Source organism: Citrobacter sp. RHBSTW-00671 (assembly GCF_014103415.1).
GTDB lineage: Bacteria > Pseudomonadota > Gammaproteobacteria > Enterobacterales > Enterobacteriaceae > Citrobacter.
Map to the genome: position 1 here is coordinate 4,200,780 of NZ_JABXPR010000001.1, position 115,343 is coordinate 4,316,122.

A 115,343-nucleotide genomic window follows, 5' to 3' on the forward strand; every position below is an offset into this window, starting at 1 on the left:
CCGATATTTTAATTAACCCTTCCAGAATAAATTCCTCATCACAGTCATCTTCATATGCAAACACTGCATTGCTTTTATTTTTGAAATATTGCATTACCGTAACTCCGCCCATGAAGAAAATGCGCCCGAAAATATGTATTGCGCACCAGGTGGCACAATGGCAAATAATGTTGAATCTGAATCTGCCCCTCGCGCAAACGCCGTTAATACACCTCCAACATAGAGCCCTCTGTCTCCGTCACCCGTCTCAGGAATAGATACGCAGATTGGTCTGGTTGTGCTGTTGGTGTAAGTCACTCCGGCAGTTCGTGAAGCGGTAACATTCACCCAGGTCTGTCCCGTTCCCAGTGCCTTAGATGCATCTAACTTACTGTCAAAAAGATATTCAAGTCCGGTCCCGTTCAGAGTTGTATCAGACGGGAGAGCTACTGAACCTGAAAATGTTTGCTTCTGGGTAAATGTATTTTTAGTATCCGTTTTCGCGGCGCTGGTTAAGCCGAGATATGAAAGTAATCCGGCAACATCCTTTCCTGATAACGCTGTTAATGTGTCGTCTTTGTCTTGTTTATAATCAAACCATGCCTGTAAACCAATCCCTTTGTAAGCTGTATTGGCTGGAAGTGAAACACTTAACGTGAATTTCACTTCTCCAGTAAATGTGTTGTTTGCGCTTGTTTTTGCTAAATCTTCCAAACCAACGTTTTCCAGAACACACCACCACTTCTGACTATGTTGGCCATTTTCTGCAGTACAGCCAGAAATGACGTTGCTCGATACAATGCGGGCCGCTAATGCGTTTACAGGTGGAGTGATTTTCTATGCTGATTGGATATGTACGGGTATCAACAAATGACCAGAACACCATGCTGCAAATAAATGCGCTGGAAAGCGCAGGATGTGAGCAAATTTTTGAAGATAAAATAAGCGGTACTAAAGCGGAAAGGCCGGGATTAAAGAGGTTGCTAAAGACGCTTCAGGAAGGTGACACGCTGGTAGTCTGGAAGCTGGACAGACTGGGAAGGAGCATGCGCCATCTTGTCATTCTGATCGAGGAATTGCGCCAGCGTGGTGTTAATTTTCGTAGCCTGACAGACAGTATTGATACCTCTACCCCTATGGGGCGTTTTTTCTTTCACGTCATGGGCGCACTGGCCGAAATGGAAAGGGAATTGATTGTAGAACGGACGCGAGCCGGGTTAGCGGCAGCACGAGGACAGGGGCGCATTGGTGGTCGCCGACCAAAACTAACACCAGAAGAATGGGCACAGGCGGGTCGACTGCTCGCAGTAGGAGAGACACGGCAGCGCGTGGCTATGATATTTGATGTAGGTATTTCTACTTTGTATAAGCGGTTTCCGGCGTCTGGAGGTCAGTAAAATACACCTCCAGATTTGACTATTCTCAATACTGCGCAGCGCTACACCAACCAGGACAACGTGCTGTTTATCGAGTTATACGCAGTGTTGGCACCATCCTTCAGCCCGGTCAACAGATCACCGACAGAGGAAGACTGAAGCCGTTCGCGAAGGTCTTCATCACAACGCTGAAAACTGATTGAGAACTCTATTTTTTTCGCCTTACCATAACGGTCCAGTTCCAATCGGGTGGTTTGCAAGCCGGTGATAACATACATACCGTAAATCTGCCCCGTGCCATCAATCAAAGGCCAGGGGCGTCCGGTATAGGCCTGCGTGGTCAACACCGTCAGCGAGACCTCGCCGCCAGTAATTTCCGGATAAAGCACGCCGGAAAGCGTGATCTGATCTTCACCTGCCCCAATGTACTGCCAGCTTGCAGAACGGTTGATTCGCTCGTTTTTGACGTGCCGCCAGGATTTATTTTGCTGTAGCTGCTGATGGGGTAGCGTCTTCAGCTCAAACACAAACATACCGTAAACCATCATCATAACGTCACCTGTTCACCTAATCTGTATCCCGGAAACTGCCGCGACCTGCGCGGGTCAGCCGGTCTAATTCTGCCTTAACCATTTCCCCCACAGTCTTCGCCAGTTCGCGGGGATTCTGCGTCACCACGTTGTGCAGATGTACGTGAATTTCACCGTTAAACCCACCTGCAGCACTGTCATTTCTGGCGCTGTCGCCTGGGCGTCTGACCGGGGGTAACATGGCCTGCACAACAGGTGCCGCTGCCGCTGCAACAACCGGGGAAAGCGACGGAGCGATAGCGGCAGAGGTTCGCGCAAGTTTTGACTCCTGCCACTCACCACGTACTGCCAGGGCACGGGGCAGATTTTTGAAGACGATATCACCGGGGCCAATCCGTTTTTTCGTCTCCTGAAGCATGCCGCCAGTGTTATCAGATATTTTCTGTAGTCGCCGTTGAGTGCCATTATCACCGCCAAGCGGGGTGCTTCCGGCTGGCGGTGTGACCGTGCCTGTTTCTACTTTTTTGGGTGCTACTTTCGCAATATCACCCTGTAGAAGCGCGACCTTATCTTGTAGTAAAGCCGTGCGCTGCGCGTCCTCAATCTTCTTTCTGGTCTTTTCGGCCTCATCGGGTAAAACACCCAGCTTTTCCAGTATCCAGGACAGGGCATCAAGAAGGGCTTTGGCCGGAGTCAGCACCAGTTGCAGTGCACCGCCAAGCACGTTGCCAAAGATTTCCCCGGCGCTGGCGCATTTATCAAGCGTCTCTTTGCTGGACTCCATCGGGGTAAGGAGTTCTTTAAACCAGCTCCACACCTGACTGATGCCATTGCTGATTGCGTCAAACAACGGGCTGAACTGCGCAAATGACTCCCGCAGTGGCGCCAATCTTTCCATAATGCCGCTGAACACACCGGCAAAAAATGCTTTGATGGGCTCCCAGTATTTCCAGATAAGCAGGGCAGCTGCGACAAATGCCGCACCGACCAGACCTATCGGACTCAGTAACAGCGACAGCGCGCCGCCAAGCACCGAAACAGCACCGGTGATCATTCCCCACAACACAGGGAGACCGGTAAGGCGAAGCGCCAGCATCGCGATACCGCGTACAAGCGAGCCCAGCGCGGCACCAGGTGAGGCAAATACCGCCAGCAACATCCCTCTCAGCGGGCCCAAAATACCCGTCAGTCTGCCAGCCCCCCTAGCCATTGAAGAGAATGCAGCAGGCCAGCCTTTGATACTTCCCATCGGCCCGCCCATAAGCGCGCGCAACTGAGCAAACATCGGGATGGCCCGACCGAGTCCTTTTGTTCCGGTCAGTAACGCAAACCCAAGTTGCAGCTTTGCTATTGGCCCTAGCAATACCCCGACAACCAGAGACAATCCGCCGATGATGGCCGTAAAGGCCAGCGCACTGCCGCCGATAATCAGTAATGTCTGCGTTAACCGGGGATTTTCTTTTGCCCATGTAGTCATTGCCCCGACAACATCACTGATCCTCTGAACCAGTCCACGAAGTGGCCCGTCAAGCAGCTCTTCAATCTGAATGCGAAATCCTTCCCAGGCGCTGTCGAGGTTCTGCAGATCTCCATCAAGGTTATCCGCCATCTTTTTCGCGACTGTTGCAGATTCACCCTGCGCTTTTTTCAGCTCAGCCAGCAGCTTTTGCAGCTCACCACTTCCCGCAGACTGCACCAGGGCCTGGAAGGATTTGGCAGCTTCCTCACCGGCAATGTCTTTGAAGAACGAAAGTCTGTCCACATCGCCGTACTTACTGACGGCCTTATAAACATCAGCAAGGACAACTTCAGCCGGTCGCATTTTCCCGGTTGCGTCTGCAACGCTGACCCCGAGTTCTTTGAGCGCATCTTTGGCTTTGCCCGTTGGCGCAGCCATACGGGAGAACGTGGACTGCAACCCCGTACCGGCGATGCTGCCACGCAACCCCACGTTTGCCATCACGCCGATCATCGCAGTGGTCTGCTCAACGCTGACACCCAGCCCGGCCATCCCCGTTCCGGCGTACTTCATCGCCTCACCAATGTTTGCCAGGTCGGTGTTGGTGCGCGTAAACGCCGCCGTCAGCACGTCACTGACCCTGTCCATCTCTTTCGGATCCAGTTTGAACTGCGACAGAATATTTGAGCCGATATCGGCACTTTCGCCCAGCTCCATCCCACCGGCCAGCGCCATGTTGAGAACGCCGGGTAACGCAGCCTGTATGGCCTGTGGCGTGAATCCGGCCATCGCGAGGAATGCCTGACCACTGGCCGCATCACGGGAGTTGAACTGCGTTTCAGCCCCCAGCTTTTTAGCCTGTTCGCGCAGCGCAGCAAACTGCGGATCGGTTTTATCGAGACGCGTCAGCGCCCCGACGCGGGATACTTCCCTGTCAAATCCTACAGCTGGCTCCAGAAAACGCCCTGCCCCATAACCCGCAACGGTAGCGGCCCCTACGGCAACAGCTCCGCCACCGCGTAGCTTACCTGCAGTCTGCTGAGCATGGTCATAGCGTGCACGCGCCTGCGTCACCCGTGCCAGCATCTGCCGTTCGCGCTCCAGCGTCTGGTTGTACTGTTCGGTACGCCGTATGGCGCTTTGGATGGTTCGATCGCTGCCGGAAAGTGTGATGCCATGCCTGACCATCACAGCCGTCGCCTCGCGCAGCTTCTCTTTCTCACGAGTGCGTACTTCATTCAGGCGATTCAGCTTTGCCGTCAGCATTGCCATGTGTTCGCGCTGTTTGTCCGTCATCACGTTCCCGGCCTGCTGTGCCTGCCGGAGTCCGTTCAGTTCCCGCTGGGCCGTCTGTATTTTTTCGGTGGTTTTAGTGAAGTTTTCGCGCAGGCGGGCAAACGCTTTTGACTGCGTACCCAGTGATTTAATGTCGGTCTGCGTTTTTTTGAGGGAATCAGAGAGACCGCCCACACTCTGGCGGGCGGTCTCAACAGGTCGGGTCAGTTTATCGATCGCGCTGAAGGCGATACGGATATCAAGTGTCTTCATCTTCACGGGCTCCGCTACGTCGCGCGGCCCGTTCGCGCCAGGCGATAACCTCACCCGGATCCATCATGTAGATATCGGCGCGCGACCAGTTAAAAACAACAGCAATATCGGCGACCAGCTCTTCAATCTGGTCGAATTTCACCACCGTTACGGTGCTTCCGTCTCCGGCTCGTTCTGTGCTCCAGAGCCCGTAGGCACCAAAAAAGGCACGATCGCCTGAGAGAGCGCGATAAAATCAGCGGTGGCCATCGTTTTAATTTCGTTTTCTTTAAGACGTGGCGAAGTCACGCGCGTGAACAACGTAACCAGTGTGTCGGTTTTCATGTTGAGCACATCAGAGAGCGACAGGCCACGCAGAGAGCCGGACTGTTTAATTGCCTCGCTAATCTCCACATAGGTGATCGTCTCTTCGCTGCGTACAATCGGCTGGGCCAGCGTCACACCACCCTCAGCCGTTACTGGTGCAGTATCATTTTTTTTCATCGTTGAGTCTCCGGGCGGCACAACGGTGTGCCGCCGTCAGGGTTAATTATCAGCCCATTCCCAGGGCAGACGTGATGCGGTCAGGGTAGATATTCTTGCCGTCTTTCTTGTAGATAAAGTTCAGCAGGTCAATCTCAATAATCGGCTTATCGTCGATAGAGAATTTGTAATACGTCGATTTGAACGTGTATTTCTCGACGGTGTTTTCCCCCTGCTTGCTGTCACCACCGTCAAGCTCGGTAAAGCGTCCGCGCAGCTCCACTTCAACAAGCTGGCTGTCACCATCGGTGTAGTATTCACCGGCAAAACGCAGGCGGGTGCCGTCAATATCCGCGCCATATTCAAGAAAAAGCGCTTTAATCACGCCGCCAAATTCAATGGAGGAATCCAGCGCCCCGGCATCCAGACCGAGATCCACACCAACGGATCCAATCATGCCGCCACCCTGATAGTCTTCCAGCTTGCGGCTGAGTTTCGGGCGGGTAAACGAGGTGACTTTCCCGATCTGGTTATCACCGTTCACAAAGCAGGTAAACAGGCGGAGTTTGTGAGGAACAGCCATTTACGCACCTCCCAGAGAAGCAAACGCAGGGCCGAAGAATTCATCCGTGAAGGTCTGGTACAGCGTCAGATCTTCCAGCGGCGGCACTGGCGAGTATTTGTAGCGGATACGCACCCGCCCCTGACGAAGGTCGGTGGTGCTGTTGTCCACCACGTCATACCAGCATTCAGCGCCGATAAGCCGCCCGGACGTGACCAGCTTGTCAAGCTTCGCGCGGATACCGCTGATAACGTCTTTCACATTCGCCGGGGTCAGCGGTTCATCAATATCTTCAAACTGCGCTTCCGCGATACTGTCAGCCAGTACCTGCGCAGTGCGGGTGTAGACTTCAAAGATATAGTCTTTGGTATCCGGTGTGCGGTTGCCCCAGAAACGGAAACCATTACGCTTAATCACCGTGGTGATTTCTTTGTTGTTCAGCGCGTTGGCGTCGCTGTCTTCAGCCTGAAGCGACCAGAACACCTGTTTTGAAATCCCCAGCACGTTTTTTACCGGGACGTTTGACAGCGACTTGTGCCAGCCCTGAGTGTGATCGATTTGGGCACGCAGGCCGCAGGCATACGCCGGAGCCGGGAACACCTCATTTTTGCCAGACACCGGGTTATAGGCGATGAAGTCAGGCCAGATAAGCATCAGTTCGCGATACGCGAAGGTAGCACGGTAGGCGATGGCATCCGCCATCGTTTCACAGCCGTTGCACCCGGCATACACAAAGGCACGCAGCTTCTCTGCAATCACACACAGTGAGGACGTCACTTCTTCCGTGTCGAGATCGGGCGCTGACAGAATGCGCGGGCGATATCCAATGCGCTCATCCTGTTCTGCTACCAGCAGGGCATACATCCCGGTATACGTGCCATCGGGTTCCGTGCCGCCGATTACCAGCTGCGACTGCGTTTTTTTACCTTCACCGACTTCCGCTTCTGCGACACGAACGACGATGACTTTTGTGCTGACCTGGTCAGCAACTGCTTTCAGGCTCTTGTACAGCGTACCGGTCTTACCCGCCAGGCCCAGCACGTCGTTGACCCGATGAAGAAGAACGGGTTTATTCAGGGGGAAGGTGTCAGCATCAGCATCATCCGCCACAGCAACAATCCCGATAACACTGGAATCAATGTCATCAATGGCTGTCACCAGATCGGTGTTTTCTCTGACGCGGGCACCGTGGAAACGCTCTTCGCTCATGTTTTCCACCATTATGTTGTTTGAGTTCGCAGCAATAATCCCCTATGCACCAGGCCACTTCACGCATTAACAATTCTGACCGCCAGCCCACAACAAAAAGGGGTTATCGCTTCCCGCGCGCGCGTGAAATCATGCGGAGCAACGGAGGCGCTATGACACTAACCGACACACTCAATCTGAAAATCAACAGCGGGCTGGACAACCCGGACGATGCGATAAAGATCCCCGATTACAGCATCACCGCAGGGGGTGAAATACTGCCTGACCTGAATGACCGGATCATGTCGGTATCGATGACCGATAACAGGGGATTTGAGGCCGACCAGATAACTATCAGCGTAGATGATGCGGACGGCATGGTTAAGCTGCCGCCACGCGGAACACAACTGGCTTTATCGATGGGCTGGAAGGGTGAGCCGCTGATATACAAGGGGCTTTATACCGTGGATGAGATATCCCACGAAGGCCCGCCCGATACGCTGCAAATTACCGCCAGCAGCGCCGATTTTAGGGAGGAATTTAACGTCAAGCGCGAAGCCTCATGGCATGACGTGACGGTAGAACGCGTCGTCTCTGCAATCGCCCATCGCTATAAGCTGAAGGCGCAACTCAGTGAAATGCTGATGAATATCGAAATTGACCACGCTGACCAGACCGAAGAAAGCGACATGTCATTTTTAACGAGGATGGCCGACATGCTGGGAGCCATTGCCACCGTCAAAAATGGCTATCTGTTATTTATCCAGCCGGGCGGCGGCATAACAGCAGACGGTAAGGCGTTGCCCTCTTTCGCGCTGACGCGAAGCGACGGAGATAGACACAGGTTCCGAATTGCTGACAGGCAAGCTTATACCGGCGTGCAGGCGTACTGGCTGGATCTGAATTTTGGCAAAAAGAAAAAGGTAAGCGTCAAACGCCGAAAGCCGTCAAAGGAAAAAAAAGAAAAGAGCAGCAGCCGCGAAGGTGACTATATGGAAGGGGCTGAGGGTAACGTGTATGTCCTGCGGAAAACTTACCAGAACGAAGAGGCAGCAAAGCGTGCCGCTGCAGCTAAGTGGCAGCAGCTTCAGCGGGGGGCGGCGGAATTCTCGATCACCCTGGCGCGTGGACGCGCTGACCTCTACCCGGAAATGCACGGCACCGTGTCAGGCTTCAAAGCGGAAATAGACAACCAGGACTGGATAATTGCAAAAGCGGAGCATGTGATTGACGACAGCGGTGGATTTACTACGCAGCTGGAGCTGGAGGCCAAAATACCCGAATGGATAGCCGAAACGGAATAAGCAGAATACAATGGCCGGGAGTTCAACTCCCGTGGGGGAGCCATTATGTTCAGATGTCCAATTTGCGGCGCGTCAGCCCGTATCCGTACCAGTTCACCAATGAATGACACCAACACCGTCCGGCGTAAGTTTTATCAGTGTAACAGCCTGGAATGTGGCGTTGGATTTTCCACTCTGGAAAGCGTGGAACGCCTGACCCGGCGACAGAAAGAAAATCCGCTACCTGATAGCTTCGTTCCATATGATGCCTTTCCGTCATCACACCGGGGACGAGACCAGCTAAACTTGACACTCTAAAACAAATAACCCGCCACATAGGCGGGTTATTTGTTTTAGAGTGCAAGTGTTGGAGTTCTTACGATTATCTCCAGCCACATGACTCTTGTAATGGTTTTAGAGCTTCAGAAAGCCCTTTAAGATTGAAGGTTGTACTTACAGGATTCTCATTGTAAGGGGTTATCTGGGCAAACAGCATCTGACCGGAACTGAGATTTTTTATAAAGTCGATTGTTTTTCCACGATAAAACACAGCTTTTGTATCCGTTGAAATTGACCATGACTTATTTACTGCTTTTTGTTTGTCTAACCGGTACAGCATCGTTGTTTCATCCAACCCCAAATACACATCCCAATCTATAAATAATTCTGTTTTTTTCTCCCGGCAAGCTATAAACAGTGTAGGTGTTGTTGTCTCACCAAATGGCGTTCTAAACGATTCATTGCCATTGAGTGAGATAATAACGTTTTTTGAATCATCAATCGGAGACGTTTTTATATCTGTCTGCCAGTTTCCAACATCCCTAACAGAATTATCATCTCGTTTTTTAACCTGTGCACCTGCAAATGTTGGAGAGAAAAACCTGTCATAACAATCCAGTCTTTTTCCATCTGACGATTCATCCTTGCATTGATCCCTACTCTCAAAGTTTTCCAGCGACTTTGTGCGCGTCGGAGTTACAGCTTCGTCATAACATGCCAATCGCTTTACGTCATCAGGTTGACTTCGACACTGATTCGCTGCCACAAAATCCGTACGTGTGCCACCATCCGCGAACGCGACGGAAGACACAAGAGAGGTAATGCACGTTGCTGTGAGTAAAAGTCCTGTTTTCATATTTCTATCCTTTATTTTCATACGGTTATAAAACACTCATTTATAGTTCCTTTATCTAAAATGAGTCAACCGGTGAAATAAAAAAAAGCCTCGCAGATTTTGCGAGGCTTTGCCTTTGTTTTGTAGACACTTTTTTCGAAGTGTGGACGCTATGTGGACACTGATTTTAAAAATCCCTTTCAATCAGCAATTTAAACACTTGACCTTCCCCTTGATGGAAGGTTTAACCTTTATAACAGTTAGTCAAAACGACTGCTAAGGTCAACGTTTACCGACCAATCATAGAGGAAATTTGTTATGTCTCAAACTATCGATCTGACTCTGGACGGTCTGTCCTGTGGTCACTGCGTAAAACGCGTTAAAGAAAGTCTCGAACAACGCCCGGACGTGGAACTCGCGGATGTCACTGTGACAGAAGCCCATGTCACCGGGAGCGCCAGTGCCGAGGCGCTGATCGAAACCATCAAACAAGCCGGTTATGGCGCGGAGTTAAGCCACCCAAAGGCTAAACCGCTGGCGGAGTCATCAATCCCGTCGGAAGCACTGGCAGCGGTCCCCCCTGAGCTTCCGGCAGCTACGGCTGAAGAAGATGATAGCCAACAGTTGCTGTTAAACGGCATGAGCTGCGCCAGCTGTGTCTCCCGCGTACAAAATGCGCTGCAAAGCGTACCGGGCGTCACGCAGGCACGGGTAAACCTGGCAGAGCGCACTGCGCTGGTAATGGGCAGTGCATCCGCCGCAGAATTAGTGCAGGCGGTAGAAAAAGCCGGCTATGGCGCGGAAGCGATCGAAGACGACGCGAAGCGTCGCGAACGCCAGCAGGAAACCGCCGTGGCGACCATGAAACGTTTTCGCTGGCAGGCGGCGGTTGCGCTGTTGCTGGGTGTCCCGGTCATGGTATGGGGCATGATTGGCGATAACATGATGGTGAGTGCCGACAACCGCAGCCTGTGGCTGGTAATTGGTCTGGCAACACTCGCCGTGATGGTCTTCGCAGGCGGTCATTTCTACCGCAGCGCATGGAAAAGCCTGATGAACGGCACCGCGACCATGGATACACTGGTCGCGCTGGGCACGGGGGTCGCCTGGCTCTATTCCATGAGCGTAAACCTCTGGCCGCAATGGTTCCCAATGGAAGCGCGGCATCTCTATTATGAAGCCAGTGCCATGATTATCGGTCTGATTAACCTTGGCCATATGCTGGAAGCACGCGCCCGCCAACGCTCTTCCAAAGCGCTGGAAAAACTACTCGATTTAACACCGCCAACCGCACGTGTCGTGACCGATGACGGTGAAAAAAACGTGCCGCTGGCCGATGTACAGGCAGGTATGTTGCTACGTCTGACTACCGGCGATCGCGTTCCGGTAGATGGCGAAATCACACAGGGCGAGGCCTGGCTGGATGAAGCGATGCTGACCGGCGAACCGATCCCGCAACAAAAAGGCGAAGGTGATAGCGTCCACGCCGGTACTGTAGTTCAGGATGGTAGCGTACTGTTCCGCGCCAGTGCCGTCGGCAGCCACACGACGTTATCGCGTATTATTCGCATGGTGCGTCAGGCACAAAGCAGTAAGCCCGAGATTGGTAAGCTGGCCGACCGTATTTCCTCGGTATTCGTTCCGGTGGTGGTGGTGATTGCGCTGGTGAGTGCCGCAATTTGGTACTTTTTCGGCCCGGCGCCACAAATTGTTTATACGCTGGTGATTGCCACCACCGTACTGATTATTGCCTGTCCTTGTGCGCTGGGTCTGGCCACCCCCATGTCGATTATTTCCGGGGTGGGTCGTGCCGCTGAGTTTGGGGTGCTGGTACGTGATGCTGATGCGCTGCAACGCGCCAGCACGCTTGATACCGTCGTCTTTGACAAGACCGGTACGCTGACTGAGGGTAAACCGCAGGTTGTCGCCATCAAAACGTTCGGCAATACCGACGAAGCGCTGGCTGTTCGCCTGGCAGCCGCCCTTGAACAGGGTTCCAGCCATCCGCTGGCCCGGGCGATTCTGGATAAAGCGGGCGATGTTACGTTGCCGCAAGTCAATGGTTTCCGTACGCTGCGCGGTTTAGGCGTCAGCGGGGAAGCTGAAGGCCATACGTTATTACTGGGTAACCAGGCGCTGCTCAACGAACAGCACGTTGTTACCACCGAAATGGAAGCCGAGATCACGGCTCAGGCTTCCCAGGGGACAACCCCGGTGCTGTTAGCCATTGACGGGCAAGCGGCAGCCTTGTTAGCGGTACGTGATCCATTGCGCAGCGACAGCGTGGCAGCGCTTCAGCGTCTGCACCGCGCCGGCTATCGTCTGGTGATGCTCACCGGTGATAACCCAACGACGGCCAATGCCATTGCCAAAGAAGCAGGTATTGATGAGGTGATAGCCGGCGTACTGCCAGACGGTAAAGCGGAAGCAATTAAACGTCTGCAGAGCCAGGGACGTCAGGTCGCCATGGTCGGTGACGGCATTAACGATGCCCCTGCCCTGGCCCAGGCCGATGTGGGTATTGCAATGGGCGGAGGCAGCGATGTAGCGATCGAGACCGCTGCGATCACGCTGATGCGTCATAGCCTGATGGGCGTTGCTGATGCGCTGTCTATCTCGCGGGCAACGCTGCGTAATATGAAGCAGAACCTGCTCGGCGCATTTATCTACAACAGCATCGGTATCCCCGTTGCCGCCGGGATTCTGTGGCCGTTCACCGGAACCCTGCTGAACCCGGTCGTTGCCGGAGCGGCGATGGCGCTCTCTTCTATTACCGTGGTGAGCAACGCCAACCGACTGCTGCGCTTTAAACCGAAAGAGTAACCCTTTGCCAAACGGCACTTTCGTTTATCCGGCCTACAAAAAGTAGGTGATAATGTAGGCCGGATAAGACGATTTCGCGTCGCCATTCAACGATTCACGGATTGCACCTTCCTGGACCACGCGCTAGCATGGAAGTCTACTCAAGGGAGGCCGTATGGATTTGTTATACCGGGTAAAAGCATTATGGTCTGCACTGCGCGGTAACCATTATACCTGGCCGGCCATCGATATCTCTTTGCCTGGCAACCGCCATTTTCATCTGATTGGCAGTATTCATATGGGTAGCCGGGGTATGGCCCCTCTGCCTGCCAGGTTACTGAAAAAACTCAGCCGCGCTGACGCACTGATTGTCGAAGCCGATGTCTCCGGTGACGATGCGCCGTTTGCCAATCTTCCGGTTTTTGCCGCGCTGGAAGAACGCATCAGCGAAGAGCAGTTGCGCAATTTGCAAAAAGTTTCTGCCGATCTTGGTATTTCCCCTTCCTTGTTTTCGACTCAACCCCTGTGGCAAATAGCCATGATCTTACAAGCCACGCAGGCGCAACAGCTGGGATTACGGGCGGAATATGGCATTGACTACCAACTGCTCAAAGCGGCTAAACAGGCGCAAAAACCCATTATTGAACTGGAAGGCGCCTCCAGCCAAATCGACCTGTTATGCCAATTGCCTGATAACGGTTTGGCTTTGCTCGACGATACCCTGACGCACTGGCATACCAACGCCAGGTTGCTGCAACAAATGATGGGCTGGTGGCTTGAATCACCACCACAAAATGGCGAACTCACATTACCCAACACATTCAGCCAGTCGTTATATGACGTACTCATGCACCAGCGTAATGAGGCCTGGCGGGACAAACTCAAGGCAATGCCTGCGGGCCACTATGTGGTCGCTGTGGGCGCACTGCATCTGTATGGGGAGGGAAACTTACCGGAGATGATGCGATAAAAAAATGGCCAATATTTCTATTGGCCCGTCAAAGAGGAATTTCATCATTATTATTATGCCGACGCTTAAAGCATCGGTGTAGGTCGATTGTCGCTCAAAGTCGTCATCCTGCCAATACTATTGCGCAAGATGGTACTATTTTTTCCACCGCCATCAGGCGTATGCTTATGGTGTATTTTGTCTGGGCCAGGAAAAATTGCTATGACACCCGCCGTTAAGCTACTCGAAAAAAACAAAATTTCTTTTCAGATCCACACCTACGATCACGATCCGTCCGAGACCAACTTTGGCGACGAAGTGGTCCGTAAATTAGGGCTGAATGCGGATCAGGTCTACAAAACGCTGCTGGTTGCCGTGAATGGCGATATGAAACATCTGGCGGTTGCCGTCACCCCGGTAGCCGGACAGCTGGATCTTAAAAAGGTCGCGAAGGCGCTGGGCGCCAAAAAGGTCGATATGGCCGACCCAATGGTTGCGCAACGCACAACGGGATATCTGGTCGGTGGTATTAGCCCACTTGGGCAGAAAAAACGTTTGCCAACGCTGATTGATGCCCCCGCCCAGACATTCGACACTATTTATGTTTCCGGCGGCAAACGCGGGCTGGATATTGAACTGGCGGCGAACGATCTGGCGAAAATTCTGGATGCGAAATTTGCCGACATCGCACGCCGCGATTAAGCGATTTTATAATGATTGCCTGATGGCGCGCAGCTTTAAGGCCTACAGGTCAGTGTGACTTGTAGGCCGGATAAGGTGCAAGCACCGCCATCCGGCGCTCCGCCCTGTTACTGCCAGGTAACTTCACCCTTCGGCTCATACATACTGGCATCCAGCGGTGAGTTTTTCTGCACGTACTCTTTCAGCACTTCCGCATCAATAAACCCGGTATTCACATAGCCTGGCTTGTTATCAATGCGCGGATAGCCGTCGCCGCCGGTGGCATTGAAGCTCAGCGTTGCCATGCGATACGTTTTAGCCGGGTCAACCGGTTCACCCTTGATTTTCAAATCGTTGAGCTTGCCGTCTTTCGCCACAAAGCTGACGTTGGCAAACTGTGGGTACGCCCCCGAGTCTGGCTTCATCTGAGCCACGGCGGTCAGATAGTCAATGACTTCCTTCCCGCTCATATCGGCATACACTACGATGTTGCCGAACGGTTGTACCTTCAGCACACTCTTATAGGTGATATCACCGCCTTCGATGGAATCACGAATGCCACCACCGCTCATCACGCCAAAATCAGCGCCAGTGCGTGCCATTTGCGCAGCGAGCAGCAGATGCCCCATGTTGGTCTGCACAAAACGCACCTTGCTACGGTCACCTTCCAGACGCGCATTTACACTGCCAATTTTGACATCCAACTGCGCTTTGCCTTTATTCTGGAATGGCGTCAGTAACGACAGCATTTGCTGGTTTTCAGCAATTTCTGGGGTGTAAAGTACGCGCTCACTTTTACCGTTATCCCAGGTCACTTTTTTCTTCAGGTTTACCGGAATGAGTTGGTAGTTGACCATTTTCATTTCGCCGTTGCGGAATTCAAAGTCCGCCCGGCCAACGTATTTACCCCACTCATGCGCCTGCACAATCCAGATACCGTTTTGCTTATCCGGCGCACATGGCGTACCCGGTACGTAATCAACCTGCTTTTTGTTTTCCGATGCCATGCACACCGGATCCTGTGAGTGACCACCCACAATCATCGCCAGCGCCCCGGTGGGCAGGCTACGCGCCATTTCCACATCACCCGGTGCGTTCGAACCGTGATTGCCGTTGTCATAATGCCCCATATGTGTGGTAGCAATGATGATGTCTGGCTTTTCGTTCATATTGAGTTCCTGGATAACCAGCTTTGCTTCTTCCGCAGGTTGGCGAAACTCAATATCGGTGAAGAACTCGGGGTTGCCAATTTTCGCCGTATCATCGGTTGTTAAACCCAGAACAGCGATTTTTAAATCCTGGCGCTTAAAGATAGCCCACGGCTTAAACAAGCGTTCGCCAGTGCTTTTCTGATAGATGTTGGCCGAGAGAAACGGGAATTTGGACCATTTTTCCTGCTGGCGCAGCACGGTTAGCGGGTTATCAAATTCGTGATTGCCAACAGCCATCGCGTCATAGCCAATCAGGTTCATCCCACGAAAATCAGGTTCCGCATCCTGCAGATCGGATTCCGGTACGCCGGTATTAATATCACCGCCAGAAAGTAGCAGTACGCTTCCCCCTTCTTCAGCGACCTCTTTACGAATACCGTCCACCAGCGTTTTTTGCGCCGCCAGCCCGTATTCCCCGTATTCGCTGCGCCAGAAGTGACCGTGATGATCGTTGGTATGCAGAATGGTAATTTTGTAGGTTTTATCTTTTTCGTACGCCTGAGCAGGCTGACCTGCCAGCGCAAATGCGGCCAAGAACGCCAGCGCCACACCCTGTGTTAAAAATTTCATGAACTCTCCCTGAGCCAATATCAACGACTGAAATTACAATGATATGACATAATAGTCGAAAATGTTTTCAGAAATGAGACTTCCTTCAAATACCTTCCGCAGGTATGTTAGGCAAGTAATAATAACAAATTAGATTACCCTCATAATCGCAACCCAAACAGAAGTGACTTTCTATGGCAATAAGTGAACCAACCCAGCCAGTGGCTGGCGCGTCAGCGTCGGTTGCTAAAGCACGCACCTCATTTGGCATTTTAGGGGCGATCAGTCTCTCTCATCTGCTAAACGATATGATCCAATCGCTGATTCTGGCGATTTATCCGCTTTTACAGTCAGAGTTTTCACTGACGTTTATGCAGATAGGGATGATTACGCTAACCTTCCAGCTCGCCTCCTCGCTGCTGCAACCGGTTGTCGGCTACTGGACGGACAAATACCCAATGCCATGGTCGCTACCGATTGGAATGTGCTTCACGCTGAGTGGGCTTGTGCTACTGGCGATGGCAGGCAGTTTCCATATGGTCTTGCTCGCCGCAGCGCTGGTCGGTACCGGGTCTTCAGTATTCCATCCGGAATCCTCTCGCGTGGCACGTATGGCCTCCGGTGGCCGTCATGGGCTGGCTCAATCTATTTTCCAGGTCGGTGGTAACTTCGGTAGTTCTCTGGGGCCACTACTGGCCGCTGTCATCATCGCGCCATACGGTAAGGGCAATGTGGCCTGGTTCGTACTGGCGGCCCTGCTGGCGATTGTGGTACTGGCACAGATTAGCCGTTGGTACGCCGCACAACATCGGATGAGTAAAGGAAAGCCGAAGGTCACCATCGTCAATCCGCTACCACGAAATAAAGTGGTACTGGCGGTGGGGATTCTGCTGGTGCTGATTTTCTCCAAATACTTCTATATGGCGAGCATCAGTAGCTATTACACCTTTTATCTGATGCAAAAATTCGGATTATCGGTACAAAATGCTCAGTTCCACCTGTTTGCCTTCCTGTTTGCCGTTGCGGCCGGGACGGTAATTGGTGGGCCATTAGGCGATAAGATTGGCAGAAAATATGTTATTTGGGGCTCTATCCTCGGCGTAGCGCCGTTTACCCTCATTTTGCCCTATGCGACCCTTGAATGGACTGGGATTTTAACCGTGATCATTGGTTTTATCCTCGCATCGGCCTTTTCTGCCATTCTGGTCTATGCACAGGAGCTGCTTCCGGGCCGTATTGGTATGGTTTCTGGGCTATTTTTCGGTTTCGCCTTCGGCATGGGCGGCTTGGGTGCCGCGGTGTTAGGGCTGATTGCCGACCATACCAGTATCGATTTGGTCTATAAAATATGTGCTTTCCTGCCTCTTCTGGGGATACTGACCATATTCTTACCTGATAACCGACATAAAGCCTGATTTTCTGACGGCCAAAAGTAAACTTTGGCCGTCATCACTTACAGTGACCATCAGCCTTTGCCTCATACATCCCCCCGTAGTTTTCCGATCCGTGCTTTTTTACGCTTAAAATCCTATTTTCATCAAAATTCAATAATTATTCATAAACATAAACATTAAAATTGTCATAAACTATTACTCGGAATTTGGGTTTTCAGGATCAACACAGCAACCAAAGGAGACGGAATGCATCACGCCACCCCGCTTATCACCACCATTGTCGGCGGCCTTGTGCTCGCTTTTATATTAGGCATGCTTGCCAATAAACTACGTATTTCTCCCCTGGTGGGATATCTGTTAGCGGGCGTTCTGGCCGGTCCATTTACACCTGGTTTTGTTGCTGATACCAAGCTTGCACCTGAACTGGCGGAGCTTGGCGTTATCCTACTGATGTTCGGCGTGGGGCTGCACTTCTCCTTGAAGGATTTAATGGCGGTAAAGTCCATCGCCATTCCCGGCGCTATCGCCCAAATCGCCGTGGCGACGCTACTGGGTATGGCGCTTTCAGCGGTGATGGGCTGGTCGCTGATGGTCGGTATCGTCTTTGGGCTGTGTCTTTCAACCGCCAGTACCGTGGTGCTGTTACGTGCGCTTGAAGAACGGCAGCTCATTGATAGCCAGCGCGGGCAAATCGCGATTGGCTGGCTGATTGTCGAAGATTTGATGATGGTACTGACGCTGGTTCTTCTGCCTGCTGTCGCCGGAATGCTGGAAAAAGAAAACGTCGGCTTTACTTCGCTGGCCGTCGATATGGGCATTACCATCGGTAAGGTGGTGGCATTTATCGCCATTATGATGCTGGTGGGTCGCCGGCTGGTGCCGTGGATTATGGCCCGCAGCGCCGCTACAGGTTCCCGCGAACTGTTTACCCTGTCAGTCCTCGCCCTCGCATTAGGTATCGCCTTTGGCGCAGTAGAGCTGTTCGATGTCTCCTTTGCTCTGGGCGCCTTCTTTGCCGGTATGGTGCTGAACGAGTCAGAATTGAGCCACCGTGCGGCGCACGATACCCTGCCGCTACGCGATGCGTTCGCCGTGCTGTTCTTTGTTTCCGTCGGTATGCTGTTCGATCCGTTAGTCCTGATCCAGCAGCCTCTGGCCGTGCTGGGCACGCTGGCGATTATTATCTTCGGTAAATCCGTCGCCGCCTACTTCCTGGTACGCCTGTTTGGGCACTCTCAGCGTACAGCGCTCACCATTGCTACCAGCCTGGCGCAGATTGGTGAATTTGCCTTTATCCTGGCGGGCCTCGGTATGGCGCTGAACCTGTTACCCCAAGCCGGGCAAAACCTGGTGCTGGCAGGGGCGATTCTCTCCATTATGCTCAACCCGGTGCTGTTTGCTGTATTAGAGAAATATCTCGCCAAAACCGAAACGCTGGAAGAGCAGACGCTGGAAGAGGCTATCGAAGAAGAGAAGCAGATCCCGGTTGATATTTGTAATCATGCACTGCTGGTCGGTTTTGGTCGTGTCGGCAGCCTGTTAGGTGAAAAGCTGATGGCGGCGGGTATCCCGCTGGTCGTTATTGAAACATCACGCACCCGCGTGGATGAGCTGCGTGAACGTGGGATCCGTGCCGTACTCGGTAATGCGGCTAACGAAGAAATTATGAATCTGGCGCATCTGGATTGCGCACGCTGGCTGCTGTTGACCATTCCCAATGGTTATGAAGCCGGTGAGATTGTCGCTTGTGCGCGTCAGAAGTGCCCGTCGATTGAGATTATCGCCCGCGCCCATTATGACGATGAGGTTGAGTACATCACTGAACGTGGTGCCAATCAGGTGGTGATGGGTGAACGTGAAATCGCCCGGACTATGCTGGAGCTGATTGAAACGCCGCCTGCAGGTGACGTTGCTACTGCCAGTTAATGTTACATGCCGGATAGCGCTATCGCTGCTTATCCGGCATGTGCAAGATTTAACGGTCCCAGTACGACTCTTCGAGACTGTCTTCACGCTCCGGCAAACCCCGCGTCAGACGCGGTGAATGCTGGTTCAGCACCTGATAACTCACGCGGTTGGCATATTTACACACCTGGGCTAAAGATGAATAAGTCAGCCAGGTATATTTGTGCTTGCTGGAGTTGGGCACATTGCCGCGGTGATAGCTGTTGGCGGTAATATCATGCAGCAATGCAGCCAATGCGCCGTCACCCGCGCCGTTGGTGTTCATGATTTTTTCCGGCCCGCCCATATATGGCGCGATATGTGAATATACACGCAGCGGATTCATACAGTCTTTATGGCGCATTGCGCGGCTGAATTCGTACTGGTTGAATTCAGCAATAGCGCCTGGCAGCAACGGATGCTGAGTTTTGCGTTTCGCCTCTTCTTCAGTAAAGCCAGCCATATACAGCCCCACCGGCCCGGCAGTACACAAGACTAAATCCACCCAATCCAGCGCTTTATCTGACGCCAGCAGCGGATCGTTTTCACCGGTCAGCGCTTCGGCTTCTTCTTCGTTCATCGCCAGAATAGAGACATTCTCTTTCAGAAATTCCTGCCACCACTGAGGGTTATCTGCAATAACGAATTTGGTCCCCAATGTCAGTACCACCGGGACGTTGTGCTTTTTGGCAAATTCAATCGCCTTCATGGTCGCTTCCGGCATCGGTTCGCCCGGCTTACAGCGTACCAGATAGGAGGTCAGCACCAGCGCGGAAGCCCCGGCAATCACCGATTCAGGGATGCTCTCCGCACGCAACTGGTTCATGTGACCGGGGCTGATGGCAAATGTGCGCTCGCCGGATTCACCAATCAGCGTAAAGCAGCGGCCAATCGGGCCATCTACCCCCTGTAGATAGTTCAAATCGGTGCGGCTGGAGGTGTTGCATAAATAGCGATACGCGTAGCTACCAATTTCGATGTTGCTGCACATCACACCCAACAGTACCGAGCGGTCATCAGCCAGCACGGAGTAGTTATGCATGGTGTTACCGATGGTGCCACCTGCAAACTGATGGGTGATCAGGTTTTCGCGTACCAGCTCCTGGTAGAGCGCTTCCGCAACATCATCTTCAATCACCAGAGAGTGCCCGGCGCTTAATCCATAACGTTTTACAAAATCATCATCCACTTTGGCTTCAATATCCACCAGCGTCTGGTCGATACCGACAACCCAGGCTGCGCTGGTCTCATTTTCAGGCTGAATTTGTTGCAGCAACGGATCGCGCGCGCTGACGGGGAAATAGTGTTTGGATTTACGTTTACCGGGAAATTTCATGGTCGATTATATGGCTGGTTAACTGAGCGATGCATGGTAGCACATTACCTGATATGCATGCGATGCGGCGCTAAGTTTCAATATCGGACGGCGGGATCGCAGTTTATCCGGTCTTAGTTTCTACAATAAATCATCGTCCACAAGGAGCGTTTTATGAAGCCGGATAACAAGATCCCCGTACTCGACAAAATTTCAGATGAAATGAAAAGCGTGGTGAATTTTCATCGCGACGATCTCCCCCCGTGGCCCGCTGCCGATGACTTCGTGGCCCAACGAAAGTACTACATACATGAACGGCAATTCTGGAATGCTGATGCACCGCAAATGAGTACCCAGACGTGCGCGGTTTCCACCCGCTATGGCTCTGTTAACACACGTATTTATTCACCGCAGCCCCACAGCCAGGCCACGCTTTATTATTTACACGGCGGCGGCTTTATTCTCGGTAATCTGGATACGCACGATCGCATTATGCGTCTACTGGCGCACTACACGCAGTGCACAGTTATTGGCATCGACTACTCGCTGTCGCCAGAAGCGCGCTTCCCGCAGGCCATCGAAGAGACTGTCGCCGTCTGCCAGTATTTTCATCACCACGCCGACGACTATTCTCTCAATGTGAAACATATTGGTTTTGCCGGCGATTCTGCAGGCGCCATGCTGGCGCTCGCCAGTGCGCTGTGGTTGCGGGATAAACGCATTATCTGCGGTAAGGTGGCTGGGGTGCTGTTGTGGTATGGGCTGTACGGTCTGCAGGATTCACTTAGCCGCCGACTGATGGGCGGAGCGTGGGATGGCTTAGGACGAGAGGATTTGCAGATGTACGAAAACGCCTATCTGCGTAACGCCGACGATCGTGAGTCGCCGTATTATTGTCTGTTTAATAACGATCTTACACACGATGTGCCGCCCTGCTTTATCGCCAGCGCCGAGTTCGATCCGTTGATTGATGACAGCCGGTTACTTTTCCAGACGCTGCAGGCACATCAGCAGACCTGTCAGTATCAAATGTACCCCGGCATGCTGCACGCCTTCCTGCATTATTCGCGGATGATGAAAACCGCCGATGAGGCTCTGCAGGATGGCGCACGTTTCTTTAAGCAACAGCTTTAGCGGTAGGCTTCGGTCAGTTTCACCATCATTTCGATATGCTCCGGCGCGGCATTCAGCGCCGGAATATACTCATATTGCTTACCGCCAGCCTCGAGGAAAATCTCCCGGTTTTGTACCGCTATCTCTTCCAGCGTTTCGAGACAATCGGCCGCAAAGCCTGGGCACATCACCTGGATATGTCCGGTCCCTTTTTCCGCCAGCATTTTTAACGTTTCGTCAGTATATGGCGTCAGCCACGGCTCACGGCCAAAGCGTGACTGAAAGGTCATCATCACTTTTTCCGGGGCCAGGCCAAGCGCAGAGACCAGCTCACGGGTGGTATCACGGCAGCGCTGCGGATAATCGTCGCCTTCATCAGCATAGCGTTGTGGAATACCGTGATAGGAAAGCAGCAGTAAATCGGGTTCACCATGTTGAGCAAATGAATCGCGGGCGCTTTTGGCCAGCGCATCAATATAGCTGTTGTCATCCGCGTAATCACGGATAAAGGAAACCCCAGGAATACCGCGCTTACGCGCCAGGATACGCGCCAGCTCGTCCCAGACTGCCGCTACCGTCGAACAGGAGTATTGCGGGTACAGCGTTAACACCACAATGTGGTCAACACCGCTTGCCAGCAATTCATCAACCGCGCTTTCGAGCGATGGCGAACCGTAGCTCATTCCCAGTGCGACGGGCGTATCGGGTAAACGCTCCGCCAGTGCCTGCTGCTGCGCACGACTGTAAACCATCAGTGGAGAACCCTCCTCCATCCAGATTGACTGGTACAGCTTTGCCACACGCGGCGCACGCAGCGGCAGGATCACACCACGCAGCAACGGCCACCACAGTAGACGGGACGTATCAACTACGCGGGTATCGCTTAAAAACTGGCGCAGGTAACGTTTAACAGCTTCGGGGGTTGGGGCATCGGGAGTGCCGAGGTTTGCCAGCAGGATACCGGTTTTCGTCTGACGCATTACCGCCTCTTATCGATTCAAATTGTTGATAATTGTAGCGGAAAAGCGGGGAAGAAGAACTAATTGCTGTGAGAGGTAAGACGAGAATATGCCTGATGGCGCTGCGCTTATCAGGCCTACAAGATAATGGCAGGCCTGATAAGCGGTTTATTACGCGAAAAAATTAACCGAGGATTTTTTCCAGCGCTGCGCGCACGTCAGCCACGGCCTGGGTGCCGTCAACTTTCGCGTATTTGGTGTTACCCGCCTGCGCTTCTTTAGAGTAGTAGCCGATCAGCGGAGCAGTCATCTGATGGTATTCCACCAGGCGCTTACGTACGGTCTCTTCCTGATCGTCTTTACGGGTGGTCAGCTCTTCGCCAGTCACGTCGTCTTTACCTTCAACCTTAGGCGGGTTGAATTTGATGTGGTAAACGCGGCCAGAAGCAGCGTGTACGCGACGACCCACGATACGGTCAACGATCAGTTCGTCAGGTACGTCAAACTCCAGAACGTAGTCCACGTTGATGCCCGCTTCTTTCATGGCGTCTGCCTGCGGAATAGTACGCGGGAAGCCATCAAGCAGGAAACCATTGCGGCAGTCTTCCTGAGCAATACGCTCTTTTACCAGCGCGATCACCAGCTCATCAGTCACCAGCTTACCGGCGTCCATGATGTCTTTCGCTTGTTTGCCCAGCTCGGAGCCAGATTTCACGGCGGCACGCAGCATATCACCGGTGGAGATTTGCGGAATACCATACTTCTCCATGATGAACTGAGCCTGAGTTCCTTTACCCGCGCCCGGAGCGCCAAGCAGAATGATACGCATTACGAAAATCCCCTTAAAGGTTGTCGATATTTTTTAAAAAGCGCTAAACGATACCACCATCACGCAATTGGCTCAAGAAAGACGCCCGGCGCTGAAACGGTTAACGGTGGGAAAATTAAAAATAAGGCGAGCAAATGCCGGATCGCGGTGTAAACAGCGTATCCGGCATGAGATTGACGAGAGTGTAGGCCGGATAAGCGTTAGCGCCATCCGGCATCACATTGCGGGTATCAGGACACCAGCAACTGGTTCATACGACGGATGAACTGGTTCGGGTCTTCCAGCGTGCCGCGCTCAGCAAACAGCGCCTGATCCAGCAGCAGCTCAACCCATTCTTTGAACTGCGCTTCGTCCTGAGTATCCGCCGTGCGTTTTACCAACACGTGGTCCGGGTTCAGTTCAAAGATATATTTCACTTCCGGCACAGCCTGGCCCGCAGCGGCAAACAGCTTCGCCATCTGGGTGCTCATTTCGTCTGCGTCAGTGGTGACAATCGCTGGCGTATCGGTCAGACGGTGGGTTAGACGCACTTCTTTCACACGGTCGCCCAGCAGGGTTTTCACGCGCTCAACGAACGGCGTCAGCGCTTTTTCCGCTTCTTTTGCCGAGTCATCAACGTCATCTGCCAGCTTGTCGATAGACTCGTCAGCTTTGGCTACAGACTGGAATGCCTTACCGTCGAACTCGGTCAGGTAGTTCATCATCCACTCATCGATGCGGTCAGAAAGCAGCAGCACTTCGATGCCTTTCTTACGCAGCAGTTCCAGGTGCGGGCTGCTCTTCGCTGCCGCATAGCTGTCTGCGGTGATGTAGTAGATTTTCTCCTGCCCTTCTTTCATCCGCGACACGTAGTCTTCCAGCGACACGGTCTGTGCGGAGGAGTCAGTGTGCGTAGACGCGAAGCGCATCAGCTTAGCGATAGTTTCCTGGTTGGCGTGATCTTCAGCCGGGCCTTCTTTCAGCACCAGGCCGAACTGCTTCCAGAAGGTCTGGTATTTTTCCGCATCGTCTTTCGCCAGTTTTTCCAGCATCTGCAATACGCGTTTGGTCAGCGCGCTGCGCAGGTTACGGGTGACGGTGCTGTCCTGCAGGATCTCACGAGACACGTTCAGCGGCAGATCGTTGGAATCTATCAGACCGCGGACAAAGCGCAGATAGTTCGGCATGAACTGCTCGGCGTCGTCCATGATGAACACGCGCTGGACGTACAGTTTCAGACCATGCTTGTGATCGCGGTTCCACATATCCCACGGAGCCTGGGACGGGATGTACAGCAGGCTGGTGTACTCCTGCTTACCTTCCACACGGTTGTGGCTCCAGGTCAGCGGGTCAGTGAAGTCGTGGGCGATGTGCTTGTAGAATTCGTTGTACTCGTCGTCTTTGATTTCCGACTTGTTACGGGTCCACAGCGCCTGCGCCTTGTTGATCTTTTCCCAGGAAACCACGGTCTCGCCGTCTTTCTCTTCGGATTTTTCGATCTCTACCGGCAGCGCAATATGGTCGGAATATTTGCTGATGATGGAACGCACGCGCCAGTCATCCAGGAACTCGTCTTCGCCTTCGCGCAGATGCAGAGTGATTTCGGTACCGCGGTCTTCTTTGGTAATGTCGGCAACGGTGTATTCACCTTCGCCCGCAGATTCCCAGAACACACCGTTTTCAGGCTTATCACCCGCAGCACGGGTACGCACAGTGACTTTATCCGCCACAATAAATGCGGAGTAGAAGCCTACCCCGAACTGGCCGATCAACTGGCTGTCTTTCGCCTGATCGGAGCCCATGGATTCGAGGAAAGATTTGGTACCGGATTTCGCAATGGTCCCCAGATGATCGATAACGTCATCACGGTTCATCCCCACGCCGTTATCAGCAATGGTCAACGTACGCTTATCTTTATCGAAGGAAACACGTACACGCAGCTCACCATCACCTTCATACAGGTCCGGATTAGACAGGGCGCGGAAACGCAGCTTGTCTGCCGCATCCGAGGCGTTAGAGATAAGCTCACGCAGGAAGATTTCTTTATTGGAATACAGAGAATGGATCATCAGGTGCAGAAGCTGTTTTACTTCTGACTGAAAACCACGAGTTTCTTGTCCTTTCATGTAGATCTACCTCAACAATGCCATTTTTAATGGTAAAAACACGTTGAGGGTGAAATGGGGACAAGCGGGTAGGATTTCAAGCGGAAGCCGCCGTCGCGGCCTCCGTTTGTTCAGAATTTAATCTTGTGCCGTCCTGCCAGAGAGTGCGACAGTGTCGTACCGTCGACCATTTCCAGCTCGCCGCCTACCGGTACGCCATGAGCGATACGGCTGGCTTCAACGCCATATTGCATACAAAGCTCAGCAATATAGTTAGCGGTTGCCTCTCCTTCGACCGTGGGATTGGTCGCCAGGATCAGTTCGTTGATGTGTTCAGACGCCAGTCGCTGCTCCAGGCGATCGAGTCCGATATCATCAGGCCCGATGCCATCCAGCGGCGACAGGTGTCCCATCAGCACAAAGTAACGTCCGGAAAACTGCCCGGTTTGCTCAATGGCGTAGATGTCCGCCGGACTCTCCACCACGCAAATCTGACCATTTTCCTGGCGACGCGGGTTTGAACAGATGTTGCAGACGTCTTGCTCCGTGAAGGTGCGGCAATCGGCACAGTGGCCGATTTCCGACATCGCTTTCGTTAACGCCTGCGCCAGACGCATCCCGCCGCTGCGATCGCGCTGCAGGAGCGTGAACGCCATGCGCTGCGCCGACTTCGGGCCAACGCCCGGCAGACAGCGCAGTGCTTCCATCAGCTGAGTTAACAGCGGGCTGGTTTGCATCAGAACGGCATCTTAAAGCCAGGTGGCAGCTGCATACCGGAGGAAACAGAGGCCATTTTCTCTTTCTGCGTTTCTTCAATGCGACGTGCCGCATCGTTAAATGCTGCAGCGACCAGGTCTTCCAGCATCTCTTTGTCGTCTTCCAGCAGGCTTGGATCGATCTCCACACGACGGCAGTTATGCGCGCCGTTGATGGTCACTTTCACCAGACCTGCGCCAGATTCACCGGTGACTTCCAGCTTGGCGACTTCTTCTTGCATCTGCTGCATTTTTTCTTGCATCTGCTGGGCCTGTTTCATCAGGTTACCCAGACCGCCTTTACCAAACATAGGCTTCTCTCTCAATCACGTTAAGGGATGACGACCGTCAAACCATTAGGCTCACGATCAAATGGGGCGAATACTCTCTTCGTCCAGCTCCGCGTCGAAAAAACGACGCAGCGTCTGAATGTTATTATCCGCAATAATCGACTCACGCGCCTGCGCGAGTTTCTCTTCGTAAATGGCCTGACGCCATTCCAGCGGCGTACGCACCGCAGGATTATCATCTTCAACGATGGTCAATTCAACCGTTGACCCCGTTAAGGTACTCAATGCTTCGGCCAGTTTTTGCTGCGCGCCGCTGGAATTAAGATGGCGCTGCGTAGAACGCAGATGCAGGCAAACCACATTGCCATTTTCTTCTTTCCAGGCGTTCAGCGCTACCTGCTCCACCAGTTTGGGCAATGAAAGCTGACTCACCTGCGCAGCCCACGGGTCGCGCTCAATGGCTTCAGCCGCAAGCTTAGCGGCCAGCTCTGGCGTTTTTTCGTGCTCCAGCGCTTTTTTCAGCGCTTTCGGCGTGGCGACGACTTCTTTGACTTCTACAACCGGATTGGTCGCTTTCCAGCGGTAGGCTTCTTTTTTCGCCGGCGCTTTTTCCAGCGCAGAGACCGCAGGGCGCGCCTGAACACGTTCAGACACCGAAGCCAGTCTTTCCAGCGCAGCATTATTCACCGGCCGCGCGCGGGAAGCGGCTGCCGGTTCACTCTTTTTTGCTTTGGTCGCTCCCTGAGCGCGCTGCAACTGACTACGTGCCGCCAGCACCTGGCTGGTAGCGTCAGATAACGGCACATCATGATGCACCGGTGCAGACTGTTGCGGTGGGACCTGCGTCGGGGTCAGCACCGCGGTGGGGGCGGCCGGAGCAAACGACTGTCGCGGTACTTCAGGCTCCGGGAGCGGCTGGCGCGGATGAAAAGCCAGCGCACGCAGCAGCGTCATTTCGACACCCATTCGCCTGTCCGGCGCATACGGCAGTTCTTTGCGCCCAATTAACAACGTCTGGTAGTAAAGCTGTACATCGGTCGGAGGCACGGTCCGCGCCAGTTCGCGTAAACGCTGCTCAATTGCGGCCATATCACTGCCAAGCGCGGCGGGTGAAAGCTGTACCATCGCAATACGATGCAGCAAGGCCGACATTTCAACCAGCAACGCTTCCCATTCAATACCGCGTGCGGCGGCGTCGTGCAGCAGCGTCATAACGCGCTCACCATCTGCAGCAACAACCGCCTCAACGAGCGACAGCGCCTGATCGTCGTCCAGCGTGCCGAGCATGGTGCTGACCGCGTCGGTCGAGACCTGACCATCGCCGCTGGCGATCGCCTGATCGGTCAGACTCAGCGCATCGCGCAGGCTGCCGTCCGCGGCGCGAGCCAGCAACTGCAGCGCACGAGGCTCATGAGCGATATGCTCTTCTTTGAGGATATGCTCAAGCTGATGACGAATCTGCTCAACATCCAACGCCTTCAGGTGGAATTGCAGACAACGTGACAGGATAGTCACCGGTAGCTTCTGCGGATCGGTAGTCGCCAGCAGGAACTTAACGTGCGCGGGCGGCTCTTCGAGCGTTTTCAGCAAGGCGTTAAAACTGTGGCGCGACAGCATGTGCACTTCATCGATCAGATAGACCTTAAAGCGACCACGCGCTGGCGCATACTGGACGTTATCCAGCAGATCGCGGGTGTCTTCGACTTTGGTGCGCGACGCAGCATCGATCTCAATCAGATCGACAAAACGCCCCTGCTCGATTTCACGACAGTTATCACATACACCACAAGGCGTGGCCGTGATGCCGGTTTCACAGTTCAGTCCCTTCGCCAACAAACGGGCGATAGAGGTTTTTCCGACGCCACGGGTACCGGAAAAAAGATATGCATGATGAATACGCCCTAACGACAAGCCGTTCGCCAGTGCCGTCAGCACATGTTCCTGGCCGACGACGTCAGCAAAGGTTTGTGGGCGCCATTTTCGGGCTAAGACCTGATAACTCATTGGCAGGCTCTGAAAGGCTGGAGGGTGGATTCACAAGGGGGTAATGCTAACACAACCTCGCAGCGACGGCGAGGTTGACACGTTATATTCGGGCGTTATCGTTACAGCCAGTTTGGTTTCGGGCAGCGCGCAGAAACCGGAACGTACACGCAGTACGTGAGGATTTTGAGCACTGACCGGAGCCAGAATAGCAAAAAAGAGAGTCCGAACTTAGTGGCCCGGGAATGGGACCAGGCTGTAACAGGTCAGCCCCTGTTTTTCCAGGCGCTGTTCGCCACCCAGATCGAACAGATTAATGATGAAAGCAGCATCGGTCACTTCGCCGCCCAGACGACGGATCAGCTTCACGGTTGCTTCAATCGTGCCACCGGTTGCCAGCAGGTCGTCGACGACCAGAACTTTGTCGCCCGGGTTGATGGCATCAACGTGGATTTCCAGCTGATCGGTGCCGTATTCCAGCTCATAGCTCTCAGCAATGACTTCACGCGGAAGCTTACGCGGTTTACGCACGGGAACGAACCCGACGCCCAGACCCAACGCGACCGGTGCGCCAAACAGGAAGCCACGCGCTTCAGTGCCGACCACTTTGGTAATACCGGCATTTTTGTAACGCTCAACCAGCAATTCGATGCTGAGCGCGTACGCTTTCGGGTCTTCCAGCAAACTGGTGACATCACGGAAAAGAATGCCCGGTTTCGGGTAGTCGTGGATGCTTTTGATGCTATTTTTGAGAAACTCAAGCTGCTGTGCAGTCGCGGTCATAAGTTTGTGCCTGATTAATACAGTATTACTTCACGGCGCACTATACACTTCATCCTTCAAGCTACCTCTTTGTTGGCTGCCTTCATTCATCCCAGTCACTTACTGATGTAAGCTCCGGGGATTCATTCAGTTGCCGCCTCGACGTACCTTGAATGATTTTGTGTCTATATTAAGGGCCAGGGTTACATTTGCTTAACCTTTGCCCACCTGCGCCTGTGCTCGAAAACGGTCGAATTTACTGGCTGTGAGAGACAATTGCAACAGCGATTATTGTGCTTCAGTGCTTTTGTTGCTTTTCATCAACCACCGGGATTCGCCACATAAAAATCAGCAAACAGGCGAGAATCACCAGCAACAGCGCGCGAACCCACAACATAGTCACGAACCACAACGAAACGCTAAATGTCAGCACGATCAATAAAATAGCGCGAGGTTTGGCTCCCGGCGGCATCGCGCGGTGTTTTTGCCAGTGGCGCAAATAACCGCCGAACCACGAACGATAAAGCAGCCAGGCATGAAAGCGAGGCGATGAACGAGCAAAACACCAGGCGGCCAGCAGGATAAATGGCGTGGTCGGCAGCAGTGGCAATACAACGCCCAACGTGCCTAACACTACCGCTATCCAGCCAATGATGATTAGAATAATGCGTTGCATAATATGAGTACTTTACACAGAGAATCGCTACTTTAGCATAACAGTTCTCATTTTCATCGGAGTGTTGTCGTGAAAACCGTCATGCTACTACAGAAGCTCGAAAGTCAACTTAACAGCCTGCGCCAGCAATGTGCGCCTTTAGTTCATCACGCAACGCTCAGCGCCCGTTTCGATCGTCATCTTTTTCGTACTCGCAGCACGCTGTTGCAGGCTTGCCTGGATGAAGCTGGCGATAATCTTGCCGCCCTGCGTCGTGCCGTTGAGCAGCAACAATTGCCGCAAATTGCCTGGCTTGCTGAGCATCTTGCCTCACAATTAGAGGCGATTTCACGCGAATCCGCCACCTGGTCGCTCCGCGAGTGGGACAGCGCCTCGCCGGGTCTTGCCCGCTGGCAACGTAAACGCGTTCAGCATCAGGAATTTGAACGGCGTCTGGTTGAGATGACACGTGACCGTAAAGAGCGATTAGCTCAGGCCTCGGGGTTTGAGGAGCAGCAAAAGCTGCACCGAGAAGTCGAGGCGTTCGAAGCACGACTGGCACGCTGCCGTCATGCGCTGGCAAGAATTGACAACGTGCTGGCACGTTTAACCCGCTAATCACCGGAGAATTTATGTCCCTTGAAAACGCCCCGGACGACGTCAAACTGGCCGTCGATTTGATTGTTTTGCTTGAGGAGAATCAGCTACCAGCGCGCACAGTGCTACGCGCGCTGGAGATCGTTATGCGTGATTATGAAAACAAGCTTAAAACTGCGGAAGACACCTCGCAAACTGGTTAATTGCCCTCTGGTCTGCCATTGGCTTCGGTGTCAGAGTCGTCGCAACATCACGACGATAACGGACCGATCATGGAACGACTCCCCACCACACCGCACGATGCAGTCTTTCGGCAAATGCTGACGCAAAAAGAGGTCGCCCGAGATTTTTTGCAAATCCATTTGCCTGAAGCATTTCTCAATATATGCGATATGGCGACATTAACGCTGGAATCAGGCAGCTTTATTGAGGACGATTTACGCACCTGCTATTCAGATATCCTCTATTCCCTGCAAACAAAACATGGACTCGGCTACGTTTACGCGCTGATTGAACATCAGAGCAAACCCGATAAATTCATGGCCTTTCGCCTGATGCGCTACGCTATTGCCGCCATGCAGCATCACCTTAACGCCGGGCATAAAACGCTACCTCTGGTTGTCCCTGTCCTGTTTTACCATGGCACGGAAAGTCCGTGGCCCTATACCCTTAACTGGCATCACCTGTTTAGCGAGCCAAAGCTTGCGCAAGCGCTTTATGGCAATGAATTTGCACTGGTAGACCTGACCGTAATGCCAGATAATCAGATCCTGCAGCATCAACGGGTAGCGATGCTGGAACTCCTGCAAAAACATATTCGTCGACGGGATCTGAGCGAATTATTGGATCAACTTATTACGCTCTTAACGCAAGAGCATCTGACAGAATATCAAATCGACGTTTTGATTAATTACATGCTTAAAGCAGGAAATACCACGGAACCCGGCGTACTTGTCCGCCAACTGGCGCAGAGTGCGCCACAGTACAAGGAACAGCTGATGACAATTGCCGAATGGTTGGAAGAAAAAGGTAGAGCAGAAGGCATGCAGCAAGGTCTGGAAAAAGGTCTGGAAAAAGGGTTAGAAGAAGGTCGGCAGGTTGAAGCGCGTAATATCGCACAAAAAATGCTCGCCCGCGGTCTGGAACCGGATCTGATTACGCACCTTACGGGCCTGACGCAGGAAGAACTGGTCGCGCTGACGCACTAAATGCAATCAGGGCGGCATATTTGCCGCCCTGATTGCAACTTAACCTACTGAAGGCGTCGGATCGTCGCCTTTGATGATGTCACGCTTAACCTCTGTCACTGTGTCGCCTTTGGCATTATGCAGGTGCACTTCGAGTTGGTTAAAGGCGATATCAATATTGTTTTCACGACATAAACGATCAACTGCGCGGTTCAGTTCATCGACCGTGTGGCTGCGATCCCGCAGTTCGCGAACGTATAAACGCAGTTCATGATCCAGCGTGCTGGCGCCGAAAGCCGTAAAGAACACTGCGGGTTCAGGATCATGCATCACTTTCGGATGTTCCGTTGCCGCCTGCAGCAGCACTTTCTTCACTTTATCCAGATCTGAACCATAAGCCACACCAATACGAATAACCAAACGTGTGGTGGTATCGGACAGTGACCAGTTGATCAGACGCTCCGTCACAAACGCCTTATTCGGGATAATGACCTCTTTACGATCGAAGTCGGTAATCGTTGTGGCACGAATACGGATCTTGCTGACCGTACCGGAGAACGTACCAATGGTAACCGTATCGCCAATACGTACCGGACGTTCAAACAGAATAATCAGGCCCGAGACGAAGTTACCGAAGATTTCCTGTAAGCCAAAACCCAGACCAACCGACAGGGCCGCTGCCAGCCACTGGAGTTTGTCCCACGATACGCCGAGCGATCCGAAGACTGTCATTGCCCCGATAGCGATAATCGCGTAATTGAGGATCGTGGTGATGGCATACGATGCGCCCTGGCGCATTTTGAGTCGCGACAGCACCAGCACTTCGAGCAGACCTGGTAAGTTGCGGATCAACGCCCACGCCACCATCGAGGCAATAATGGCAAACAGCAAACTGCCCATGGTGACATCTTTCACCACCGCTGCTCCCGCTTCAGTACCGTTGTAATGCCAAAGCGTAATGCTGTCGAGATAACTAAACACGGTGATCAGATCGGACCAAATTGCCCAGAACAGAACACCAAACAGAGCCACCATCAACAGCATCGTAATACGCAGCGTTTGCTGGTTTACCTGCTCCAGAGCGATAGTCGGTTCTTCCTGCGGTTCTGCGCCTTCGGCCCCTTCTTTTACCAGATTCTGACGACGCGCTAACGCACGCCGCCAGGCAATGCGTCGTGCCGCCACGCTCAACCCACGCAGCACCGTCTGGTATAGCAGGTTCCAGACAATAACCAGATAAACCGTTTCAATCCAACGGCCGGACAGGCGCAGCGTGGTATAGAAATAACCGGTCGCCGTCAGCACCATCAACGCAATCGGGATAATAGACAGTACGGTGATAGTGACCAGACGCAGACCGTGCGACTCTTTGTCACGCCAGCTTTCACGGCACATTGGCCACACCAGGAAGGCGATCAGCAGCAGGTTGAAGAAAATAACGACTTGCCCTAATACATCGTCCATCAGATTAAGCGGCGACAGTTCAGCAATAACCGACCAGAAGTTAAGCGGCAACAGCGCAAGGCTAATACGCACAATCTGGCGACGCCAGTGGCTGGTCTGTTTCGCTGGCATGCCAAAATGACGTATCGCCACGCCATCTTTTTCCAGTACCTTCCAGCACAGACCAAACACCAGCCAGAAAACGGTCATCTTCTTACTGAATGCCCACAGCAGATCGCTGACGTTTAATTGCATCGTCAGCAGGATCAAGCCTACGGCGAGAATTATCAGACATGCAGGTAAGGCTCTGATCAAATCAATCAGTATCGCTTTTGGCGTATTAAGCTGGCTGTCATTACGCAGGTTACCCACCGCGGCGGCGAGTTTTGCCTGATATTCTTTCAGCCATTTCAGGCGCCAGCGGATAAGCCCGGCAATAAGCAGCAACGGCAGACCGGCCAGGAACGCAATGAATACCGCCGGCCAGGCTTTTTCCCAGTTCACGGTAATTTTCATCGACTTAAACTGGTCTTTAAGCGTTTGCGGGAACGCCTTTATCCAGTCCCAGTCCATCGGGCGGTTACTGTTTACCCAGAAGATTTGCTGCGTGAGGATCCCTTTCAGGTTTTTCGATACGCTCATTAACTGCTGTTGATTAATTTGCAGGTTAATGGCCATCATCAATTGGTTACCCAACTGCTTATTCAACTGGTCCAACAGTTCACGACGCATATCCACAACCTGCAGCAGGGCATCATGGACTTCGCCATTCACTTCATTGCTGTGCCCTTCTTCTAGTTTGGCGACAAACGCATCATTCTGGAATAGCGCATCACGCTGCTGGTTGACCTCAAATTGCTCCAGACGTAAGTCGGCAATACGGTTGGTCATATCGGCAAGTTCATCTGCCGACGGCAGCGTTTGCTGCTGCTGGTACAGAATACGTGACAACAGCAGGCTGCCTTTCAGCACGGCGATTTGTTCTTTAATATTGCGTTCGGATTGCAGCGCACGATCAAGCCAGTTTTTGACTTTAATGTTTTGCTGCATCAGCGCGTTGCCGTTTTCGGTGGCAGATATCAGACGCTGACTGAGCTGATGGTTAATATCAAGTTCTTGTTTAACTAGCGGGTTGGTCTGGATACGTGCCGCTTCGTCTGGTGTTACCGCTTCCTGCGCCGTCTTTTCGGTTAGCGTCAGACGTTTGCTGTTCACCGCTTCCTGCAGCAACTGAAGCTGATGTTCAAGACGATTCGTATTCGCCGTTACATAATCACGCTGTTTCTGCAAGGTATCCTGCAAAACCGTGTTGCCTTCCAGACTCTTACGCTGTTGATCGATCTGCGCGCTCAGCAACGCTTGCTGCGCCTGCAGCAACACCTGTTGGCTGGGGCGTAATGCCGCCTCACCCACATTAGTCCCATCCAGGCGATTACGGATTTGCTGCATTTGCTGTGATGCGGTGTACATCGCATTTTGCACACGCTCTGGCTGCGTTTGCAGCGAAACCAACTGACTGTTGTAGGCTGCAAGGTCGTTTTGCGCGCTTTGCAGATCGTCCAGCACCTGGGCGACACGAGATTCAAGCTGGCGCAAAGAGAGCGTGCTCAGCGTTTTTCGCGTTTCATCGTCATTATCGACATCGCTGAGTGAATTCAACGCATCCGTTGCCTGGCGCATTTTCTCCGGCGCTTGAGCCACTTTCTGACGAAGCTGTACGGTCTCATCTTTTACGCGATCTATTTTATCCAGTGTGGCAATAGTATCGATGAGATCCTGCTGAACCAGTTTGTCCTGCGCGGAAAGATCTTTTTGTTTATTCAGCGTATCCAACTGGCTCTGAATATCCGCTTTTGTCGGCAGTTCACCATTCTGTTGCGCCCGCGCAAATGCTGATGACTGGCTGGACAGCAGTAGAATGAAGAAAAGAATGCTTATAGCAATAAGATGCTGTGAACGTTTATAGAGCTGCAACATAGTCATGAGAATGAACGTTTCTGAACCGGGAAAGTGACCGAAAATAGTCAAGCGGCAAGAATATCACGGCTGTGACGGACAGAATAGCAGGAGGGAAACCCTCCAGGAGAATTCCTGGTATTAGGTCCGAAAGTTAGCTCGCCTCTGCGACCTTCACACGCAGTGTCGGACAAAGCAGACACATCTCCAGTAGCACCGCAACGTAGTCGCGCGCCTCTTTTCGCAAATCAAACGATTCGGGCGCAAATAACCAGTTCTCAATGATCCCGGAGATATAACTCCGCAGTAGCACTGCCACACGGCGCGTATTCAGATTCTCTGGCAACATGTTTGCAGCCATACAGTGTCGCAGCGTTTGTTCGATCCGGTCATAGTTTTCAAGACACAGGCTGCGTTGAACCAGTTGAACTGTTGCTATTTCCCCGACAAATTCGCATTTGTGGAATATAATCTCCATCAATAAACGTCGGCGTTCTTCAGTCACAGTCGCTTCAAGAACGTAAACTAATATTTCTCTTAATACTGATAGTGGATCGTCGGGGAATTTTGCCTGATACTCAGTTTCTAACTCATCAATGTTAGGTTTTGCTAGCTCCCAGATTTCACTGAATAAATCCGACTTGTTTTTGAAATGCCAATAGATAGCGCCGCGAGTTACACCAGCGGCTTTTGCGATCTCCGCAAGCGAGGTGGATGATACCCCTTGCTGCGAAAACAAACGCAGGGCAACATCCAGAATGTGCTGCCGTGTTTCCTGTGCTTGTTGTTTGGTTTTTCGTGCCATATGTCAGTGAATTTACAGGCGTTAGATTTACATACATTTGTGAATGTATGTACCATAGCACGACGATAATATAAACGCAGCAATGGGTTTATGGGCTTTAAGCCATTGATCAATTTGAAATCGGACACTCGAGGTTTACATATGAACAAAAACAGAGGGTTAACGCCTCTGGCAGTCGTTCTGATGCTCTCAGGCAGCTTAGCGCTAACAGGATGTGACGACAAACAGGCCCAACAAGGGGGCCAGCAGATGCCAGAAGTTGGAGTTGTGACGCTCAAAACTGAACCTCTACAGATCACAACTGAGCTCCCAGGTCGCACCAGTGCTTTTCGCATTGCGGAAGTTCGCCCTCAGGTCAGCGGTATTATCCTGAAGCGTAACTTTACCGAAGGCGGCGACATTGAAGCGGGTGTGTCTCTCTATCAGATTGATCCTGCTACTTACCAGGCCGCGTACGAAAGTGCGAAAGGCGATCTGGCCAAAGCACAAGCAGCGGCAAATATCGCTCAGTTGACGGTTAAACGTTATCAGAAACTGTTAGGTACGAAGTACATCAGTCAACAGGACTACGATAGCGCGCAGGCAGATGCACAACAGGCGAACGCTGCTGTTGTCGCTGCGAAAGCCGCGGTAGAAACCGCACGTATCAATCTGGCCTATACCAAAGTCACGTCGCCAATCAGCGGCCGCATTGGTAAGTCATCCGTTACTGAAGGTGCACTGGTGCAAAACGGTCAGGCGACCGCACTGGCGACCGTTCAGCAGTTGGATCCCATCTATGTCGATGTGACGCAGTCAAGTAACGATTTCCTGCGCCTGAAACAAGAGTTGGCCAATGGCACGCTGAAACAAGAGAACGGTAAAGCGAAAGTCGAACTGGTCACCAGCGACGGTATTAAATTCCCGCAGTCCGGTACGCTGGAGTTTTCGGATGTGACGGTTGATCAAACTACTGGGTCAATTACGTTACGCGCAATCTTCCCGAACCCGGATCACACCTTACTGCCGGGTATGTTCGTCCGTGCGCGTTTGGAAGAAGGGACAAACCCAACGGCGTTACTGGTTCCACAGCAAGGCGTTACCCGCACACCGCGTGGCGATGCCAGTGCATTGGTTATCGGTGCTGATGACAAAGTTGAAACGCGTCAAATTGTGGCAGCACAAGCAATTGGCGACAAATGGTTAGTCACTGAAGGACTTAAGCCGGGCGACCGTGTGATTGTAAGTGGGCTGCAGAAAGTTCGTCCTGGCGCTCAGGTTAAAGCGCAGGAAGTCACCGCGGATAATAACCAGCCAGCCGCAAGCGGTAGCCAGCCTGAACAGTCCAAGTCTTAACTTAAACAGGAGCCGTTAAGACATGCCTAATTTCTTTATCGATCGCCCCATATTTGCGTGGGTGATCGCCATTATCATCATGTTGGCAGGGGGGCTCGCGATCCTCAAATTGCCGGTAGCGCAATATCCTACTATTGCACCTCCGGCAGTGACGATCTCCGCGACCTACCCTGGCGCTGATGCCAAAACAGTACAGGATACTGTTACGCAGGTTATCGAACAGAATATGAACGGTATCGATAACCTGATGTACATGTCCTCAAACAGTGACTCCACGGGTACCGTGCAGATCACCTTAACCTTCCAGTCCGGTACTGATGCAGATATCGCGCAGGTACAGGTGCAGAACAAACTGCAGCTGGCCATGCCGTTGCTGCCTCAGGAAGTACAGCAGCAAGGGGTTAGCGTTGAGAAGTCATCCAGCAGCTTCCTGATGGTTGTTGGTGTTATCAACACCGATGGCACCATGACGCAGGAAGATATCTCGGATTACGTCGCCGCTAACATGAAAGACACCATCAGCCGTACTTCAGGCGTCGGTGACGTGCAGCTGTTCGGTTCACAGTACGCGATGCGTATCTGGATGGACCCAACCGAACTGAACAAATACCAGCTTACGCCGGTAGATGTGATTTCCGCGATTAAAGCACAGAACGCCCAGGTTGCAGCCGGCCAGCTTGGTGGTACGCCACCCGTGAAAGGCCAGCAACTGAACGCCTCTATCATTGCTCAGACGCGTCTGACCTCCACCGACGAATTCGGCAAAATTCTGCTGAAAGTGAACCAGGATGGCTCCCAGGTTCGTCTGCGCGATGTAGCGAAGATTGAACTGGGTGGTGAAAACTACGACATCATTGCGAAGTTCAACGGCAAGCCTGCGTCTGGTCTGGGTATCAAACTGGCTACCGGTGCGAACGCCCTGGATACCGCAGCGGCTATCCGTGCTGAACTGGTGAAGATGGAACCGTTCTTCCCATCAGGCCTGAAAATTGTTTATCCGTATGACACAACACCGTTCGTGAAAATCTCTATTCACGAAGTTGTGAAGACGCTGGCGGAAGCAATCATCCTCGTGTTCCTGGTTATGTATCTGTTCCTGCAGAACTTCCGCGCGACGTTGATTCCGACCATCGCCGTCCCGGTCGTCTTGTTGGGTACTTTTGCTGTGCTGGCGATTTTCGGCTTCTCGATAAACACGCTAACGATGTTCGGGATGGTGCTCGCCATCGGCCTGTTGGTGGATGATGCCATCGTGGTGGTCGAGAACGTTGAACGTGTCATGGCCGAAGAAGGGCTACCGCCGAAAGAAGCAACGCGTAAATCAATGGGCCAGATTCAGGGCGCATTGGTGGGTATCGCGATGGTACTGTCAGCGGTATTTATCCCAATGGCCTTCTTCGGGGGGTCTACCGGTGCGATTTACCGTCAGTTCTCCATCACCATTGTTTCCGCAATGGCGTTGTCTGTACTGGTGGCGTTGATTCTGACCCCAGCCCTGTGTGCAACCATGCTTAAACCGATTGCTAAAGGCGATCATGGCGAAGGCAAAACGGGCTTCTTCGGTTGGTTCAACCGCATGTTCGATAAGAGCACGCACCACTACACCGATAGCGTAGGCGGTATTCTACGCAGCACCGGTCGTTACCTGGCGCTGTATCTGATCATCGTCGTCGGCATGGCCTATCTGTTTGTGCGCCTGCCAAGCTCCTTCCTGCCAGATGAAGACCAGGGTGTATTCCTGACCATGGCTCAGCTGCCAGCGGGTGCAACGCAAGAGCGTACCCAGAAAGTGCTGGACGAAGTGACGGATTACTACCTGACCAAAGAAAAAGCGAACGTTGAATCGGTGTTTGCGGTTAACGGCTTCGGCTTTGCTGGTCGTGGTCAGAACACCGGTATCGCATTCGTCTCTCTGAAAGACTGGAGTGAACGTCCAGGTGAAGAGAACAAGGTAGAAGCGATTACTCAGCGTGCGATGGGGGCGTTCTCGCAGATTAAAGACGCCATGGTATTCGCCTTTAACCTGCCAGCAATCGTAGAACTGGGCACCGCGACGGGCTTCGACTTCCAGTTGATTGACCAGGCCGGTCTGGGCCATGAAAAATTGACTCAGGCGCGTAACCAGTTGTTTGGTGAAGTCGCGAAACATCCTGATCTATTGGTGGGCGTACGTCCTAACGGTCTGGAAGATACTCCGCAATTCAAGATCGATATCGATCAGGAAAAAGCGCAGGCTCTGGGTGTTTCCATTAGTGACATTAATACAACGCTGGGCGCAGCATGGGGCGGAAGCTACGTGAACGACTTCATCGACCGTGGTCGTGTGAAGAAAGTTTACGTCATGTCTGAAGCCAAATACCGTATGTTGCCGGAAGATATTGGAAACTGGTATGTCCGCGGTAGCGATGGACAAATGGTGCCGTTCTCTGCGTTCTCTTCCTCGCGTTGGGAATATGGTTCACCGCGTCTGGAACGCTATAATGGTCTGCCATCCATGGAAATCCTGGGCCAGGCCGCACCGGGTAAAAGTACCGGTGAAGCGATGGCAATGATGGAGCAACTGGCCAGCAAACTGCCATCCGGTATTGGCTATGACTGGACGGGCATGTCCTACCAGGAACGACTGTCCGGTAACCAGGCTCCTGCCCTGTATGCGATTTCACTGATCGTCGTCTTCCTGTGCCTGGCGGCATTGTACGAGAGCTGGTCAATTCCGTTCTCCGTTATGCTGGTCGTTCCACTGGGGGTTATCGGTGCGCTGCTGGCAGCAACGTTCCGTGGTTTGACCAACGACGTTTACTTCCAGGTGGGCCTGCTCACAACCATTGGGTTGTCGGCGAAGAACGCGATATTGATCGTCGAATTCGCCAAAGACTTGATGGATAAAGAAGGTAAAGGCCTGGTAGAAGCGACGCTGGACGCGGTTCGTATGCGTTTACGTCCGATTCTGATGACATCGTTAGCCTTTATCCTCGGCGTAATGCCGCTGGTTATCAGCTCCGGTGCTGGTAGTGGCGCGCAGAACGCCGTCGGTACTGGCGTAATGGGCGGGATGGTCACAGCAACCGTATTGGCTATCTTCTTTGTTCCGGTGTTCTTTGTGGTGGTCCGCCGCCGCTTTAGCCGCAAGAACGAAGATGTTGAACATAGCCACTCAGTTGAGCATCATTGATACATTCCTAAAGATAAGGCCGCGCAAGCGGCCTTTTTTCTGGAAAAAAATCATAAAAAGCGCTTATTGCGATTTCGTTTATTTTCTCTGGTTTAAATAAGCGATATAATCCTTATGAGCTTAGAGGCTATTCTTAAAAAACGTCACGAACCCTTATTTACCTAAATAAATATTAAGACTATTCCTGGTTTTCGTTCACAGAGTCGGTTGTCGCCTTTCGTTACTAAACCTAAACGAGATAACGTGATGATTGGCCGAGAATAACGAAGTTGTTCCATTTCGAATACCGGCATTCATCTGTTAAAATGTAAAAACGGGACTGCATCATAATTTTACATAATTGTAATTTTTCGTGATATGACGATGAAATCTTTTTTAGAGTAGATTATAGTTAAATCATCAGGAGTCGCGGGCAAGTTCCAGGTCGTTTGTTGTATCCATCCCGAAAGGTGTTCGGTTAGTCTAAACCACTAAGAAGGGGATGCGTTATGGATGAATACTCACCGAAAAGACATGATATCGCGCAGCTTAAATTTCTCTGCGAAACCCTGTATCATGACTGTCTTGCAAACCTTGAACAAAGCAACCATGGTTGGGTCAATGACCCTACCTCTGCAACCAGCTTGCAGCTCAATGAACTGATAGAGCATATTGCAACCTTCGCACTTAATTATAAAATTAAGTACAATGAGGACAATAAGCTGATCGCGCAGATTGATGAATACCTGGATGACACTTTTATGTTGTTCAGTAGTTATGGTATTAATACGCAGGATCTACAGAAATGGCGGAAGTCAGGTAATCGACTGTTTCGCTGTTTTGTCAATGCCACCAGGGCTAATCCTGTCAGTTTGTCTTGTTAAAAATTATTACAATCATAGGTAAGAGTTATGTCCGATAAACCATTAACTAAAACAGATTATTTGATGCGCCTGCGACGCTGTCAAACAATTGACACGCTTGAACGTGTTATTGAGAAAAATAAATATGAATTATCTGACAATGAACTGGCTGTATTTTACTCAGCCGCCGATCATCGTCTTGCTGAATTGACCATGAATAAGCTCTACGACAAGATCCCAACATCTGTTTGGAAATTTATTCGTTAATTGCTCATGAGGTTAAGTCAGGTATCGCGAAACATTTGTTTGTCTGACTGACCATTTCCCGTACCAACAACCATTATTTAATTCAAATCACGTGATTGCGATCACAGCGAGAAAGCGGGAACGTTCCCCTTCCCTGCATTGCGTTTTACTGTACTGTGACTGCCTACCAGTAAACGGGAAAGTTCGTAATGAGTGAAGAGAAGAAAAAGATGATCGCCGGCGAATTGTATCGCCCGGCAGATGAAACGTTGCGCAACGACCGTCTCCGCGCACGCCAACTCATCCACCGATACAATGCCACCGCACCCGATGCGCAGAGTGAACGTCAGGCTATCTTGCGCGATCTGTTGGGTCAAAGCGAAGACGCTTACATTGAGCCCTCTTTTCGTTGCGACTACGGGTATAACATTTATCTCGGCAAAGCGTTTTACGCCAACTTCGACTGCGTCATGCTTGATGTCTGCCCAATCCACATCGGTGATAACTGTATGCTGGCACCGGGAGTCCATATCTATACGGCAACTCATCCACTGGACGCTAACGAACGCAACAGCGGGGTTGAACTAGGGAAACCTGTAACTATCGGGAATAATGTCTGGATCGGAGGGCGAGCAGTCATTAATCCGGGTGTAACACTGGGCGACAACGTGGTTGTGGCGTCAGGTGCAGTGGTGACTAAAAGCGTTCCGGCAAACACCGTCGTCGGAGGCAATCCGGCACGGATCATCAAAACACTGTGATCTGATATGTAACTGTTATGCTAAATTGTGGTTAATCTGTTACTTTTCTCAGACAGTATCCCCTTTTAAAATGGGCCGATCCCTCCTGACTATTGCAGATTTCACGAAGGCAAGAGATGACAGAAATACAACGCCTGCTTACCGAAACCATCGACGACTTAAATATTCGCGAAAAGCGCGACAACAAACCGCGCTTTGGCATCAGCTTTATTCGTAAACATCCAGGGCTATTTATCGGCATGTATGTTGCGTTTTTTGCCACGCTGGCAGTAATGCTGCAATCAGAAACGCTGGTCGATTCGGTATGGCTGTTGGTTGTACTGTTCGCCTTACTCAATGCCTTTTTCTTTTTTGATGTTGCGCCGCGTTACCGCTTTGAAGACATTGATGTACTGGATTTCAGAGTCTGCTATAACGGTGAATGGTACAACACGCGCTTTGTGCCACCCTCGCTCATCGACACTATCCTGCACTCTCCCCACGTCGACAGTGAGCATAAGGCCCAACTGCAAAAAATGATAACGCGGAAAGGCGAACTGTCATTTTATGATGTCTTCACACTCACCCGCGCGCAGGCCAGTCAGTAATCACGCCCTGTCACAAACAAAAAAAGTGCGTCCCCCGAGGGGAACGCACTTCAGTCCCTGTAATGCTGGCAAAGTGACTAACGTCTTTTTTTACGGCCCTGTACCGCTTTAAACCGCGGATTCGTTTTGCAGATGACGTACAAACGCCCTTTGCGTTTGACTATCTGGCAGTCAGGGTGCCGCTGTTTGGCGCTGCGAAGTGAATTGAGTACCTGCATCTTAACCTCGCTTAGTGCCAATAAAGTGGCCGAAACGTTTCTGGAAACGCGCCGCGCTGCCTTCGTTATCGAAGGTTTTTTGTTTACCGGTGTAGTACGGATGTGACTTAGACGAGATATCAAGCGTTACGTACGGGTAGATTTGTCCCTCGAACTCAATCTCTCGTTCGGTTTTGATCGTCGAACCGACCTTAAAGTATTCATTGGCACTGGTATCGTGAAACACCACTGGGCGATAAAAAGGATGGATATCCGGTTTCATGGCAACCTCAATTTGTTACGTTATAACATATCCATCAAAATACACCACTCCCATACAGATCTCAACCTGATTTATGCTGTGGGTAATTTATCGGAGTGATAAGTGGCCCTAAATATATGATGCCAATCGAATTGCTTTTTTAGCTTTCGGATATACTTTCTCTACGCTGTGTTAATAAGGATATCACTGTGACAACACGACATCTGATTGGCCTGGTGGCGGGAATACTGGTTCTGTCCATCCTCGTACCGGTGTGTTTAAGCCTGTGGCTGGCACATCGTCAGGTCGAAACGAAATTTATAGATGAGCTTGATTCATTCTCTACCCGGGTCGCTTTGCGTACGGAACGCGTTGGCGAGCAGGCCAAAAAAGCGCTACGCAAAATAGAAGCCTTCCAGGGGGTGCCCTGCTCAGAGGAACATTTGCTGGAAATGCGCCGGTTGTCCTACAGCTACCGTTATATTCAGGAAGTGATGTACCTCAAAGACAATGTTCCACAGTGTTCCTCCCTTGAAAAAAGGAGCCTGGCTGCTGCGTTTCCGCCGCCAATGAAAATGACACCTGATGGCTATCGCGCCTGGTTAACCTCGCAAAACGACCTCGGAATACAGCGTTTTATGGCGGCGCTCGGTAGCGAACATTATGTAGTGATGATCGATCCGGGATCGTTCATTGATGTTATCCCTTTTGGTTCATGGCCTATCGAAGTCGCCATTGTGGGTACAGTAAGCAACGTCGTGGTGGCCAGTAGTGCCGATCTCCCCTTGGACGTGTTGCATCAACTGCAAAAAGACAGTTCTATCAGCCATTTTCAAAAAGAGGGCAGTATTTATAATTCTCGCCCTTTCCCCGAACTGGGTATCACGATCGTCAGCTGGGCGTCGACATTACCTTTGCAAAAATCCTGGCACCGACAGGCGCTTATCTGGCTCCCGGTAGGGATTATTATTGGCCTGCTCACCGCCTTCTTTATTCTGCGTATTTTGCGCTGCTTGCAGTCCCCCCATCACCAATTGCAAGACGCCATTCAGAACCGGGCTATCAAGGTCCATTACCAGCCCATTATTTCGCTCAAAACGGGAAAGGTCGTGGGTGCAGAAGCACTGGCCCGCTGGCGACAAGCTGACGGTAGCTATCTCTCACCCGATATTTTTATCCCCCTGGCCGAAGAGACCGGCCTGACAGAACCTCTCACACATTTGATTATTGAAAACGTCTTCGAGGATCTGGGTAAATGGCTGCATCAACATCCTCAACAGCATATATCACTCAACCTTGAGTCGGCCGATTTGAAGTCCGAAACGCTTCCGGCACTGTTAAGCCGCATGGTTAACCACTGGCAACTAAAACCCGCACAAATTGCCCTGGAACTGACTGAGCGTGAATTTGCCGACCCGAAAAACAGCGCACCGTTTATCGCCAAATACCGCCAGGCTGGCCACCCTATTTATATTGATGATTTTGGTACAGGCTATTCCAGCCTGAGTTATTTGCAGGATCTGGATGTGGACATCCTGAAGATAGACAAATCGTTTGTTGATGCGCTGGAATACAATAACGTCACGCCACATATTATCGAGATAGCCAAAACGCTGAAGCTGGAAATGGTGGCAGAAGGCATCGAGACCGAGAACCAGGAAAGCTGGCTACGTCAACATGGCGTACAGTATGGTCAAGGCTGGCTGTACAGCAAAGCACTGCCAAAGGCGGAATTTATTCTGTGGGCGGAAAAACGGCTCTAACATGGCACTGGCGTGTATTGAGATGGCTGGCGGCACGCCGCACAGCCAGTCACGTCACTCTTCCATAATGGGCGAGAATCCACCGTAGATCATTCGCTTGCCATCAAATGGCATAGATTCACCAAACTCCTTCATACGGGGATCGGACATCATCTTCTGGTTCGCCGCATCGCGGACTTCTTTGGAAGGGTATTCAATCCAGCTGAATACCACTTCCTCATGATCCTGCGCTTTGACCGCCATACGAAAATCGGTCAACTTCCCGTCGGGAACATCATCAGCCCAACACTCCACAACGCGCAGCGCGCCGAATTCCTTGAAAAGCGGTGCAGCTTTTGCCGCCATCGCGATATATGCCTCCTTGTTTTCGGCAGGAACGGCAACAACAAAACCATCAACATACTTCATCAGATAAACCTCCGAAGTGTACTGCGCGGCAAGCCGATTCCGGCCGCGTCAGTCGAGGTTAAGTTTAGTCGTCAGCAGGCAATCACGCCGTAGGCTCATTCCGAACACGAATACGTGGCTGCGGCTGATGACGAAACCACGGCAGGCAAATCTGAATTAACGGTCCAATAGCTAACGCATACAGCACCGTTCCAACACCCACGGTTCCACCAAGAAGCCAACCGCTGAGCAAAACCGACACCTCGATTGAGGTCCGGATAGTCCGTACAGACCAACCAGTACGCGCATGAATACCGGTCATCAAGCCGTCACGCGGGCCCGCCCCAAAACCGGCACCGATGTACAGACTGGTCGCTAGCGCATTCAAGATAACCGCCGCCACCAGCAGTCCACTGCGCGTCAGTAGCGATTCAAATCCTGGGATCACCGCCAGCGCAGCATCTGCCGCCAAACCAATCATAATGACATTGCTGAGAGTGCCAAATCCGGGGCGCTGGCGCAGTGGTATCCATGCCAGCAGGACCAGTACCCCCACGGCGATGATCACCAGGCCGATATTCATCGATAATAGATTTGCCACGCCCAGATGAAATACGTTCCACGGGTCAGCCCCTAAATCTGCACGTACAAACATCGCCGTCGAAACGCCGTACAGCGCCAGTCCGACATACAGCTGAAGTAAACGACGCAGCATAATGTTCTCCTCACCTCTCAGATAGCTTTCATCTTCACCGCAATTGGCACTATGATTAATGTCCAGTTTTCAAAAAGTGGACTGCTATGTCATCTCGCCGTTATGGAAGCCAGTCCCTGCAGCGCCTGCTTGGGCACTGGCAGGAGACCCCCTCGCGTACACCTATCTGGCGACAGCTGGCAGAGGCACTGCGCCTGCTGATCCTGGATGGCCGACTGGCGCTGGATACCCGCTTACCCGGCGAACGCGAGCTGGCCGCCGTGCTTGAAGTCAGTCGCACGACGATTGCCAGCGCAATGGCGCAACTGCGGGAAGAAGGGTATCTGGAAAGCCGCCATGGAAGTGGTTCACGCGTGATCCTGCCGGAACATATCCGCCATGTTCCGACGCGAACCGGCACCAGCACCGCGCTGGATTTGTCCATAGCGGCGCTCAGCGCCGGGCCCGAGATTCATCATGCATACCAGCAAGCCCTGCTCGCGATGCCACAGCATTTGCTAAGTTCAGGGTATTTACCCCAGGGGTTGCCAACGCTGCGCGAATCTATTGCCCGGCATTATTGCGAACGCGGATTACCCACACAGCCGGATGAAATAATGGTGGTGAATGGCGCAGTCAGCGGCCTGGCGCTGATCCTGCGTTTGCTCACGGGCCCCGGCGATCGTGTGTTGGTCGATCATCCTACCTATCCGCTCGCCATTGCAGCCATTCAGGGGGCATCCTGCCGCCCCGTTGGCGTGTCGCTGCCTGAACACGGTTGGGATACATCGGGCCTTGTTGCCACTATTGCGCAAACCGCGCCGAGAATGGCCTACCTGATGCCAGATTTTCACAATCCTACCGGACGTTGTATGGATGCGGCGACGCGCCAGGCTATCGCCGATATCTCCGCCAGAACCCGCACGACACTGGTGGTGGACGAAACCATGGTCAATCTGTGGTATGACGCCCCGCCACCACCACCGCTGGCGGCATTCCATGATGGCGCGCCCATCATCATGCTGGGGTCTGCGGGGAAAAGTTTTTGGGGAGGTCTGCGTCTGGGATGGATTCGGGCTTCGTCGCGTACCATTGCCGCGCTGGTACAGACTCGCGACACATTTGATTTAGGATCACCAGTGCTTGAACAGCTTGCCACGGGTTGGTTGCTGGACAATGCGGCCGATTTTCTTCCCGGCAGACGGCAATTGCTCACCACCCGGCGCGATCTGTGCCATAACCTGATGAAGACACATTTCCCGGAGTGGCAGTTTACTCAACCGCAGGGGGGACTCTCTTTCTGGGTTGAATTACCCGATACGCTGGCGACGTTGTTTGCCACCCGCGCCGAAAGTGCAGGTATTCAGTTAGGTACCGGGACGCGCTTCGGCCTGGATGGCGCCTTCGATCGCTTCTTACGCATGCCCTTCGCACTGCCCGATGACACAATGCGCGCGGCCTTCCGGACGTTGCAACCCATTTGGGACAACCTGCGTTTACAGGCAAGTCACGGGAAAATGCGCAAAATAATATGAGCGACGAGTCACAGGACTCGTCCTTGAATGGCGTGATGGGCGAGGATGTCCCGGCAATATTACCGCTGGGGAGGAACCGGGAACCCCTTCAGGGAAATCACAAAATTCTCACCGTCTTTCTTAATTTTCGCCCCGGCATCGCACCAGTCAGAAGCAATACGGAAAAATTCATCGCTACCGACATTCCAGCTCAGACGAACATGTTTCACGTAACCGGAACGGAGCATTTCACAGGCTTCGCCATAATTACAGGCGGTTGAGAGCGGTTGTTGTTTCATTTTTTCTTCTTCAGTAATCTGCGCAGTGCTTTGATTTCTTTAGGAGTCAGTGCTTCAACCACGGATTCTTCCGTATGCTGGCTATCAATATCGTCAGCGGAGACTCCCGCCTCTTCAATGGCGGAAAACGCGATAAGCAGCAATTTTTCCGTCGAGATACTTAGGTTCTCATTATTCACTTCAGCGTAATGACGCAGCTTTTCTTTTAGCGCCTCATCAATTTTGACATTCAATACTGCGGTCGACATCGTAGAAAATCCTTGTGGTCAGCCAAAACACACCGGATGTAAGACCCTGTCGTTACAGCGCGATGGCAGCGGCAAAAGCATCAAATAACATCCCCGAAACACATTGACAGCATTTGATGACAATAAAATGACAATACGATGACAAAGAAAAGAAGATGAGAAGAACCGAGATTGCCGAACGGCAGAATTGGGTGGGGGCCCTGCCAGCTACATCCCGGCACACACGTCATCTGCCCTGGCTGCTTCCTTCCGGACCTGACCTGGTGAACAGAGTAGCGTTGCGGGAGAACCAACAGAGCCCCCATTGAGAGCGTTGTTAACCAACGCGCAGGCGCATTATCACTGCTGCACCCTGTAATTGCAACCCATCCCGCATCGGATGCTGTTTTCTTGTGCAATGAAGCTTCACTACCTCGTCATTCGGGATTATGCTGGGGGATTAGCGCAGGAATAAACGATGGATATACAAGACTCTTTCCCTCAACGCGTCTGGCAAATCGTTGCCGCAATCCCCGAAGGATTCGTCACCACCTATGGCGATGTCGCCAGGCTTGCTGGCTCACCGCGCGCTGCACGCCAGGTGGGTGGTGTACTTAAGCGGCTGCCCGAAGGTAGCACCCTGCCCTGGTATCGAGTAGTTAATCGTCACGGAATGATTTCACTGACAGGGCCTGACCTGCAACGACAACGTCAGGCATTGCTGGCGGAAGGTATTGTGGTTTCAGGGAGTGGACAAATCGATTTACAGCGCTATCGCTGGGTGTACTAACCCCCTCCAGATGGAGAGGGTTAGAATAATTCCCTTAGTACTGTGTCGGGGCAGGAACTGCGGAAGACGGATTCACCTGCGTGGGTGACGTTGACGGCACCGTTGTCGCGGCGCCACCGCTCGGCTGTACTGGAACGGCCGTCTGCTGAACCGGGACCAGGGTCAGATCGGCTTTAGTCCCCCCCTGATTGATCACCGTCTGGACGGTATCAGTAATAAAGACCAGTTTATCATTCACCGTAATCGCCGCACTCAGCAGAATACGGGCGTTCGGCTGAATATCTGCCGGGTTAAACGGGAGCACGAAGCTGAATGGTGCTTGTTTACCCTCGGTACGTACAACTTTTTGCGACAGCACTTTTGACGGCGCATCGGCAAGCGATGCATCTGACAGTGTGACGGTCAGCACAGCATCCGGCGGTAAGGCCACTTTCTGGCGGATCCATACCGTACCAGACACATTCGGCTGTTGAATTTTTGACTGTGTGTCAGCAATTGACGTATTAGGACTTGGCGCAGGTGTTTGAATATCCGCACTTTTACCAGCACAAGCCGCCAGAGCGACCGCAACCGCTAAACCACTTACCATGTGCACGAGTTTCATTAAATTCTCCTTCTCATCTATGCACCAGCGAGAACTTTCCTCGCCAGAAGAGTGGTTAACAAAAACATAACATGACTAAGTGTGGCACAAATTAGCAATTTCTGCTTGTAATAGGCCTGTAATTCAGACAATTGCACCCATCGGACCACTTTTAAAATTGCGTTATACTCTGCCTACCTCGCTGCGAGAACGCTATTACCTGGAGAGCACGTATGAGTCTGGCACTGAAAAATTTGCTGACATTGTTAAATCTGGAAAAAATTGAAGAAGGACTCTTTCGGGGCCAAAGTGAAGACTTAGGGTTACGTCAGGTTTTTGGTGGACAAGTTGTCGGTCAGGCGTTGTACGCCGCGAAAGAGACCGTGCCGGAAGAGCGTCTGGTGCACTCCTTCCACAGCTACTTTTTACGTCCGGGCGATAGCCAAAAGCCCATCATCTATGATGTCGAAGTGCTGCGCGATGGTAACAGCTTCAGCGCCCGCCGCGTTGCCGCGATCCAGAATGGGAAACCCATTTTTTATATGACTGCCTCTTTCCAGGCACCAGAAGATGGGTTTGAGCATCAAAAAGAGATGCCGGCAGCGCCTGGCCCTGAAGAGCTTAAATCAGAAACTGAGATCGCCCGTTCGGTCGCGCACCTGCTGCCGCCGCTGTTGAAAGAAAAATTTATCAACGACCGTCCGTTGGAAGTCCGTCCGGTTGAATTTCATAACCCCTTAAAAGGTCACGTCGCACCTCCGGCGCGCCAGGTATGGATCCGCGCAAACGGCGAGCTGCAGGACGATCTTCGTGTACATCAGTATCTGCTGGGTTACGCCTCTGATCTGAACTTCCTGCCCGTTGCTTTACAACCGTATGGCATTGGTTTTCTGGAAAAAGGGATTCAGATCGCTACGATCGACCATTCTATGTGGTTCCATCGTCCTTTTAATATCAATGAGTGGTTGTTGTACAACGTAGAAAGTACATCGGCCTCCGGTGCCCGGGGGTTTGTCCGCGGGGAGTTTTATACACAGGACGGCGTGCTGGTCGCCTCTACCGTGCAGGAAGGGGTCATGCGTAATCGCAATTGATGTGGCATCCGGCCTACAGACAACATCGTCGTAGGCCGGATAAGCGTTTAGCGCCTTCCGGCAGATTGAAACATCAGGCGTTGTAGGCGTTTTCGCCGTGGCTGTTCACATCCAACCCTTCGCGCTCCTGCTCTTCCGGTACGCGCAGGCCTACCGTCATGTCCGCCAGCTTATAGCCAATGAAGGCTACGACACCGGACCAGACAATAGTGATCGCCACGCTTTCCAGTTGCACCAGCAGCTGATGCCCCATGGTAACGCCTTCGGCAAAGCCCACTCCGCCTAAAGAGCTGGCGGCGAATACGCCAGTCAGGATACAGCCGACAATGCCACAGACACCGTGAACACCGAAGACATCACACGGGTCATCAACGCGCAGAAAGCGCTTCAGCATCGTCACTCCCCACAGCCCCGCCAAACCGGCAACCACGCCGATGATCAACGCCCCACCAACACCGATGTAACCACAGGCAGGCGTCACACCAACCAGACCCGCAATGGCACCAGAACAGGCTCCCAGCAATGATGGTTTGCCACGCAGCGCCCATTCACCGAAGATCCAGCCGAGAATAGCGGCCGCGGTAGCAACAACGGTGTTCACGAAGGCCAGTGCGGCAATTTCATTCGCCATACCCGCGGAGCCCGCGTTAAAGCCGAACCAGCCGATATAGAGAATAGCCGTACCGGTAAAGACCATTGGCAGGTTATGTGGCTTAAACGCTTCTTTGCCAAAACCGACGCGTTTACCAATCAGATAAGCCCCAACCAGGCCGGCAATCGCGGCGTTGATATGGACTACCGTGCCGCCAGCAAAATCCAGCGCACCGTGCGTAGCCAGCAAACCACCGCCCCAGACCATGTGTGCAATAGGAATGTAGGACAGCGTCAGCCACACCACCACAAAAATCAGCACCGCAGAGAAGCGAATACGTTCAGCCAGCGCACCGACAATCAGCCCAACGGTGATGCAAGCGAAAGACCCCTGAAAAGCAACGTGGATGTACTGGTAGAAGCTCCCCGTCACCGCCGTCAGTGCAATATTCTTCAGCATGACCCAGTTGAAGTTGCCGAAGAAATTATTCCCTTCGCCAAAAGCCAGCGAGTAGCCATAAACCACCCACAAAATACAGACCAGAGCGAATGTCACCGTAACCTGGGTCAGCATTGACAGCACGTTCTTACCGCGAATCAAACCGCCGTAGAACAACGCAATGCCAGGAATAGTCATAAACAGCACCAGCGCAGTGCAAATCATCATAAAAGCGTTATCGGCTTTATCCGCAACCGCCGGTGCCGCCATCGCCAGTCCCGGCAGCAGCGCCAGTGATGCAATACCCGTTTTCATCGTTGCTATCTTCATTTTTTGGTTTCCTATCACTGTGTGCCAGACGTTACAGTGCGGCTTCGTCGGCTTCGCCGGTACGAATACGAATCACACGTTGCAGCTCGGCGACGAAAATTTTGCCGTCGCCAATTTTTCCGGTGTAGGCGGCCTTACTGATGACATCAATTACGCCATCCAGTTGGTCATCAGCAATTGCCACATCAATCTTCACTTTGGGTAAGAAGTTGACGCTGTATTCCGCTCCCCGGTACAACTCAGCATGACCTTTTTGTCGGCCAAACCCCTTCACTTCGGTGACGGTCAGCCCCTGAATGCCAATAGACGACAGTGCTTCACGGACGTCTTCCAGTTTGAACGGTTTGATTACCACGGTAACCAGCTTCATAGATCCCCTCCAGTCAGAATTCAGTAGTGGCTGCAGATACACGAGAGGAATATTGCAAGGGGTGTGCCAGGAATGAAAAACGCGGAATGATTCAGGTTTGCAGGGTGCTGCCGGGAGAGAAAAAGAAAAAACGCACTATAACGGTGCATAGTGCGTTACATTTTTGCACCAGATTGTTGATTGCCGGATGGCGGCGAAAACGCTTCTTCAGGCCTACGAAACCACACTGGCTGTGGGCCTGATAAACGCAGCGCCATCAGGCAATTGCCGAATCTTCGTTTACGCTAGCCGCCAGCTCTTCACCCGCCAACTGTAGCTGGTACATTTGCCAGTAGCGGCCCTGTGCGGCAAGCAGTTGCTGGTGCGTGCCGCGCTCAACGGCCTGTCCCCGGTGCAGCACCAGAATGGTATCCGCATCGACAATCGTCGATAACCGATGCGCAATCACCACCAGCGTGGTGTGCTCACGCACCGCCGCCAACGCCTGCTGAATAGCCTGTTCAGTACCGGAATCAATACTGGCCGTGGCTTCATCAAGGATCAGCACCTGCGGCGTTTCAACCAATACCCGCGCCAGCGCCAGCAGCTGTTTCTGCCCAACGGAGAGATTATTGCCCTGCTCGCCCAGTCGGGTATGAATACCGTCACTCAGCCCGCGCGCCAGCTCCGCCAGTTGCACGGTCTCCAGCGCCTGCCATACCCGCTCTTCTGAGATATCGCGGCCCAGCGTGACGTTGGCCAGGAAGGTATCCGCCATCACCACCGGATCTTGCTGCACCATCGCAACGCCCTGGCGTAACACACTGTGGCTCAATGAAGACAGCGGTCGCCCGTCCAGACGAATTTCACCCTGCGTCAACGGGTAGTACCCCATCAGCAGGCTGGCCAGCGTACTTTTGCCGCTACCGGTGTGTCCGACCAACGCCACAAAGCTGCGCGAAGGCACGGACAGACTGATGTTTTGCAGCACCAAATTGTTGTCGCGATAGGCAAATGAAACGTTATCCACCTCAATATCTCCGCTTTTGAGCGGTCGATCATCTTCACCGTAGCGCTGACGAGGCCCATCCATCAGCTCGAATACCCTCTCACCGGCGACAACCGCTTGCTGCAGCATGGATTGCTGGGTGGTCAGCTCGATCAACGGCTCGTTCAAACGCCCCAGATAGCTGATAAACGCATACAGCACCCCAACCTCAATGGACGTGCCGGAGGTAAAGCTAAACAGCATCAGCAAACCACAGAGGATTAGGGCAGAAAACAGGCTGAGTAACGGGCGCAACAAAAAGCCATCCAGTCGCAGCGTTTGCATGCGCGCCATATAGTGCGAACGGCTGGCTTCGCCCATTCGCTCACCAAAACGCGCCTGCTGGCGGAACTGCTGGATAACGCTCATACCGTTGATGACTTCGTTAAAGCCATCGTTAATATCCGCCAGATAGGCGCGAACGCGACGCACAATGGGGGTGCTATAGCGCTGATAAATCACCATCACCACCAGCACCGCCGGGAAAATAGCCATCGCCACCAGCGCCATCCGCCACTCGAGGCTGAACATCGCGACCAGCATGGCACCGATTAAGGCGGCGCTGCGCAGTACCGTCGCGACCACCGTCACGTACAGGTCGCGGATCACTTCGGTGTCATTGGTCACCCGGGAGATAAGCTGTCCGACTGGCTGGGTGTCAAACTCACTTAACGGCTGGCGCAGCGCAGCGTCCATAACATCCGTGCGTAGCTGTTGCACCACACCGACGGCCGCCTGGTTGAACAACAGCGACTGCGCGTAATGCAGGCCCGCCGCCAACAGTTGCAGACCGACATATGCCGCCACCAGCCCGGCGACCATCGCCAACGGCAGATTGTTCTTCGCTACCATGTTATCGATAAAATAGCTGATGAGCAGCGGACCACTCACCTCCGCCGCTGCCGCTACCCACAGCATGACAACCGCGATAGACAGCTGTTTTCGCCACGGCGAGCCGTACGCCAGCAGCCTTTTCAGGGTCGGCCATAATTGTCCAAAACTACGCATTAGCCGCCTCCTCATCGATAGCCGGCGCATCAGACAATGCCGCTTCCAGTTGCTGATAGCGGTACATATCACGATACCAGCCGGGTTGCTGAACCAACGCATCGTGTTCGCCACGCTGAGCAATATGTCCGTGCTGCATCACGATAATTTCATTGGCTTCTGTCAGCGCAGATAAACGGTGAGCGCTGATTATCACGGTTCTGCCTTCTCCCCACTGGCGCAGGTTATGCAGGATTTGATGTTCAGTACGACCATCCACCGCCGATAACGCATCGTCAAGAATCAGGATTTCAGCATTCAGCAGCAGCGCACGAGCAATAGAAATACGCTGTTTTTGTCCACCGGACAGCATCACGCCGCGTTCACCCACTTCGGTGTCGTAGCCCTGCGGAAGACGTAAAATATCCTCATGCACGCTGGCCAGACGTGCAACATGTTCAATTTCATCCTGTGTGGCCTGCGGGCGTCCAAGCGCTATGTTGTTGGCGACCGTATCCGAGAACAAGAAAGGTGTCTGGCTGACCACTGCCAGGCGGCTACGCCAGCTATCAAGCTGCAAGCGCGTTAACGGAATATCATGAAAACGCACATCGCCTTGAGTGATATCGAAGTGGCGCTGGAGCAGCGATAGTACGGTACTTTTCCCTGCCCCAGTTGGGCCACAAATGCCCAGCATCTGCCCAGGCTTAAGCTGGAAATTCACATTCTCCAGCACCGGATGAGCCGTTTGCGGGTAGCGAAATTCGCGAATGGCCACCGCTAACTCGCCGCGTCCTTCCGGTACGGGTTCTGTCCCATCATCCACCACGGGGGCTTCAGCCAGCATCGTGCGAATACGGCTATACGCGGCGCTGCCTCGCTCAACAATGTTAAACATCCATGCCAGTGCCAGCATCGGCCAAATCATCAGACCGAGATACATCATAAAGCTGGTAAGCTGACCGAGCGTCAGAGAGCCGTGCACCACCATCCAGCTTCCCCCGGCGATAGCCAGCAGGTTAGCCATACCAATGGCGATATAAATCGTGGGGTCAAAACGGGCGTCAATGCGGGCGACCCGCAAGTTTTTCTTGCCGGTATCTTTAGCATCTGCGGCAAATAGCGCCGACTGTCGGTCTTCCAGACCAAAAGCCTTAATCATACGGATACTGGTCAGACTTTCCTGAGTACGATCGTTAAGGCTGGAGAACGCTGCTTGCGCAACCTTAAAGCGGTTATGCAGTCGATCGCCGTAACGCTTGATCATTATCGCCATCACCGGCATTGGAAGTAGCGCGATCAGCGTCAGTTCCCAGCTGATTTGCGTAGACATCACGATCAACACCGCGCACCCCATGACCAGTGAGTCCACCAGCGTCAATACGCCTTCGCCAGCCGCAAACACCACCCGATCAACATCGTTAGTTGCACGCGCCATCAGATCGCCAGTGCGATGACGCAGATAAAATTCGGGATGCTGGCGGCTCAACTGGCGGTAATAGTCTTCGCGCAGTTCAACTGCCAGTTGGTAGGATGCGCCGAACAGCAGTACGCGCCAGACATAGCGCAACAAATAGACCACCACCGCAATCAGGGCAATCGTGCCGACCCACATCAGCAGTCGCTCGGTGGTGAAGCGCTGTGTCGTCACGCCGTCCACGATGATACCGACCACTTTTGGCGGAATAAGCTGAAGAATAGCGATGATGATAAGCAAGGCCACCGCCCCGAGGTAGCGACGCCACTCCCGGCGGAAGTACCAGCTTAATTGAGCAAATAATCGCACGCGTTATGTCCTGACAAGATTTCCGGCAATGACCACCGGGAGAGTTATTCAATAGGTAGAGCAGTCGTGTATTTAATCTGTTCCATCGCAAAACTGGAGGTAACATCAGACAGGCCCGGTACGCTATTCACCAGACGTTTATAGAAATCATCATAGCGTTTCATATCAGCAACTTGCACCCGCATCAGGTAGTCGTACTCCCCAGCCATTCGCCAGAAACCCAGTACCTCTGGCATCCCGCTCACTTCGGTGACAAAGCGGCAATACCATTCGCTGCTGTGATGCTGGGTTTTAATCAGCACAAACGCGGTTAAGCCCAGCCCCAGTTTTTCTGGATCCAGAAGAGCAACCTTGCCCAGCAGAATGCCGTCATCCTCAAGCCGCTTGAGTCGTTTCCAGCAGGGGGTGGTCGTCAGATTAACGGCATCGGCTAGCGCCTGCAAAGAAAGGGTGCAGTCTTGTTGTAGTAGGCCAAGCAGCTTACGGTCAATTTTGTCTAACATATCCACTCCACAGAGAAGAATTTTCTCCTTACATTCTATTTTAAAGGCTAAATGGCAACAATTTTTTCCGTGCTTTTCGCTATTCTGGGCACAAAATGACAAATGGATATTAATGATGAATAGCTCCTGGGTTAAAAACGCCATCAATGAAATTAATGCGGATTACCAGCGTTCTGCCGATACGCATCTTATTCGCCTGTCGCTTCCGGCGTTTCCGGGTATTCAGCTCTATTTGAAAGATGAGAGCACGCATCCAACCGGTAGCCTGAAACATCGCCTGGCACGTTCACTGTTTCTCTACGGACTGTGTAATGGCTGGATTAAAGAAGGCACCACGATTATCGAATCGTCATCCGGTTCAACGGCGGTCTCTGAGGCCTATTTCGCCCGTCTGCTTGGGCTGCCGTTTATTGCCGTTATGCCTTCCTGTACGGCAAAACGAAAAATTGAACAGATTGAATTCTATGGCGGTCGTTGCCACTTCGTGGAAAGCGCCTGTGAAATCTATGCAGCTTCTGAACAGCTGGCACATGAACTGAACGGGCATTATATGGACCAGTTCACCTACGCTGAACGCGCGACTGACTGGCGTGGTAACAACAATATTGCCGACAGTATCTTCCGCCAGATGCAGTGTGAGCCACACCCCGTGCCTCGCCATATCGTGATGAGCGCAGGAACCGGTGGTACATCCGCAACCATTGGCCGCTATATTCGCTGTCAGGGTTACGACACTCGTCTGATGGTAGTGGACCCGGAGAACTCGGTCTTTCTGCCTTACTGGCAGGATCGCGATGCGTCGTTACGCAGCCCGGTCGGCAGCAAAATTGAAGGCATTGGCCGTCCACGCGTAGAGCCTTCTTTCATTCCTGATGTGGTTGATGAAATGTTGCGCGTTCCGGATGCCGCAAGCGTGGCCACCGCGCACTGGCTGGAGACGCAGCTAGGCCGTAAAGTGGGCGCCTCAACCGGAACCAACATGTGGGGAGCGTTACAACTTGCCGCTCGGATGCGCGATGCAGGAGAAACGGGGTCGCTGGTTACGTTGCTGTGCGACAGCGGCGAACGCTATCTGGAAACCTATTACAACTCGCAATGGGTCGAGGCACACATCGGTGATTTAACGCCATCGAAAGCAGAACTTGCCCGCCTGCTGAGCACCCATTAATCGGTCAAAAAAAAGCCAGACGCTAAGGTCTGGCTTGCTGGAAGGGATCTCTCATTCGGGGGAATAAGGTAGATTTGGATTGTCCAGCCAATGCGTCAAAAAGTGTGATACCGCCTGATTGCGGCAATGCCCAATCACCGATAAATGAGGCAGCGCAGCAATCAGTTGCGGCATCGCGTTCCCCATAATCAGACCACGCCCAACCCGGCCCAACATTTCACGATCGTTCATGGCGTCGCCAAACGCCATGCAGTCAGCCATGGAATAACCCAAGTGCTCGCTTAGCACTGCCAGTGCAGAGCCTTTGTTACAGCCCAGCGGCAGCACTTCAAGGCAATCAACCGCAGAAAAACAGAGATTTGCCTGCTCGCCCAGCGCGTCATTCAACTGAATACGCAGGCGAACCAAATCGTCATGATCGCCACAGAAGCAGATTTTTGTGACCTGATGAGCAGGAATACGCTTCACATCCACTATCTGATAACGAAATCCGCTGTACACATGCGCTTGCAACAGTGACGGAATCTCTTGCCCGGTGAACCAGCCGTTGTCATTAAAAACATGCATGCTGGCCCGCGTTTCCCACCGTTGGTGCAATACGATATCGGCAACCGAGGGAGCCAGATCCTGACGATGCAATACATCACCTTCCAGCGAGTGAATACGCGTCCCGTTACCGGTGATTAAAAAGGCGTCCAGCGAGATCGAGCCCAAAATATGGCGCATCTCCAGCACATGACGACCGGTCGCAAACGTCAGCGTGATATCTCGTTCACGCAGGCGTGCCAGCGTCGAAAGGGTTTCATCACCTAAGTGGTGATTCGGCATCAAAAGGGTGCCATCCATATCAAATGCAGCCAGACGAGCCATTTCTTTCTCCACACTGTGACGCGGTTAACTTGTGATTCAGTATCCCTTGAGATATACGGAAGTAATAGTGAATAGATAATATAAATTGTTCCGGGTTTCTCTGCGCAAAAACCGTTAACGGGCATCCTGAAGGATAAAGTATCAATGCGTCTGCTTAATCGCCTGAACCAGTATCAACGCCTGTGGCAGCCTTCGAACGGAGAGCCGCAGTCGGTGACCGTCGGGGAACTGGCCGAACGTTGTTTTTGCAGCGAGCGCCACGTGCGAACCCTGCTAAAGCAAGCGCAGGATGCTGGCTGGCTGGAGTGGCACGCTCAGTCCGGACGCGGGAAACGCGGAGCATTACGTTTTTTGGTCACTCCGGACTCGCTGCGCAACACGATGATGGAGCAGGCACTGCAAAAGGGTGAGCAGCTCAGCGTACTGGAACTGGCTCAACTGGCCCCCGGGGAATTAAGAACCCTTCTGCAGCCGTTTATGGGCGGGCAATGGCAAAATGATACGCCAACCCTGCGTATCCCCTATTATCGCCAGCTCGAACCTTTGCATCCTGGATTCCTGCCCGGCCGTGCAGAGCAGCACCTTGCCGGACAGGTATTCTCTGGCCTGACACGTTTTGACAGTCACACGCAACGCCCCTGCGGCGATTTAGCCCACCACTGGAATATCTCTGCTGACGGTCTGCGCTGGGATTTCTATATTCGTTCCACCCTGTACTGGCATAACGGCGATGCGGTCAGCAGCACACAGCTACATCAACAGCTATTGAAGCTGTTAGCGCTACCCGCGCTGAATAAGCTGTTTATCAGCGTAAAACGCATTGAGGTGACGCATCCCCAGTGCCTGACCTTTATTCTGCATCGCCCCGATTTCTGGCTGGTGCATCGTCTGGCAAGCTACAGCAGTCACCTGGCGCATCCGGACCATCCGTTTGTGGGTACCGGCCCGTTCCGGTTGACGCTGTTTACCCCTGAGCTGGTGCGCATCGAGAGTCACGATCACTACCACCTAAGTCATCCGCTATTGAAAGCCATTGAATACTGGATAACCCCGCAGCTTTTCTCCCAGGACTTGGGCACCAGCTGTCGCCATCCGGTACAAATTGCGATAGGTAAACCAGAGGAGCTTCCCATGCTAAGCCAGGTGAGTAGCGGGATCAGCCTCGGTTTTTGCTATCTCACACTCAGAAAAAGTGCGCGACTGAATACACAGCAAGCCCGTCGACTGGTCAATATTATCCACCGATCTTCGCTGCTACAGACGCTGGAGGTGGATGAAAACCTCATTACCCCCAGCAATGCCCTGCTGCCAGGATGGACGATCCCACAATGGGATGCGCTGGACGAGGTGGCGTTGCCGAAAAAACTAACGCTGGCCTATCATCTGCCGGTAGAACTGCATGCAATGGCGGAACAGCTGCGCCAGGCGCTGGCCAAACTGGGTTGTGAATTAACGCTTATTTTTCATAATGCTAAAAACTGGGATGGCGATCATCCTTTAGCCGAGGCCGACCTGATGATGGGAGACAGGCTGATTGGTGAAGCCCCCGAGTATACCCTCGAACAGTGGTTGCGTTGTGATCAGCTCTGGTCACACGTTCTGAATGCCCCCGCATATACTCATCTGCAGACCACGCTGGATGCTTTGCAAATTCAGGCTGATGAGGACGATCGTCATGCGGCTTTACAGCAGGTTTTTGCAACGTTAATGCATGACGCCACGCTTACGCCGCTGTTTAATTATCACTATCGAATTAGCGCTCCACCGGGCGTAAATGGCGTACGTTTGAATCCGCGTGGCTGGTTTGAGTTCACCGAGGCCTGGCTACCGCCGCCTTCAGCGTGAAGAAGCTGGTCGGCGACGCGCCCAGGCGCTACCATAAGCGCTTTCGTTATTTGTCAGGAAAAGCCATGAAACGTGCCGTTGTTGTCTTTAGTGGAGGCCAGGACTCCACGACCTGTCTGGCGCAAGCGCTACATCAGTATGATGAAGTGCACTGCGTGACCTTTGATTATGGTCAGCGTCATCGCGCTGAAATTGACGTCGCACGTGATCTGGCCTTAAAACTCGGCGCCCGTGCGCACAAAGTTCTCGATGTGACGCTGCTCAGCGAACTGGCTGTCAGCAGCCTGACCCGCGACAATATCCCGGTCCCCGATTATGAACCGGACACAAACGGTATCCCGAATACTTTTGTGCCAGGTCGTAACATTCTGTTCTTAACGCTGGCTGCAATTTACGCTTACCAGGTACAGGCAGAGGCGGTCATTACCGGCGTTTGCGAAACCGATTTCTCGGGTTATCCGGACTGTCGTGACGAGTTTGTCAAAGCCCTGAATCATGCCGTCAGTCTGGGAATGGCAAAAGACATCCGTTTCGAAACCCCGTTGATGTGGATTGATAAAGCCGAAACCTGGGCGTTAGCCGACTACTGGGGCAAGCTAGACCTGGTGCGTGAAGAGACGCTAACCTGCTATAACGGGATCAAGGGCAATGGTTGCGGCCATTGTGCTGCCTGTAATCTGCGAGCCAATGGTCTGAACCATTATCTGGCGGATAAGCCGGCGGTGATGGCAGCCATGAAGCAGAAAACCGGGTTAAAGTAATTGTATTGCCGGATGGCGCTTTGCTTATCCGGCCTACATGTACTCAATGCCACTACTGCACCATCTGCTCCAGTTTCTCGCGTAACTCCCCTTCCAGCGGCAGCGCTTTCTGCGTTTTCAAATCAATACAGACGAAAGTAATCAACGCATCAGCCACTACCTGTCCCTCTGGCTCCAGTGTGATGGTCTGGTTTAATACGCCGCTTTTGCCATTTAGCTGTTGGACCTGACTGGTTATGGTCAGCAGATCGCTCAGCACGGCAGGACGGCGGTAGTTGATATTGATGTTAACCACCACAAACGCGATGTGGTGTGCAGTCATCCATTGAAAACTGTCACTGTTTTCCAGACCATCCCAGCGGGCTTCTTCCAGAAACTCCAGATAGCGGGCATTGTTTACGTGCTGATAGACATCAAGATGAAAACCACGAACTTTGATTTGTGTTTGCATAGCGCAGGCGCCTTACGTTGTTTTTATAGGAACAGACTTCAGGGTAAAGAGGCCACAACTGGTATGACCTCTACAGTCTGGCAAACTTTCAGCGCTCTGCAAGTTATTAAAGTGTTAAAACTGCCAGATTACGCTCAACCAGCGAACTGCCCATGCCCGGTACCTGCTTTAAGTCCTCCACCGTTTTAAACGGCCCGTACTCCTCACGATAGCTGACAATCGCTTGAGCTTTTTTCAACCCAACCCCATTCATCACTCGCGCCAAATCCTCCGCTGAGGCGCTGTTGATGCTTACCCTGGTGCCTTCATCATCGCCCGCCTTTGTCGCTGGCGTGGCTTTGCTGTGTGTACCTCCTGAGGCATCCGCTTTGGTCTGAACCGCCTGACTTTTGACGGCAGGTTCCGCTGCAAGTGCAGTTTGAGCCATACCGGCGCAGGTCAATGAAAAGGTGATAAGCAGGGCTTTAATTCCATGTTTCATACTGTTTTGCTCCTTGTTAGTTAACAGTGGAGCCACGATAGCGGGGGGATAAACGTCAGACAAATGGCAATTTTCAGAAATGGAAAAGGCCGCGAAAGCGGCCTTTGATAGATACAACTTTTTGCAATTTTTTGCGAGCAGACTCGGTTATTGCTGCTGTTCCAGCGCGTCACCGACTTTAATTTTTGCCGCTTTACGCAGGTTGCTCATCAGTGCTTCGAAGACAATCTGCGCGTTGTTCTGAGTAATCCCCTGAACCATCGCTTTTTTCTGTGCTTCTGGCATAGAGCCTGCTTTTACTTCGTCCAGCGCCAGCAATACAACGTTACCCTGCATGTCGTTCGCAACACCGTAGCTCGGCTTGTCTTTCGCAGGCAGGCTCAGGCCAAAGGCCGCCTGACTCAACGGATCCTGCCCGGTACGGCTCAGCGTTTTCGCTTCGCCAAAGCGCAGACCCGCCGCTTTCAGCGCTTCATCGCCTTTACCGGCTTTCAGATCGGCCAGCAGTTTATCCGCATCCAGTTTCGCCTGCTGCTCAGCTTTATTGTGCTTAACGAGCGCGGTAACCTGCTCTTTCACTTCCGCTAACGGCTTAACTGCTTCTGCTTTGTGTTCGCTAATTCGCAGCACAAACGCACGATCGCCGTCCACGGTGATGATGTCGGAGTTACTGCCCGGCGTACCGTTCTCGCCAATCAGACCGCCATTGAAAATGATGTCAGCAACAGGTTTGAAATTCAGTTCTTCCGGCAAGCTGTCACGGCTAAACCAGCCCGTTTCAACCGCTTTCATCCCTGCAGCCTGCTCCGCACCCGCCAGAGATTCGTTATCATTGCTGGCGGCATCGCTGACTTTCTGCTGCAACGCATAGTAGGCATCCAGCGCTTTTTCCTGCTTCACTTTCGCCGCAATGTCGTCACGCGCTTCGCTCAGCGGTTTAACCTGCGCAGGCTGTACGTCGTCAAGACGCGCCACGAGGAAGCCAACAGAAGACTTAATCACGCCTGACAGCTGGCCTTTTTCTTTCAGACCGGCATTTTTCAGCTCATCTGGGGTGGTGGAGTCTTCCAGCCAACCCATATCACCGCCGTTACGGGCGGAGATGATATCGGCAGATTTTTCTTTCGCCAGAGTCGCAAAATCACCGCCTTTGTTCAGCGCATCAAGCACCGCTTTTGCTTCATCTTCCGTTTTGGTCTGGATGATGCTGTAGCGATTACGCTGCGGCTGAGTGAACTGATCCTGATGCTGGTCATAATAAGACTGAATATCAGCATCGCTGGCGGTTTCCTGCATTGCTGCAGCGTCCAGCTTGATATAGCTCACGCGGAACTGTTCCGGCGTCATAAAGCGATTTTTATTCTGCTCGTAGTAACTGGCCACTTCTTCGTCGGTAACCGACTGCTTCGCGGCAAGAGCATTAACATCAATCGTCGCTTCACGCACGATACGTTGCTGTGCAACCAGTGCAGCCAGTTCGTCCGTTTCACCCTTCAGCATGAAGTCGGTCCCGGCAACGCCGTTGATCAACTGTTGCGTGGTGAGCTGGTTACGCAATGCCTGAGCATACTGATCTGCAGTCATTCCCATCTGATTCACAATCGCGTTGTAGCGGTTGTTATCAAATTTGCCATCAACCTGGAAAGCCGGTGTAGCGAAAATAGCCTGCTTAATCTGATCGTCGCTAATGTTGAGCTTAAGCTCACGGGAGTACTGATCCAGCAGCGCTTCGTCCACAAGACGATTCAGCACCTGCTGACGCAGCGTTTTCATATAACCTTCGTTCGCCGCCAGCTCAGAATATTGATCGCCCAGCTGTTGCTGCATGCGGTTACGTTCGCTGTTGAACGCATTCTCGAACTGCCCGCGGCTGATCTCCTGGCCATTCACTTTAGCGGCGTAGTTATTGCCCCCGCCAATCAGGTAACCACTCACGCCGGTCAAAATGAACGACACGATAATGATACCGAAAATAATCTTGAGCACGAGACTGTTAGCAGCCGTGCGTAAGCTGTCCATCATGGTGTAACCACACTCCGCTGTAGATGACTATACGCGTTATCCTTCAGGCCGCCTCCGCGTTGGTTACAACAACGGCGGCAAGGATTTTGAGTATATATGCTTCACGCAGCATAGCGTTTCCTGAACGCTGCGCACAAAGGCCTATTGTGACAAGAAACTGGGGCAATTGTCAGCCCACAACGCATAGAAAGTACCGGAATCAGAAATAAAAAAGGCACATCGGTTGATGCGCCCTTGTACTTAGTCACATCCCCAAAGGGGAAATCACTTAGTTTACCGCGTCTTTCAGTGCTTTACCTGCACGGAAGCCCGGTACTTTAGCCGCGGCGATGGTGATCTCTTTACCTGTTTGCGGGTTGCGACCAGTACGGGCAGCACGCTCTTTAACGGCAAAAGTACCAAAACCTACCAGTGCTACGTCATCACCTTCTTTCAGGGATTCGGTAACAGAAGCAATAATTGCATCTAACGCACGTCCAGCCGCAGCTTTAGAGATATCAGCCCCTGCAGCAATTTTGTCGATCAGTTGAGATTTATTCACTCTTCTCTTCCTCTTTATAATATATATCGCACCAGAATCCTTCAAAGTGCGACCGCGCAGCAGTTATATCAGGCCTGCCATGCCCTTACAACACCCGATAATGATGGCAAGCCCAATCCGTTATCTAAATTAGCTATACAAAAAAAGGCTGGCAAGCCCGAAATGGCCTGCCAGCCCTGTTTTTATTAATGCTCTTTGCGCGAGGTCACTATTTTGCTGTCACAACCTGCATTCCAGAGGGTTCATTTTGCAACGCAAGAGTCAGAACTTCCTCAATACGTTTCACCGGGTGAATATTAAGATCGGCAATGACGTTGTCCGGAATCTCTTCCAGGTCACGTTTGTTTTCGTCTGGAATTAAGACCGTCTTAATGCCACCACGGTGCGCCGCCAGCAGTTTCTCTTTCAAACCACCGATAGGCAGAACCTGACCACGCAGGGTGATCTCGCCGGTCATTGCCACATCAGCACGAACTGGGTTACCGGTCAGACATGAGACCAGCGCAGTGCACATGGCAATACCCGCACTAGGGCCATCTTTTGGCGTCGCGCCTTCAGGTACGTGAACGTGGATGTCGCGTTTTTCGTAAAAGTCCGGGTTAATACCCAGTTTTTCCGCACACGCACGCACCACGGTCAGCGCTGCCTGAATGGATTCCTGCATCACTTCGCCGAGCGATCCGGTGTAAGTCAGCTTACCTTTGCCCGGTACACAGGCGGTTTCAATGGTCAGCAGATCGCCGCCCACTTCCGTCCATGCCAGCCCCGTAACCTGACCGACGCGGTTTTCGTTATCCGCACGGCCATAGTCAAAGCGCTGCACACCCAGGTAGTCGTGCAGGTTATCGCCATTGATCTCGATGTGTTTCAGTGACTTATCGAGTAACAATTGCTTAACCGCTTTGCGGCACAGTTTGGAGATTTCACGCTCCAGACTACGCACGCCCGCTTCACGGGTGTAGTAACGAATGATGCCCACAATGGCGCTATCATCAACCGCCAGCTCGCCTTTTTTCAGCGCATTACGCTCAATCTGTTTTGGCAACAGATGACGTTTAGCAATATTCAGCTTCTCGTCTTCGGTATAGCCAGACAGACGAATCACTTCCATACGATCCAGCAACGGTGCCGGAATGTTCATGGAGTTCGAGGTCGCAACGAACATGACGTCGCTGAGGTCGTAGTCCACTTCCAGGTAGTGATCGCTGAACGCCACGTTCTGCTCTGGATCCAATACCTCAAGCAGTGCTGATGCCGGATCGCCACGCATGTCAGAAGACATTTTGTCGATCTCATCAAGCAGGAACAGCGGGTTTTTCACGCCCACTTTGGCCATTTTCTGGATCAGTTTGCCCGGCATCGAACCGATATAGGTCCGGCGGTGACCACGAATTTCAGCCTCATCACGCACGCCGCCAAGCGCCATACGGATGTATTTACGCCCTGTCGCCTTCGCGATAGACTGACCCAGAGAGGTTTTACCCACCCCCGGCGGTCCAACCAGGCACAGGATCGGTCCCTTGATTTTGTTCACACGGCTCTGGACCGCAAGATACTCAAGAATACGGTCTTTCACGCGCTCCAGACCATAATGGTCGGTATCGAGGATTTCCTGCGCCTGACGCAGGTCTTTTTTGACCTTGCTACGCGCATTCCACGGAACCTGTACCATCCAGTCGATGTAGCCACGCACGACCGTCGCTTCCGCCGACATCGGAGACATCATTTTCAGCTTCTGCAGCTCTGCTTCCGCTTTCTCTTTTGCCTCTTTCGGCATCTTCGCCGCGTCGATCTTACGTTTCAGCGCTTCGTTTTCATCCGGCGCATCGTCCATTTCGCCGAGCTCTTTCTGAATCGCTTTCATCTGCTCGTTCAGATAGTACTCACGCTGGGATTTTTCCATCTGCTTTTTCACGCGGTTGCGAATGCGTTTCTCAACCTGCAGCAGATCGATTTCGGATTCCATCATTGCCATCAGATATTCCAGACGTTCGTTAACGTCGGACATCTCCAGCACGGACTGCTTATCCGCCAGCTTCAGCGGCATATGGGCAGCGATGGTATCAGCCAGACGTGCGGGATCGTCAATGCTGTTCAGCGACGTCAGCACTTCTGGTGGGATTTTTTTGTTTAGCTTGATATAGCCTTCGAACTGGCTGATAGCGGTACGTACCAGCACTTCCTGTTCGCGCTCATCAATAGCAGGCGAATCAAGGTACTCCGCTTTCGCAGAGAAATGCTCGCCGTTGTCTGACAACGCAGAAATACGCGCGCGCTGTAACCCCTCGACCAGCACTTTTACGGTGCCGTCAGGCAGTTTCAGCATCTGCAAAATAGAGGCCACGGTCCCGACGGTGAAAAGATCGTTTACACCCGGCTCATCCGTTGACGCTTCTTTCTGTGCGACCAGCATGATTTTTTTATCATGGTCCATAGCCGCTTCAAGACAACGGATAGATTTTTCCCGCCCTACAAATAAGGGTATGACCATGTGCGGATAAACCACCACATCGCGCAACGGCAATACGGGGATTTCAATGCGTTCAGAACGCTCAGGATTCATAGAGCTCTCTCTTAGTTTAGTTTCCGCCAGGTAATCAGGTGGTACGACTGTGCTTCACACCACCTTTAACATGTATGTCAGTATATGGGGATGTTTCCCACACATTCAACGCCATGTTTACGGAAAAATAAAAGGGGAGATAAAATCCCCCCTTTTTGGTTAAACGTCTGTATGAATTGATGAATTATTCGCCAGATGCCTGCTGTGCTTCCGGCTTACCGTAAATCAGCAACGGCTTGCTCTGACCGCCAATCACAGACTCGTCGATCACCACTTTTTCAACGTCTTCCATAGAAGGAAGATCGTACATGGTGTCGAGTAGCGCGGCTTCGACGATAGAACGCAGACCACGCGCACCGGTTTTACGAATCATCGCTTTCCTGGCGATAGCATCCAGCGCTTCCTCGCGGAATTCCAGATCCACACCTTCAAGATTGAACAGCGCCTGATACTGCTTAGTCAGGGCGTTTTTCGGTTCTTTCAGGATTTGGATCAGCGCTTCTTCGCTCAGTTCGCTCAGCGTTGCCACAACAGGCAGACGACCGATGAACTCAGGAATCAGACCAAATTTGATCAGATCTTCCGGTTCAACCTGCGACAGCAGTTCACCTTCGCTGGCCTTATCGGACTGGGCTTTTACCGTCGCGCCAAAACCAATGCCGGAGCCGGTTTCAACACGATTAGCAATCACCTTATCCAGACCGGCAAATGCACCACCACAGATAAACAGAATCTTGGAGGTATCAACCTGCAAGAACTCCTGCTGCGGATGTTTGCGTCCACCCTGTGGCGGAACGGCGGCAACCGTACCTTCGATCAGTTTCAACAGCGCCTGCTGTACGCCTTCACCGGAAACGTCACGCGTAATAGACGGATTGTCTGATTTACGCGAAATCTTGTCGATCTCGTCGATATAGACAATACCGCGCTGCGCTTTCTGCACGTCGTAATCGCACTTCTGCAGCAGCTTCTGAATAATATTTTCAACATCTTCACCCACATAACCGGCTTCGGTCAGGGTGGTGGCATCGGCCATGGTGAACGGAACGTCCAGCAGACGTGCCAGCGTTTCAGCCAACAGCGTTTTACCAGAACCCGTCGGGCCAATCAGCAGGATGTTACTTTTGCCCAACTCGACGCCATTGCTGGTGTCGCCGTTGCGCAGACGTTTGTAATGGTTGTATACCGCGACCGCCAGCACTTTCTTCGCCTGTTCCTGACCAATAACGTAATCGTCCAGGTGGTTGCGAATTTCATGTGGCGTCGGCAGCGCACTGCGTTCACGGTGCGGTGCTACTTCCTTAATCTCTTCGCGAATGATGTCGTTACATAAATCAACACATTCGTCGCAGATATACACGGATGGTCCGGCAATCAGCTTACGCACTTCATGCTGGCTTTTGCCGCAAAAAGAGCAGTACAACAATTTGCCCGAGCCATCTTTGCGTTTATCTGTCATGGGTCAAAACCTCTTCTTTGTTCTTTGTGCCGCACACGACGACGCAAATGCCATTCTCAGGCGCAAGACGCTAGTCAGCGTTGTGCCGCTCCAGGTAATTATAGCGGCACACCTGCGCCCTGGGCATTAATTACGATGGGTCAAAATCGAGTCGACCAGACCGTACTCCACCGCTTCAGAAGCGGAGAGGAAGCGATCGCGCTCGGTATCACGTTCAATCTGCTCAAGAGATTGACCCGTATGATGCGCCATAAGTTCGTTCATGCGCCCTTTTACCTTCAGGATTTCACGGGCATGAATTTCAATATCCGTTGCCTGGCCCTGGTAACCGCCCAGAGGCTGGTGGATCATGACGCGAGAGTTAGGCAGGCAAAAACGTTTACCTTTCGCCCCGGCCGTCAGCAGGAACGCGCCCATTGAGGCCGCCTGGCCCATACAAATGGTGCTAACGTCCGGCTTAATAAACTGCATTGTGTCATAGATAGACATCCCTGCAGTAATCACGCCACCAGGGGAGTTAATATACAGGTAGATATCTTTTTCCGGGTTTTCTGCTTCCAGGAACAGCATCTGCGCCACAATCAGGTTAGCCATATGGTCTTCGACCTGGCCGGTCAGAAAAATGACGCGTTCCTTAAGTAGACGAGAATAGATATCAAAAGAGCGCTCACCACGCGAGGTCTGTTCAATGACCATCGGCACCAGCGCCATATGGGGTGCAAAGTTATCTCGTTCGCCGCTGTATGACATTTCCGTCTCCTGGATAAAATTTGAAAAAACCTGCTGTGCTGATTGTAACCTTATGGACGGATTATCAGCTAGTCCCTCTGTAATGGGTACGACATCGCCATAATTCAAGCATAACAATCTTTTGTTGTAACGCTAACACTGAAACGCTGTTTTCGCACCCTTCCCATGCAAAATGCGTGACAAAAAAAACCCGCCACCAGAAGGTGACGGGTTTATGTGCGAATTTCGTGCTATAAAAGCGACGAATTACGCCTGCTGGTTCATCAGTTCGTTGAAAGTAGTGGCTTTTTCAGTCACTTTCGCTTTCGCCAGAACCGCTTCAACAGCCTGCTCTTCCAGAGCGACGTTACGCATGTTGTCCATCAGCTCTTTGTTTTTGCTGTAGAACTCAACAACTTCTTTCGGATCTTCGTAAGCAGAAGCCATCTCTTCGATCAGGCCTTTCACGCGATCTTCGTCAGCTTTCAGTTCGTTGGTACGAATCACTTCGCCCAGCAGCAGACCAACAACTACGCGACGCTTAGCCTGTTCTTCGAACAGTTCACGCGGCAGTTCCAGAGCTTGCTTCTCGTTGCCACCGAAACGCTGTGCAGCCTGACGACGCAGAACGTCGATTTCGCTGTCGATCAGTGCAGCAGGAACGTCGATGTCGTTGGCTTTAACCAGACCTTCGATCGCCTGAGACTTAACGCGGTTACGTACAGCGCCTTTCAGCTCACGTTCCATGTTTTTACGCACTTCAGCGCGCAGACCTGCTACGGAACCATCTTCAACGCCGAAACGTTTGATGAATTCTTCGGTCAGTTCCGGCAGTTCACGTTCTTCAACTTTCTTCAAGTTGATAACGAATTTAGCAGCTTTACCTTTCAGGTTTTCAGCGTGGTACTCTTCCGGGAAGGTCACGTCGATGGTGAATTCTTCGCCTGCTTTGTGGCCTTTAACGCCTTCTTCAAAGCCCGGGATCATACGACCCTGGCCCATCGCCAGTACGAAGTCAGACGCTTTGCCGCCTTCAAACTCTTCGCCGTCTACGGAACCGGTGAAGTCGATGGTTACACGGTCTTCTGCATCAGCAGCGCCGTCTTTGTCTTTCCAGGTAGCCTGCTGCTTACGCAGGGTATCCAGCATAACGTCAACGTCAGCGTCGGTAACTTCAACAACCGGTTTTTCAACTTCGATTGCGTCCAGGCCGGTCAGCTCAACTTCCGGGTAAACTTCGAACTCTACCGCGTAAGTGAAATCTTCACCCAGTTTGTATTCGCCCGGAACGTAGTTCGGTGCGCCAGCCGGATTAATTTTTTCTTTGATGATGGCATCAACGAAGTTACGGCTCATCAGGTCACCCAGAACGTCCTGGCGAACAGAAGCGCCATAACGCTGAGCAACGACATTCATCGGTACTTTTCCTTTGCGGAAACCGTCAATACGCACTTTCTTCGCTACGTTGACCAGCTCGCTTTTCACAGCGGTCTCGATGCTGTCAGCAGCGATAGTAATCGTTACACGGCGGCCAAGGCCTTGAGTGGTTTCAACTGAAACTTGCATCTTGTTACCTCAAAAAATCACAGTGCTCGGTCAACTCTTCTCCGCAAGCACAGGTTGTTGGCTTCGCGGAACTGGGATGTTCTCATAATCAATCACATTCCCTGTCGTCAGAATCATCCCGAAGACATTCCGAAAAATAAGACGCGCATTATAGCGGCATCACTTTTATGAGTCGAGAACGGTTATTGCGCGTTGCTGCGGCTTTTTTCACAATTCCCGGCTAATTTTTGTCTGAATACTGGACGACCTACTCAGAATTCAGACAAAACAAAACGGCCCGCAGGCCGTTTTCACATAATCTGTAGCAACATACTGGAAAAGCGCCGGTTGTTGCAAATCCGTTTTTTAGGCGATGCTTCCCGCCCCACGACACGGGGGTGATGCAAAAATGGTGTCCTGCAACGCTTCCCACTCCTTAATGGTGTAGGTATGCAGGGCCAGAGCATGTACGGTTGTGGAAAGCTCCGCCGTTAACGTGCTGTAAATCATCCGATGACGATTAAGAAAACGTTCACCTGTAAAGCGATCGCTGACCAGCACAACCTTAAAGTGGCTTTCAGAACCTGCCGGGACATTGTGACGATAGCTTTCATCCACAACTTCGAGGAACACGGGTTGGAACGCTGCCCTTAATTTTTCTTCTATTTGCTCACGAATCATCATGAAATTTTTCCTCCGACAACGCTGAGATGTCACCCATCCCTTTAAATACTAGCCGCTTTTACCGTTTTCATTACACCTTAGCAACAAAAAATTAGCGCTTGTCTGATTTTCTCACCCAAACGAATGAAGTTCACTGATTCTTGTGTTCGCGTCATTGCAAAAAGGCCATTTATGGTCTCTACAACATCATCAAACGGACAACATGATGAATTTACATGCGTTACCCACTTCCCCTCATCGTTGGCGATGTTATGATGGCGGGAATTTTCTCTAACCATACAATTTAGATTCGCTGAGAGCCCTGGCATGTTTAAAAAAATCCTCTTCCCTTTAGTCGCGCTGTTTATGTTGGCTGGCTGCGCAACTCCGCCCACTACCATCAACGTATCGCCGAAAATTACCCTGCCACAGCAGGATCCGAGTCTGATGGGAGTAACTGTCAGCATCAACGGCGCTGACCAGCGTCAGGATCAGGCGCTGGCAAAAGTGACCCGCGACAATCAACTGGTTACGCTGACTGCGTCTCGCGATCTGCGCTTCCTGCTGCAAGAAGTGCTGGAAAAACAGATGACTGCACGCGGTTATATGGTGGGTCCAAACGGTGCAGTTAACCTGCAAATCATCGTAAGCCAGCTGTACGCTGATGTGTCTCAAGGTAGCGTGCGCTATAACATCGCCACCAAAGCAGACATCGCCATTATTGCAACGGCGGCCAACGGCAACAAGATGACCAAAAACTACCGTGCAAGCTACTCTGTTGAAGGCGCATTCCAGGCCTCTAACAAAAATATTGCTGATGCCGTTAACAGCGTCTTAACCGACACCATCGCTGATATGTCCCAGGACACCAGCGTTCACGATTTCATCAAGCAAAACGCTCGCTAATTTAAGCCCCCTGACCCGGCATTTCGCCGGGTCAGCTTTTAATGCCCATGTCCAATCATTATTTACGTATTTTTCAGCAACCAAAATCAGCGATTCTGCTGATGCTAGGTTTTGCTTCCGGTTTACCGCTCGCCCTGACCTCCGGTACGCTTCAGGCGTGGATGACGATCGAAAATATCGATCTGAAAACTATCGGTTTCTTCTCTCTGGTCGGCCAGGCCTACGTATTTAAGTTTCTCTGGTCCCCGGTAATGGACCGCTATACCCCACCGTTTTTAGGTCGTCGTCGCGGTTGGCTGTTGACTACCCAGGTATTGCTTCTTATTTCCATCGCCGCGATGGGTTTTCTGGAACCTGGCACGCAGTTACGCTGGATGGCGGCACTCGCAGTGGTGATCGCATTTTGTTCGGCGTCGCAGGATATTGTTTTTGACGCCTGGAAAACAGACGTTTTACCGGCAGAAGAACGCGGTACCGGTGCAGCAATCAGCGTACTGGGTTACCGCCTGGGGATGCTGGTTTCCGGTGGTCTGGCCCTGTGGATGGCCGACCGCTGGCTAGGCTGGCAAGGTATGTACTGGCTGATGGCCGCGCTACTGATCCCCTGCATTATCGCCACCCTGTTAGCGCCCGAACCCACTGACACCATTCCCGTGCCTAAAACATTGGAACAAGCGGTTGCTGCGCCACTGCGTGACTTTTTTGGTCGTAACAACGCCTGGCTGATTTTGCTGCTGATTGTGCTGTATAAGCTTGGCGATGCGTTCGCCATGAGCCTGACCACGACGTTTTTAATCCGCGGCGTCGGATTTGATGCCGGTGAAGTCGGAGTGGTCAATAAAACGCTGGGGCTGTTGGCGACAATAGTCGGCGCGCTGTACGGCGGGGTCCTGATGCAGCGTCTTTCGCTGTTTCGCGCATTGCTGATTTTCGGCATTCTGCAGGGCGTATCGAATGCCGGATACTGGCTGCTTTCTATTACCGACAAGCACATGTTCAGTATGGCAGCCGCCGTCTTCTTCGAAAACCTGTGCGGCGGGATGGGCACGGCGGCGTTTGTCGCCTTATTAATGACGCTGTGCAATAAATCCTTCTCCGCAACGCAGTTCGCCCTGCTCTCCGCGCTTTCCGCTGTGGGGCGCGTTTATGTCGGCCCGGTGGCGGGCTGGTTTGTCGAAGCGCACGGCTGGCCCACGTTTTATCTGTTTTCCGTGTTTGCCGCGATCCCTGGACTCCTGCTGCTGCTGGTTTGTCGCCAGACGCTGGAACATAGCTGGCAAAATGAGAGTTTTATTCCACGCACAGAGTTCCGTGGGGCGTACAATCTGGCTTTGATGACGTTAGTGACGGGCTGCTGTTTGCTGGCTGTTTGGCTGTTGCTGCTCACCATGAACGCGCTGGATTACACCAACTTCTCTTTCCTGGCGGGGCTGCTTGAAGTCTCAGTCGCGGTCGCCATCTGTGGTGTCGTATTTGGTGGGTTACTGGACTATCTTGCACTACGAAAAACACGTCTGATGTAATTTTTCACATTAATTTGGCCGTTGTAATCACCTTGCGTAATTATAACGGCTAAATAAACAGCAGTTAATGAAAATAATATTTGTTGTTTTGTGCGCCATAGAATTTGGAAATTATTGACTCCTTTTATAAATTCTATTTTCCTTACTCGATTCAGCCGAATCAGATTTATTTTTTGTTTGTCATTTGTCTTTTTATTGATAATCAATTGTTAATTAATTGTTTTGTTTTCGTATTAGTTATACCAATTGCCCTCAACAGTTCCCCTGCTCACCCGCTTTCGTTATAACGTGATGTTGCAACAGGTTCTTAAACCCGAAGCGACATATATTGCAACATATGTGACATGCACGGCAGAACCCGGTAACACAGATCCAATGATGTTTACAGTAATGTAACCTTCCCGTAAAATGCCCTCACACTTTAAACGCCACCCGGTCCCGTGGAATTGAGGTCGTTAAATGAGACTCAGGAAATACAATAAAAGTTTGGGATGGTTGTCATTAATTGCAGGCACTGCATTACTCAGTGGCTGTAATTCTGCGCTGCTTGACCCTAAAGGACAGATTGGACTGGAACAACGGTCATTGATACTGACGGCATTTGGCCTGATGTTGATTGTCGTTATTCCTGCCATCTTGATGGCTGTTGGTTTTGCCTGGAAGTACCGTGCAAGCAATAAAGATGCGAAGTACAGCCCGAACTGGTCACACTCCAATAAAGTGGAAGCTGTGGTCTGGACGGTGCCTATCTTAATCATCATTTTCCTTGCCGTTCTGACCTGGAAAACCACTCACGCTCTTGAGCCAAGCAAACCGCTGGCGCATGACGAGAAGCCCATTACCATCGAAGTGGTTTCCATGGACTGGAAATGGTTCTTCATCTATCCGGAACAAGGTATCGCTACCGTGAATGAAATCGCCTTCCCGGCGAATACTCCGGTTGAATTCAAAGTGACATCCAACTCCGTGATGAACTCCTTCTTTATCCCGCGTCTGGGTAGCCAGATTTATGCCATGGCCGGCATGCAGACTCGACTGCATCTGATCGCCAACGAAGTCGGTACTTATGATGGTATCTCCGCAAGTTATAGCGGACCAGGCTTCTCCGGTATGAAGTTCAAGGCCATCGCAACAAAGGACCGCGCCGAATTCGACCAATGGGTTGCTAAAGCTAAACAGTCCACGAACACCATGAGCGACATGGCTGCGTTCGAGAAAGTGGCTGCGCCAAGCGAATACAACTCGGTGGAATACTTCTCCAACGTGAAACCGGATTTGTTTAAAGACGTTATTAACAAATTTATGGCTCACGGTAAGAGCATGGACATGACCCAACCCGAAGGTGAGCACAGCGCACACGAAGGCATGGAAGGCATGGACATGAGCCACGCGGAATCCGCGAACTCAAGGGGCTGAGGAAGAATACGATGTTCGGAAAATTGACACTGGATGCAGTTCCGTTCCATGAACCAATCGTCATGGTTACGATCGCTGCCATTATCATCGGTGGTGCGGCCTTACTCGGCCTTATCACTTACTTCGGTAAGTGGACCTACCTGTGGAAAGAGTGGCTAACTTCGGTTGACCACAAACGCCTTGGCATCATGTATGTCATCGTCGCAATCGTCATGTTGATTCGTGGCTTTGCCGACGCCATCATGATGCGTAGTCAGCAAGCGCTGGCTTCTGCAGGTGAAGCGGGCTTCCTGCCTCCTCACCACTACGACCAGATCTTCACGGCTCACGGCGTGATTATGATCTTCTTCGTGGCAATGCCATTTGTTATCGGTCTGATGAACCTGGTGGTTCCACTGCAGATCGGCGCTCGTGACGTTGCATTCCCGTTCCTGAACAACCTGAGCTTCTGGTTCACCGTTGTCGGCGTAATCCTGGTTAACCTTTCTCTGGGCGTGGGTGAATTCGCGCAGACCGGTTGGCTGGCCTATCCGCCACTTTCGGGAATAGAGTACAGTCCAAGCGTCGGGGTCGACTATTGGATATGGGCGGTTCAGTTGTCCGGTATTGGTACAACGCTGACCGGTATCAACTTCTTTGTGACCATCATTAAGATGCGTGCACCAGGAATGACCATGTTCAAGATGCCGGTATTTAGCTGGGCATCTCTGTGCGCAAACATCCTGATTATCGCGTCTTTCCCAATCCTGACGGTTACCGTCGCGTTGCTGACCCTGGATCGCTATCTGGGCACCCATTTCTTTACCAACGATATGGGCGGCAACATGATGATGTACATCAACCTGATTTGGGCCTGGGGCCATCCGGAAGTGTACATTCTGGTTCTGCCGGTGTTCGGTGTGTTCTCCGAAATCGCGGCAACCTTCTCGCGTAAACGCCTGTTTGGTTACACCTCGCTGGTGTGGGCAACCGTGTGTATCACCGTTCTGTCGTTCGTTGTTTGGCTGCACCACTTCTTCACCATGGGTGCAGGCGCTAACGTAAACGCCTTCTTCGGTATCACCACCATGATTATCGCCATCCCGACCGGGGTGAAGATCTTCAACTGGCTGTTCACCATGTATCAGGGCCGTATCGTATTCCACTCAGCAATGCTGTGGACGATTGGCTTTATCGTCACCTTCTCAGTCGGCGGCATGACCGGCGTACTGCTGGCGGTGCCGGGTGCAGACTTCGTACTGCACAACAGTCTGTTCCTGATTGCGCACTTCCATAACGTTATCATCGGCGGCGTCGTATTTGGCTGCTTCGCTGGTATGACCTACTGGTGGCCAAAAGCGTTTGGCTTCACGCTGAACGAAACCTGGGGTAAACGCGCATTCTGGTTGTGGATCATCGGCTTCTTCGTGGCATTTATGCCGCTGTACGTGCTGGGCTTTATGGGTATGACCCGTCGCCTCAGCCAGCAGATTGACCCGCAGTTCCATCCAATGCTGGTCGTTGCCGCCTGCGGTGCCGCGCTGATTGCACTGGGTATCCTGTGCCAGCTGATTCAGATCTACGTGTCTATTCGCGACCGCGAGCAGAACCGTGACCTGACCGGTGACCCATGGGGTGGTCGTACGCTGGAGTGGGCAACCTCTTCCCCGCCTCCGTTCTATAACTTTGCCGTTGTGCCGCACGTTCACGAGCGTGATGCCTTCTGGGAAATGAAAGAAAAAGGTGAAGCGTACAAGCAGCCTGCGCACTATGAAGAAATTCATATGCCGAAGAACAGCGGTGCCGGTATCGTCATTACCGCCTTCGCAACACTGTTTGGTTTCGCCATGATCTGGCATATCTGGTGGCTGGCGATTGCAAGCTTCGCAGGCATGATCATCAGCTGGATTGTGAAAAGCTTTGATGAAGACGTGGATTACTACGTGCCGGTCCCGGAAGTCGAAAAACTGGAAAACCAGCATTTCGATGAGATTACTAAGGCAGGGCTGAAAAATGGCAACTGATACTTTAACGCACGCGACTGCCCACGCGCACGAACACGGGCACCACGATGCAGGCCAGACCAAGATCTTCGGATTCTGGGTCTACCTGATGAGCGACTGCATTCTGTTCTCTATTCTGTTTGCAACCTATGCCGTTCTGGTGAACGGCACCGCGGGTGGCCCAACAGGTAAGGACATTTTTGAACTGCCGTTCGTTCTGGTTGAAACATTCCTGCTGTTATTCAGCTCCATTACTTACGGCATGGCAGCGATTGCCATGTACAAGAACAACAAGAGCCAGGTTATCTCCTGGCTGGCGTTGACCTTCTTGTTCGGTGCCGGATTCATCGGGATGGAACTCTATGAATTCCATCACCTGATTGTTAACGGTATGGGCCCGGATCGCAGCGGCTTCCTGTCTGCGTTCTTCGCGCTGGTCGGCACGCACGGTCTGCACGTCACCTCCGGTCTTATCTGGATGGCAGTGCTGATGGTGCAAGTTGCTCGTCGCGGCCTGACCAGTACTAACCGCACCCGCATCATGTGCCTGAGCCTGTTCTGGCACTTCCTTGATGTGGTGTGGATCTGTGTGTTCACTGTTGTTTATCTGATGGGGGCGATGTAATGAGTCATGCTAACGAGAGCGGCGGCGCATCCCATGGCAGCGTAAAAACCTACATGACAGGGTTTATCCTGTCGGTAATCCTGACGGTCATTCCGTTCTGGATGGTCATGACAGGTTCTGCTTCTCCAGCCGTCATTCTGGGAACTATTCTGGCAATGGCAGTGGTACAGATTCTGGTGCACCTGGTGTGCTTCCTGCACATGAATAGCAAATCTGATGAAGGTTGGAACATGACGGCCTTTGTCTTTACTGTGCTAATCATCGCCATCCTGGTTGTGGGCTCCATCTGGATTATGTGGAACCTTAACTACAACATGATGATGCACTAAGAGCGGCGATTATGATGTTTAAGCAATACCTGCAAGTAACGAAACCAGGCATCATCTTTGGCAACCTGATCTCGGTGATTGGGGGATTCCTGCTGGCCTCAAAAGGCAGCATTGATTATCCCCTGTTTATCTACACGCTGGTTGGGGTGTCACTGGTTGTGGCGTCGGGTTGTGTATTTAACAACTACATCGACAGGGATATCGACAGGAAGATGGAGAGGACCAAAAACCGCGTGCTGGTTAAAGGTCTGATTTCCCCTGCGGTCTCACTGGTCTACGCCACCCTGCTGGGTATTGCTGGCTTTATGCTGCTGTGGTTTGGCGCAAACCCTCTGGCCTGCTGGCTGGGGGTAATGGGCTTCGTGGTCTATGTGGGTGTCTATAGCCTGTATATGAAGCGCCATTCCGTTTACGGTACGCTGATTGGCTCACTCTCCGGCGCAGCACCACCGGTGATTGGCTACTGCGCCGTAACCGGTGTGTTCGATAGCGGTGCGCTGATTTTGCTGGCTATTTTCAGCCTGTGGCAGATGCCGCACTCTTACGCGATTGCGATTTTCCGCTTCAAGGATTATCAGGCAGCCAACATCCCGGTACTGCCGGTGGTGAAAGGTATTTCGGTCGCGAAGAACCATATCACGCTGTACATCGTGGCATTTGCTATTGCCACACTGATGCTAACCCTGGGCGGCTATGCAGGATATAAATACCTGATTGTTGCAGCGGCGGTGAGCGTCTGGTGGTTAGGCATGGCGCTGCGCGGATATAAAGTGGAAGATGACAGAGTCTGGGCGCGCAAGCTGTTCGGTTTCTCCATCATCGCCATTACCGCGCTTTCCGTGATGATGTCCGTCGACTTTATGGTGCCAAACTCGCAGAACCTGCTGACTTACGTCTGGTAAGAATCTGCAGATACGAAAAGGGTGCTCCGGCACCCTTTTTATTGGCAAGAATGTTATTCAGTTATAGAGCCATTTCCCAGCCTTTGCTGACTCAATAATCATGCCTACTGTCAAAGGCTTTAACTCAATTTCAGGAGGGTCTTTTCGCCAGAAAGGGTATTCTTGTTCAATATAATTCCTTCCATCAAACGTCGAATATTCAATATCAAAATGCTCAAATAAATCAGCCAAAAAATCATACGCATCTTCCGGAACAAACTGAAAATCATCCTTAAGGGTCCATTCTTTAGTGACCTGCTTAAGACCAGGTCTGAACCAACGTTCCCTAATTGGGTAATTCTTCATGATGTACTCAATAACTTCAGCTTCATAATTTCTCATCAGAAAGATGTCCACAGTATGCGATCTTTGGGCCGTGCGATGAGGTTGTATTTATCGCGGGTGTGTTTTGTCACCGTGAACAAAAGCACGATTAACTGAGCATGCCCGATAAAAGGAACCCATCGGCCTATGTAAGTTGCTATTTGATTTGTTGGAACCATCTTCAATTTGGAAAACTTTCCCATAGGAGCGTGCAGTCTTAAACCAAATGGGAACCGAGCCCCTTTCAGAAGTTTTCTACATAGAATTGATGCAATACTAGTGCCAGGGGTGTTCGTGGCTGCTGATAGTTTTCCTTCAACAGGAATAAATGGTTGACCGATCAAAACCAGCGTAACAGCTTCCGTAGTGATACCTTATGAATCTGCCAACTGCTCGATGAATATCAAATCAAACAGTTCACCCGACGTTACGTTAGCGTGGCCATGATACCAATAGGTTCCATTCGCTTCTTCAGTTGTGTCCATTCAATCACCCATTATGCCGTCTGCCGGTCATTCCATGCGTCGGTATAGATAATGTTCCCATCGCAATGCTTCCAGGTGATTTTTTCGTAGCGTAACTCTATGGTCTCAAGGTGATTGTTGTTTTTGTCTTCTGGCCCAGCCATCGTAGGAGAGACCGAGACAATCCGCACGCCCTCGAGCAGCATGTTGAAATACTCCACTTCCTGACCCGCATCATTGATTTTGTACCAACGAATCTCTGCAGACTTAAGATTCTGACCAGAAGCAACAGCTTTGTATAAATAGGGACTCGAGTAGTCAAACTCTTTGACTATCATCATCGGTGAATGTTGACGTGTGCCTGTTGGTTTACCCGTTGCATTATCGGTGGGAATAGAGAGATTGTGATGAAAACCTTTAAATTCAATACTGTATTCTCTTCCCTTTACGTCACACCCGCCCTTAATCAGCGCGCCACCATCGTCATAAATCCACATATTGCCTGGAATCGCCATTTTCCTTTTCCCTCTTTCCATTAGAAACAACCACAAAAAGACTACACCTGTAATTATCGCAAGTAAATTAGTTGCAATTGTAACCATTTCAATTTTCCCGCTACACAATTCCACATATCGTAGAGGTTTACCCCACCCCTTCCCCGCTTTACACTAGGCGCGAAATTAATACAGAGGTGGGAATGAACGATTACAAAATGACGCCCGGTGAGTTGCGCGCCACCTGGGGTTTAGGGACCGTATTCTCGTTGCGCATGCTTGGCATGTTTATGGTCCTGCCGGTTCTGACCACATACGGTATGGCGCTACAAGGTGCCAGCGAAGCGCTGATAGGCCTTGCTATCGGCATTTACGGTCTGGCCCAGGCCGTCTTCCAGATCCCCTTTGGTCTGCTCTCTGACCGTATCGGTCGTAAGCCGCTTATCGTCGGGGGGCTGGCGGTATTCGTTCTCGGCAGCGTGATTGCCGCCCTCTCCGATTCAATCTGGGGAATTATTCTCGGCCGGGCGCTGCAAGGCTCTGGCGCGATTGCCGCCGCCGTAATGGCACTGCTGTCTGACTTAACCCGTGAGCAAAACCGAACGAAAGCGATGGCGTTTATCGGCGTCAGCTTTGGTATCACCTTCGCCATTGCAATGGTACTTGGGCCGATCGTCACCCACGCGCTGGGATTACACGCACTGTTCTGGATGATTGCCGCGCTCGCCACCACCGGTATTGTGCTGACCATTTGGGTCGTTCCCAATAGCACCAGCCACGTGCTGAACCGCGAATCGGGCATGGTAAAAGGCAGCTTTCGCAAAGTGCTGGCGGAGCCTAAGCTCCTGAAGCTCAATTTTGGCATCATGTGTCTGCACATTTTGCTGATGTCCACCTTCGTTGCTTTGCCGGGCCAACTGGCAAAAGCGGGCTTCCCTGCCGCCGAACACTGGAAAATTTATCTGGTGACGATGCTGCTGTCCTTTGTTTCCGTGGTGCCATTCATCATTTACGCCGAAGTGAAGCGCAAGATGAAACGCGTATTCCTCGCCTGCGTGTTACTGATCCTTATCGCAGAGATTGTATTGTGGAGCGCTAACATTCGTTTCTGGGGTCTGATTGCCGGCGTGCAAATATTCTTCCTCGCCTTCAACCTGATGGAAGCCCTCCTCCCCTCGCTTATCAGCAAAGAGTCCCCGGCTGGCTATAAAGGCACGGCGATGGGCGTTTACTCCACCAGCCAGTTTCTTGGCGTGGCGATTGGCGGTTCGCTCGGCGGTTGGGTGGTCGAAATGTTTGATGGTCAGGCCGTATTTCTGGCCGGTGCGCTTCTGGCGGCAGTGTGGTTATTGGTGGCAAGTACAATGAAAGAGCCGCCATATGTCAGCAGCCTGCGCGTGGAAATCCCACCAGAGATTGCTGCGGATGACACCCTGAAGCAGCGTCTGCTGGCAAAAGAAGGGATAAGCGAAGTGTTAATTATCGCGAAAGAGCATTCAGCCTACGTGAAGATCGACAGCAAAGTGACAAATCGATTTGAGGTTGAACAGACGATTAGCCAGGCTTGAAGATGAGATTTGTCAGATGGCGGCTCACGCCATCTGACATAACGACTTAATCGCGGAAGTTCTTGAACTGGAACGGCTGTCCGAGATCACCACCGCGAACCAGCGCCATAACGGATTGCAGATCGTCACGCGCCTTACCGGTCACACGAATTTCTTCGCCCTGAATCTGCGCCTGCACCTTCAGTTTGCTGTCTTTGATCAACTTGACAATTTTCTTCTGCACTGCGCTTTCAATGCCTTGCTTCAGCTTAGCTTCGACAAACCAGGTTTTACCGCTGTGCACGAAAGTTTCTGGTACATCCAGCGACGTGCCTTCAATACCACGTTTCAGCAGTTTGGCGCGCAAAATATCCAGCAACTGATTAACCTGGAAATCAGACTCGCTCAGCACCTTAATCGTCTTATTTGACTCGTTCAGCTCAAAGGTGGCCTCAACGCCACGAAAATCGAAGCGTGACTCCACTTCGCGGCTGGCATTATCGACCGCGTTACGGGCTTCCTGAAGATCAACTTCAGAAACAATATCGAAAGATGGCATCTTTTCCTCTCCCTTCATTTTTGATGCGAAGCATAATACCTGCAAAGTTACTCAACAGACAGCGCTATACTAGGCTGTATCCTTTAATTGTACGTGGTACTGATAGCTGCGAACAATAATGGGATGTAGCGGATATGGATTAACACCTGGTGCTGTTGCAGGTGAGGAGGAAGAATGAAAATTACCGTACTGGGATGCGGAGCGTTAGGCCAGCTTTGGCTAACCGCGCTATGCAAACATGGACATGAGGTGCAGGGGTGGCTACGCGTACCGCAACCTTATTGCAGCGTGAACCTGATCGACACGGATGGATCCGTTTTTAATGAATCCCTGACGGCAAACGACCCCGACTTTTTGGCGAAAAGCGACCTGCTGCTAGTCACCCTCAAAGCCTGGCAGGTTTCTGATGCGGTAAAAGGCCTGGCCGCAATTCTGCCTGAAACCACTCCTATTCTGCTGATTCACAACGGCATGGGGACGATTGAAGAGCTGCATAACATTAAGCAACCTCTGCTGATGGGCACCACCACCCACGCGGCACGCCGCGACGGGAACGTCATTATTCATGTCGCCCAGGGCACAACGCGTATTGGCCCGGCACGTGAACAAGATGGTGATTTCAGTTATCTGGCGGAAATCCTGCAAGATGTCCTGCCTGATGTCGCCTGGCACGACACTATTCGCGCCGAGCTTTGGCGCAAACTGGCCGTCAACTGCGTCATTAATCCACTCACCGCACTCTGGAACTGTCCCAACGGCGAGCTGCGTCAGCATCCAGAAAAAATAGCGTTGATATGCGAGGAAGTGGCGGCGGTCATCGAGCGCGAAGGCCACCACACATCAGTGGATGATTTACGCTATTATGTCGAGCAAGTGATTGACAGTACGGCGGAAAATATCTCATCAATGCTGCAGGATATTCGTGCCATGCGCCATACTGAGATCGACTACATTACCGGTTATTTGTTAAAACGCGCACGTGCGCACGGCATCGTCGTCCCGGAAAATGCCCACCTGTTTGAAATGGTTAAGAGAAAGGAGAGTGAGTATGAGCGCTCAGGCACTGGTATGTCTCGCCCCTGGTAGTGAAGAGACCGAAGCGGTCACCACTATCGATCTGCTGGTTCGTGGCGGCATTAAGGTCACGACCGCAAGCGTCGCCAGCGATGGCAACCTGACGATTGTCTGTTCGCGTGGAGTAAAGCTGCTGGCGGATGCGCCATTAGTCGAAGTGGCTGACGGCGATTTCGACATTATCGTACTGCCGGGCGGTATTAAAGGCGCCGAGTGTTTTCGCGACAGCCCGTTGCTTATCGAAACGGTGAAACAGTTTCATCGTTCCGGGCGCATTGTCGCGGCAATCTGTGCCGCTGCCGCCACCGTGCTCGTCCCGCACGATATTTTCCCCATCGGTAACATGACCGGTTTTCCGGCGCTGAAAGACAAAATTCCCACCGATCAGTGGCAGGACAAGCGAGTGGTATGGGATCCACGTGTCAACCTGTTAACCAGCCAGGGACCGGGGACTTCCATCGATTTCGGTTTAAAAATCATTGATCTTCTGGTGAGTCGCGAAAAAGCTTACGAAGTGGCATCACAACTGGTGATGCCCGCAGGCATTTATAACTACTACGAGTAAATATGCTTACCGGATGGTTTCAACCATCCGGTAAAATATTTAAAACCAAGGCACTCCGCTCATAACGTTGCTATAAAACAACATTCTTCCCGCCAGTTCCCCCGTCGCCATTAATACTACCCACACCCAACTCTGTTGGCCGTAGTTCAGACGCGATATTCCCCACACAGCAACGCAGATACTGGCAAATAGCTGCCACCATAGCAAAGGACTTGACGCATCAGCGCCAGGCACATGATAGCGAAACCACAACCCGCCTGCCGTCAACACGATTCCAATTACAATCCCTGCATTGCATGTCGTTGAAGAGGATTTATGCCAATAGCCACCGGCCACCGCCACACTCATAAAACCCAGCAATACTGCCGTTGCCAGGAAGCCAAGCGGCGTAGCTATGGTATGCCAAAGCGAGTGCAGCGCCATTTGGTAATACACCTGAGACGTCACAAAAATTGACACCAGGCCAACAAGCGCAGTCACACCACCCAGAAGATTCGCCCCTGGATGCCCAGGCTTGAGCCAACATAACGCTAACCAGCAAAATATCACGGCATTCAATACTATAAATGCCACTACTTCCCGGCTCAGCCAAGATATTCCCAACCCTGCCATTGAACGGTATGCGCCTGTAGGTGTTCCCAGGTGTGCAAGGGATGCCAAAGAACCCAGCACAGTGATGACCCAAAATAACAGCGCCAGCCGACGATATTCTTCAGCATTGAATTTCAGCGTACCAAAATTCTGACACAACGTTAGTGCCAGGACACCACCAATCCCCCATTGAGCAAAGACCGTAAAAAAGACTAATGGCAATTCATAGTGTTCCATTTCTCTCTCCTCAGTCCCGTGGCGCGATAATCACAATATTGGGCTTACTGATATTGTGATCGGGTAAGTTGTAGCGCTTCTCTAGTACCGTCCATTGGGTGGTATGCTCTTTGCGAAGATCTTCTATCTCGCCAAATCGTAAAACCCCCGCGGGACAAGATTCGACACAGCGTGGTTGTAAACCTTCATCCAGGCGTTCCGCACACAAATTACATTTACTGGTTTTCCCCTCTTCCGCATCGTAAACCGGTGCACTCCAGGGGCAGGCCATAATACACATCCGGCAACCGATACAACGTTCGTGGTCCTGTACAACAATCCCGTCAGCTCGTTTGGTATAAGTCCCGGCAGGGCACACTTTCATGCACTGAGGGTCATCGCAATGGTTACACGACATGCTGATAAAGGCTTGAGTATTAGGTTCATCTGTATTGCGCTCACGCACCCGCCGCCACAACACACCAAGCGGCGTCATATTTTCTGATTTGCAGGCCATGCTGCAGGTTTTACAGCCATAGCAGTTTTGCATATCAATAAGAAATCCATACTGTTTCGTCATGATTATGCCTCCCTTCTCACGTCAACTAACGTACTGTTACAACAGTGTCCATTGCCCAACAACTCGACCTGATCGTTGGTGACGTGGCTACTACTTCCCCCCTGTTGCTCCCACCAGCCGTTATCTAGGCTCACAACTCCCCGTTTTATATGCGTTGTAACATCGGCAATTGCTCTATGCTCTCCACGATGATTGAAAACAACAACCCACTCTCCGGCCTGGATCTGACGATTATGGGCATCTTCTGGATGAATCATAACGTTCGGGCGATTACGCTGAACCTCGAGGATCCATTCATTCATACCGTGGCTCGAATGTACGCTACGTGCCAGTTTGCGCTGTACCGCCATTAACGGATAGTGGCTTGCCAGTTCAGGTGAACCTTTCACTGACTCTTTCACCTGTTTCCAGGTTACCACCGGCAGGAAGTCTTTTTTGGCCCACTCCTCGATATAAAAATGCGCCTTTCCGGTTGAGGTACGAAACTGCCCATCCTTAAAGGGGATCCAGTCTTCTTTAACGGGGCATACCGGCCCTTTTTTTAACATCTCACGGGTGATACCCGACCCTTTGAGGCAAGTATCAATGTAATGTTCAATGGGCTGATTAAAGACGTCTCCAAATCCAAAACGCTCGGCCAAGCGTGCGAAAATCCAGTAATCCGGTTTAGCTTCTCCCGGTGGTTCCACCGCTTTCTCCATCAGTTGTACATAGTGGCTGCGTACCCCCGCCATTAAACTGACATCTTCAAAAATGGTCGTCACAGGCAGCACCAAATCGGCATACAGTGCAGACGAACTCATCAGATTGTCCGCCACCACGACAAATGGCACTTTTTTAAAGGCTTCTCTGACCTGATTTGTATTCGGCAACTGCGTCATCGCCCCCAGTGTCATGTTCCACCAGAATTTTATTGGATGAGGTTTTTCGTTAACGATCCAGTCCCCAATTTTAGAAATGGGGATCGATGGAATTTTGGCAGCATTTGGCGCAGGGGGGATAATGGGCGAAAATTTCGCCATTTGCCTGACCCCGCCCGCATCACAGACCCCTGCACCAGGCTTACCGATATTGCCGGTTATCAGCGCCAGATAAAATTGGCTGGCAGCAACATAAGTACCAAACTCAGTTCTCTGTGCACCAGACATATTCTGAACTATCATCGCAGGTTGCGTGGAAGCATAGTCTCTCGCCAGGCGTAATACCGTTTGCGCTGGCACATCCGTTTCCTGCTCAACTTTCTGTGTCGTCCAGGGCTTCGCCTGCGCCCAAACGTTATCCAGTACGGTAGTAAAATCGCTCCCGTTGGGCAGTTCATCATTTAGCAATGCTGGAAGAACGCCCGGCACATCATGTCGCTTCACGCTTTGTGTCAGAGTATCAAACACCAGATAACTGTCTGCATCATGCGGATCGGCTCGCATTAGTTTCTGCTTAGCATCCACCAAATAAACTGCGCCGGTATGTTTTCGCAGAAAATTCGCATCATAGCGCTTCTCCTGCATAATGATGTTGATCATCCCTAGCGCCAGCGCGATATCCGTTCCCGGCACAATAGGCACCCACTCATCCGCTTTTGCTGCGGTTTCGTTAAACCGGGGATCGATTACCACCATTCGCGCTCCGTTACGCTGCGCATTTGAATAATCTTTGAAGTAAGCATGCATCGTAACGGCCGGGTTGTTCCCCCAGCAAAGGATATAGCGACTTTCCTTTATTGTGTCGCGGGTATCAGCATACCGTAAGCCCACCATTGGCATCATCGCAGCAGTGACGGCTGCGCAGCATAACGAACCAACATGTTTTGTCGATCCACCAAGATAATCAAAAAATGCCTTCCCCATATCATTTTTGATAGAGTCCATATTCCCTGAAGCTGCTGTTAGCAACAGGCCTTTATTGCCATCGGTAGCGATCGTTTCTCTGATTTTCTTTTCAATAAGCTCAAGCGCGGCATCCCAAGAAATCGGCTTAAATTTTCCTTCACCTTTTTCTCCCGTACGCAGCAAGGGTTGCGTCAGTCGTAGCGGGTGATACACCCATTTCGTTCGGCTAATCCCTCGTAAACAACATTTCACGTTAAAGCCTTTTGTCGCTTCAATTTTCATCAAACGATCTTTCCAGACATATGCCGTCAGGTTGCAATGCAAACATTCCATTGCACAGGTCGAACGAAATGTCTGGTAATCCGATTGCTGCAGACGAAACCGAGGCAGCGGTGCGCCATTGACCTGACGCAACCCTAGAAAGGTTGGACCTAATGAAGCCAGCCCCACCACACCTAGCCCTTTTAACAGGGTTCTTCTTTTTAAACGTATATTGCTCAAAGCATCCATGATCTTTCCTCCAATAAAGTTCATCATTAGTGAACTAAAATTCACTAATAATTAACTTGAGGTGGGTCATGATCTAATCATTTAGAGGTAACGATCTTTTTGAACTATGAAAGCAGCACTGCTTTCTGAACTCAATGATATAATCGAGGAGTATTTAATAAGAGAACGCATATGACTGAAACATCACAAGGGATTAATTCGGTTGATATAGCCGTCAGCATTTTGACATTTGTCGCCAGTCAGAATGGTCAAGCGAGGGCAATCGATATCGCTACTGGGTGTGGTTTGTCGAAAAGCCGTTTACATAAATATCTTATCTCACTTTGTCGCACCGGCATGCTATGCCAAAACGAAAAAGGGCTTTACTGCCTAGGAGCAACCACACTGCAACTGACTGGAGGCCAAACCGGCGCACGCGACGCAATTGACGAGCTCAATACTATGCTGGTCACTTTTCGCGATACCTTTAACCACTCCACCGGGGTCGTCGTTGCTTCTGAAAATGGATTAATACTCAAACACTACAATCGCAGCTTTCGAAACGTCGATATCGATTTTCTGCCCAATACGCAGGTTCCACTTCATGCCAGTGCTGCTGGGCAAATTTTTATGAGCTTTTCTGATTATCAGGCGCAAAATCTGGCGCAGAAACAGTTGATTAGACAAATAATATCGCAGGGATACGCCGTGCGTTACAACCCAACTCAGGGGATCCCTGGAGCGCAATCTATCGCTTGTCCGCTTCAGAATAGTAAAGGTGAGCTCATTGCAATTGCTGTAACAATGGGTTTTTTTAGTGCCGAAGCCATTCCGCAAATTGCCAACCAACTGGTCAACAGCATCGCATCACTTCAGCCACAAGATTAGCGCAGCCCCGGCGCATAAAGCCGGGGCAGGCCTCAATTACGGGCGATACACCTTCACGTTTTCAAAGCCCTGCTCGCGCAGATACAGCGCCTGCAGACGGCTCATCACCCCGCGTTCGCACCACAGCAGCCAGGTTTTATTCTGGTCCAGATCGCCGAATTTAGTGCTCAGCTTGTAGAACGGCAGAGAAACCACGTCCACGCCTTCAACCTTCAGCGGTTTATCATCCTGTTCATCCACAGAACGGATATCCAGAATCACATCGTTCGGGCCGAAACCGCTCACGGTTTCCACTTCCACCACGGTCTGCTGCGTCTGCTGGGCGATGTCGCGAATGTCGATATTGTTGGCTTCTTCAACCACTTTATCGAGGATCGAGAAATCGAAGTTTTCTTCTTCGGCTTCAATCTTCGCTTTAATCGCTTTCACCGTCGGGCTTTTCGAGATCACCCCGCAGTATTCCGGCATGGTACGAGCGAAGTCCTCGGTACCAATTTCACGCGCAAGATTGATGATGTGCTCTTTATCATGGGAGATAAGCGGGCGCAGGATCAGGGTGTCAGATACGTTATCGATTAAACGCAGATTGGTCAGCGTCTGGCTGGACACCTGGCCCAGTGCTTCACCGGTTACCAGCGCCTGTACACCGTAGCGCTCAGCCACTTTCGACGCCGCGCGTACCATCATACGTTTGAGGACCACGCCCATCTGGCCGTCATCAACTTTCTCCAGGATCTCACCGACCACCGGTTCAAAGTTGATCGCAACAAAACGCACGCGATGCGAACTACCGAAGCGGTTCCACAGGTAATGTGCCACCTGACGAACGCCGATTTCATGCGCAGCCCCGCCGAGGTTGAAGAAGCAATAGTGTACGCGGCAGCCGCGACGCATCAGCATGTAGCTGGAAACGCCGGAGTCGAAACCACCAGAGATCAGCGACAGAACGTCTTCTTGTGTACCAATCGGGAAACCGCCGATACCTTCATAGCGGCCTTTAACCAGCAGCAAACGGTCGTTTTCGATTTCAAGATTAACCGTCACGTCCGGCTTCGTCAGCTTCACGCGTGCAGATTCAATATGTTGGTTCAGTCCACCGCCAACATAACGTTCCACCTCAATGGAGCTAAACTCATGCTTACCGCGACGCTTAACGCGTACACAGAAGGTTTTACCTTCCAGTTGATCGCGATACTGCACCAGTGCCTTCTCGAAAATATCGTGCATATCGGTAAACGGCACGTCTTCTACTTCGAGAATGTGGTGGATACCCGGAATACGGGTCAGCGCGTCGCGAATATCCAGGCGCTGGCTTTCGTCTTTAGCGCGAACCTCAACGTGATCCCAGTGGCGGACAACGGCAAGGTCTTCATCATAGTGCTTTAAAACGTTACGAATGTTCCCTGTCAGAATTTTTATAAAGCGCAAACGCACAGATTGGCTTTTGATGGTGATTTCTGGGAACAATTTAATGATAAACTTCATGGCGGCAATGGTTCTTTGGCAAGTCTGAACGACTTGTGATGGAAAATAATACAGCAGCCCATACCCGCGACTGCATCCAGGCGCGCAAGTATACCACCATCGCGCGACTACTGTGCACATTGCGCGTTATTTGCTTATCAGTGCGAGTCCGTTACCATAGTCTTGTGCTGTCAATACAGAGAGTCAGACATTCATTATGCCGAAGAAAAATGAAGCGCCCGCCAGCTTTGAAACTGCGCTGAGCGAGCTGGAACAGATTGTCACCCGTCTGGAAAGCGGCGATTTGCCGCTGGAAGAGGCGCTGAACGAATTCGAACGTGGCGTACAGCTGGCACGTCAGGGACAAGTCAAATTGCAACAGGCTGAACAGCGCGTGCAAATCCTGCTGTCAGAAACTGAAGACGCCGCCCTCACGCCTTTTACACCGGATAATGAGTAAATGGATTTTACGCAGCAGCTACAGGCTTGCGTTGAGCAGGCTAACCAGGCACTGAGCCGTTTTATCGCGCCACTGCCCTTTCAGAACACTCCCGTGGTCGAAACCATGCAATATGGCGCATTATTAGGCGGCAAACGTCTGCGCCCGTTTTTGGTGTATGCGACCGGTCAGATGTTTGGCGTGAGCCTGAGTACGCTTGACGCCCCCGCCGCCGCGGTTGAGTGCATCCATGCCTATTCACTGATGCACGACGATTTACCCGCGATGGACGACGATGATCTGCGTCGCGGTCTGCCAACCTGCCACGTCAAGTTTGGCGAGGCGAATGCGATTCTGGCCGGTGATGCGCTGCAAACGCTGGCGTTCTCTATTATCAGCGACGCCCCGATGCCGGAAGTCGCCGACCGTGACCGCATCGCGATGATCTCTGAACTGGCTCAGGCCAGTGGTATCGCCGGTATGTGTGGCGGTCAGGCGCTGGATCTGGCAGCAGAAGGTCAGCAGGTAGAACTGGCGGCGCTGGAGCGTATTCATCGCCATAAAACCGGCGCATTGATTCGCGCCGCCGTTCGTCTGGGTGCGTTAAGTGCTGGCGATAAAGGGAGAGAACTTCTGCCGATACTCGACAAATACGCCGAAAGTATCGGTCTGGCCTTCCAGGTTCAGGATGACATACTGGATGTGGTAGGCGATACTGCAACATTGGGTAAACGTCAGGGTGCCGACCAGCAGCTTGGCAAAAGTACCTATCCTGCACTTCTGGGTCTTGAGCAAGCCCGGAATAAAGCCCGGGATTTAATTGAGGATGCCCGCCAGTCATTAAGTTTGCTGGCCGCACAATCTCTCGATACCTCGGCACTGGAAGCGCTAGCGGACTACATAATCCAGCGTGATAAATAAACCAACATATCCCATGAGCTTGCGATGAGTTTTGATATAGCCAAATACCCGACCCTGGCGTTGGTCGACTCCACCCAGGAGTTAAGACTGCTGCCAAAAGAGAGCCTGCCTAAGCTTTGCGACGAACTGCGCCGCTATTTGCTCGACAGCGTGAGCCGTTCCAGCGGGCACTTCGCCTCTGGTCTGGGCACGGTGGAACTCACCGTCGCGCTGCACTATGTCTACAACACCCCGTTCGACCAGTTAATCTGGGATGTGGGACATCAGGCTTATCCGCACAAAATTCTTACCGGTCGCCGCGATAAGATTGGCACTATTCGCCAGAAAGGCGGCCTGCATCCGTTCCCGTGGCGCGGCGAGAGTGAGTATGACGTACTGAGCGTTGGCCACTCCTCAACCTCTATCAGCGCAGGCATCGGCATTGCGGTTGCCGCCGAGAAAGAAGGCAAAGAGCGCCGTACTGTATGCGTCATTGGCGACGGTGCCATCACCGCCGGGATGGCGTTTGAAGCGATGAACCATGCGGGCGATATTAAGCCCGACATGCTGGTTATCCTCAATGACAATGAAATGTCGATTTCGGAAAACGTCGGTGCGCTGAATAACCACCTGGCGCAACTGCTCTCTGGAAAACTCTATTCGTCGCTGCGCGAAGGCGGCAAGAAAGTGTTCTCCGGCGTACCGCCGATTAAAGAGCTGCTCAAGCGTACCGAAGAACACATCAAAGGCATGGTTGTGCCGGGTACGCTGTTTGAAGAGCTGGGCTTTAACTATATTGGTCCGGTAGACGGTCACGATGTGCTGGGGCTTATCACTACGCTTAAAAACATGCGCGATCTGAAAGGCCCGCAGTTCCTGCACATCATGACCAAGAAGGGTCGTGGCTACGAGCCGGCAGAAAAAGATCCGATCACCTTCCACGCGGTGCCCAAATTCGATCCGTCCAGCGGATGTCTGCCGAAAAGCAGCGGCGGTCTGCCGAGCTATTCAAAAATCTTCGGTGACTGGCTGTGTGAAACCGCAGCAAAAGACAACAAGCTGATGGCGATTACCCCGGCAATGCGTGAAGGCTCCGGTATGGTGGAGTTTTCCCGTAAGTTCCCGGATCGCTACTTCGACGTGGCCATTGCCGAGCAGCATGCGGTGACGTTTGCGGCCGGCCTGGCGATTGGTGGTTATAAACCCATCGTCGCTATCTATTCCACGTTCTTGCAACGCGCCTACGATCAGGTGCTGCACGATGTTGCCATTCAAAAACTGCCGGTCCTGTTCGCCGTTGATCGGGCAGGAATCGTGGGTGCTGATGGGCAAACTCACCAGGGGGCGTTCGATCTTTCCTTCCTGCGCTGCATCCCGGAAATGGTCATTATGACCCCGAGCGATGAGAACGAATGTCGCCAAATGTTGTTTACTGGCTATCACTACAACAATGGCCCAACGGTCGTGCGTTATCCACGCGGTACTGCCGTAGGTGTTGAGCTGACGCCGCTGGAACAATTGCCTATCGGTAAAGGTATCGTCAAGCGTCACGGTGAGAAACTGGCGATTCTGAACTTCGGTACGTTGATGCCGGAAGCGGCTCAGGTCGCGGAATCGCTGAACGCAACGCTGGTCGATATGCGCTTCGTGAAACCGCTGGATGAAGCACTGATTCTGGAAATGGCAGCACAGCACGACGTGCTGGTGACGATTGAAGAAAACGCCATTATGGGCGGCGCAGGTAGCGGTGTAAACGAAGTGCTGATGGCGCATCGTAAGCCGGTTCCGGTACTGAACATTGGTCTGCCTGATTTCTTCATTCCCCAGGGTACTCAGGACGAGGCTCGCGCCGAACTGGGCCTGAATGCAGCCGGAATTGAGGCCAAAATCAAGGCCTGGCTGGCATAATCCCCCTCTCGCTCCTGCTATGCTTAATAAATAACACGCTAAGCAGGAGCGAATTTATGCAATACAACACCTTAGGAAAAACAGACCTTCGGGTCTCCCGCCTTTGTCTGGGCTGCATGACGTTTGGCGAACCCAATCGCGGCAATCACGCCTGGACGCTACCAGAAGAGAGTAGTCGCCCGATTATCAAACATGCCCTTGAGGGTGGTATTAACTTTTTCGATACCGCAAACAGTTACTCAGCAGGCAGCAGTGAGGAAATTGTCGGCCGTGCGCTGCGCGATTTCGCCCGCCGCGAAGATGTCGTGGTCGCGACCAAGGTTTTTCACCAGGTAGATGATTTAGCAGAAGGATTATCCCGCGCACAAATCCTGCGCTCAATCGACGACAGCCTCAGACGCCTGGGTATGGACTATGTAGACATCCTGCAAATTCACCGCTGGGATTACAACACGCCCATTGAAGAAACGCTGGAAGCGCTTAATGACGTCGTGAAAGCCGGAAAAGCACGCTACATCGGCGCATCCTCCATGCACGCTTCGCAGTTTGCTCAGGCACTGGCCCTGCAGAAACAACACGGCTGGGCGCAATTTATCAGCATGCAGGATCACTACAATCTGATCTACCGCGAAGAAGAACGCGACATGCTACCGCTTTGCTCTCAGGAAGGTGTGGCGGTGATCCCATGGAGCCCGCTGGCGCGTGGTCGCCTGACGCGCCCGTGGGGAGAAACCACCGCACGCCTGGTTTCCGATGAAGTCGGCAAAAACCTGTACAGAGAAAGTGATGAAAACGACGCGCAAATTGCTGCACGATTGACTGGCGTCAGTGAAGAACTGGGCGCTACACGTGCGCAGGTCGCTCTGGCATGGCTGTTAAGCAAGCCAGGCGTCGCCGCACCGATTATCGGCTCATCGCGGGAAGAACAGTTGGATGAATTACTTAACGCGGTAGATTTAACGCTGAAACCAGAGCATATTGCCGAACTGGAAATGCCGTACAAACAGCATCCGGTGGTGGGATTTAAATAAGCGCGGTTGTAGATTGTAGGCCGGATAAGGCGTTTACGCCGCCATCCGGCATCCCCTTTAAATGATCCCTACCGGCCAGTGATGGCCAATAAAGTACAGTATCCCGGCGGACAGTATCCCAGCCACGATATCATCGATCATGATCCCCGTGCCGCCATGTACGTTACGATCGAACCAGCGAATCGGCCAGGGTTTCCACATATCCAGAATACGGAAAATCACAAATCCAGCGGCAACCCACTGCCAGTCGTTGGTCGGCAGCGCCATCAGGGTTATCCACATCCCGACAAACTCGTCCCAGACAATGCTGCCGTGATCGTGCACGCCCATATCTTTTGCCGTTTGATGGCACAGATAGACGCCAATACAGATCGACAGCATGACCACCAGTGAATAGAGTTGCCACGGCAGAAATGTCATTAAATACCAAAATGGGATCGCCGCCAGCGATCCCATGGTGCCCGGTACAATCGGGCTCAATCCACTGCCAAATCCGGTAGCCAGCAGGTGCCACGGATTACGCATGCTCAAACGGCTTTTTGCGACATCTTTTTTAAGGCGCGGCAAAATGGTCATATCCTTTCCAGTCAAACGTGACGGGCTTTCCATCACGCGTAAAATGAATGCCTTCCACATCCGCACTCATCTGCCCAATGCAGGTAAACGGTGTGCCGAGATGCCCCAGCGCGACGTCCAGCGCCCCACGATTCATTTCCGGTACGGTAAAGCATAACTCATAATCTTCACCGCCCGAGAGCGCCCAACGCAACGCCTGTTCAGGCTCGACGTGTTGGGTAAACGCAGTGGAATATGGCAGCGCATCGACGTTAATCCGTGCGCCGCAGCCGCTGGCATTAACGATATGGCCCAGATCGGAAATCAGACCGTCCGAGAGATCGATAGCGGCGCTCGCCAGGTCGCGCAGGGCTTGCCCTTGTAAAATTCGCGGCGTGGGACGCAGGTGACGCTTGAGCAGATAGTCAGCGTCTTTGGCATCGGTTACCTGCAATCGGTTTTGCAGAATAGCTAACCCGGCAGCGCTGTCGCCCGGCGTACCGGTAACGTAAATCCAGTCGCCCGGTTTCGCACCGGAGCGTTTTAAGGCCCGTCCAACCGGGACGTAGCCATGAATACCCAGCGTCATCGACAGCGGCCCACGCGTGGTGTCACCGCCAATCAGCTGCATATCATAGTAATTCAGGAGCTCAAACAGGCCATCACTGAAAGCTTCAAGCCAGGCTTCATCGACGTCAGGCAATGTGATTGCCAGCGTCAACCATGCAGGATCGGCCCCCATCGCCGCCAGATCGCTCAAGTTCACCGCCAGCGCTTTCCAGGCCAGGTCTGTGGGATCGATATCGGGGAGGAAGTGGTTGCCAGCCACCAGCGTATCGGTACTGATCGCCAGCGTCTGTTTTTCAGGAATGTTCAGAAGTGCGCAATCGTCGCCAATACCAGTTTCGACATCAAGACGAGAGCTTCTTACGCGGTCAAAATAACGGGCAATCAGGGAAAACTCGCCACATGCCATACGTTATGCCTCAGCAGGAAAAAAGAAAAAGCCGGGGACAGTGGAAACAGGTTCCACCCTCCAGCCGGCCTCGGGATCACTTTTTGTTGGGGCGAATCACAGGTGCTGCTTTATCCAGTACGCCGTTGACGAATTTATGGCTATCTTCAGCGCCGAAGGTTTTCGCCAGTTCAATCGCTTCGTTAATGGCCACTTTATACGGCACATCACTACGCTTAGACAGTTCAAACAGCGCAATACGCAGCACGGCTTTTTCTACCTGACCCAGCTCTTCCAACAGGCGAGACAGGTAAGGCTTCATCAGTCCATCCAGGTACGCGCTGTTAGTCGCCACCCCGGACAGCAGTTCACGGAAATACAGAACGTCGACATCTTTAACGTCCTGTTCCGCCAGGAACTGGTATTCAACATCAGCGATGTCGTTCTGGGACAACTGCCAGGAGTAGAGCGCCTGGACGGCACACTCACGGGCGCGGCGACGAGCAGCAGGTTTCACGGATTTCCCCTTACAAAAATCAGGCCTTGATGGCTTTCAATACATTAATCATTTCAAGCGCAGTCAGTGCAGCTTCTGCGCCTTTGTTGCCGGCTTTGGTGCCAGCACGTTCGATGGCTTGTTCAATACTTTCGGTGGTCAGAACACCGAAGGCTACCGGAATACCGCTGTCCTGAGCGACATGCGCCAGGCCATTGCTTGCACCGCCAGCCACATATTCGAAGTGTGCGGTACCGCCACGGATAACCGTACCCAGCGCAATCACCGCGTCATATTTACCGGTTTTTGCCAGTACGTCAGCCGCCAGCGGCAGCTCATACGCGCCTGGAACCCAAACGACGGTAATATTTTCATCTTTAACCTGACCAATACGTTTCAGGGCGTCGATCGCACCTTCCAGCAGGCTGTCATTGATAAAGTTGTTGAAACGCGCAATGGTGATGGCGACGCGAGCGTCCGGGGTAGCAACGTTAGCTTCAATAATGTTCATATTCTTCCTTCGGATTCACTAGACCCCGCAGGGGGGCAGATTTTATCATAATAATCTGTGCGCTGCTTCCCTTTCGAACCGGGAGATCATGCGCCCACTAAATGCAGGCAAAGGTCCGGACCTACATGGCGTATTTCGTTGAATTTGAAATGGGGGGCGTCAGCCAGTTTCTCAAGGCCTGGAAGCACACATAATCCCCGGGCATCGCTGCCTAACAGTTTAGGCGCAACATAGACGATTAGCTCATCCACCACGCCAGCCTGTAATAACGCGCCTGCAAGTGTTGGCCCGGCCTCAACCCAAATGCTGTTAATTTGCTGCTTGCCCAGCTGCATCATCAACACCACCAGATCCAGATGCCCGTTATGTTCCGGCACTTTCAGGCTACGAACCGTTTCCGGCCAGCTGCGAGAATCGTCCTGGGTACGGACGATCCAGGTTTCTCCGGGCTGTTGCACAATACGATGCGCCGGTGTTACCTGGTTCTGGCTATCAAGTACAATACGGATCGGCTGACGCAAATTTTCCTGCGGATAACTCGCCTGGGTTGACTCCCCCAGTTCTTCCCAACGGACGGTAAGCTGAGGGTCATCCGCCAGTACCGTGGCACTGCTGGTTAAGATGGCATGGCTTTGCGCGCGCAGGCGTTGCACATCGCGGCGCGCCTGCGGCGAGGTTATCCACTGGCTTTCACCACTGGCCATCGCCGTGCGCCCATCAAGCGAGGCGCCCAGCTTGAGCTGTACGTAAGGGAATCCGGTACGCATCCGTTTGAGAAAGCCCTTATTAAGCTGCTCAACTTCGCTCATCATCAGGCCATGGCTGACGTCAATGCCCGCCTGCTGCAAGCGATAAAGCCCACGGCCAGCGACCTGTGGATTAGGATCTTGCATAGCAGCAACCACACGCGTCACACCGGCGGCGATCAGCGCATCGCAGCACGGCGGCGTGCGACCATGATGACTACAGGGTTCAAGCGTAACGTAGGCCGTTGCCCCCTGCGCTTTTTCTCCCGCCATACGCAGAGCATGGACTTCGGCATGAGGCTCGCCCGCGCGATGGTGATACCCCTCACCGACGATTTCCCCATCTTTAACAATCACACAGCCCACGTTGGGATTGGGGTGAGTAGTAAAACGTCCGCGCGCGGCAAGCTTCAGCGCTCGCGCCATGTACAATTCATCCTGCATGGCTTAGTCCTGTAGGCGAGCAATCTCTTCGCCAAATTCTTTGATATCTTCGAAGCTCCGGTAAACCGAGGCAAAGCGGATGTAGGCGACTTTATCGAGCTTTTTCAACTGCTCCATCACCAGGTTGCCGATCATCTTACTCGGCACTTCACGCTCGCCTGTCGCACGCAGCTGCGATTTTATATGGTTTAACGCCATTTCGACGTCATCTGCGCTGACCGGACGTTTTTCAAGCGCTCTGAGCATGCCGCTACGCAGCTTCTCTTCATTAAAGGGTTCACGCACATCGTTGCTTTTTACAACGCGCGGCATAACAAGTTCAGCCACCTCAAAAGTGGTGAAACGTTCGTTACAGACCAGACACTGTCGGCGGCGGCGTACCGAAGAGCCCTCGCCCACAAGACGAGAGTCAATTACCTTAGTGTCTACGGCGAAACAGAATGGGCAATGCATACGGCGTCCTGTACCTTAGTGGTTCGCAGAAATCTATTTTACCCTGAACTGGCGTGACAACAAAGGCGGAGCGCTTTTGAGACAAAGGATCGATGCCTTCGTGCTCTGCGCACACTACCATTATGCTATCGCGACAATGAAGGAAGTAATCACAATGACAAGACGTTACCTAAGAATTCTCCTGGTGGGAAGCCTCTTTAGCCTCAGCGCCTGTGCGCAGCAAAGCGAAGTACGCCAGATGCATCAAAGCGTTAGCACGTTGAATAAAGAGATGACGCAGCTCAATCAGGAAACGGTAAAAATTACGCAACAAAATATGTTGAATGCCAAATCGACCAGCGGAGCCTACCTGCTACCCGGTTCCAAAACGCCTGCCCGGCTGGATAGTCAGATCGGCACGTTGCGTATGTCGCTGGTGAATATTGCGCCAAATGCGGCAGGAACGCGCCTGACGCTGCGTATTCAGGGGGAATCGAACACCCCGCTCCCTGCCTTTAGCGGTACTGTAGAGTACGGACAAATTCAGGGCACCACAGACAACTACCAGGAAGTGAATGTACAGAATCAGTTGATAAACGCCCCGGCGAGTATCCTTGCCCCCAGCGATGTAGATATTCCGTTGCAGCTAAACGGACCGTCTCCTGACCAGTTAGGTTTTGTTCGCATCCACGACATCCAGCCTGTTAGTCAATAAACTTTTTGCGGAACGTTTTTGTGCGTTCCGCAACATCACTCCGCCTTATTATGTTACTCCCCTGACATAACCGATATTTCTGTTAAAACTTGGCAACATTCATGGGAGCCAGTACAATTCGCCGCCTAAAGTACGCAAACGTGAACGCAATCGATTACGTAAATGATAGAACTGTGAAACAAGACATATTTTTGTGAACAATGATTTTTATAATAGGCTCCGAAGAAATACGAAATATTTAGAAACGCAATTTGCGCCTTTTTCACTCCCGAAAGGGATTTCAAACAGTGGCATACATATGAAAAAAACATTACTTGCAGCCGGTGCAGTGCTGGCGCTCTCCTCATCATTTACTGTTGCAAACGCGGCAGAAAATGACAAACCGCAATATCTTTCCGACTGGTGGCATCAGAGCGTTAACGTTGTGGGTAGCTACCACACTCGCTTTTCTCCGAAGCTGAACAACGACGTTTATCTCGAATACGAAGCGTTTGCCAAAAAAGACTGGTTTGATTTCTATGGCTACATCGATATTCCTAAGACCTTTGACTGGGGTAACGGCAACGATAAAGGCATCTGGTCTGACGGTTCCCCGCTGTTCATGGAAATCGAACCGCGTTTCTCTATCGATAAACTGACGGGTGCTGACCTGAGCTTTGGTCCGTTCAAAGAATGGTACTTCGCCAACAACTATATCTACGATATGGGTGACAACAAAGCCAGCCGTCAGAGCACCTGGTACATGGGTCTGGGTACTGATATCGACACCGGCCTGCCGATGGGCCTGTCTCTGAACGTGTATGCTAAATACCAGTGGCAGAACTATGGCGCGTCTAACGAAAACGAGTGGGATGGTTACCGTTTCAAAGTTAAATACTTTGTGCCAATCACTCAGGTTTGGGGCGGCCAGCTGACCTATATCGGCTTCACCAACTTCGACTGGGGCTCAGATCTGGGTGATGATCCGAACCGTACCAGCAACTCTATCGCATCCAGCCATGTTCTCGCCCTGAACTATGATCACTGGCACTACTCTGTCGTCGCACGTTATTTCCATAACGGCGGCCAGTGGAAAGGTGGCGATACTCTGAACTGGGGCGAAGGTGACTTCAGCGCGAAATCTACCGGTTGGGGTGGTTACCTGGTTGTCGGTTACAACTTCTAATCCAGTAAATTAATCAAAGACAAGCCAGCTTAACCGCTGGCTTTTTTTGTTCCACAGCCAGGCTGTAATGATGATCAGTTAAACATGTATAGAGAACGTTTTGCTCTGAATAAGTCTCCGTTCCTCAGAGATAGCATGTTCATTATCTCTGCCAACACATGTGATGCTTTCTAAAACTGAGGCGTTAGCTAACTGGCATTACACAGAGAGGCTGTGGAGTTTCCACAGGCAAAAAAAATCCCGACCTTGCGATCGGGATTTCAGTACTTTTGCCTGCGTTGGTTAAGGCAGAATTGACGGCTGATCCGCCCCTTCTTTCTCGACCTTCTGCTGCAGCATGTGCTCGCGCTTCATACCCAGCTTCAACGCCAGTGCCGAAGCCACATAGATAGACGATGCAGTACCGATGGACACACCGATCAGCATGGTCAGCGAGAAGCCTTCCAGTACCGGGCCACCGAACAGGAACAGCATCAGGATAACCATCAACGTGGTACCGGATGTAATCAACGTACGGTGCAGCGTCTGGGTCAATGACACGTTAAAGATTTCGTAAGGCGTACCGCGACGAATCTTGCGGAAGTTTTCACGAATACGGTCAGATACCACGATACTGTCGTTCAACGAGTAACCGATTACCGACATCAGTGAGGCAACGATAGTCAGGTCAATCTCGATATGGAACAACGACAGGATCCCGAGCGTAATGATAACGTCGTGCGCCAATGCGATAACCACACCTGCCGCCAGTCGCCACTCGAAGCGGAAACCAACATATACCAGGATGGAGATCAGTGCCGCCATCAGCGCCATTGCACCGGTTTGTGCAAGATCGGCCCCCACGCTCGGACCCACGAATTCAATTCGCTTCACCGCAGCGTTTTGGTTGGTGGACTCGTTAATCACGCTCAACACTTTGCTGCCCAACACCTGGCCGCCGTCTGCGCCTTCAGTTGGCGGCATACGTACCATAATGTCGTGGCTGCTGCCGAAGTTCTGCAGCAGCGGATCAACGAAGCCCGCTTTCTCCAGCGCATCGCGCATCACGTCCATGTCCGCTGGTTTTTCCAGCGTAATTTCAATCACCGTACCACCGGTGAAATCGAGACCCCAGTTAAACCCGCGTACGCCCATCACAATGATGGCCGCAATCAGCAGGAAACCAGAAATGCCGAAAGCCCAGTAGTCCCAGCGCATAAAGTCCCAGACTTTACGGCCGTGGTTCAATTGTTCAACAGTATATTCCTGTGCCACATCGCACTCCTCAGATTGACAGCTTTTTGACGCGCTTGCCGCCATACAACAGGTTTACGATGGCACGTGTACCGACAATCGCGGTAAACATCGACGTCGCCACACCAATACCAGTAGTAATCGCGAACCCTTTAATTGCCCCGGTGCCAACTGCGTACAGGATGATGACCTTGATCAACGTCGTAATGTTCGCATCGAAGATGGAGCTAAATGCACCCGCATAACCTTCATTGATTGCTTGCTGCACCGAACGTCCGTTGCTCAACTCTTCTTTGATACGTTCGTTGATCAGTACGTTAGCATCGACCGCGACGGCAAGGGTTAAGACGATCCCCGCAATACCCGGCATACTCAACGTCGCCCCCGGCAACAGTGACATAATGCCGACAATCAATACCAGGTTGGCAACCAGCGCGCTTGTCGCAATCAGACCGAACTTCTTATAGAAGAAGATCATGAACAGAATTGAAACCACCAGACCGGCCAGACACGCTTCCAGACCCTGTTTAATGTTCTGCATACCCAGGGTTGGGCCGATTGTCCTTTCTTCAACAATCTGAATCGGCGCAATCAATGCACCAGCACGTAACAGCAGGGAAAGCTGACGCGCTTCATTCGGGTTGTTGATACCGGTAATACGGAAGCTGTTGCCCAAGCGAGACTGGATGTTGGCAATGTTAATCACCTCTTCCTGTTTCACCAGTACGGCACGACCGTTGGCATCTTTCTTACCGCTGTCTTTGTACTCCACGAACAGGGTCGCCATCGGTTTACCGATGTTGTCCTTGGTGAAGTTAGACATGATGTTACCACCTGCGCTATCCAGCGAGATGTTAACCTGCGGCTGATTGTATTCGTCCTGGCTGGAAGTGGAATCGGTGATATGGTCACCGGTCAGGATCACGCGCTTGTACAGCACTACTGGCTGACCTTCACGGGATTGTTTCACTTCCGAATCACCCGGAACACGTCCGGATGCCGCAGCAGACTGGTCAACGTTGGTATTTACCAGACGGAATTCCAGCGTCGCGGTGGCGCCCAAAATTTCTTTCGCACGCGCAGTATCCTGGATACCAGGCAGTTCGACGACGATACGGTCAGCACCCTGACGCTGAACAACAGGTTCAGCAACACCCAGCTGGTTAACACGGTTACGCAGGATGTTGATGTTCTGCTGGACCGCGTATTCACGCGCTTCACTCAGGCGCGCATCGGTCATCACCGCACGCAGCGCATTGCTGCCCTGGCTGGAAATCACCAGATCCTGGTGACGCTTGCTCAGGTAAGAGATAGCTTCATCACGGGCATTTCCATCACGGAAGGTGATGCTCAGACCGTAGTTATCTTCTTTCCGAACGGTAGTATAAGGAATGCCTTTTTCACGCAGATCGCTGCGCAGGCTATCGATATTTTGTTCCTGCAATTTACCCAGTGCGGTGTCCATATCCACTTCCATCAGGAAGTGAACGCCGCCACGCAGATCAAGACCGAGTTTCATCGGTTCTGCGTGAATGGCTGCCAGCCAACGGGGTGTTGCCGGAGCAAGGTTAAGCGCCACGACGTATTGATCACCCAGCACGCCCATCAACACTTCACGTGCGCGCAGTTGGGTATCGGTGGAGTCAAAGCGCGCAAGAATAGCGCCCTCTTCCAGAGCCACAGACTTAGGTGTGATTTTATCTTCTTGTAACGTTTTCTGGACCTGGATCAGCGTTTGCTCACTGGCGGCGGCACCGCGCACGCCAGTGATTTGAACAGCCGGATCCTCACCATACAGGTTGGGAAGTGCGTAAAGCAGGCCGACGATAATAACGACGACCAGCATAATGTACTTCCACAAAGGATAACGGTTTAACACGGCAGTTCCCTTTGGGAAAACAATAAATTACAGCGCCTTCATCGTGCCTTTCGGCAGAACGGCAGCTACGAAATCACGTTTGATAACCACTTCAGTGGTGTCGTTCAGCGCGATAGCGATGTAGCCAGTTTCTGCTACTTTGGTCACGCGACCTACCAGGCCACCGTTAGTCAGCACTTCATCACCCTTGGCAATGGAGCTCATCAGGTTTTTATGTTCTTTGGTACGCTTTTGCTGTGGGCGCAGGATCATGAAGTAGAAAATCAGACCAAACACCACCAGCATCAGAATCAGAGACATCGGGCTGCCCTGCGCCGGAGCACCTGTTGCCGCTACCGCATCAGAAATAAAAAAGCTCATTCAAATTCCCTCATTATTAAAATTAATCAACGTTCAAAGGTGGAACAGGTCGACCCTGACGTTGGTAAAAATCGGTCACGAAGCTCTCTAATTTACCCTCTTCAATAGCCTTGCGTAAACCCGCCATCAAACGCTGGTAGTAGCGAAGGTTATGAATCGTGTTGAGTCGCGCGCCCAATATTTCGTTGCAACGGTCGAGATGATGCAAGTAAGCACGCGAATAATTGCGACAGGTGTAGCAATCACACTCGGCATCGAGCGGACTGGTGTCGCTTTTATGTTTCGCATTACGAATTTTTACCACGCCGTCAGTCACAAACAAATGACCATTACGGGCATTTCGCGTTGGCATCACGCAGTCAAACATATCGATACCACGACGCACGCCTTCAACCAGATCTTCTGGTTTGCCAACGCCCATCAGATAGCGAGGTTTATCTGCCGGAATTTGCGGGCAAACATGTTCCAGAATGCGGTGCATATCCGCTTTCGGCTCACCGACAGCCAAACCGCCGACAGCGTAGCCATCAAAGCCAATATCTACCAGACCTTTGACAGAGATATCACGTAAATCTTCGTAAACACTGCCCTGAATGATGCCAAAAAGCGCATTTTTGTTGCCAAGGCCATCAAAACGGTCACGGCTGCGCTTCGCCCAACGCAAAGACATCTCCATTGAGCGTTTAGCATAGTCCCAGTCAGCCGGATACGGCGTACATTCATCGAAAATCATCACGATATCGGAACCGAGATCGTATTGAATCTCCATCGACTTCTCGGGATCGAGGAAAATCGGATCGCCGTTGATCGGATTACGGAAATGCACACCCTGCTCGGTGATCTTACGGATATCGCCCAGGCTGAACACCTGGAAACCACCGGAATCAGTGAGGATCGGTCCTTTCCACTGCATGAAATCGTGCAGGTCGCCGTGCAGCTTCATGATTTCCTGGCCCGGGCGCAGCCACAGGTGGAAGGTGTTGCCGAGGATGATCTGTGCGCCGGTTGCTTCAACTTCTTCCGGCGTCATGCCTTTCACGGTGCCGTAAGTACCAACCGGCATAAAAGCAGGCGTTTCTACTACGCCACGATCAAAAACCAGGCGGCCGCGGCGTGCGCGACCATCGGTGGTATCCAGTTCAAATTTCATTTTTTCTCCTGCATCAGAGAGACAGTCTGATGATTAAACTTTCCCCATGGATTCACTCCACGGAGTGTAAATATTTTAACCCACTGGCGAAGGCGCAATCGGCGCAGCCAGTTTGGGGGCGACCAGCGCACAGCCACCGGAGCGTACACGCAGTACGTGAGGATGGCGAGCACTGCCCGCCATCAAAATGGCAAGTGAGATAGCCTTCTCACGGTCGCTCAGAAATAGCCTGCGGATTGTACGTGATAAACATCGCATCACCGTAACTAAAAAAGCGATATTCCGCTTTGACCGCTTCATGATAGGCGTGCATGGTGTTTTTATAACCTGCAAAGGCGGAAACCAGCATGATCAGCGTCGATTCCGGCAGATGGAAGTTGGTCACCAACGCGTCTATCACTTTGTATTGATAACCTGGATAGATGAAGATCTGCGTATCGCCGAAGAACGGTTCAATAAGGTCGTTTTTGGCTGCCTGCGCTGCGCTTTCCAGTGAACGCACGGAGGTAGTGCCCACGGCAATAACGCGGTTACCGCGTGCTTTCGCCGCCAGCACAGCATCAACCACATCCTGCGGTACTTCCGCGTATTCCGAGTGCATGATGTGATCTTCGATAGTGTCTACACGCACCGGCTGGAATGTCCCTGCCCCCACGTGTAGCGTGACGAACGCCATCTCAATGCCCTTATCGCGCAGTTTAGCCAGCAGCGGATCGTCAAAGTGCAGGCCCGCGGTCGGCGCGGCGACCGCGCCCGGCTTTTCGCTGTACACGGTCTGGTACAGCTCGCGGTCGGCGTCTTCATCCGGGCGATCGATATACGGCGGCAGCGGCATATGGCCGATGGCGTTGAGGATATCCAGCACGCTGCGTTCGTCGTTAAACTCAACTTCAAACAGCGCGTCATGGCGGGCGACCATCGTCGCATTAATACTTTCGTCGTCACCCAGTAGCAGTTCAGCGCCCGGTTTTGGCGCTTTCGAGGCGCGAATATGCGCCAGAATACGTTTGTCATCCAGCATACGCTCGACCAGCACTTCAATCTTGCCGCCGCTGGCTTTACGACCAAACAGACGAGCCGGGATCACGCGGGTGTTATTAAAGACCAGCAGATCTCCAGGGTTGAGCTTATCGAGCAAATCGGTGAAAGTACCGTGCGTCAGCGCGCCCGTCGGCCCATCCAGTGACAGCAAGCGGCAACTGCTGCGCTCAGCTTGCGGATAGTGGGCAATCAGGGATTCGGGTAATTCAAAGGTGAAATCGGTAACGCGCATGACACTGACTCAGACTAAAATAAGAGGCGGGTAGTCTAGTGCCGGGGCGTTCTCCCTGCAACCTTTACCCCTCTGGATAAACGTTTAACTATGAATTTTCTTGCACACCTGCACTTAGCACATTTAGCTGACAGCTCACTCTCCGGCAACCTGCTGGCCGATTTTGTTCGTGGAAACCCGGCGTCCAGTTTTGCGCCTGAGGTGGTGGAAGGCATTTTCATGCACCGCCGAATCGACGTAATGACCGATAACCTGCCGCAGGTGCGTGAAGCCAGAGAGTGGTTTCGTAGCGAAACGCGTCGCGTCGCACCGATTACGCTGGACGTCATGTGGGATCACTTCCTGTCTCGACACTGGTCAGAAATCTCTCCCGATTTCCCGCTGACGGATTTTGTGCGCTACGCGCACACCCAGGTTGTCACTATCCTGCCAGAATCACCGCCGCGCTTTATCAATCTGAACAATTATATGTGGTCAGAGAAATGGCTTGAGCGCTATCGCGACATGGATTTTATCCAGAATGTACTCAACGGGATGGCCAGTCGCCGTCCACGTCTCGATGCTCTGCGCGATTCATGGTACGACCTGGACACCCATTACGATGCCTTAGAAGAACGCTTCTGGCAGTTTTACCCGCAGATGATGGACCAGGCACGCCGTAAAACGCTTTGATGGCCTGAACACGCCATCTGGCGAACATTGATAGTCAAAACCTGTCTCATTGATTGCCAGCGCCTCTTTGTCTTATTGCCAAACACTCTCTATACTGGCCCGCGTTGCGTTCCAAAAAACCCTTAACTTTGCAGGAGAATTTATATGGTACTGGTAACTCGTCAGGCTCCGGATTTCACAGCAGCTGCGGTACTGGGTAGCGGTGAGATTGTTGATAACTTCAACTTCAAACAGCATACCAACGGTAAAACCACCGTTCTGTTCTTCTGGCCAATGGACTTCACCTTCGTTTGCCCGTCTGAACTGATCGCATTCGACAAGCGTTACGAAGAATTCCAGAAACGTGGCGTTGAAGTGGTTGGCGTTTCTTTTGACTCTGAATTTGTCCACAACGCATGGCGTAACACCCCTGTCGACAAAGGCGGCATCGGTGCAGTGAAATACGCAATGGTTGCTGACATCAAACGCGAAATCCAGAAAGCCTACGGCATCGAGCACCCGGAAGCGGGCGTTGCTCTGCGCGGTTCTTTCCTGATCGACGCTAACGGCGTTGTTCGCCATCAGGTTGTTAACGACCTGCCGCTGGGCCGTAACATCGACGAAATGCTGCGCATGGTTGACGCGCTGCAGTTCCACGAAGAGCACGGCGACGTTTGCCCGGCACAGTGGGAAAAAGGTAAAGAAGGTATGAACGCGTCTCCGGACGGCGTAGCAAAATACCTGACCGAAAACGTTTCCAGCCTGTAATTGGCATGAATCGAAAAAAGGCCGCAAAAGCGGCCTTTTTTATTGGCGCTGACCCGTCCTTTAAAACGCGAAGCAGGAGCAGCCGAGCGCCCCCCAGAAGGCCCGGTCGTCTGATACCGGTATCCCTGATTTACGCGCAATATCATGCTGATGACCATGTACGCCACAGCTGCCGCAGCACTGATGCATCTGCACCATTGCCCCAACCTTCGCAGCAACCGGCGGCGCTGAGCGATAATGTCCCGGTACTTTCACAACGGGCGACCAGTCAGGGACAACCGGAATCGCTGGGGGGGCCAGCGGGGAGAAATGTCCAGCCGCATAAACCACTTTGCCATCGACAATGGTCATCACTGACTCAATGCCTTTGATCTCTTCTTCCGGCACGCTGAAATAGTCTTTTGACAGCACCACCAGATCTGCCAGTTGATCCTTTTCAATACGCCCTTTCTTACCCTGCTCGCTGGAGAACCAGGCGCTGCCTGCTGTCCACAGTTCCAGGGCAACATCACGCGCCAGGCGGTTGTTATCATCGTACATCGCCATACCGCCAACGGTGCGTCCTGATACCAGCCAGTACAACGCTGTCCACGGGTTGTAACTTGCCACACGCGTAGCATCAGTACCCAGGCCAACCGGTACATCAGCCGCCAGCATTTTTGCCACCGGCGGCGTATGTTTCACCGCCTCTTTGCCATAGCGATCGACAAAATACTCGCCCTGGAATGCCATACGGTGCTGAACGGCAATGCCACCGCCTAGTGCTTTTACCCGTTCGATGTTGCGTTCGGTAATCGTTTCGGCATGATCGAAGAACCAGTGCAGGCCATTGAACGGGATGTCACGGTTCACCTTCTCAAACACGTCGAGCATACGGCTGATGGACTCATCATAAGTGGCATGCAGACGGAACGGCCAACGATGTTCCACCAGATGACGTACGACACGCTCCAGTTCCTCTTCCATCCCTTCCGGTAAATCTGGACGTGGCTGCAGGAAATCTTCGAAGTCAGCCGCCGAGAAGACCAACATTTCCCCTGCCCCGTTAGCACGATAGAAGTCGGTTCCTTGCCCGGGTTTGAGCATATCCGTCCAGCGCTCAAAGTCTTCCACTTCCTGCTTCGGACGCTGGGTAAACAGGTTGTAAGCAATACGCACCGTCATCTGCTGGTTTGCGTGCAGTTGCTCGATGATCTCGTAATCTTCCGGGTAGTTCTGGAAGCCGCCGCCGGCATCAATGGCGCTGGTCAGCCCGAGGCGGTTCAGCTCACGCATAAACTGGCGGGTCGAGTTAACCTGCATCTCTAACGGCAATTTTGGCCCTTTCGCCAGCGTCGAATAGAGGATCATGGCATTCGGTTTGGCTATCAACATTCCGGTTGGATTACCGTTGCCGTCACGCACAATCTCTCCCCCCGCCGGGTCCGGTGTGGCTTTGGTGTAGCCAACGGCTTTCAGCGCCGCGCGATTCAGCAACGCCCGGTCGTAGAGGTGCAAAACAAATACCGGTGTATCCGGTGCAGCGTCGTTCAGTTCTTCCAACGTCGGCATACGACGTTCGGCAAACTGAAACTCGCTCCAGCCGCCGACCACCCGCACCCATTGCGGAGACGGCGTGCGGTCGGCCTGTTCTTTGAGCATACGCAGCGCATCGGCCAGTGACGGTACGCCTTCCCAGCGCAGTTCCAGGTTGTAATTCAACCCGCCGCGAATCAGATGCAGGTGTGAATCATTTAAACCCGGGATCACGGTGTGTCCCTGCAGATCGACAACCTGCGTACCGTCGGTCGCAAAGCTCATTACCCGATCGTGACTACCCGTCGCGAGGATCTTCCCGTTGGCGATCGCCACCGCCTCTACCTGCGGGCTTTGCTTTTCGAGAGTATGAATTTTTCCGTGAGTCAGAATCAGTGTGGCAGTTTGAGACATAACAATCTCCTGAGAAACCGGTCAGGCTTTTTTCAGCCATCCGGCAAACAGACGGGTTACGATGGGCATCCACAACCAGACCACCAGCGCAACCACACAGGCATCATTAATCAGATGCAGGAGTAACGAGCCTTTCATTGAAGGCAGCAGAATACCGGTCAGCCACGGCACCAGGTTGGTACTGGGGAAAATCACCAGCAGCGTTATCAAAAACTGCTTCCAGCGTTTGGGCTGGCGTACATGGGGGGCTGGCGGTGTAAACCAGAAGGCGGCTTCGGTGCGCACTTCTGTTTTATCGCCTTCAGCCAGCAGCGGCGCAATTTCCTCGACCAGCTCCCGGCGTGTATCAGATTGAGTCCAGTTATACAGATGCTCAAGGGTGTCGAAGCGGATAATGATGTTCCACAGGTTTTGTCCATCTGTGGGTCGAATGACATTCGCCCCAAGATGCCCGGGAAACTCGGCGGCCAGCGGCATGATTTTCCCCAGCCACTGCTCATAACGCTGCGCCTGGTCAGGCCGCAGGGTGTGAGTAATTACCAACGTCACATGTTTGTTCTGCGCCATGAAAGGTTCCTTGCTAAAGGGAAATTGACCTGCTTAAGCCATGAAAGCAATACACAATCATTCGTGAAACATCGAGGTGGCAAGATTGTGTAGCCCCGGTCACTGACATAAGTCAGTGACCGGGGTACGCAAACTAAGCCAACAAAGAGGCAACATGAAAAATGGCGTGTACTCAGGCTTTACGTTCCGGCGCGCCATGCACCATGGTATACGCGTAATCCACACCCATACCGTAAGCACCGCTGTGTTCACGCACCAAATCCATGACGGCGTCGTAGGTTTCTTTACGTGACCAGTCACGCTGATACTCCAACAACACCTGCTGCCAGGTGACCGGAACGGCCCCTGCCTGCACCATGCGATCAATCGAACGTTCATGAGCATCCACAGACGTACCACCGGAGGTATCCGTCACGACATACACTTCATAGCCCGCTTCCAGCGCCATTAACGCCGGGAAAGTCAGGCAGACTTCGGTCCACAACGCGGAAATAATCAGTTTTTTACGCCCGGTCGCTGCCACAGCCTTCACAAAGGCGGCATCTTCCCAGGAGTTCATAGACGTACGTTCTATCGGTTTCACATCAGGATGAACGGCTAACAATTCCGGCCAGATATATCCGCTAAAACTTTTCGTTTCCACTGAAGTATAAATTACTGGAACATTGAATATTTTCCCGGCTTTGGCTAATGCGACGGTATTATTTTTCAATGTCTGGCGATCAATATTCGCCACACCAAATGACATTTGCGGTTGATGGTCAATAAAAATTAGCGTGGAGTTTTGAGGGTCAATCAGTTCCCGGATAGACATATCACACCTTCTTAATCAATAAGTTAAAAGGCAACGGTCTGTATCTGCCGTCAGCAGCAGGATCCTGAATCAGAAAGCTTGTTGAGTATAGCGGGAAATTTCTAACGAGTTATTAAAGAAAACTTACCATCTCGTGAAATTAATTATTTCATGTTGCGATATATCCTGGTCATCATCAAAAAAATACACATGACTCATCTAATTTATTCACTGGCATTGTTTTTCGCCGTTCGGTACAACAGAGGGGTTTAATTATCAGGATATTTTCTGCTTATGCGCCTCAATCTGGATGTTCTGCTGATCCTCGATGCACTCGACAAGCACGGCTCTTTTGCCGCGGCGGCCGAATCGCTATTTAAAACACCTGCCGCACTCAGCTATATGATTCAGAAGCTGGAAAGCGATCTGAACATCGAATTGCTTGACCGTTCCGGGCACCGGGCAAAATTCACCGACACCGGACGGATGATGCTGGAAAAAGGACGTCTACTGCTGAGTGCGGCAAAAGATCTCGAAAAGCAGGCAATACAGCTAAGTTCCGGCTGGGAAAAGGATCTGGCAATCGCGCTCGATGACTCCTTTCCCTTTGCCTCATTGCTACCCATTATTGATGAATTTCATGCACTTAATAAACAAACTCGTCTCAACTTCACCCACCATACGCTGGCGGGTTCATGGGAAGAACTGACCCATAACGGGGCGGATATTATCCTCGGCGCAATTAATGAACCGCCCACATCCGCAGCCTGGTCCTACAAAATGCTCGGCACGCTGGACAATGTCTTTGTCGTCGCCCCAGGGCACCCGCTGGCGAGCGCGCCTGATGACCTGACGAATGAGCAATTGTGCCTGCACCGGGCGATTGTTATCAGCGACAGCGCTCGCTTTTGCCACCCGTTACAGACCAACCTGATGGATGAACAGGCGCAGATTCACGTCGATGATTTCCACAGTAAGGTGATGCTGCTGCGGGCGGGAATGGGCTGCGGATTTCTCCCCCGCCACATTGCCAGCCCATGGATTACCAGCGGTGAACTGGTGGAAAAGACGGTTATCTCATTTCGTCAAAAAGACGTCGCCTATATGGCATGGCGCAATAGTAGCGAAGGACTGGCGCAGCGCTGGTGGCGAGACGCGCTGCTGGCCAGTGAGGAAATTGCGCGCTTGTATCAATGACTCATCCAGACTGAAGCCGATATTGCGGGCAGCGTCAGGATATCATCGACGAGTTGGCCCTTGCCCTCCTGGTGCTGCCATTGACTGACATTGAGCAACGGTGAGGCTGGCAGCACGACTTCACAAGCGTGACCGCGATTGATCGCCACCAACACGCGCTGGCGGTTTAGTACGCGTACAAATACCACCACGTTATCCTCGGCGTAAATCACCTGACAACCACCATGGCGTAACGCCTGGCTCTGGTGGCGTAATTTTGCCAGTCGCTGGTACAACGCCAGCAGGTTAGCATCCTGATGTTCAGGCTGCCACGGGAACGTCTTGCGGCAAAACGGATCGTTATTCCCGTCCAGCCCCACTTCGTCACCGTAGTAAATACAGGGCACGCCAGGCCAGGTAAACAGCCACACCACCGCCAGCGGTAACCGTGCAACGTCTTTACCCAGCAGAGATTTAAAGCGGGCGGTATCGTGGCTGTCGAGTTGATTAAACATCCGCAACTGCTGCTGATGCGACAACCCCGCACGGTAGTTATCCATCCACGCCATACAGGTCTGAGCGTCAATAGATTGTGGGTCGTATGAAATATCGGTATTGGCGAGGAATCCCCAGAGGGGGAAAGTAAAGCCGCGATAGTTCATGGCGGCATCCTCCGCATCGGCCTGCAACCACTGGCGTGCATCGCCAAAATGTTCACCCACCACATACGCCTCTGGCCGGGTTTCTTTCGCCGCCAGCGTAATTCCGGCGACATGCTGCAAATTATTACGTGCGCCACCCGCCTCGCCCAGCATATGCACGACATCCAGTCGCCAGCCGTCCATACTCCACGGTGCTTTTAGCCAGTGGCGAACAATACTGTCTTCGCCACGATAAATTTCATTCACCAGGCTTTCAGAGGAAAAGTCCAGTTTGGGTAGGCTTGAGTACCCCAACCAGTCCAGCGCAACCCCATCATCAGAGAAATGGTACCAGTCACGCCAGGGGGAATCCGGATTATGACACGCTCCACCCGTCCCGCGATTATGCCGGTCAAACCAGGCATGCGAATCGCCGCTATGGTTAAAGACACCGTCCAGAATCAGCCGCATCCCCTGCCGTTGCGTGTTCTGCCGCAAGCGCAACAACGCCCGATCGCCGCCAAACTGCGGATCAACATGGCGATAATCTTCAGTATCGTATTTATGTACGCTCGGCGCGGTAAATACCGGATTCAGGTACAGCGCCGTGACCCCTAACGTCTTCAGATACGGCAGCTTTTCGCTGATGCCGTCCAAATCTCCGCCATAAAACGTCGAACCACCGGCCTGAGCCGTAAGCGGCTCGTCCCACTCGCGCCGCACGATGTCGTGTCCAGCGGCGTGATGGTAATAGACGTTATCCTGAGCCGCTTCACGCGACTGGCTGCGGGCAAAGCGATCCGGGAAAATCTGATAAAAAATCTGATCGGCCACCCACTGTGGACCATTATCCGGTACATCGACGGCAAACTGCTCCAGACGCGCAGGCGGAAAGCGGTTGAATCCCTGCGGGGTGAACCACAACTGGCGATCGAGCCACAGTAATTTAAAGCTATAGCGTCGGCGGGGCTGCCCGCTGGTAAGATCGATCGCCGCACGCCACGCGGTGACACCAGGGTGCGGTTGGCTACGCTGCTTGTGCATAGCCAGCGAAATCTCTTCGTTATCGTTTTCTGCGCGTAGCGTCACCCGCTGAGGAGGATTTTCCCCTGCCAGCCATAACGTAATCGTCAGTTGATCTTTGTTTTGCTTCACAAATGGGGCAACCGGAAGGTGCCAGGCGTTCAACATCACGTATCCCCTTTGATGATAATGACGACACCTTGCCATAGCGAAGTGCAGGATCACTCATCATCTTAACGTTTATTGGGGGAGGAGCACGGGGGAGGAGATGTTGCCGGGCGTCGACACTGTCTTACCCGGCAAACAAATTACTGTACTTCAGCCAGTTGGCGCTCGCGGCGGCGTTTGAATACCCAGCCAGCCAGTAGCAGGAGAATCCACGCAAAGCCGACGTACAGCGAAATGCGGGTATCCGGATGATAGCCGATAAGCACAATAATAAAGACCAGGAATATCAGGCCAACAACGGTCGTCGTTACCCCACCCGGTACTTTAAACTTCAGCGCGTTGACCTCTTCTGGCGGCAGACGACGACGGAAAGCTATCTGCGACAGCAGGATCATGATCCACACCCATACCGTGGCGAACGTTGCCAAAGAGGCGATCACCAGGAAGACGTTTTCCGGCATGATGTAGTTAAGATACACCGCAAACAGCAGGGCAATGGTCATCACCATCACCGTCACCCACGGCACGCCGCGACGCGAGGTTTTGGCGAACATTTTCGGTGCGCTTCCCTGCTCCGCCATACCGTGCAGCATACGGCCCACGCCAAAGACATCAGAGTTGATCGCCGACAGCGACGCAGTCAGAACCACAAAGTTGAGAATGCCCGCCGCAAAGGTAATGCCCATGTGCTGGAATGTCATAACGAACGGGCTGCCGTCGGTGCCCACCTGGTTCCACGGGTAAATAGACATAATGACGAACAGCGTACCCACGTAAAACACGAGGATTCGCATCGGCACGGAGTTGATTGCACGCGGGATCGACTCCTGCGGGTTCTTCGCTTCACCGGCAGTAATACCGATGATTTCAATACCACCATAGGCGAACATCACCATCTGCAACGACATCACCATGCCGAGCCAGCCGTTACTGAAGAAGCCGCCGTTGCTCCACAGGTTATGGATACCGGTAGGCTGTCCGCCG

General features: G+C 52.2%; 110 protein-coding genes, 1 other RNA gene, 2 pseudogenes and 1 other annotated feature (2 of these 114 cut by a window edge). Of the genes and pseudogenes, 45 read left to right on the forward strand and 68 right to left on the reverse strand.

From position 1 onward, the window contains the following. Window positions 1-94, reverse strand: the 5' portion of a protein-coding gene (locus HV261_RS20210; RefSeq protein WP_163190295.1) for a tail fiber assembly protein. It extends 251 nt beyond the left edge of the window; only the first 94 of its 345 coding nucleotides appear in the window; the start codon lies at window positions 92-94; the stop codon falls past the left edge of the window. After that, window positions 94-567 (reverse strand): annotated as a pseudogene (locus tag HV261_RS27545) (hypothetical protein); the annotation flags it as partial. The pseudogene HV261_RS27545 and the gene HV261_RS20210, both read right to left, overlap by 1 nt. Before the next feature lie 251 nt (window positions 568-818). On the opposite strand from HV261_RS27545, the gene HV261_RS20220 reads away from it, so the two are divergent. Beyond that, window positions 819-1,376, forward strand: a complete 558-nt coding sequence (locus HV261_RS20220) for a recombinase family protein (protein ID WP_202039265.1) — start codon at window positions 819-821, stop codon at window positions 1,374-1,376. 41 nt (window positions 1,377-1,417) lie between these two features. On the opposite strand, the gene HV261_RS20225 is transcribed toward HV261_RS20220, so the two are convergent. From HV261_RS20225 to HV261_RS20250, 6 genes are read right to left on the reverse strand one after another with little or no spacing between them, the layout of a single operon-like run. Beyond that, window positions 1,418-1,906: a phage tail protein gene (locus HV261_RS20225; protein WP_202039266.1), complete on the reverse strand. Its 489-nt coding sequence runs from the start codon at window positions 1,904-1,906 to the stop codon at window positions 1,418-1,420. A 16-nt stretch (window positions 1,907-1,922) separates the two neighbouring features. After that, a complete protein-coding gene (locus HV261_RS20230) occupies window positions 1,923-4,892 on the reverse strand; it encodes a phage tail tape measure protein (RefSeq protein ID WP_202039267.1) in 2,970 nt (989 codons plus the stop codon). Beyond that, the gene (locus HV261_RS20235; RefSeq protein WP_416054667.1) at window positions 4,879-5,037 is read right to left on the reverse strand and encodes a GpE family phage tail protein; all 159 of its coding nucleotides are present in this window, start codon (window positions 5,035-5,037) and stop codon (window positions 4,879-4,881) included. The genes HV261_RS20230 and HV261_RS20235 overlap by 14 nt, the downstream gene beginning before the upstream one ends. Window positions 5,038-5,039: 2 nt before the next feature. After that, the gene (locus tag HV261_RS20240) at window positions 5,040-5,375 is read right to left on the reverse strand and encodes a phage tail protein (RefSeq protein ID WP_202039268.1); all 336 of its coding nucleotides are present in this window, start codon (window positions 5,373-5,375) and stop codon (window positions 5,040-5,042) included. Window positions 5,376-5,424: 49 nt separating this feature from the next. Then, entirely contained in the window at window positions 5,425-5,937 is a 513-nt protein-coding gene (locus HV261_RS20245) for a phage major tail tube protein (RefSeq protein ID WP_003835886.1), read from the reverse strand. After that, window positions 5,938-7,125, reverse strand: a complete 1,188-nt coding sequence (locus tag HV261_RS20250; RefSeq protein ID WP_202039269.1) for a phage tail sheath subtilisin-like domain-containing protein — start codon at window positions 7,123-7,125, stop codon at window positions 5,938-5,940. A 44-nt stretch (window positions 7,126-7,169) separates the two neighbouring features. Between HV261_RS20250 and HV261_RS20255 the strand changes: the two genes are divergently transcribed. Next, window positions 7,170-8,408 (forward strand): phage late control D family tail protein, encoded by a 1,239-nt coding sequence (locus HV261_RS20255; protein ID WP_416054666.1) that lies wholly within the window; start codon window positions 7,170-7,172, stop codon window positions 8,406-8,408. Window positions 8,409-8,453: 45 nt separating this feature from the next. Then, entirely contained in the window at window positions 8,454-8,705 is a 252-nt protein-coding gene (locus HV261_RS20260) for an Ogr/Delta-like zinc finger protein (RefSeq protein ID WP_199953281.1), read from the forward strand. A gap of 64 nt (window positions 8,706-8,769) precedes the next feature. Here HV261_RS20260 and HV261_RS20265 read toward each other — a convergent pair whose 3' ends face one another. After that, window positions 8,770-9,522, reverse strand: a complete 753-nt coding sequence (locus tag HV261_RS20265) for a type VI secretion system-associated protein TagO (RefSeq protein WP_199953282.1) — start codon at window positions 9,520-9,522, stop codon at window positions 8,770-8,772. A 297-nt stretch (window positions 9,523-9,819) separates the two neighbouring features. On the opposite strand from HV261_RS20265, the gene copA reads away from it, so the two are divergent. The 3 genes from copA to ybaK all read left to right on the forward strand — a co-directional run bounded on the left by copA (window position 9,820) and on the right by ybaK (window position 13,954). Continuing rightward, complete coding sequence (copA, locus tag HV261_RS20270; protein WP_137384596.1) at window positions 9,820-12,324, forward strand: copper-exporting P-type ATPase CopA; 2,505 nt, start codon at window positions 9,820-9,822, stop codon at window positions 12,322-12,324. 154 nt (window positions 12,325-12,478) lie between these two features. Next, on the forward strand, window positions 12,479-13,273 hold the full coding sequence (locus HV261_RS20275; RefSeq protein ID WP_202039271.1) for a TraB/GumN family protein: 795 nt from the start codon (window positions 12,479-12,481) through the stop codon (window positions 13,271-13,273). Between the two features lie 201 nt (window positions 13,274-13,474). Next, a complete protein-coding gene (gene ybaK, locus HV261_RS20280; RefSeq protein WP_137384598.1) occupies window positions 13,475-13,954 on the forward strand; it encodes a Cys-tRNA(Pro)/Cys-tRNA(Cys) deacylase YbaK in 480 nt (159 codons plus the stop codon). Window positions 13,955-14,061: 107 nt separating this feature from the next. Here ybaK and ushA read toward each other — a convergent pair whose 3' ends face one another. Then, window positions 14,062-15,714 (reverse strand): bifunctional UDP-sugar hydrolase/5'-nucleotidase UshA, encoded by a 1,653-nt coding sequence (gene ushA, locus HV261_RS20285; protein ID WP_202039272.1) that lies wholly within the window; start codon window positions 15,712-15,714, stop codon window positions 14,062-14,064. Between the two features lie 173 nt (window positions 15,715-15,887). Here ushA and fsr point away from each other — a divergent pair, with 173 nt between their 5' ends. Further along, complete coding sequence (fsr, locus tag HV261_RS20290) at window positions 15,888-17,108, forward strand: fosmidomycin MFS transporter (protein WP_202039273.1); 1,221 nt, start codon at window positions 15,888-15,890, stop codon at window positions 17,106-17,108. Window positions 17,109-17,333: 225 nt separating this feature from the next. After that, a complete protein-coding gene (ybaL, locus tag HV261_RS20295) occupies window positions 17,334-19,013 on the forward strand; it encodes a YbaL family putative K(+) efflux transporter (protein ID WP_202039274.1) in 1,680 nt (559 codons plus the stop codon). Window positions 19,014-19,062: 49 nt separating this feature from the next. Here the strand turns inward: ybaL and gsk are convergent, their stop codons facing one another. Then, on the reverse strand, window positions 19,063-20,367 hold the full coding sequence (gene gsk, locus HV261_RS20300) for an inosine/guanosine kinase (RefSeq protein ID WP_202039275.1): 1,305 nt from the start codon (window positions 20,365-20,367) through the stop codon (window positions 19,063-19,065). Window positions 20,368-20,520: 153 nt separating this feature from the next. On the opposite strand from gsk, the gene aes reads away from it, so the two are divergent. Beyond that, entirely contained in the window at window positions 20,521-21,480 is a 960-nt protein-coding gene (aes, locus tag HV261_RS20305) for an acetyl esterase (protein ID WP_202039276.1), read from the forward strand. Here aes and hemH read toward each other — a convergent pair. The 8 genes from hemH to HV261_RS20345 form a co-directional block, all read right to left on the reverse strand. Then, window positions 21,477-22,439, reverse strand: coding sequence for a ferrochelatase (gene hemH / locus HV261_RS20310; protein ID WP_202039277.1), 963 nt, complete (start codon window positions 22,437-22,439; stop codon window positions 21,477-21,479). The two genes, aes and hemH, sit on opposite strands and share 4 nt — an antisense overlap. 163 nt (window positions 22,440-22,602) lie before the next feature. After that, window positions 22,603-23,247 (reverse strand): adenylate kinase, encoded by a 645-nt coding sequence (gene adk / locus HV261_RS20315; protein ID WP_003021773.1) that lies wholly within the window; start codon window positions 23,245-23,247, stop codon window positions 22,603-22,605. 230 nt (window positions 23,248-23,477) lie between these two features. Then, window positions 23,478-25,352, reverse strand: coding sequence for a molecular chaperone HtpG (gene htpG, locus HV261_RS20320; protein WP_137384604.1), 1,875 nt, complete (start codon window positions 25,350-25,352; stop codon window positions 23,478-23,480). Window positions 25,353-25,462: 110 nt separating this feature from the next. Continuing rightward, entirely contained in the window at window positions 25,463-26,068 is a 606-nt protein-coding gene (gene recR / locus HV261_RS20325; protein ID WP_079938353.1) for a recombination mediator RecR, read from the reverse strand. Next, window positions 26,068-26,397 carry a YbaB/EbfC family nucleoid-associated protein gene (locus HV261_RS20330; protein WP_003021764.1) on the reverse strand — a complete coding sequence of 110 codons (330 nt, stop codon included), beginning with the start codon at window positions 26,395-26,397 and terminating at the stop codon, window positions 26,068-26,070. The genes recR and HV261_RS20330 overlap by 1 nt, the downstream gene beginning before the upstream one ends. A gap of 57 nt (window positions 26,398-26,454) precedes the next feature. Further along, complete coding sequence (gene dnaX / locus HV261_RS20335) at window positions 26,455-28,380, reverse strand: DNA polymerase III subunit gamma/tau (protein WP_202039278.1); 1,926 nt, start codon at window positions 28,378-28,380, stop codon at window positions 26,455-26,457. After that, window positions 27,058-27,122: a sequence feature (DnaX frameshifting element), on the reverse strand. It overlaps the preceding gene by 65 nt. A 210-nt stretch (window positions 28,381-28,590) precedes the next feature. Then, entirely contained in the window at window positions 28,591-29,142 is a 552-nt protein-coding gene (apt, locus tag HV261_RS20340; RefSeq protein ID WP_202039279.1) for an adenine phosphoribosyltransferase, read from the reverse strand. Window positions 29,143-29,419: 277 nt separating this feature from the next. After that, entirely contained in the window at window positions 29,420-29,797 is a 378-nt protein-coding gene (locus HV261_RS20345; protein ID WP_202039280.1) for a DUF454 family protein, read from the reverse strand. Window positions 29,798-29,866: 69 nt separating this feature from the next. Here HV261_RS20345 and priC point away from each other — a divergent pair, with 69 nt between their 5' ends. The 3 genes from priC (at window position 29,867) to HV261_RS20360 (ending at window position 31,581) form a co-directional block, all read left to right on the forward strand. Continuing rightward, complete coding sequence (gene priC / locus HV261_RS20350; protein ID WP_202039281.1) at window positions 29,867-30,394, forward strand: primosomal replication protein N''; 528 nt, start codon at window positions 29,867-29,869, stop codon at window positions 30,392-30,394. A gap of 14 nt (window positions 30,395-30,408) precedes the next feature. Further along, window positions 30,409-30,576 (forward strand): pleiotropic regulatory protein RsmS, encoded by a 168-nt coding sequence (gene rsmS, locus HV261_RS20355; protein ID WP_202039282.1) that lies wholly within the window; start codon window positions 30,409-30,411, stop codon window positions 30,574-30,576. Between the two features lie 69 nt (window positions 30,577-30,645). Beyond that, window positions 30,646-31,581, forward strand: a complete 936-nt coding sequence (locus HV261_RS20360) for an Rpn family recombination-promoting nuclease/putative transposase (RefSeq protein WP_202039283.1) — start codon at window positions 30,646-30,648, stop codon at window positions 31,579-31,581. Between the two features lie 39 nt (window positions 31,582-31,620). Here the strand turns inward: HV261_RS20360 and mscK are convergent, their stop codons facing one another. Together mscK and acrR are read right to left on the reverse strand one after the other, a co-directional pair. Then, window positions 31,621-34,986, reverse strand: coding sequence for a mechanosensitive channel MscK (gene mscK, locus HV261_RS20365; protein WP_202039284.1), 3,366 nt, complete (start codon window positions 34,984-34,986; stop codon window positions 31,621-31,623). A 127-nt stretch (window positions 34,987-35,113) separates the two neighbouring features. Next, window positions 35,114-35,764, reverse strand: a complete 651-nt coding sequence (gene acrR, locus HV261_RS20370; protein ID WP_202039285.1) for a multidrug efflux transporter transcriptional repressor AcrR — start codon at window positions 35,762-35,764, stop codon at window positions 35,114-35,116. Between the two features lie 141 nt (window positions 35,765-35,905). On the opposite strand from acrR, the gene acrA reads away from it, so the two are divergent. The 6 genes from acrA (at window position 35,906) to HV261_RS20400 (ending at window position 42,707) form a co-directional block, all read left to right on the forward strand. Continuing rightward, a complete protein-coding gene (gene acrA / locus HV261_RS20375) occupies window positions 35,906-37,099 on the forward strand; it encodes a multidrug efflux RND transporter periplasmic adaptor subunit AcrA (protein ID WP_048212410.1) in 1,194 nt (397 codons plus the stop codon). Window positions 37,100-37,121: 22 nt separating this feature from the next. Beyond that, window positions 37,122-40,271 carry an efflux RND transporter permease AcrB gene (gene acrB, locus HV261_RS20380; RefSeq protein ID WP_137384610.1) on the forward strand — a complete coding sequence of 1,050 codons (3,150 nt, stop codon included), beginning with the start codon at window positions 37,122-37,124 and terminating at the stop codon, window positions 40,269-40,271. A gap of 488 nt (window positions 40,272-40,759) precedes the next feature. After that, entirely contained in the window at window positions 40,760-41,134 is a 375-nt protein-coding gene (gene tomB / locus HV261_RS20385; RefSeq protein ID WP_003021733.1) for an Hha toxicity modulator TomB, read from the forward strand. Window positions 41,135-41,161: 27 nt separating this feature from the next. Then, window positions 41,162-41,380: a hemolysin expression-modulating protein Hha gene (hha, locus tag HV261_RS20390; protein WP_002892050.1), complete on the forward strand. Its 219-nt coding sequence runs from the start codon at window positions 41,162-41,164 to the stop codon at window positions 41,378-41,380. Window positions 41,381-41,568: 188 nt separating this feature from the next. Further along, window positions 41,569-42,120 carry a maltose O-acetyltransferase gene (maa, locus tag HV261_RS20395; protein WP_202039286.1) on the forward strand — a complete coding sequence of 184 codons (552 nt, stop codon included), beginning with the start codon at window positions 41,569-41,571 and terminating at the stop codon, window positions 42,118-42,120. Window positions 42,121-42,236: 116 nt separating this feature from the next. After that, window positions 42,237-42,707 carry a YlaC family protein gene (locus HV261_RS20400; protein ID WP_202039287.1) on the forward strand — a complete coding sequence of 157 codons (471 nt, stop codon included), beginning with the start codon at window positions 42,237-42,239 and terminating at the stop codon, window positions 42,705-42,707. A 77-nt stretch (window positions 42,708-42,784) separates the two neighbouring features. On the opposite strand, the gene ykgO is transcribed toward HV261_RS20400, so the two are convergent. Next, entirely contained in the window at window positions 42,785-42,925 is a 141-nt protein-coding gene (gene ykgO / locus HV261_RS20405; protein WP_005125190.1) for a type B 50S ribosomal protein L36, read from the reverse strand. 1 nt (window position 42,926) lies between these two features. Beyond that, the gene (locus tag HV261_RS20410) at window positions 42,927-43,187 is read right to left on the reverse strand and encodes a type B 50S ribosomal protein L31 (protein ID WP_202039288.1); all 261 of its coding nucleotides are present in this window, start codon (window positions 43,185-43,187) and stop codon (window positions 42,927-42,929) included. Window positions 43,188-43,375: 188 nt separating this feature from the next. Between HV261_RS20410 and pdeB the strand changes: the two genes are divergently transcribed. Continuing rightward, window positions 43,376-44,929, forward strand: a complete 1,554-nt coding sequence (pdeB, locus tag HV261_RS20415) for a cyclic di-3',5'-guanosine monophosphate phosphodiesterase PdeB (RefSeq protein WP_202039289.1) — start codon at window positions 43,376-43,378, stop codon at window positions 44,927-44,929. Between the two features lie 54 nt (window positions 44,930-44,983). On the opposite strand, the gene HV261_RS20420 is transcribed toward pdeB, so the two are convergent. After that, the gene (locus HV261_RS20420) at window positions 44,984-45,337 is read right to left on the reverse strand and encodes a DUF1428 domain-containing protein (protein WP_061067436.1); all 354 of its coding nucleotides are present in this window, start codon (window positions 45,335-45,337) and stop codon (window positions 44,984-44,986) included. A gap of 82 nt (window positions 45,338-45,419) precedes the next feature. Then, window positions 45,420-46,031, reverse strand: coding sequence for a membrane protein YczE (yczE, locus tag HV261_RS20425; RefSeq protein WP_202039290.1), 612 nt, complete (start codon window positions 46,029-46,031; stop codon window positions 45,420-45,422). 86 nt (window positions 46,032-46,117) lie between these two features. Between yczE and yczR the strand changes: the two genes are divergently transcribed. Next, window positions 46,118-47,545: a MocR-like transcription factor YczR gene (gene yczR, locus HV261_RS20430; protein ID WP_202039291.1), complete on the forward strand. Its 1,428-nt coding sequence runs from the start codon at window positions 46,118-46,120 to the stop codon at window positions 47,543-47,545. A 59-nt stretch (window positions 47,546-47,604) separates the two neighbouring features. On the opposite strand, the gene HV261_RS20435 is transcribed toward yczR, so the two are convergent. The 3 genes from HV261_RS20435 to ffs form a co-directional block, all read right to left on the reverse strand. Beyond that, window positions 47,605-47,823 (reverse strand): hypothetical protein, encoded by a 219-nt coding sequence (locus HV261_RS20435; RefSeq protein WP_003021701.1) that lies wholly within the window; start codon window positions 47,821-47,823, stop codon window positions 47,605-47,607. Then, complete coding sequence (locus HV261_RS20440) at window positions 47,820-48,071, reverse strand: hypothetical protein (protein WP_048212417.1); 252 nt, start codon at window positions 48,069-48,071, stop codon at window positions 47,820-47,822. Before HV261_RS20440 ends, HV261_RS20435 begins: the two co-directional genes overlap by 4 nt. Window positions 48,072-48,269: 198 nt before the next feature. Continuing rightward, window positions 48,270-48,366: signal recognition particle sRNA small type (gene ffs, locus HV261_RS20445), an RNA gene on the reverse strand. Between the two features lie 162 nt (window positions 48,367-48,528). On the opposite strand from ffs, the gene HV261_RS20450 reads away from it, so the two are divergent. Further along, window positions 48,529-48,840 carry an MGMT family protein gene (locus tag HV261_RS20450; RefSeq protein WP_202039292.1) on the forward strand — a complete coding sequence of 104 codons (312 nt, stop codon included), beginning with the start codon at window positions 48,529-48,531 and terminating at the stop codon, window positions 48,838-48,840. Between the two features lie 34 nt (window positions 48,841-48,874). On the opposite strand, the gene HV261_RS20455 is transcribed toward HV261_RS20450, so the two are convergent. Further along, the gene (locus tag HV261_RS20455; protein WP_202039293.1) at window positions 48,875-49,444 is read right to left on the reverse strand and encodes a YbaY family lipoprotein; all 570 of its coding nucleotides are present in this window, start codon (window positions 49,442-49,444) and stop codon (window positions 48,875-48,877) included. A 212-nt stretch (window positions 49,445-49,656) separates the two neighbouring features. On the opposite strand from HV261_RS20455, the gene tesB reads away from it, so the two are divergent. Further along, window positions 49,657-50,517, forward strand: a complete 861-nt coding sequence (tesB, locus tag HV261_RS20460) for an acyl-CoA thioesterase II (RefSeq protein WP_199962656.1) — start codon at window positions 49,657-49,659, stop codon at window positions 50,515-50,517. A 73-nt stretch (window positions 50,518-50,590) separates the two neighbouring features. Here the strand turns inward: tesB and amtB are convergent, their stop codons facing one another. The 5 genes from amtB to decR all read right to left on the reverse strand — a co-directional run bounded on the left by amtB (window position 50,591) and on the right by decR (window position 56,550). After that, window positions 50,591-51,877, reverse strand: coding sequence for an ammonium transporter AmtB (gene amtB, locus HV261_RS20465; protein ID WP_115600833.1), 1,287 nt, complete (start codon window positions 51,875-51,877; stop codon window positions 50,591-50,593). Window positions 51,878-51,908: 31 nt separating this feature from the next. Next, window positions 51,909-52,247 (reverse strand): P-II family nitrogen regulator, encoded by a 339-nt coding sequence (gene glnK, locus HV261_RS20470; RefSeq protein ID WP_003021657.1) that lies wholly within the window; start codon window positions 52,245-52,247, stop codon window positions 51,909-51,911. Between the two features lie 256 nt (window positions 52,248-52,503). After that, window positions 52,504-54,282 carry a SmdB family multidrug efflux ABC transporter permease/ATP-binding protein gene (locus HV261_RS20475; RefSeq protein ID WP_202039294.1) on the reverse strand — a complete coding sequence of 593 codons (1,779 nt, stop codon included), beginning with the start codon at window positions 54,280-54,282 and terminating at the stop codon, window positions 52,504-52,506. After that, on the reverse strand, window positions 54,275-56,047 hold the full coding sequence (locus tag HV261_RS20480; RefSeq protein WP_202039295.1) for a SmdA family multidrug ABC transporter permease/ATP-binding protein: 1,773 nt from the start codon (window positions 56,045-56,047) through the stop codon (window positions 54,275-54,277). The genes HV261_RS20475 and HV261_RS20480 overlap by 8 nt, the downstream gene beginning before the upstream one ends. A 44-nt stretch (window positions 56,048-56,091) precedes the next feature. Beyond that, window positions 56,092-56,550 carry a DNA-binding transcriptional regulator DecR gene (gene decR, locus HV261_RS20485; RefSeq protein ID WP_170974431.1) on the reverse strand — a complete coding sequence of 153 codons (459 nt, stop codon included), beginning with the start codon at window positions 56,548-56,550 and terminating at the stop codon, window positions 56,092-56,094. Between the two features lie 112 nt (window positions 56,551-56,662). Between decR and HV261_RS20490 the strand changes: the two genes are divergently transcribed. Beyond that, on the forward strand, window positions 56,663-57,718 hold the full coding sequence (locus HV261_RS20490) for a PLP-dependent cysteine synthase family protein (protein WP_202039296.1): 1,056 nt from the start codon (window positions 56,663-56,665) through the stop codon (window positions 57,716-57,718). A 51-nt stretch (window positions 57,719-57,769) separates the two neighbouring features. Here the strand turns inward: HV261_RS20490 and cof are convergent, their stop codons facing one another. After that, window positions 57,770-58,588 carry an HMP-PP phosphatase gene (cof, locus tag HV261_RS20495; RefSeq protein ID WP_202039297.1) on the reverse strand — a complete coding sequence of 273 codons (819 nt, stop codon included), beginning with the start codon at window positions 58,586-58,588 and terminating at the stop codon, window positions 57,770-57,772. A 144-nt stretch (window positions 58,589-58,732) separates the two neighbouring features. Here cof and HV261_RS20500 point away from each other — a divergent pair, with 144 nt between their 5' ends. Both HV261_RS20500 and queC read left to right on the forward strand, forming a co-directional pair. Continuing rightward, complete coding sequence (locus HV261_RS20500) at window positions 58,733-60,433, forward strand: SgrR family transcriptional regulator (protein WP_202039298.1); 1,701 nt, start codon at window positions 58,733-58,735, stop codon at window positions 60,431-60,433. A gap of 65 nt (window positions 60,434-60,498) precedes the next feature. Further along, window positions 60,499-61,194 (forward strand): 7-cyano-7-deazaguanine synthase QueC, encoded by a 696-nt coding sequence (gene queC / locus HV261_RS20505; protein ID WP_137384626.1) that lies wholly within the window; start codon window positions 60,499-60,501, stop codon window positions 61,192-61,194. Between the two features lie 52 nt (window positions 61,195-61,246). Here the strand turns inward: queC and HV261_RS20510 are convergent, their stop codons facing one another. The 9 genes from HV261_RS20510 to bolA form a co-directional block, all read right to left on the reverse strand. Continuing rightward, entirely contained in the window at window positions 61,247-61,645 is a 399-nt protein-coding gene (locus tag HV261_RS20510; protein WP_005125170.1) for a YbgC/FadM family acyl-CoA thioesterase, read from the reverse strand. A gap of 106 nt (window positions 61,646-61,751) precedes the next feature. Beyond that, window positions 61,752-62,126 carry a helix-hairpin-helix domain-containing protein gene (locus tag HV261_RS20515; protein ID WP_202039299.1) on the reverse strand — a complete coding sequence of 125 codons (375 nt, stop codon included), beginning with the start codon at window positions 62,124-62,126 and terminating at the stop codon, window positions 61,752-61,754. A 147-nt stretch (window positions 62,127-62,273) separates the two neighbouring features. Further along, a complete protein-coding gene (ppiD, locus tag HV261_RS20520) occupies window positions 62,274-64,148 on the reverse strand; it encodes a peptidylprolyl isomerase (protein WP_137384628.1) in 1,875 nt (624 codons plus the stop codon). Window positions 64,149-64,416: 268 nt separating this feature from the next. Beyond that, window positions 64,417-64,707, reverse strand: a complete 291-nt coding sequence (gene hupB / locus HV261_RS20525; RefSeq protein ID WP_219352570.1) for a nucleoid-associated protein HU-beta — start codon at window positions 64,705-64,707, stop codon at window positions 64,417-64,419. 190 nt (window positions 64,708-64,897) lie between these two features. Then, window positions 64,898-67,252 carry an endopeptidase La gene (gene lon, locus HV261_RS20530; protein WP_202039300.1) on the reverse strand — a complete coding sequence of 785 codons (2,355 nt, stop codon included), beginning with the start codon at window positions 67,250-67,252 and terminating at the stop codon, window positions 64,898-64,900. 184 nt (window positions 67,253-67,436) lie between these two features. Next, window positions 67,437-68,711: an ATP-dependent protease ATP-binding subunit ClpX gene (gene clpX, locus HV261_RS20535; protein ID WP_040232704.1), complete on the reverse strand. Its 1,275-nt coding sequence runs from the start codon at window positions 68,709-68,711 to the stop codon at window positions 67,437-67,439. 126 nt (window positions 68,712-68,837) lie between these two features. Beyond that, window positions 68,838-69,461 (reverse strand): ATP-dependent Clp endopeptidase proteolytic subunit ClpP, encoded by a 624-nt coding sequence (clpP, locus tag HV261_RS20540; protein ID WP_003021624.1) that lies wholly within the window; start codon window positions 69,459-69,461, stop codon window positions 68,838-68,840. Between the two features lie 246 nt (window positions 69,462-69,707). Beyond that, entirely contained in the window at window positions 69,708-71,006 is a 1,299-nt protein-coding gene (tig, locus tag HV261_RS20545) for a trigger factor (RefSeq protein WP_137384629.1), read from the reverse strand. A 345-nt stretch (window positions 71,007-71,351) separates the two neighbouring features. Next, a complete protein-coding gene (gene bolA, locus HV261_RS20550; RefSeq protein WP_040232707.1) occupies window positions 71,352-71,669 on the reverse strand; it encodes a transcriptional regulator BolA in 318 nt (105 codons plus the stop codon). 306 nt (window positions 71,670-71,975) lie between these two features. On the opposite strand from bolA, the gene HV261_RS20555 reads away from it, so the two are divergent. The 7 genes from HV261_RS20555 (at window position 71,976) to cyoE (ending at window position 79,331) form a co-directional block, all read left to right on the forward strand. Then, window positions 71,976-72,554 (forward strand): lipoprotein, encoded by a 579-nt coding sequence (locus tag HV261_RS20555; RefSeq protein WP_005125164.1) that lies wholly within the window; start codon window positions 71,976-71,978, stop codon window positions 72,552-72,554. Between the two features lie 47 nt (window positions 72,555-72,601). Beyond that, window positions 72,602-74,077 (forward strand): muropeptide MFS transporter AmpG, encoded by a 1,476-nt coding sequence (gene ampG, locus HV261_RS20560; protein ID WP_202039731.1) that lies wholly within the window; start codon window positions 72,602-72,604, stop codon window positions 74,075-74,077. Window positions 74,078-74,536: 459 nt separating this feature from the next. Continuing rightward, entirely contained in the window at window positions 74,537-75,493 is a 957-nt protein-coding gene (gene cyoA, locus HV261_RS20565) for a cytochrome o ubiquinol oxidase subunit II (protein WP_202039301.1), read from the forward strand. Window positions 75,494-75,504: 11 nt separating this feature from the next. Beyond that, window positions 75,505-77,496, forward strand: coding sequence for a cytochrome o ubiquinol oxidase subunit I (gene cyoB, locus HV261_RS20570; protein WP_202039302.1), 1,992 nt, complete (start codon window positions 75,505-75,507; stop codon window positions 77,494-77,496). After that, on the forward strand, window positions 77,486-78,100 hold the full coding sequence (locus HV261_RS20575; protein WP_003831007.1) for a cytochrome o ubiquinol oxidase subunit III: 615 nt from the start codon (window positions 77,486-77,488) through the stop codon (window positions 78,098-78,100). The genes cyoB and HV261_RS20575 overlap by 11 nt, the downstream gene beginning before the upstream one ends. After that, window positions 78,100-78,429, forward strand: a complete 330-nt coding sequence (locus tag HV261_RS20580; protein WP_172743003.1) for a cytochrome o ubiquinol oxidase subunit IV — start codon at window positions 78,100-78,102, stop codon at window positions 78,427-78,429. The genes HV261_RS20575 and HV261_RS20580 overlap by 1 nt, the downstream gene beginning before the upstream one ends. 11 nt (window positions 78,430-78,440) lie before the next feature. Continuing rightward, the gene (cyoE, locus tag HV261_RS20585) at window positions 78,441-79,331 is read left to right on the forward strand and encodes a heme o synthase (protein WP_100194043.1); all 891 of its coding nucleotides are present in this window, start codon (window positions 78,441-78,443) and stop codon (window positions 79,329-79,331) included. A gap of 57 nt (window positions 79,332-79,388) precedes the next feature. Here cyoE and HV261_RS20590 read toward each other — a convergent pair whose 3' ends face one another. The 3 genes and pseudogenes from HV261_RS20590 to tssD form a co-directional block, all read right to left on the reverse strand. Then, window positions 79,389-79,712 carry a DUF1493 family protein gene (locus HV261_RS20590; protein ID WP_137384706.1) on the reverse strand — a complete coding sequence of 108 codons (324 nt, stop codon included), beginning with the start codon at window positions 79,710-79,712 and terminating at the stop codon, window positions 79,389-79,391. Then, window positions 79,712-80,179, reverse strand: a pseudogene (locus HV261_RS20595) (STM2901 family protein). The gene HV261_RS20590 and the pseudogene HV261_RS20595 overlap by 1 nt, the downstream one beginning before the upstream one ends. A gap of 11 nt (window positions 80,180-80,190) precedes the next feature. Further along, window positions 80,191-80,673, reverse strand: coding sequence for an Hcp family type VI secretion system effector (gene tssD, locus HV261_RS20600; RefSeq protein WP_003021598.1), 483 nt, complete (start codon window positions 80,671-80,673; stop codon window positions 80,191-80,193). A gap of 182 nt (window positions 80,674-80,855) precedes the next feature. Here tssD and HV261_RS20605 point away from each other — a divergent pair, with 182 nt between their 5' ends. Continuing rightward, window positions 80,856-82,220, forward strand: coding sequence for an MFS transporter (locus HV261_RS20605; protein ID WP_202039303.1), 1,365 nt, complete (start codon window positions 80,856-80,858; stop codon window positions 82,218-82,220). A 46-nt stretch (window positions 82,221-82,266) separates the two neighbouring features. Here HV261_RS20605 and HV261_RS20610 read toward each other — a convergent pair whose 3' ends face one another. Continuing rightward, complete coding sequence (locus HV261_RS20610; protein WP_003831002.1) at window positions 82,267-82,758, reverse strand: YajQ family cyclic di-GMP-binding protein; 492 nt, start codon at window positions 82,756-82,758, stop codon at window positions 82,267-82,269. Between the two features lie 174 nt (window positions 82,759-82,932). Here HV261_RS20610 and panE point away from each other — a divergent pair, with 174 nt between their 5' ends. Then, complete coding sequence (gene panE / locus HV261_RS20615) at window positions 82,933-83,844, forward strand: 2-dehydropantoate 2-reductase (protein ID WP_202039304.1); 912 nt, start codon at window positions 82,933-82,935, stop codon at window positions 83,842-83,844. Then, the gene (yajL, locus tag HV261_RS20620; protein ID WP_202039305.1) at window positions 83,807-84,397 is read left to right on the forward strand and encodes a protein deglycase YajL; all 591 of its coding nucleotides are present in this window, start codon (window positions 83,807-83,809) and stop codon (window positions 84,395-84,397) included. Before panE ends, yajL begins: the two co-directional genes overlap by 38 nt. Window positions 84,398-84,436: 39 nt before the next feature. Here yajL and HV261_RS20625 read toward each other — a convergent pair whose 3' ends face one another. From HV261_RS20625 to HV261_RS20635, 3 genes are read right to left on the reverse strand one after another with little or no spacing between them, the layout of a single operon-like run. Next, the gene (locus tag HV261_RS20625; protein ID WP_202039306.1) at window positions 84,437-85,225 is read right to left on the reverse strand and encodes a dimethyl sulfoxide reductase anchor subunit family protein; all 789 of its coding nucleotides are present in this window, start codon (window positions 85,223-85,225) and stop codon (window positions 84,437-84,439) included. A gap of 10 nt (window positions 85,226-85,235) precedes the next feature. Next, complete coding sequence (locus tag HV261_RS20630) at window positions 85,236-85,784, reverse strand: 4Fe-4S dicluster domain-containing protein (RefSeq protein ID WP_170972905.1); 549 nt, start codon at window positions 85,782-85,784, stop codon at window positions 85,236-85,238. A gap of 2 nt (window positions 85,785-85,786) precedes the next feature. After that, on the reverse strand, window positions 85,787-88,120 hold the full coding sequence (locus HV261_RS20635) for a molybdopterin-containing oxidoreductase family protein (protein WP_191221203.1): 2,334 nt from the start codon (window positions 88,118-88,120) through the stop codon (window positions 85,787-85,789). A gap of 171 nt (window positions 88,121-88,291) precedes the next feature. Between HV261_RS20635 and HV261_RS20640 the strand changes: the two genes are divergently transcribed. Further along, window positions 88,292-88,987: a helix-turn-helix domain-containing protein gene (locus HV261_RS20640; RefSeq protein ID WP_080858950.1), complete on the forward strand. Its 696-nt coding sequence runs from the start codon at window positions 88,292-88,294 to the stop codon at window positions 88,985-88,987. 36 nt (window positions 88,988-89,023) lie between these two features. Here the strand turns inward: HV261_RS20640 and thiI are convergent, their stop codons facing one another. Further along, the gene (gene thiI, locus HV261_RS20645; protein ID WP_045440518.1) at window positions 89,024-90,472 is read right to left on the reverse strand and encodes a tRNA uracil 4-sulfurtransferase ThiI; all 1,449 of its coding nucleotides are present in this window, start codon (window positions 90,470-90,472) and stop codon (window positions 89,024-89,026) included. A gap of 196 nt (window positions 90,473-90,668) precedes the next feature. On the opposite strand from thiI, the gene xseB reads away from it, so the two are divergent. From xseB to yajO, 4 genes are read left to right on the forward strand one after another with little or no spacing between them, the layout of a single operon-like run. Next, entirely contained in the window at window positions 90,669-90,911 is a 243-nt protein-coding gene (gene xseB, locus HV261_RS20650) for an exodeoxyribonuclease VII small subunit (RefSeq protein WP_096759458.1), read from the forward strand. Continuing rightward, entirely contained in the window at window positions 90,912-91,811 is a 900-nt protein-coding gene (ispA, locus tag HV261_RS20655) for a (2E,6E)-farnesyl diphosphate synthase (RefSeq protein WP_202039307.1), read from the forward strand. It abuts the gene before it with no gap. A gap of 24 nt (window positions 91,812-91,835) precedes the next feature. Continuing rightward, window positions 91,836-93,698 carry a 1-deoxy-D-xylulose-5-phosphate synthase gene (gene dxs / locus HV261_RS20660; RefSeq protein WP_137384639.1) on the forward strand — a complete coding sequence of 621 codons (1,863 nt, stop codon included), beginning with the start codon at window positions 91,836-91,838 and terminating at the stop codon, window positions 93,696-93,698. 56 nt (window positions 93,699-93,754) lie between these two features. Then, a complete protein-coding gene (gene yajO / locus HV261_RS20665; protein ID WP_202039308.1) occupies window positions 93,755-94,729 on the forward strand; it encodes a 1-deoxyxylulose-5-phosphate synthase YajO in 975 nt (324 codons plus the stop codon). Window positions 94,730-94,786: 57 nt separating this feature from the next. On the opposite strand, the gene pgpA is transcribed toward yajO, so the two are convergent. From pgpA to nrdR, 6 genes are all read right to left on the reverse strand, one after another. Next, window positions 94,787-95,305 (reverse strand): phosphatidylglycerophosphatase A, encoded by a 519-nt coding sequence (pgpA, locus tag HV261_RS20670; protein ID WP_003021578.1) that lies wholly within the window; start codon window positions 95,303-95,305, stop codon window positions 94,787-94,789. Beyond that, entirely contained in the window at window positions 95,283-96,260 is a 978-nt protein-coding gene (thiL, locus tag HV261_RS20675; protein WP_202039309.1) for a thiamine-phosphate kinase, read from the reverse strand. The genes pgpA and thiL overlap by 23 nt, the downstream gene beginning before the upstream one ends. Before the next feature lie 76 nt (window positions 96,261-96,336). Next, a complete protein-coding gene (nusB, locus tag HV261_RS20680; protein WP_000801129.1) occupies window positions 96,337-96,756 on the reverse strand; it encodes a transcription antitermination factor NusB in 420 nt (139 codons plus the stop codon). A gap of 19 nt (window positions 96,757-96,775) precedes the next feature. Then, window positions 96,776-97,246 (reverse strand): 6,7-dimethyl-8-ribityllumazine synthase, encoded by a 471-nt coding sequence (gene ribH, locus HV261_RS20685; RefSeq protein WP_202039310.1) that lies wholly within the window; start codon window positions 97,244-97,246, stop codon window positions 96,776-96,778. Between the two features lie 86 nt (window positions 97,247-97,332). Then, entirely contained in the window at window positions 97,333-98,436 is a 1,104-nt protein-coding gene (ribD, locus tag HV261_RS20690; RefSeq protein WP_202039311.1) for a bifunctional diaminohydroxyphosphoribosylaminopyrimidine deaminase/5-amino-6-(5-phosphoribosylamino)uracil reductase RibD, read from the reverse strand. A gap of 3 nt (window positions 98,437-98,439) precedes the next feature. Next, window positions 98,440-98,889: a transcriptional regulator NrdR gene (gene nrdR, locus HV261_RS20695; protein ID WP_003021571.1), complete on the reverse strand. Its 450-nt coding sequence runs from the start codon at window positions 98,887-98,889 to the stop codon at window positions 98,440-98,442. Window positions 98,890-99,043: 154 nt separating this feature from the next. On the opposite strand from nrdR, the gene HV261_RS20700 reads away from it, so the two are divergent. Together HV261_RS20700 and tsx are read left to right on the forward strand one after the other, a co-directional pair. Beyond that, on the forward strand, window positions 99,044-99,583 hold the full coding sequence (locus HV261_RS20700; protein WP_202039312.1) for a SadB/YajI family lipoprotein: 540 nt from the start codon (window positions 99,044-99,046) through the stop codon (window positions 99,581-99,583). A gap of 298 nt (window positions 99,584-99,881) precedes the next feature. After that, complete coding sequence (gene tsx, locus HV261_RS20705) at window positions 99,882-100,748, forward strand: nucleoside-specific channel-forming protein Tsx (protein WP_137384644.1); 867 nt, start codon at window positions 99,882-99,884, stop codon at window positions 100,746-100,748. Window positions 100,749-101,030: 282 nt separating this feature from the next. On the opposite strand, the gene secF is transcribed toward tsx, so the two are convergent. From secF to queA, 5 genes are all read right to left on the reverse strand, one after another. Next, the gene (gene secF, locus HV261_RS20710) at window positions 101,031-102,002 is read right to left on the reverse strand and encodes a protein translocase subunit SecF (protein ID WP_202039313.1); all 972 of its coding nucleotides are present in this window, start codon (window positions 102,000-102,002) and stop codon (window positions 101,031-101,033) included. A gap of 10 nt (window positions 102,003-102,012) precedes the next feature. Then, on the reverse strand, window positions 102,013-103,860 hold the full coding sequence (secD, locus tag HV261_RS20715) for a protein translocase subunit SecD (protein ID WP_202039314.1): 1,848 nt from the start codon (window positions 103,858-103,860) through the stop codon (window positions 102,013-102,015). Window positions 103,861-103,887: 27 nt separating this feature from the next. Further along, window positions 103,888-104,220 (reverse strand): preprotein translocase subunit YajC, encoded by a 333-nt coding sequence (yajC, locus tag HV261_RS20720; RefSeq protein WP_061155582.1) that lies wholly within the window; start codon window positions 104,218-104,220, stop codon window positions 103,888-103,890. A 22-nt stretch (window positions 104,221-104,242) separates the two neighbouring features. Continuing rightward, the gene (gene tgt, locus HV261_RS20725; RefSeq protein ID WP_045440480.1) at window positions 104,243-105,370 is read right to left on the reverse strand and encodes a tRNA guanosine(34) transglycosylase Tgt; all 1,128 of its coding nucleotides are present in this window, start codon (window positions 105,368-105,370) and stop codon (window positions 104,243-104,245) included. Window positions 105,371-105,578: 208 nt separating this feature from the next. Beyond that, a complete protein-coding gene (gene queA, locus HV261_RS20730) occupies window positions 105,579-106,643 on the reverse strand; it encodes a tRNA preQ1(34) S-adenosylmethionine ribosyltransferase-isomerase QueA (RefSeq protein ID WP_202039315.1) in 1,065 nt (354 codons plus the stop codon). 90 nt (window positions 106,644-106,733) lie between these two features. Between queA and acpH the strand changes: the two genes are divergently transcribed. Together acpH and HV261_RS20740 are read left to right on the forward strand one after the other, a co-directional pair. Further along, on the forward strand, window positions 106,734-107,315 hold the full coding sequence (gene acpH, locus HV261_RS20735; protein ID WP_202039316.1) for an ACP phosphodiesterase: 582 nt from the start codon (window positions 106,734-106,736) through the stop codon (window positions 107,313-107,315). Window positions 107,316-107,459: 144 nt separating this feature from the next. Then, window positions 107,460-108,062 (forward strand): peroxiredoxin, encoded by a 603-nt coding sequence (locus tag HV261_RS20740; protein ID WP_048212444.1) that lies wholly within the window; start codon window positions 107,460-107,462, stop codon window positions 108,060-108,062. A gap of 60 nt (window positions 108,063-108,122) precedes the next feature. On the opposite strand, the gene HV261_RS20745 is transcribed toward HV261_RS20740, so the two are convergent. The 3 genes from HV261_RS20745 to HV261_RS20755 form a co-directional block, all read right to left on the reverse strand. Beyond that, a complete protein-coding gene (locus tag HV261_RS20745; RefSeq protein WP_202039317.1) occupies window positions 108,123-109,991 on the reverse strand; it encodes an amidohydrolase in 1,869 nt (622 codons plus the stop codon). 21 nt (window positions 109,992-110,012) lie between these two features. Continuing rightward, window positions 110,013-110,558 (reverse strand): antibiotic biosynthesis monooxygenase, encoded by a 546-nt coding sequence (locus HV261_RS20750; protein ID WP_005125120.1) that lies wholly within the window; start codon window positions 110,556-110,558, stop codon window positions 110,013-110,015. 172 nt (window positions 110,559-110,730) lie between these two features. Further along, on the reverse strand, window positions 110,731-111,372 hold the full coding sequence (locus HV261_RS20755; protein ID WP_047416914.1) for a hydrolase: 642 nt from the start codon (window positions 111,370-111,372) through the stop codon (window positions 110,731-110,733). Window positions 111,373-111,645: 273 nt separating this feature from the next. On the opposite strand from HV261_RS20755, the gene HV261_RS20760 reads away from it, so the two are divergent. Beyond that, the gene (locus tag HV261_RS20760) at window positions 111,646-112,548 is read left to right on the forward strand and encodes a LysR family transcriptional regulator (RefSeq protein WP_202039318.1); all 903 of its coding nucleotides are present in this window, start codon (window positions 111,646-111,648) and stop codon (window positions 112,546-112,548) included. Here the strand turns inward: HV261_RS20760 and malZ are convergent. Both malZ and proY read right to left on the reverse strand, forming a co-directional pair. After that, window positions 112,542-114,359, reverse strand: coding sequence for a maltodextrin glucosidase (gene malZ / locus HV261_RS20765; RefSeq protein WP_202039319.1), 1,818 nt, complete (start codon window positions 114,357-114,359; stop codon window positions 112,542-112,544). The two genes, HV261_RS20760 and malZ, sit on opposite strands and share 7 nt — an antisense overlap. 140 nt (window positions 114,360-114,499) lie before the next feature. After that, window positions 114,500-115,343, reverse strand: partial view of a proline-specific permease ProY gene (proY, locus tag HV261_RS20770; RefSeq protein WP_202039320.1) — the 3' portion only. Its footprint extends 530 nt past the window's final position; the window shows 844 of its 1,374 coding nt (coding positions 531-1,374); the start codon falls outside the window, past its right edge — the gene reads right to left on this strand; it ends in the stop codon at window positions 114,500-114,502.

Excerpts from the sequence above, each read along its gene's own strand:
- gsk (WP_202039275.1), bottom strand. The coding sequence starts at position 20,367 with ATGAAATTTCCCGGTAAACGTAAATCCAAACACTATTTCCCCGTCAGC.
- lon (WP_202039300.1), bottom strand. The coding sequence starts at position 67,252 with ATGAATCCTGAGCGTTCTGAACGCATTGAAATCCCCGTATTGCCGTTG.
- panE (WP_202039304.1), top strand. The coding sequence starts at position 82,933 with ATGAAAATTACCGTACTGGGATGCGGAGCGTTAGGCCAGCTTTGGCTA.
- ushA (WP_202039272.1), bottom strand. The coding sequence starts at position 15,714 with ATGAAATTTTTAACACAGGGTGTGGCGCTGGCGTTCTTGGCCGCATTT.
- yczR (WP_202039291.1), top strand. The coding sequence starts at position 46,118 with ATGTCATCTCGCCGTTATGGAAGCCAGTCCCTGCAGCGCCTGCTTGGG.
- ampG (WP_202039731.1), top strand. The coding sequence starts at position 72,602 with ATGTCCAATCATTATTTACGTATTTTTCAGCAACCAAAATCAGCGATT.
- tssD (WP_003021598.1), bottom strand. The coding sequence starts at position 80,673 with ATGGCGATTCCAGGCAATATGTGGATTTATGACGATGGTGGCGCGCTG.
- cyoA (WP_202039301.1), top strand. The coding sequence starts at position 74,537 with ATGAGACTCAGGAAATACAATAAAAGTTTGGGATGGTTGTCATTAATT.
- cyoE (WP_100194043.1), top strand. The coding sequence starts at position 78,441 with ATGATGTTTAAGCAATACCTGCAAGTAACGAAACCAGGCATCATCTTT.
- yczE (WP_202039290.1), bottom strand. The coding sequence starts at position 46,031 with ATGCTGCGTCGTTTACTTCAGCTGTATGTCGGACTGGCGCTGTACGGC.
- thiL (WP_202039309.1), bottom strand. The coding sequence starts at position 96,260 with ATGGCATGTGGCGAGTTTTCCCTGATTGCCCGTTATTTTGACCGCGTA.
- acrR (WP_202039285.1), bottom strand. The coding sequence starts at position 35,764 with ATGGCACGAAAAACCAAACAACAAGCACAGGAAACACGGCAGCACATT.
- HV261_RS20230 (WP_202039267.1), bottom strand. The coding sequence starts at position 4,892 with ATGAAGACACTTGATATCCGTATCGCCTTCAGCGCGATCGATAAACTG.
- HV261_RS20410 (WP_202039288.1), bottom strand. The coding sequence starts at position 43,187 with ATGAAACCGGATATCCATCCTTTTTATCGCCCAGTGGTGTTTCACGAT.
- HV261_RS20245 (WP_003835886.1), bottom strand. The coding sequence starts at position 5,937 with ATGGCTGTTCCTCACAAACTCCGCCTGTTTACCTGCTTTGTGAACGGT.
- ribD (WP_202039311.1), bottom strand. The coding sequence starts at position 98,436 with ATGCAGGATGAATTGTACATGGCGCGAGCGCTGAAGCTTGCCGCGCGC.
- tsx (WP_137384644.1), top strand. The coding sequence starts at position 99,882 with ATGAAAAAAACATTACTTGCAGCCGGTGCAGTGCTGGCGCTCTCCTCA.
- HV261_RS20250 (WP_202039269.1), bottom strand. The coding sequence starts at position 7,125 with ATGAGCGAAGAGCGTTTCCACGGTGCCCGCGTCAGAGAAAACACCGAT.
- yajO (WP_202039308.1), top strand. The coding sequence starts at position 93,755 with ATGCAATACAACACCTTAGGAAAAACAGACCTTCGGGTCTCCCGCCTT.
- pgpA (WP_003021578.1), bottom strand. The coding sequence starts at position 95,305 with ATGACCATTTTGCCGCGCCTTAAAAAAGATGTCGCAAAAAGCCGTTTG.
- HV261_RS20450 (WP_202039292.1), top strand. The coding sequence starts at position 48,529 with ATGGATATACAAGACTCTTTCCCTCAACGCGTCTGGCAAATCGTTGCC.
- acrA (WP_048212410.1), top strand. The coding sequence starts at position 35,906 with ATGAACAAAAACAGAGGGTTAACGCCTCTGGCAGTCGTTCTGATGCTC.
- ykgO (WP_005125190.1), bottom strand. The coding sequence starts at position 42,925 with ATGCAGGTACTCAATTCACTTCGCAGCGCCAAACAGCGGCACCCTGAC.
- ppiD (WP_137384628.1), bottom strand. The coding sequence starts at position 64,148 with ATGATGGACAGCTTACGCACGGCTGCTAACAGTCTCGTGCTCAAGATT.
- HV261_RS20500 (WP_202039298.1), top strand. The coding sequence starts at position 58,733 with ATGCGTCTGCTTAATCGCCTGAACCAGTATCAACGCCTGTGGCAGCCT.
- HV261_RS20580 (WP_172743003.1), top strand. The coding sequence starts at position 78,100 with ATGAGTCATGCTAACGAGAGCGGCGGCGCATCCCATGGCAGCGTAAAA.
- acpH (WP_202039316.1), top strand. The coding sequence starts at position 106,734 with ATGAATTTTCTTGCACACCTGCACTTAGCACATTTAGCTGACAGCTCA.
- adk (WP_003021773.1), bottom strand. The coding sequence starts at position 23,247 with ATGCGTATCATTCTGCTTGGCGCTCCGGGCGCGGGTAAAGGAACTCAG.
- HV261_RS20400 (WP_202039287.1), top strand. The coding sequence starts at position 42,237 with ATGACAGAAATACAACGCCTGCTTACCGAAACCATCGACGACTTAAAT.
- apt (WP_202039279.1), bottom strand. The coding sequence starts at position 29,142 with ATGACCGCGACTGCACAGCAGCTTGAGTTTCTCAAAAATAGCATCAAA.
- aes (WP_202039276.1), top strand. The coding sequence starts at position 20,521 with ATGAAGCCGGATAACAAGATCCCCGTACTCGACAAAATTTCAGATGAA.
- xseB (WP_096759458.1), top strand. The coding sequence starts at position 90,669 with ATGCCGAAGAAAAATGAAGCGCCCGCCAGCTTTGAAACTGCGCTGAGC.
- fsr (WP_202039273.1), top strand. The coding sequence starts at position 15,888 with ATGGCAATAAGTGAACCAACCCAGCCAGTGGCTGGCGCGTCAGCGTCG.
- dxs (WP_137384639.1), top strand. The coding sequence starts at position 91,836 with ATGAGTTTTGATATAGCCAAATACCCGACCCTGGCGTTGGTCGACTCC.
- ribH (WP_202039310.1), bottom strand. The coding sequence starts at position 97,246 with ATGAACATTATTGAAGCTAACGTTGCTACCCCGGACGCTCGCGTCGCC.
- rsmS (WP_202039282.1), top strand. The coding sequence starts at position 30,409 with ATGTCCCTTGAAAACGCCCCGGACGACGTCAAACTGGCCGTCGATTTG.
- HV261_RS20435 (WP_003021701.1), bottom strand. The coding sequence starts at position 47,823 with ATGAAACAACAACCGCTCTCAACCGCCTGTAATTATGGCGAAGCCTGT.
- HV261_RS20575 (WP_003831007.1), top strand. The coding sequence starts at position 77,486 with ATGGCAACTGATACTTTAACGCACGCGACTGCCCACGCGCACGAACAC.
- HV261_RS20740 (WP_048212444.1), top strand. The coding sequence starts at position 107,460 with ATGGTACTGGTAACTCGTCAGGCTCCGGATTTCACAGCAGCTGCGGTA.
- amtB (WP_115600833.1), bottom strand. The coding sequence starts at position 51,877 with ATGAAGATAGCAACGATGAAAACGGGTATTGCATCACTGGCGCTGCTG.
- bolA (WP_040232707.1), bottom strand. The coding sequence starts at position 71,669 with ATGATGATTCGTGAGCAAATAGAAGAAAAATTAAGGGCAGCGTTCCAA.
- recR (WP_079938353.1), bottom strand. The coding sequence starts at position 26,068 with ATGCAAACCAGCCCGCTGTTAACTCAGCTGATGGAAGCACTGCGCTGT.
- thiI (WP_045440518.1), bottom strand. The coding sequence starts at position 90,472 with ATGAAGTTTATCATTAAATTGTTCCCAGAAATCACCATCAAAAGCCAA.
- htpG (WP_137384604.1), bottom strand. The coding sequence starts at position 25,352 with ATGAAAGGACAAGAAACTCGTGGTTTTCAGTCAGAAGTAAAACAGCTT.
- HV261_RS20475 (WP_202039294.1), bottom strand. The coding sequence starts at position 54,282 with ATGCGTAGTTTTGGACAATTATGGCCGACCCTGAAAAGGCTGCTGGCG.
- HV261_RS20240 (WP_202039268.1), bottom strand. The coding sequence starts at position 5,375 with ATGAAAAAAAATGATACTGCACCAGTAACGGCTGAGGGTGGTGTGACG.
- HV261_RS20420 (WP_061067436.1), bottom strand. The coding sequence starts at position 45,337 with ATGAAGTATGTTGATGGTTTTGTTGTTGCCGTTCCTGCCGAAAACAAG.
- HV261_RS20360 (WP_202039283.1), top strand. The coding sequence starts at position 30,646 with ATGGAACGACTCCCCACCACACCGCACGATGCAGTCTTTCGGCAAATG.
- HV261_RS20440 (WP_048212417.1), bottom strand. The coding sequence starts at position 48,071 with ATGTCGACCGCAGTATTGAATGTCAAAATTGATGAGGCGCTAAAAGAA.
- nrdR (WP_003021571.1), bottom strand. The coding sequence starts at position 98,889 with ATGCATTGCCCATTCTGTTTCGCCGTAGACACTAAGGTAATTGACTCT.
- HV261_RS20760 (WP_202039318.1), top strand. The coding sequence starts at position 111,646 with ATGCGCCTCAATCTGGATGTTCTGCTGATCCTCGATGCACTCGACAAG.
- malZ (WP_202039319.1), bottom strand. The coding sequence starts at position 114,359 with ATGTTGAACGCCTGGCACCTTCCGGTTGCCCCATTTGTGAAGCAAAAC.
- dnaX (WP_202039278.1), bottom strand. The coding sequence starts at position 28,380 with ATGAGTTATCAGGTCTTAGCCCGAAAATGGCGCCCACAAACCTTTGCT.
- tesB (WP_199962656.1), top strand. The coding sequence starts at position 49,657 with ATGAGTCTGGCACTGAAAAATTTGCTGACATTGTTAAATCTGGAAAAA.
- glnK (WP_003021657.1), bottom strand. The coding sequence starts at position 52,247 with ATGAAGCTGGTTACCGTGGTAATCAAACCGTTCAAACTGGAAGACGTC.
- HV261_RS20275 (WP_202039271.1), top strand. The coding sequence starts at position 12,479 with ATGGATTTGTTATACCGGGTAAAAGCATTATGGTCTGCACTGCGCGGT.
- HV261_RS20700 (WP_202039312.1), top strand. The coding sequence starts at position 99,044 with ATGACAAGACGTTACCTAAGAATTCTCCTGGTGGGAAGCCTCTTTAGC.
- clpX (WP_040232704.1), bottom strand. The coding sequence starts at position 68,711 with ATGACAGATAAACGCAAAGATGGCTCGGGCAAATTGTTGTACTGCTCT.
- HV261_RS20260 (WP_199953281.1), top strand. The coding sequence starts at position 8,454 with ATGTTCAGATGTCCAATTTGCGGCGCGTCAGCCCGTATCCGTACCAGT.
- maa (WP_202039286.1), top strand. The coding sequence starts at position 41,569 with ATGAGTGAAGAGAAGAAAAAGATGATCGCCGGCGAATTGTATCGCCCG.
- HV261_RS20555 (WP_005125164.1), top strand. The coding sequence starts at position 71,976 with ATGTTTAAAAAAATCCTCTTCCCTTTAGTCGCGCTGTTTATGTTGGCT.
- HV261_RS20455 (WP_202039293.1), bottom strand. The coding sequence starts at position 49,444 with ATGAAACTCGTGCACATGGTAAGTGGTTTAGCGGTTGCGGTCGCTCTG.
- HV261_RS20750 (WP_005125120.1), bottom strand. The coding sequence starts at position 110,558 with ATGGCGCAGAACAAACATGTGACGTTGGTAATTACTCACACCCTGCGG.
- decR (WP_170974431.1), bottom strand. The coding sequence starts at position 56,550 with ATGTTAGACAAAATTGACCGTAAGCTGCTTGGCCTACTACAACAAGAC.
- HV261_RS20635 (WP_191221203.1), bottom strand. The coding sequence starts at position 88,120 with ATGGATGCTTTGAGCAATATACGTTTAAAAAGAAGAACCCTGTTAAAA.
- ybaK (WP_137384598.1), top strand. The coding sequence starts at position 13,475 with ATGACACCCGCCGTTAAGCTACTCGAAAAAAACAAAATTTCTTTTCAG.
- acrB (WP_137384610.1), top strand. The coding sequence starts at position 37,122 with ATGCCTAATTTCTTTATCGATCGCCCCATATTTGCGTGGGTGATCGCC.
- HV261_RS20510 (WP_005125170.1), bottom strand. The coding sequence starts at position 61,645 with ATGCAAACACAAATCAAAGTTCGTGGTTTTCATCTTGATGTCTATCAG.
- queC (WP_137384626.1), top strand. The coding sequence starts at position 60,499 with ATGAAACGTGCCGTTGTTGTCTTTAGTGGAGGCCAGGACTCCACGACC.
- tomB (WP_003021733.1), top strand. The coding sequence starts at position 40,760 with ATGGATGAATACTCACCGAAAAGACATGATATCGCGCAGCTTAAATTT.
- hemH (WP_202039277.1), bottom strand. The coding sequence starts at position 22,439 with ATGCGTCAGACGAAAACCGGTATCCTGCTGGCAAACCTCGGCACTCCC.
- cof (WP_202039297.1), bottom strand. The coding sequence starts at position 58,588 with ATGGCTCGTCTGGCTGCATTTGATATGGATGGCACCCTTTTGATGCCG.
- HV261_RS20490 (WP_202039296.1), top strand. The coding sequence starts at position 56,663 with ATGATGAATAGCTCCTGGGTTAAAAACGCCATCAATGAAATTAATGCG.
- HV261_RS20605 (WP_202039303.1), top strand. The coding sequence starts at position 80,856 with ATGAACGATTACAAAATGACGCCCGGTGAGTTGCGCGCCACCTGGGGT.
- HV261_RS20590 (WP_137384706.1), bottom strand. The coding sequence starts at position 79,712 with ATGAGAAATTATGAAGCTGAAGTTATTGAGTACATCATGAAGAATTAC.
- HV261_RS20755 (WP_047416914.1), bottom strand. The coding sequence starts at position 111,372 with ATGTCTATCCGGGAACTGATTGACCCTCAAAACTCCACGCTAATTTTT.
- HV261_RS20625 (WP_202039306.1), bottom strand. The coding sequence starts at position 85,225 with ATGGAACACTATGAATTGCCATTAGTCTTTTTTACGGTCTTTGCTCAA.
- clpP (WP_003021624.1), bottom strand. The coding sequence starts at position 69,461 with ATGTCATACAGCGGCGAACGAGATAACTTTGCACCCCATATGGCGCTG.
- cyoB (WP_202039302.1), top strand. The coding sequence starts at position 75,505 with ATGTTCGGAAAATTGACACTGGATGCAGTTCCGTTCCATGAACCAATC.
- HV261_RS20630 (WP_170972905.1), bottom strand. The coding sequence starts at position 85,784 with ATGACGAAACAGTATGGATTTCTTATTGATATGCAAAACTGCTATGGC.
- hha (WP_002892050.1), top strand. The coding sequence starts at position 41,162 with ATGTCCGATAAACCATTAACTAAAACAGATTATTTGATGCGCCTGCGA.
- ispA (WP_202039307.1), top strand. The coding sequence starts at position 90,912 with ATGGATTTTACGCAGCAGCTACAGGCTTGCGTTGAGCAGGCTAACCAG.
- HV261_RS20330 (WP_003021764.1), bottom strand. The coding sequence starts at position 26,397 with ATGTTTGGTAAAGGCGGTCTGGGTAACCTGATGAAACAGGCCCAGCAG.
- tig (WP_137384629.1), bottom strand. The coding sequence starts at position 71,006 with ATGCAAGTTTCAGTTGAAACCACTCAAGGCCTTGGCCGCCGTGTAACG.
- copA (WP_137384596.1), top strand. The coding sequence starts at position 9,820 with ATGTCTCAAACTATCGATCTGACTCTGGACGGTCTGTCCTGTGGTCAC.
- HV261_RS20345 (WP_202039280.1), bottom strand. The coding sequence starts at position 29,797 with ATGCAACGCATTATTCTAATCATCATTGGCTGGATAGCGGTAGTGTTA.
- HV261_RS20515 (WP_202039299.1), bottom strand. The coding sequence starts at position 62,126 with ATGAAACATGGAATTAAAGCCCTGCTTATCACCTTTTCATTGACCTGC.
- HV261_RS20255 (WP_416054666.1), top strand. The coding sequence starts at position 7,170 with ATGCACCAGGCCACTTCACGCATTAACAATTCTGACCGCCAGCCCACA.
- HV261_RS20225 (WP_202039266.1), bottom strand. The coding sequence starts at position 1,906 with ATGATGATGGTTTACGGTATGTTTGTGTTTGAGCTGAAGACGCTACCC.
- HV261_RS20220 (WP_202039265.1), top strand. The coding sequence starts at position 819 with ATGCTGATTGGATATGTACGGGTATCAACAAATGACCAGAACACCATG.
- HV261_RS20610 (WP_003831002.1), bottom strand. The coding sequence starts at position 82,758 with ATGCCATCTTTCGATATTGTTTCTGAAGTTGATCTTCAGGAAGCCCGT.
- HV261_RS20745 (WP_202039317.1), bottom strand. The coding sequence starts at position 109,991 with ATGTCTCAAACTGCCACACTGATTCTGACTCACGGAAAAATTCATACT.
- tgt (WP_045440480.1), bottom strand. The coding sequence starts at position 105,370 with ATGAAATTTGAACTGGATACCACCGATGGTCGCGCACGCCGCGGCCGC.
- ybaL (WP_202039274.1), top strand. The coding sequence starts at position 17,334 with ATGCATCACGCCACCCCGCTTATCACCACCATTGTCGGCGGCCTTGTG.
- HV261_RS20265 (WP_199953282.1), bottom strand. The coding sequence starts at position 9,522 with ATGAAAACAGGACTTTTACTCACAGCAACGTGCATTACCTCTCTTGTG.
- HV261_RS20640 (WP_080858950.1), top strand. The coding sequence starts at position 88,292 with ATGACTGAAACATCACAAGGGATTAATTCGGTTGATATAGCCGTCAGC.
- yajC (WP_061155582.1), bottom strand. The coding sequence starts at position 104,220 with ATGAGCTTTTTTATTTCTGATGCGGTAGCGGCAACAGGTGCTCCGGCG.
- queA (WP_202039315.1), bottom strand. The coding sequence starts at position 106,643 with ATGCGCGTTACCGATTTCACCTTTGAATTACCCGAATCCCTGATTGCC.
- mscK (WP_202039284.1), bottom strand. The coding sequence starts at position 34,986 with ATGACTATGTTGCAGCTCTATAAACGTTCACAGCATCTTATTGCTATA.
- yajL (WP_202039305.1), top strand. The coding sequence starts at position 83,807 with ATGAGCGCTCAGGCACTGGTATGTCTCGCCCCTGGTAGTGAAGAGACC.